At 44.8% G+C, this 89,401-nt stretch carries 74 protein-coding genes and 1 pseudogene (1 of these 75 cut by a window edge); 15 read left to right on the forward strand and 60 right to left on the reverse strand.

All coding sequences use genetic code 11. The features are described 5' to 3' along the window. From A8806_RS08570 to A8806_RS08585, 5 genes are all read left to right on the forward strand, one after another. A protein-coding gene (locus A8806_RS08570) for a sensor histidine kinase (RefSeq protein WP_181368632.1) crosses the window boundary here: on the forward strand, positions 1 to 51 show its 3' portion. 1,737 nt of this gene lie to the left of the window's left edge; only the last 51 of its 1,788 coding nucleotides appear in the window; its start codon lies off the left edge, out of view; the stop codon is at positions 49 to 51. Next, positions 48 to 1,604 carry a response regulator gene (locus A8806_RS08575; protein WP_109730777.1) on the forward strand — a complete coding sequence of 519 codons (1,557 nt, stop codon included), beginning with the start codon at positions 48 to 50 and terminating at the stop codon, positions 1,602 to 1,604. Before A8806_RS08570 ends, A8806_RS08575 begins: the two co-directional genes overlap by 4 nt. A gap of 123 nt (positions 1,605 to 1,727) precedes the next feature. Next, positions 1,728 to 2,003 (forward strand): AAA family ATPase, encoded by a 276-nt coding sequence (locus A8806_RS26860; RefSeq protein ID WP_330405312.1) that lies wholly within the window; start codon positions 1,728 to 1,730, stop codon positions 2,001 to 2,003. Continuing rightward, positions 1,994 to 3,001 carry an ATP-binding protein gene (locus A8806_RS26750; RefSeq protein WP_330405313.1) on the forward strand — a complete coding sequence of 336 codons (1,008 nt, stop codon included), beginning with the start codon at positions 1,994 to 1,996 and terminating at the stop codon, positions 2,999 to 3,001. Before A8806_RS26860 ends, A8806_RS26750 begins: the two co-directional genes overlap by 10 nt. A gap of 352 nt (positions 3,002 to 3,353) precedes the next feature. Then, positions 3,354 to 4,247, forward strand: coding sequence for an Rpn family recombination-promoting nuclease/putative transposase (locus tag A8806_RS08585; RefSeq protein WP_109730778.1), 894 nt, complete (start codon positions 3,354 to 3,356; stop codon positions 4,245 to 4,247). Positions 4,248 to 4,254: 7 nt separating this feature from the next. Here the strand turns inward: A8806_RS08585 and A8806_RS08590 are convergent, their stop codons facing one another. The 15 genes from A8806_RS08590 to A8806_RS08660 all read right to left on the reverse strand — a co-directional run bounded on the left by A8806_RS08590 (position 4,255) and on the right by A8806_RS08660 (position 19,802). After that, a complete protein-coding gene (locus A8806_RS08590) occupies positions 4,255 to 5,118 on the reverse strand; it encodes an ATP-binding cassette domain-containing protein (protein ID WP_109730779.1) in 864 nt (287 codons plus the stop codon). A gap of 8 nt (positions 5,119 to 5,126) precedes the next feature. Next, a complete protein-coding gene (locus A8806_RS08595; protein WP_109730780.1) occupies positions 5,127 to 5,744 on the reverse strand; it encodes a hypothetical protein in 618 nt (205 codons plus the stop codon). A gap of 12 nt (positions 5,745 to 5,756) precedes the next feature. Beyond that, positions 5,757 to 6,233, reverse strand: coding sequence for a hypothetical protein (locus tag A8806_RS08600; RefSeq protein WP_146203264.1), 477 nt, complete (start codon positions 6,231 to 6,233; stop codon positions 5,757 to 5,759). A 127-nt stretch (positions 6,234 to 6,360) separates the two neighbouring features. Next, a complete protein-coding gene (locus tag A8806_RS08605; protein ID WP_181368633.1) occupies positions 6,361 to 7,047 on the reverse strand; it encodes a hypothetical protein in 687 nt (228 codons plus the stop codon). Positions 7,048 to 7,363: 316 nt separating this feature from the next. Then, positions 7,364 to 8,476: a hypothetical protein gene (locus A8806_RS08610; protein ID WP_146203266.1), complete on the reverse strand. Its 1,113-nt coding sequence runs from the start codon at positions 8,474 to 8,476 to the stop codon at positions 7,364 to 7,366. A 135-nt stretch (positions 8,477 to 8,611) separates the two neighbouring features. Next, positions 8,612 to 9,652: a virulence RhuM family protein gene (locus A8806_RS08615; protein ID WP_109730784.1), complete on the reverse strand. Its 1,041-nt coding sequence runs from the start codon at positions 9,650 to 9,652 to the stop codon at positions 8,612 to 8,614. 75 nt (positions 9,653 to 9,727) lie between these two features. After that, positions 9,728 to 9,967, reverse strand: coding sequence for a helix-turn-helix domain-containing protein (locus tag A8806_RS08620; RefSeq protein ID WP_109730785.1), 240 nt, complete (start codon positions 9,965 to 9,967; stop codon positions 9,728 to 9,730). 220 nt (positions 9,968 to 10,187) lie between these two features. Continuing rightward, complete coding sequence (locus A8806_RS08625) at positions 10,188 to 11,519, reverse strand: alpha-L-fucosidase (RefSeq protein ID WP_109730786.1); 1,332 nt, start codon at positions 11,517 to 11,519, stop codon at positions 10,188 to 10,190. Between the two features lie 9 nt (positions 11,520 to 11,528). Next, positions 11,529 to 12,353: a carbohydrate ABC transporter permease gene (locus A8806_RS08630; protein WP_109730787.1), complete on the reverse strand. Its 825-nt coding sequence runs from the start codon at positions 12,351 to 12,353 to the stop codon at positions 11,529 to 11,531. After that, positions 12,350 to 13,216 carry a carbohydrate ABC transporter permease gene (locus A8806_RS08635; RefSeq protein ID WP_109730788.1) on the reverse strand — a complete coding sequence of 289 codons (867 nt, stop codon included), beginning with the start codon at positions 13,214 to 13,216 and terminating at the stop codon, positions 12,350 to 12,352. Before A8806_RS08635 ends, A8806_RS08630 begins: the two co-directional genes overlap by 4 nt. Before the next feature lie 114 nt (positions 13,217 to 13,330). Further along, positions 13,331 to 14,656: an ABC transporter substrate-binding protein gene (locus A8806_RS08640; protein WP_109730789.1), complete on the reverse strand. Its 1,326-nt coding sequence runs from the start codon at positions 14,654 to 14,656 to the stop codon at positions 13,331 to 13,333. Between the two features lie 171 nt (positions 14,657 to 14,827). After that, positions 14,828 to 15,853: a LacI family DNA-binding transcriptional regulator gene (locus tag A8806_RS08645; protein ID WP_109730851.1), complete on the reverse strand. Its 1,026-nt coding sequence runs from the start codon at positions 15,851 to 15,853 to the stop codon at positions 14,828 to 14,830. A 121-nt stretch (positions 15,854 to 15,974) separates the two neighbouring features. Continuing rightward, on the reverse strand, positions 15,975 to 17,555 hold the full coding sequence (locus A8806_RS08650; RefSeq protein ID WP_109730790.1) for a response regulator transcription factor: 1,581 nt from the start codon (positions 17,553 to 17,555) through the stop codon (positions 15,975 to 15,977). 115 nt (positions 17,556 to 17,670) lie between these two features. Beyond that, positions 17,671 to 18,519 (reverse strand): class II fructose-bisphosphate aldolase, encoded by an 849-nt coding sequence (locus A8806_RS08655; RefSeq protein WP_109730791.1) that lies wholly within the window; start codon positions 18,517 to 18,519, stop codon positions 17,671 to 17,673. Next, complete coding sequence (locus A8806_RS08660; protein ID WP_109730792.1) at positions 18,507 to 19,802, reverse strand: MFS transporter; 1,296 nt, start codon at positions 19,800 to 19,802, stop codon at positions 18,507 to 18,509. Before A8806_RS08660 ends, A8806_RS08655 begins: the two co-directional genes overlap by 13 nt. Positions 19,803 to 20,106: 304 nt before the next feature. Between A8806_RS08660 and A8806_RS08665 the strand changes: the two genes are divergently transcribed. Then, a complete protein-coding gene (locus tag A8806_RS08665; RefSeq protein ID WP_109730793.1) occupies positions 20,107 to 24,672 on the forward strand; it encodes a C1 family peptidase in 4,566 nt (1,521 codons plus the stop codon). A 29-nt stretch (positions 24,673 to 24,701) separates the two neighbouring features. Further along, positions 24,702 to 25,472 (forward strand): DeoR/GlpR family DNA-binding transcription regulator, encoded by a 771-nt coding sequence (locus A8806_RS08670; RefSeq protein ID WP_109730794.1) that lies wholly within the window; start codon positions 24,702 to 24,704, stop codon positions 25,470 to 25,472. 102 nt (positions 25,473 to 25,574) lie between these two features. Here the strand turns inward: A8806_RS08670 and A8806_RS08675 are convergent, their stop codons facing one another. The 21 genes from A8806_RS08675 to A8806_RS08775 all read right to left on the reverse strand — a co-directional run bounded on the left by A8806_RS08675 (position 25,575) and on the right by A8806_RS08775 (position 51,123). Next, positions 25,575 to 27,347 carry a sensor histidine kinase gene (locus A8806_RS08675; RefSeq protein ID WP_109730795.1) on the reverse strand — a complete coding sequence of 591 codons (1,773 nt, stop codon included), beginning with the start codon at positions 27,345 to 27,347 and terminating at the stop codon, positions 25,575 to 25,577. Continuing rightward, positions 27,344 to 28,882: a response regulator gene (locus tag A8806_RS08680; protein WP_109730796.1), complete on the reverse strand. Its 1,539-nt coding sequence runs from the start codon at positions 28,880 to 28,882 to the stop codon at positions 27,344 to 27,346. The genes A8806_RS08675 and A8806_RS08680 overlap by 4 nt, the downstream gene beginning before the upstream one ends. A 40-nt stretch (positions 28,883 to 28,922) precedes the next feature. After that, positions 28,923 to 29,762 (reverse strand): carbohydrate ABC transporter permease, encoded by an 840-nt coding sequence (locus A8806_RS08685; protein ID WP_109730797.1) that lies wholly within the window; start codon positions 29,760 to 29,762, stop codon positions 28,923 to 28,925. Continuing rightward, on the reverse strand, positions 29,755 to 30,621 hold the full coding sequence (locus tag A8806_RS08690; RefSeq protein ID WP_109730852.1) for a carbohydrate ABC transporter permease: 867 nt from the start codon (positions 30,619 to 30,621) through the stop codon (positions 29,755 to 29,757). Before A8806_RS08690 ends, A8806_RS08685 begins: the two co-directional genes overlap by 8 nt. A gap of 107 nt (positions 30,622 to 30,728) precedes the next feature. Next, positions 30,729 to 32,039, reverse strand: coding sequence for an ABC transporter substrate-binding protein (locus tag A8806_RS08695; RefSeq protein ID WP_109730798.1), 1,311 nt, complete (start codon positions 32,037 to 32,039; stop codon positions 30,729 to 30,731). A gap of 283 nt (positions 32,040 to 32,322) precedes the next feature. After that, positions 32,323 to 32,562: an RNA-binding S4 domain-containing protein gene (locus tag A8806_RS08700; protein WP_109730799.1), complete on the reverse strand. Its 240-nt coding sequence runs from the start codon at positions 32,560 to 32,562 to the stop codon at positions 32,323 to 32,325. Between the two features lie 87 nt (positions 32,563 to 32,649). Beyond that, positions 32,650 to 32,925, reverse strand: a complete 276-nt coding sequence (locus A8806_RS08705; protein WP_109730800.1) for an HU family DNA-binding protein — start codon at positions 32,923 to 32,925, stop codon at positions 32,650 to 32,652. A 229-nt stretch (positions 32,926 to 33,154) separates the two neighbouring features. Next, complete coding sequence (locus tag A8806_RS08710; protein WP_109730801.1) at positions 33,155 to 34,885, reverse strand: phospho-sugar mutase; 1,731 nt, start codon at positions 34,883 to 34,885, stop codon at positions 33,155 to 33,157. A gap of 48 nt (positions 34,886 to 34,933) precedes the next feature. Then, positions 34,934 to 35,956 carry a CotS family spore coat protein gene (locus A8806_RS08715; protein ID WP_109730802.1) on the reverse strand — a complete coding sequence of 341 codons (1,023 nt, stop codon included), beginning with the start codon at positions 35,954 to 35,956 and terminating at the stop codon, positions 34,934 to 34,936. 62 nt (positions 35,957 to 36,018) lie between these two features. Next, entirely contained in the window at positions 36,019 to 37,353 is a 1,335-nt protein-coding gene (locus A8806_RS08720) for a CCA tRNA nucleotidyltransferase (RefSeq protein WP_109730803.1), read from the reverse strand. Between the two features lie 62 nt (positions 37,354 to 37,415). Continuing rightward, a complete protein-coding gene (locus A8806_RS08725; protein WP_109730804.1) occupies positions 37,416 to 39,068 on the reverse strand; it encodes an ATP-binding protein in 1,653 nt (550 codons plus the stop codon). A 15-nt stretch (positions 39,069 to 39,083) separates the two neighbouring features. Continuing rightward, positions 39,084 to 40,136 (reverse strand): metallophosphoesterase family protein, encoded by a 1,053-nt coding sequence (locus A8806_RS08730; protein WP_109730805.1) that lies wholly within the window; start codon positions 40,134 to 40,136, stop codon positions 39,084 to 39,086. Positions 40,137 to 40,227: 91 nt separating this feature from the next. Continuing rightward, a complete protein-coding gene (gene asnS / locus A8806_RS08735) occupies positions 40,228 to 41,619 on the reverse strand; it encodes an asparagine--tRNA ligase (RefSeq protein ID WP_109730806.1) in 1,392 nt (463 codons plus the stop codon). A gap of 86 nt (positions 41,620 to 41,705) precedes the next feature. Then, entirely contained in the window at positions 41,706 to 42,698 is a 993-nt protein-coding gene (locus A8806_RS08740; protein WP_109730807.1) for a Gfo/Idh/MocA family protein, read from the reverse strand. Positions 42,699 to 42,909: 211 nt separating this feature from the next. Continuing rightward, positions 42,910 to 43,596: a D-allulose 6-phosphate 3-epimerase gene (alsE, locus tag A8806_RS08745; RefSeq protein ID WP_109730808.1), complete on the reverse strand. Its 687-nt coding sequence runs from the start codon at positions 43,594 to 43,596 to the stop codon at positions 42,910 to 42,912. Between the two features lie 13 nt (positions 43,597 to 43,609). Next, positions 43,610 to 44,641, reverse strand: coding sequence for a sugar ABC transporter substrate-binding protein (locus tag A8806_RS08750; RefSeq protein WP_109730809.1), 1,032 nt, complete (start codon positions 44,639 to 44,641; stop codon positions 43,610 to 43,612). Positions 44,642 to 44,734: 93 nt separating this feature from the next. Next, on the reverse strand, positions 44,735 to 45,694 hold the full coding sequence (locus A8806_RS08755; protein ID WP_109730810.1) for an ABC transporter permease: 960 nt from the start codon (positions 45,692 to 45,694) through the stop codon (positions 44,735 to 44,737). 16 nt (positions 45,695 to 45,710) lie between these two features. Continuing rightward, positions 45,711 to 47,192 carry a sugar ABC transporter ATP-binding protein gene (locus A8806_RS08760; protein WP_109730811.1) on the reverse strand — a complete coding sequence of 494 codons (1,482 nt, stop codon included), beginning with the start codon at positions 47,190 to 47,192 and terminating at the stop codon, positions 45,711 to 45,713. A 35-nt stretch (positions 47,193 to 47,227) separates the two neighbouring features. Next, positions 47,228 to 48,451, reverse strand: a complete 1,224-nt coding sequence (locus A8806_RS08765; protein ID WP_109730812.1) for an anhydro-N-acetylmuramic acid kinase — start codon at positions 48,449 to 48,451, stop codon at positions 47,228 to 47,230. A gap of 267 nt (positions 48,452 to 48,718) precedes the next feature. Beyond that, entirely contained in the window at positions 48,719 to 50,524 is a 1,806-nt protein-coding gene (locus tag A8806_RS08770) for a histidine kinase dimerization/phosphoacceptor domain -containing protein (RefSeq protein ID WP_109730813.1), read from the reverse strand. An 11-nt stretch (positions 50,525 to 50,535) separates the two neighbouring features. Next, a complete protein-coding gene (locus tag A8806_RS08775; RefSeq protein WP_109730814.1) occupies positions 50,536 to 51,123 on the reverse strand; it encodes an ANTAR domain-containing response regulator in 588 nt (195 codons plus the stop codon). Between the two features lie 96 nt (positions 51,124 to 51,219). Here A8806_RS08775 and A8806_RS08780 point away from each other — a divergent pair, with 96 nt between their 5' ends. The 5 genes and pseudogenes from A8806_RS08780 (at position 51,220) to A8806_RS08800 (ending at position 54,001) form a co-directional block, all read left to right on the forward strand. Beyond that, positions 51,220 to 51,450: a helix-turn-helix domain-containing protein gene (locus tag A8806_RS08780; protein WP_109730815.1), complete on the forward strand. Its 231-nt coding sequence runs from the start codon at positions 51,220 to 51,222 to the stop codon at positions 51,448 to 51,450. After that, a pseudogene (locus A8806_RS08785) lies at positions 51,446 to 51,849 on the forward strand (Uma2 family endonuclease). Before A8806_RS08780 ends, A8806_RS08785 begins: the two are co-directional and overlap by 5 nt. Positions 51,850 to 52,362: 513 nt before the next feature. Beyond that, the gene (locus A8806_RS08790) at positions 52,363 to 52,569 is read left to right on the forward strand and encodes a hypothetical protein (RefSeq protein ID WP_242996004.1); all 207 of its coding nucleotides are present in this window, start codon (positions 52,363 to 52,365) and stop codon (positions 52,567 to 52,569) included. A 45-nt stretch (positions 52,570 to 52,614) separates the two neighbouring features. Next, the gene (locus tag A8806_RS08795; protein WP_109730817.1) at positions 52,615 to 53,160 is read left to right on the forward strand and encodes a Uma2 family endonuclease; all 546 of its coding nucleotides are present in this window, start codon (positions 52,615 to 52,617) and stop codon (positions 53,158 to 53,160) included. Between the two features lie 343 nt (positions 53,161 to 53,503). Then, entirely contained in the window at positions 53,504 to 54,001 is a 498-nt protein-coding gene (locus tag A8806_RS08800; RefSeq protein WP_109730818.1) for a QueT transporter family protein, read from the forward strand. A 51-nt stretch (positions 54,002 to 54,052) separates the two neighbouring features. On the opposite strand, the gene A8806_RS08805 is transcribed toward A8806_RS08800, so the two are convergent. The 12 genes from A8806_RS08805 to A8806_RS08860 form a co-directional block, all read right to left on the reverse strand. After that, complete coding sequence (locus A8806_RS08805; protein ID WP_109730819.1) at positions 54,053 to 55,834, reverse strand: sensor histidine kinase; 1,782 nt, start codon at positions 55,832 to 55,834, stop codon at positions 54,053 to 54,055. Positions 55,835 to 55,843: 9 nt separating this feature from the next. Next, a complete protein-coding gene (locus tag A8806_RS08810; RefSeq protein ID WP_181368634.1) occupies positions 55,844 to 57,430 on the reverse strand; it encodes a response regulator transcription factor in 1,587 nt (528 codons plus the stop codon). 132 nt (positions 57,431 to 57,562) lie between these two features. Further along, positions 57,563 to 58,546 (reverse strand): ABC transporter permease, encoded by a 984-nt coding sequence (locus A8806_RS08815; protein ID WP_109730821.1) that lies wholly within the window; start codon positions 58,544 to 58,546, stop codon positions 57,563 to 57,565. 35 nt (positions 58,547 to 58,581) lie between these two features. After that, positions 58,582 to 59,781 carry a sugar ABC transporter substrate-binding protein gene (locus tag A8806_RS08820; RefSeq protein ID WP_109730822.1) on the reverse strand — a complete coding sequence of 400 codons (1,200 nt, stop codon included), beginning with the start codon at positions 59,779 to 59,781 and terminating at the stop codon, positions 58,582 to 58,584. A 14-nt stretch (positions 59,782 to 59,795) separates the two neighbouring features. Continuing rightward, positions 59,796 to 60,761 (reverse strand): ABC transporter permease, encoded by a 966-nt coding sequence (locus A8806_RS08825; protein WP_109730823.1) that lies wholly within the window; start codon positions 60,759 to 60,761, stop codon positions 59,796 to 59,798. A gap of 15 nt (positions 60,762 to 60,776) precedes the next feature. After that, positions 60,777 to 62,276 carry a sugar ABC transporter ATP-binding protein gene (locus tag A8806_RS08830; RefSeq protein ID WP_109730824.1) on the reverse strand — a complete coding sequence of 500 codons (1,500 nt, stop codon included), beginning with the start codon at positions 62,274 to 62,276 and terminating at the stop codon, positions 60,777 to 60,779. 27 nt (positions 62,277 to 62,303) lie between these two features. Beyond that, entirely contained in the window at positions 62,304 to 63,830 is a 1,527-nt protein-coding gene (arfA, locus tag A8806_RS08835) for an arabinosylfuranosidase ArfA (protein WP_109730825.1), read from the reverse strand. Between the two features lie 258 nt (positions 63,831 to 64,088). After that, positions 64,089 to 66,524, reverse strand: coding sequence for a C39 family peptidase (locus A8806_RS08840; protein WP_109730826.1), 2,436 nt, complete (start codon positions 66,522 to 66,524; stop codon positions 64,089 to 64,091). Between the two features lie 94 nt (positions 66,525 to 66,618). Beyond that, entirely contained in the window at positions 66,619 to 67,770 is a 1,152-nt protein-coding gene (locus tag A8806_RS08845; RefSeq protein WP_109730827.1) for a class I SAM-dependent methyltransferase, read from the reverse strand. Between the two features lie 151 nt (positions 67,771 to 67,921). Further along, on the reverse strand, positions 67,922 to 70,504 hold the full coding sequence (locus tag A8806_RS08850) for a sensor histidine kinase (RefSeq protein WP_109730828.1): 2,583 nt from the start codon (positions 70,502 to 70,504) through the stop codon (positions 67,922 to 67,924). 11 nt (positions 70,505 to 70,515) lie between these two features. Continuing rightward, positions 70,516 to 71,211, reverse strand: a complete 696-nt coding sequence (locus A8806_RS08855) for a response regulator transcription factor (RefSeq protein WP_109730829.1) — start codon at positions 71,209 to 71,211, stop codon at positions 70,516 to 70,518. A gap of 626 nt (positions 71,212 to 71,837) precedes the next feature. Next, on the reverse strand, positions 71,838 to 72,521 hold the full coding sequence (locus A8806_RS08860; protein WP_109730830.1) for a YczE/YyaS/YitT family protein: 684 nt from the start codon (positions 72,519 to 72,521) through the stop codon (positions 71,838 to 71,840). A gap of 224 nt (positions 72,522 to 72,745) precedes the next feature. Here A8806_RS08860 and A8806_RS08865 point away from each other — a divergent pair, with 224 nt between their 5' ends. Continuing rightward, positions 72,746 to 73,720 (forward strand): LysM peptidoglycan-binding domain-containing protein, encoded by a 975-nt coding sequence (locus A8806_RS08865; protein ID WP_109730831.1) that lies wholly within the window; start codon positions 72,746 to 72,748, stop codon positions 73,718 to 73,720. Between the two features lie 871 nt (positions 73,721 to 74,591). Here A8806_RS08865 and A8806_RS08870 read toward each other — a convergent pair. Then, positions 74,592 to 76,115, reverse strand: a complete 1,524-nt coding sequence (locus A8806_RS08870; protein WP_109730832.1) for a sialate O-acetylesterase — start codon at positions 76,113 to 76,115, stop codon at positions 74,592 to 74,594. Between the two features lie 212 nt (positions 76,116 to 76,327). Here A8806_RS08870 and A8806_RS08875 point away from each other — a divergent pair, with 212 nt between their 5' ends. After that, positions 76,328 to 76,972: a TetR/AcrR family transcriptional regulator gene (locus A8806_RS08875; RefSeq protein WP_109730833.1), complete on the forward strand. Its 645-nt coding sequence runs from the start codon at positions 76,328 to 76,330 to the stop codon at positions 76,970 to 76,972. A gap of 243 nt (positions 76,973 to 77,215) precedes the next feature. Here the strand turns inward: A8806_RS08875 and A8806_RS26590 are convergent, their stop codons facing one another. The 11 genes from A8806_RS26590 to A8806_RS08920 form a co-directional block, all read right to left on the reverse strand. Beyond that, on the reverse strand, positions 77,216 to 77,650 hold the full coding sequence (locus A8806_RS26590) for a sugar phosphate isomerase/epimerase family protein (protein ID WP_242996005.1): 435 nt from the start codon (positions 77,648 to 77,650) through the stop codon (positions 77,216 to 77,218). A gap of 21 nt (positions 77,651 to 77,671) precedes the next feature. Continuing rightward, the gene (locus tag A8806_RS26595; protein WP_242996006.1) at positions 77,672 to 77,992 is read right to left on the reverse strand and encodes a sugar phosphate isomerase/epimerase; all 321 of its coding nucleotides are present in this window, start codon (positions 77,990 to 77,992) and stop codon (positions 77,672 to 77,674) included. 215 nt (positions 77,993 to 78,207) lie between these two features. Continuing rightward, a complete protein-coding gene (locus A8806_RS26135; RefSeq protein ID WP_181368635.1) occupies positions 78,208 to 78,354 on the reverse strand; it encodes a hypothetical protein in 147 nt (48 codons plus the stop codon). Positions 78,355 to 78,554: 200 nt separating this feature from the next. Continuing rightward, entirely contained in the window at positions 78,555 to 79,487 is a 933-nt protein-coding gene (locus tag A8806_RS08885) for an alpha/beta fold hydrolase (RefSeq protein WP_109730834.1), read from the reverse strand. A gap of 9 nt (positions 79,488 to 79,496) precedes the next feature. Beyond that, a complete protein-coding gene (locus tag A8806_RS08890; RefSeq protein WP_109730835.1) occupies positions 79,497 to 80,876 on the reverse strand; it encodes a citrate/2-methylcitrate synthase in 1,380 nt (459 codons plus the stop codon). 188 nt (positions 80,877 to 81,064) lie between these two features. After that, complete coding sequence (rsmA, locus tag A8806_RS08895; RefSeq protein ID WP_109730853.1) at positions 81,065 to 81,940, reverse strand: 16S rRNA (adenine(1518)-N(6)/adenine(1519)-N(6))-dimethyltransferase RsmA; 876 nt, start codon at positions 81,938 to 81,940, stop codon at positions 81,065 to 81,067. 115 nt (positions 81,941 to 82,055) lie between these two features. Next, the gene (locus tag A8806_RS08900; protein WP_109730836.1) at positions 82,056 to 82,865 is read right to left on the reverse strand and encodes an alpha/beta fold hydrolase; all 810 of its coding nucleotides are present in this window, start codon (positions 82,863 to 82,865) and stop codon (positions 82,056 to 82,058) included. A gap of 49 nt (positions 82,866 to 82,914) precedes the next feature. Then, positions 82,915 to 83,682, reverse strand: a complete 768-nt coding sequence (locus A8806_RS08905) for a TatD family hydrolase (protein WP_109730837.1) — start codon at positions 83,680 to 83,682, stop codon at positions 82,915 to 82,917. 273 nt (positions 83,683 to 83,955) lie between these two features. Then, positions 83,956 to 85,962: a beta-propeller domain-containing protein gene (locus A8806_RS08910; protein ID WP_109730838.1), complete on the reverse strand. Its 2,007-nt coding sequence runs from the start codon at positions 85,960 to 85,962 to the stop codon at positions 83,956 to 83,958. 15 nt (positions 85,963 to 85,977) lie between these two features. After that, entirely contained in the window at positions 85,978 to 86,490 is a 513-nt protein-coding gene (locus A8806_RS08915; protein WP_109730839.1) for an RNA polymerase sigma factor, read from the reverse strand. Between the two features lie 174 nt (positions 86,491 to 86,664). Then, positions 86,665 to 88,932 (reverse strand): hydratase, encoded by a 2,268-nt coding sequence (locus tag A8806_RS08920; protein WP_109730840.1) that lies wholly within the window; start codon positions 88,930 to 88,932, stop codon positions 86,665 to 86,667. A 245-nt stretch (positions 88,933 to 89,177) separates the two neighbouring features. On the opposite strand from A8806_RS08920, the gene A8806_RS26995 reads away from it, so the two are divergent. Continuing rightward, positions 89,178 to 89,401, forward strand: a 224-nt coding sequence (locus A8806_RS26995) for a helix-turn-helix domain-containing protein (protein WP_146203268.1), incomplete at its 3' end; no start/stop codon positions are given.

An 89,401-nucleotide genomic window follows, 5' to 3' on the forward strand; every position in this document is an offset into this window, starting at 1 on the left:
GAAACAGAAGAAAAAGAAACGACAGTTGAAATTGGAGGTCCATTAAAATGAGTCACAAGATCCAGATCATGCTTGTAGAAGACGAGCCTGCTATTTTGAGAGGCCTGTCCGCGAATATTACGCAGTGCTCGAAAGATTATGAAATTATCGGAACCGCTTACAACGGAATCGACGCCCTCGAGGCAATCCGCACGCAAAAACCGGATATCGTAATTACGGATATCCGTATGCCTATGATGGACGGCCTTGACCTGATCGAAGCCGCCCGGGAATTCTGCCCGGACACTTATTTTGTCATTCTGACCGGTTATGCAGAATTCGAATATGCCAAACGCGCCATGAAACTCCAGGTCGTCGACTATCTGCTGAAGCCCGTAGATCCGGATGCTCTGGAAGAACTGCTCGGCAGGCTCGAAGGGAAGCTCCTGCAAAATTCAGAAAAGGATATCCGCAATTACCTTACACAGAATCTTTCCCGCGACTCGGAACATACAGTTGACTATAACCCTCTGGAAGGCAGTACCCTTTACTTTCTCTTTGCATTTTACGGCACCGTTGCCAGCGGCATGTATATCGAGCTTGCAACCGGAAGCCTGATTGCTCGGGACAGTGACTACAGCTTTCTGGATGGCATATCCGAATCCTGCAGGATGCGCATCATGGCTCTTAGGGGAAACTATCTGAACGAAACTGTTTTTGCCATACTGACGGACTCCGATTCCCCGGTATCTGCAAAAGAAGTGGAGGAAACTGCACGCAGAATACATAAACAGCTTTTTTCGGAAGACGTATTCGTCAGCTGTATTCTCTCAAATCCCATATATGAAGGACTGGATATCCCATCCCATGTGCGCAGCTGTTACCTCTGCGCTGCATCACATATTATATTTGGCCAGAGCCGTTTCTTCTGCCAAAATGAAAAGGCACCGGTTGAATCCGGATATATAGAAAATATGACGGTTACGGAGGAGGCAAAGGAACTTCTCAAAATGCTGAAACCTGCCATGACGCCGGCTGATATTGAAACGCTCTGCCAGGGGCTCACCGGCATCTGGTCAGAAAAGGATGCCACCCAGCTTCAGATCCAGACTGACCTGCGGTATGCACTCAATACAGCCGCAAGAAAATCTGATTCCGGACATGAAATAAGCACGGATCCGGCCGAACTGCTCGCGTCCTCATCCTCCTACGAAGAACTCTGCCAGAACCTCAAACTGGAGTTCACCAAGCTCTGTACAGGACACAGCAAGGCAGCAGATAAGGTGCCACACACGCAGGCCCTTGCATGGAAGGTCCGCGATTATCTGGATCAGAATTATACCTGTACCGTCACATATAAAAATTTTACAGAAATATTCGGATACAACGAGAAATATATCAGTTATATCTTCAAAGAGGAATTTTCTATTTCCCCGAGCAAATACATCCTGAAACTAAGAATGACTGCTGCCAAAAACCTGATGCGTCAGCATCCTGATATGCTCCTTAAAGATGTGGCGGAAGCGGTTGGATACGATGACCAGTTGTATTTCAGCAGGGTGTTTAAAAATAGTGAGGGAATGTCGCCGAAAGCTTATCAGAAACTGGAGGGAGAGAAAAAATAGATGTTTGTTTGCGAAAATCGGGCTTGCAGAAGCCGCAGAGGATGCACTTGTTTTTGCATAATCTTTCAAAGTTCTTTATATACTAAAGTTATGCCGCATGCGGCAAAAGTTAGAGGTGATGTTATGATTAAACGAGATTATTATCTAAACCGCCTAATTCACAATATGTGGAATGGCGAAATAAAGGTGATTACCGGTATCCGCCGCTGTGGAAAATCCGTTCTTCTGTTTGACTTGTTCTATGAGTATCTGCTTTCCCAAGATATAAAGGAAGAACAAATTATTCGTCTGGAGCTTGACCAGAGAAAGTATTATAAGTACCGCAACCCGATTACTCTTTGTGACTATGTAGACTCCATCGTAAACAGCAAAAAGAAACAAAATTCTATTTGTTTGTAGATGAAGTTCAGTTCACAATCAAAGTCAAAGATGAAGAAAATGGCGGCATTGAGGTAACCATTTACGATATGCTCAACGAACTGAAAGCCTACAAAAACATGGATGTCTATGTAACAGGCAGTAACTCTAAAATGCTTTCCAAAGATATTGCCACAGAGTTTCGTGGCAGAGCAACACAAATTCACGTATATCCGTTGTCCTTTGACGAGTTCTATTCTCATATTGGCGGCGAAAAACGTAATGCACTGGATCAGTATATGCTTTATGGCGGTATGCCGCGCATTGTCGCCCTTACGGATGAGAAAGAAAAGAAAACTTATCTCTCCAACTTATATGAAGAACTCTATGTGAAAGACATCGTAGAGCGTAATAAACTTGAGAGGGAAGATATTCTCAACGCGATTTTGGACTTTATTGCCTCACAGATTGGCTCTCTTACCAACCCAACCAATATCGCCAATGCCTTGACCTCCATGCGTCATGAGCCGATCAACAATACGCTTGTTTCCGCTTATCTTACACATACTATGGACTCTTTCCTGATTGAACGCGCCAAGAGATACGATGTGAAGGGCAAGACTTATTTCAACTATCCGAACAAGTATTATTACACCGACCTGGGGCTGCGTAATGCTCGTTTGAATTTCAGGCAGTACGATCCCGGTCGCATTATGGAGAACGTCATTTACAACGAGCTTGTAAAGCGTGGCTATTCTGTAGATGTTGGTGTAGTAACAGAGCGAAAGAAAGACGAGCGCATCCAGCGTGAAATCGACTTCGTTGTAAATGATGGCGACCGGCGCATTTATATCCAGTCTGCATATCAGATGGACACGGAGATGAAGGAGAACACAGAGCTTCAGTCCCTGAAACTCACAGGTGATTTCTTCAAGAAAGCCGTTATTCGCATGGATATTCCTCATAACTTTTATGACGATAACGGATTTTTTCATTGCAATCTGATTGACTTCCTGCTTGGTGATGCAGAACTGTTCTAACCTGTAAAGCCCGCCATAACCAGCGGGCTTTATAATAAATTATCCGGCAGTCACTTTTTTCCCCGCTCCCTGTCTTAATTTCGTCAAATTGCCTAATTGCTCTTTCCATTATCCCATGCTATACTCGCATCAGAAACTTCGAAAGGTATTCACCTTTCATTTTTCAATCGGCAGTTCGCCGGTTTACCCAATTAATTACTTATTAGAACCGCAGAAAACAATGAATCCTCTACATTTTTAAGGTACTTCTGTCTTTTACATATACATATATCATGATATGATAATAATAAATCAGAATAACTCCTTACATGTGTACCATTCGTTTTCTGCACAGGAAAGGAGATTCCATTTTATGATCAAAAACAACTTTATTATGTTACCCACTGTAGACTTTTGTTTCAAGGAACTGATGCAGAACCCTAAAGTCAGGAAAGGCTTCATTTCAGCCCTTCTCAATCTTCCCCCAGAAGAAGTCGAAGACACAGTCCTCTTACCCACGTTGCTTTCGAGAGACTCGGCCGATGACAAGCTGGGAATTATGGATGTACGGGTACTGCTAAGAGATGGGACGCAGATGAATATGGAAATGCAGGTCAAATACTTTGAATACTGGGATGAACGCGCCTTGTTCTACCTTAGTAAGATGTTTGACAGCCAGATCCATAAAGGCGAGTCCTATGAAAAGCTGCAAAAGTGTATTCATGTAAGTATTTTAGACTTCATCCATTTTCCGAATGATAAAGAATGTTACCGCAGGATTCATTTCCGGGATGATAAAACCTCTGATCTATATTCGGACAAAATGGAGCTTCAGATTTTGGAACTGAAAAAACTGCCCCCTGAAGTTAAAACCGGAGAGGATGTTCTTGCATGGATGAAGTTCTTCAGTGGAAAAAGCAGAAAGGAGTTTCAGACTATGGCTAAGACAAACGAATATCTCGATGAAGCATACAATACACTGCTCAATCTGAGTGCCGACGAGAAGAAACGTCTGGAATATGAGGCCCGGGAAAAAGCATTAAAAGATTATAATACCCAGATCAGCAGTGCTGAAAAGAGGGGACTTAAAGCCGGGGAGGAAATGGGACGCAAGGCTGGGGAAGAAGCCGGAATGCGTAAAGGCAAAGAGTTGGGCGTTCAAGAGGCCCGTCAGGTTTTCAAACTATATATGCAGGGCAAATCACAGGAAGAAATTGCGGACCTCTGCAATATCAGTATAGACAAAGTGAAACAGATATTGGAATAGCTCTCCCTCATGTTTCCAGACGATATAAGTAAACATCCTCTAAAGAGGGAGCTGCCTCCCTATACTGATAGGATGCCGGCTGATTCTCAGAGAGTACTCTCACAACGACTTCATCATTAGACCGGTATAGATTACCGATACGATATTCTTTTTTAACCTGCTTTAACTGCTGTGAAGCAATCGTCAGTTCAAATACTTTCCCGCGTATTTTCTGCTGCAGTACATCAGGAGGAGCCATATCTAATAATCTTCCGTCTTTCATGAGAAGTATTTCTTTTGATATAAACTCTATATCTGAGACAACATGGGTTGCAATAAAGACGATTTTATCCTTGCTTAAATCTGATATTAAATTACGCAGGCGGATTCGCTCTCTCGGGTCCAGCCCCGCGGTAGGCTCATCAAGTATCAGTATTTTAGGATTATGCAGTAAAGCCTGAACAAGTAAAACCCTCTGCTTCATGCCGCCTGATAATTGTTTTAACTTTTTATAACGTACAGACTGCAGGTTCAAAAGCGATAATAGTATGTCCATATTTCCCAATATTCTTTTTTTACTCATACCTCGCAGAGCACCCATATACAGCAAAAACTGCTGTACCGTAAAAACGTCATATAACTGCTGTTGTTGAGGCATATACCCCATGATCTTACGGTATTCTTCTTTCATATCCAGAATATCTGTACCATCCAGAAGAATCATTCCACTGTCCCGAAGAATATTGTCCGTTAGAATATTCATTAATGTTGTCTTCCCCGCCCCGTTTGGTCCGAGAATCCCGTAAATACCATCCTCAAAAACAGCATTAAAATCAGATAATGCTGTTTTTGAGCCATAACTTTTGTTTAAGTTTTCCACCCAGATCTGCATATCTACTCCTATCGGCTTCCTTTACATGTTTTATGGAAACTCCATATGCAAACACAAGGAAGCGCTATTATAAACATCATTGCATAGCACACTTTTACTGTATTACTGCTCTGGAGCAGTCTGTGCGTCTCCAATATTCCGTTCAATGAAAATTGGCTGACTACAAAAAATCCATTCCACTCCAATATCAATGGCAATATGAAGACTACCGCCGCAATAACCATCGTTATTATAGAATCTTTTACCCACGTTGATAATGCCATCACCGTAAAAACAAGAATCATCATTCCCAGAAACTGTCCCACAAAAACAAGTATGACATATTCTGCAATTGTATAATTTCCTGTGAACTGCGATGCACTGCTCAAAGACTGTACTCTCACATTCCATAATTCCATCGGGTACTGCCTGCCGATCTGCTGCAGCATCGGTATCCTAACCAGTATCGCGGTTATAAATACAAAGAAAGAAACGGAAAGTAATTTATTACATAGTAAATTCCTTCTTCCATATCTGGTACTTCTAAGCAGATTGATAACCTGCAAATCATATTCCTTACCCAGAGATACGGATGCTGTATAAACTGCTGCAATTACACACAACAATATCATACTTCCCGTATACATTATACTCCTCTCTCAAAGAAGTATCTCAAATCCAGTCTCATAAACCAGACAAAGACTATGTTCCGGATCGCTGGCATTCCGGCCCAGAACATACTGTACCTGATTATACGCCCTCATAAATCCACCATAAGTATACATGGCATTGCTCTTTTTATGTAAAACTTCCTCTTCTGAAAGTCCACTTTCTTCCGCTGTCATACTAAATATGGCATCATATTCTTCCTTCTTTTCTTCAAAATACTGTACTTTCTCCCAAGTTAATCCTCCCTCATTTTCCAACAGGTAGTAACGGTATACGTCCTCTGACATATCTGAATATTCTATATTTCCCCGGCTCAAAACAATGGCCGCAGCCAGAAGGGCACCTCCTAGTATAATTGCTTTATGAACAAAACAGACTTTATATAATTCGTGCAAAAATAAATCCGGCACAATAATTACTTTTTTTCTGAAATAATGCGGTCCTTCTTTTTCTCTGCGTATTCTCACCTTCGGAGTCCGCCTAAAACTTTTGCAGTTTACAAAGTACAACAGCACTGCCATAAATAATATAAAGACTGCGAAGACCTTTCCTGAACTCACTGGATAATCAAGAAAGTTGAGATTTCTATATTTTTCAAAGACAGGATATACTTTTATATATTCCATGATATTTATATATCTTAAAAAAGCAGCAGCCAGTAAACCGGCAGAACCTTTCACCTTCTGCGCGAACAGCATTGCCAGCAACAGAATAACATACGATAAATTTCAAAACCAGGTACAAAACCAAATATTCCAGCACCGAAAGCCTGAACGGACTTTCATACAATATTGTTACAGACTGCACAGATCTCGCAGGATCACCAAACCCATATTTACAGCAGCCGATCAGATAGTTTCCCCCATAAAAAACAAGCACACAGAAAAGTACGATACCTGCCCCCGAGAAAACCTTTGCGCGAATCACACTTTGCCGCCCCCGGTATGTTGATTTTAAAAGGGCATACAGTTTAAATTTCCGTTCTTCAAAAATCAAAAAGTAAACTGCGGCTATAATGATCAGAAACATACAAAAATCTGTAAATTCTGACCTTGTTGCTAAAATCACGCCTTCTGATACATCTGTTGTCACATGAATCCCCTGTAGTTTTTTAAAAACTGCCGGAGTTTTCTGTGCACTCCTGTATGCATATGACCGGTCATCCGAAAAAATAACAGATGTCATCTGCTCAGCCTTCTGTTCTATCTCCTCCAGATAAAGATCATAGTTTTGTGTCTGCTGTAAATTTTTTGTGAGTTCGGCAAACAGCTCTTTCTCCAAAATCAAGTTCCCGGTATAACTTGGTTCCGTCCCTATTTTTTCTTTTTTATTTTGAATCCATTTAGCCTGCTCCTCCTGAGGGACCGCTGACAGGTCCTGATAAACAGCTTTTACACTCTCCGGGCGAAACTGCTGGTTTTTTATTGTTTGAAAGACCGTCCAAATATTCAAAAGAAAAAGGAGGATAAAAAGGCACCAGAAAAAGGGGTACCCAGAAAACTTTTTAAGTTCATATTTATAAGCATCCAGAACTTCCTCCCCCTTTCAAGCCTATTTAAGTCACTGTTCACAGACATGCCCGTAAACAGTTACCCGTCTAATTCAAAATATTCCCCCCGCTGTCCACAGGGTTTGACATACTGGACACCTTAGGCTCAATCACAATCTTTATATCATCCGTTCTATTAAGCAGTGCCTGCTTATCTTCATATGCATACCAGGTTACCGTATCAGTCACATCTTTTTCAATCTCTGTCTGCTTTACATACCTAAAAAACATCCCGTTTTCCGTCTCGCTGCTAAAACCATTAAACTGTATGCCCTCTTCCTTTTCCATCTGGTCCGGCAGCTCCAGTCTTACACTTGGTGTATCCTCGTTTTCTTTCAGAAACACGCCTTTTTGGGTCTGGTCCATAGTATAAGCGCCAAATATAACCCCGTCCCCAAAGGAAGTCTGTAAATTGACGGTCACAACGTCATCCCCCAGCAAGTCAATGATTTCTTCCTCACTGACGTAAACCCGGTCTTCCTTTTTATCCATATCAAAATAATGAATACTGCATGCATCATTGTCCGAAATATGTACATAATAAAAACCATCTTTACGGGGAATTACCTGCTGGTACCCTGTACCGTTTATCGGTATTTTCTCAGACTGCGCTGTACTATATTCCAAACTATAAAATGCCATCGACGATTCATCGCCCATTGAATAAATCTGATATTCCTCCGTTCCGCCTAAAAGATAAATGCCATGTCCAATATCCGTATGTGAGATTATTTTTTCGGTATCCAACGTATCCAAATCAAGCGTATATAAATCCCATGTCAGTTCCATATCTGAATCACTCTCTTTTGGAACCTCACTGGACAAACCAAAAGTTGTATAATACAATTTTGACTGAACCAGTAAAAAATCCTGCAGTACAGATCCTGCCGGGAACTCCCCTAAACGTTCTTTGTTGCCCCCGTCTAAATCCGATGCAAATACCTCCATTTCCCCTTTTGATTCCAGCTTTATTCCATACAAATGACCGGAATAAGGAAATATTGCCTCATATTCCATCGCCGCATTGCACGTGGAACCACGGTCAAGTCTAGGCGATAAATGCCGGCAGTCCGGCTTATTGCAGACAGGTACAGCACTGGCATTTTCATAATCTACATAATAGGAGATGCCGTCTACAACCATAAATTCCCCACTGCCCACTCTGGCAGGCCCATGAGAAAAAATGTCAACATTGCTTTCTGATTACTCGCGTATATTTTAACTATTGTGTATTCAAATCAAACAAATATCAAAAGAGAGAGATTCACCATTCCTCTATCAATTCGTCTATTTTGTTCATTCCCCACCACCGTCTTCCGATGTATTCTCTTCCAACATAAAACGGTCAAAATCGCTTTCAAAAAGGTGGTCTTGCTTTACCCTGTATTTTTCAAATTCAGATTCTGCATACTGTTTGGCAATTTCAGCAGATATTTTACCTGCGCTAGTTAGGATTTCCTTTTGTGAAAGACGAAGAACACCCTCAAACTGTTTTGCCCAGTCCTCCATAGTCATAGGAACCTCTTCCTCCGCTTTCATTTCAGCAAGATCAAGGTATGCACTGACGATTCTGGACATCGCCCTCAATTCTTTTTCGGTTAGATAATTCTTGGCAACCGACACGTCAAATTTCTGTATTTTCCCACCTGGTGCATCTTTCCATGTGGTAAGTCCCATATGCTCTTTTTCACTGTCTGCACGATGATATATCACTTCTGCAGCTGTTTCGCCGTGAATCGCCCAATGAAGTTGATTCTGAACACGGGCAAAAAATTGCCTTGTCAGGTTTGCCTTTGGATCGTAGTCAATACTGGTAGCATAAATGTCCGTGATTTTCTGATAAAAACGCCGTTCAGAAAGCCGGATTTCACGAATGCGCTGTAACTGTTCTTCAAAATAGTCTTTTGTCAGAACAGTTCCGCCGTTTTTGAGCCGTTCATCGTCCATAGCGAAACCTTTGATTGTATATTCTTCAATAATATCATTTGCCCATTTACGGAACTGTACCGCCCGCGGAGAATCTACTCTATTTCCTACAGAAATAATAGCTTTCAAATTATAATGCTTTGTATCATATTGTTTGCCATCGCTGGCAGTTACTCGAAAAATTCGAGTAACTGAATTCTCATCCAATTCGCCTGTTTTAAAAGCTTTCTGCAGATGGTAGGTGACTGTATGAGATTCTACATTATAAAGCAATCCCATCATTTTTTGACTTAACCACACATTTTCATCTGCATAAATAGCATTCACATCGCTTTGACCTGTGGCAGTTAAAAACGTAAGATACTCTGCGGCCGAAGAACGTACAATAGAAATCTCCTTTTTCTTTTTCATACGCCCACCTCGATTTCTTCGATGATATTACGAATAGCTTCTCGCAGTTCATCACGCTCTTGTTCCTTCTTTGTATCAGTCATTATCTTTTCCTCCGTTGGTCAATTGTATTTTCTCTCCGTTAGGCAGTGTAAATGACTGCTCATAGGAAATATTTAACTCATCAGCTATTTTTACAAGTTCTGTATCTGTGATAGTCCCTCTCTTTAGCTTTGCACTAAAGTTTTGGGGAGACTGACCTATTCGCCGTGCAAGTTCAGACAGACTTATATCCATTCGGACACAAAGCACTTTGATTTGTTCTGCTGTTGTCATATTACACCTCCATCAAACTTTTGTTTTCTATTATAAACGTTTTCGTTGAAGATTACAACCCCAGCACCAAACAGTAGTGTCAAGCCAATCTACCGAAAAGCAAAGAAAACCCGGCATAGCCGATAATTACGACTATGCCGAGTTTTTCAAGGAAATAAACTCCCTTCGACGCACCTGCTAATCAGCGGGCTTTATTATAAATTTTCCAGACAGTCACTTATTACTCCCCTCCCGGAATCCGAACCCCGGCCATCCTGAACCCTGACTCATTTTTCAATATGTTCAGGTATACGCCTTCCTGCTCCGTCCTGTATGTAAGCTCTACGTTTTCATCAAGAGCTATGACACCCTCCGGTGCTTTTGCACCCTTGATAAAGATTTCCTGCGGCAGCTTTTCCTTCACATCCGCGAATACAAAAAGGTCATCCTCTTTTCTTGTGTAGAAGAGGTCCACATCTTCACGCAGCTCGTTTTCCCGTTTGCTGCATCTGGTTCCATAAATTCCTTCGCCGTTTACTTTGAGCCATTTTCCGATTTGTTTGAGACGTTTTACCTGCTCCTGAGGGATTGTCCCGTCCGCTTTCGGTCCGATATTAATCAGCAGGTTCCCGTTGTTGGAAACAGTTTCTACAAGGAGCCTGATAAATTCCGGAACAGAAATGATCTTGTCATCGCCTTCCTCTGCATTATATCCAAAGGATAGGCCCATGCCCCTGCACATCTCCCATTTTTCATCCCGCGTGGATTCTCCGTATTTATATTCTTTTGTCGTATAGTCATGGTATAATCCGTTGAACCGGTCATTGACCACTCCCTCCTCCACAGTATTGTAATAATGGGAAAGCAGTCCGGGAAGCGCATTCACGCCCTGCCGCGGCCAGCCGATATCATTCCAGAATACTGACGGTTCGTACCGGTCTATGAGTTCCTTACTCTGCATGTAGGCATAATCTGCATATGCCGCGGTCGGGCAGGCATTGTCAAAATTGTCTTCTTCCCGGTAAATGGGATCGTTGGCAAAACGCCAGTCGATGATTCCGGAATAATAGGTTCCCATCCTCATCCCCTGATTTCTGACCGCCCTGGTCAGTTCCCCGGTAATATCCCGTTTGGGTCCTCTTTTTACGGAATTGTAGTCTGTATACTCACTCGGGAAAAGGCAGAATCCGTCATGGTGTTTTGTGACCAGAACAACATAGCCCGCCCCGGCCTCTTTAAAAAGCTCCGCCCATTCATCGGGATCCCATTTCTCGGCTTTCCACATGTCTGCAAAGTTTTCATAGGCAAAATCTTCCCCATATACTTTTTTATGGTGCTCATAACTCGGTCCCTGCCCCACATTTACGGAATTATAATACCACTCTGCATAAGGGTTGTTACAGAACCATGTTTCATCCCCCGGCACCTCGCCTAGTTCCCATGTTCTGGGTGCATATGCCGGGACGGAATACAGTCCCCAGTGAATAAATATTCCAAATTTGCAGTCCTCATACCAGTCCGGCACCTCATGGGTGCGTACAGAATCCCATGTTCCAGAATAATGTTTTTTCATCGTCTCCTCCTAACCTTTCACGGCTCCCGCAGTCATTCCTGCAATAATATATTTTTGTGCAAAAATGTAAACCAATATAACCGGTATGGATATCAGTACCATATCTGCACACACCAGATTCCAGCTTCTGCTGTACTGTCCGTAAAAATTGTAGACAGACAGAGGCAGTGTCCATTTATCGGATGAATTTAACAGATACATTGGTATCTGCAGTTCATTCCAGATCCACATAAAGTTCAGCACCGACGTGGTAGCCAGCACCGGCTTCAAAAGAGGAAAGATTACAAGTGCGAACAGTTTCCCACCTTTTGCCCCGTCCATGACGGCCGCTTCATCCAGTTCCCTTGGAATGCCTTTGATAAAACTTGTGAAAAGCATGGTGGAAAACGGAATATATAATGCACTGTAAACACAGATCAGTCCCAGTCTTCCTCCATACAGTCCCAGCCGTTTCAGGAGTTCAATCGTCGGGAGGGCCGCAAACGGCGCTATAATTCCAAATGTCATAAAACGGTAAATGAACCGGCATGGCTTCGTATTTCTTCTTACAACAACATAGCTAAGCATCGAAGTCAGCAGAATTACGATTAAAACCGCTGATATCGTGATTACACAACTGTTTACAAGGGACCGGAGTACACTCCCCTGTTCCCAGACCGTTTTATAGTTTTCAAACATCCATACCTTCGGCAGAGATATGTTCAGGTAACTCGCCTCGCCTTTTGTTTTAAATGATGTAAAAACAACCATAAGGATGGGGTAGATAATCAGTATACTCAGAACCCAAAGCACAACTTCCAGGATGACATTTGTCGTCTTTGTCTTTTTACTCATTCTGCGTTCTCCCACCTTTCACTAAATTTCTGATAAGCAACTGCTACAATTACAAGGATCACCGTAAACACAAGGTTGATTGCAACAGACTGTGCGTACCGCCCCGTTGCCATCTCGTTCATCATCAGCGTTCCAAATGTCTCCGTATCATGCCCCGGGCCGCCGCCTGTCATAACATATACAAGGTCGAACATCTTCAGTCCATAAATCAAACTAAATAAAATGTTTACATTTACGGTCGGCATGATCAGGGGAAGCGTAATATTCTTAAACAGGGCCCACCCGGAGGCCCCGTCAATCTTTGCCGCCTCAATATACTCCGGTGAAACAGACTGCAGACCTGCCAGTGTGATTACAATTGCGTACCCAAGATTTCTCCATATCTCTGCAATAGAAATCGCGAATACAGCCGTCCACCTGCTGCCCAGCCACTGGATCTTGCCTGCCCCGAACATCTGTACCAGCAGATTAATCGTACCGTTCCTTGTCTGAAAAAGCGCACTAAAAATCAAGCCTACAACCAGCGCGGAAAAAATGGCCGGAATAAAATATACAGTTCTGATTGCATTTCTCGTTTTCAACTGCCTGTTCAGTATCAGGGCGAAAACAAATCCAAGTACTGTAACAATGATTGTTTTGGCACCTGCAAAAATCAGCGTATTCACCAGTGCTATCGGCACCGTCCTGTCGCTGAAAACCTCAATGATATTTTTCAATCCCACGAAACTCACATCATGCACATATGAATTCCAGTCTGTAAATGCATAGGCATATCCGATTGTAGACGGAAGCACAAAGAAAATAACAAATACTATCACCGGAATGATCATCATATAGCGCGGATATATTTTTTTTGTATCCATAGACTCTCCCTTCCTTTCATCAGAAGCAGTGGTTCAAAAAAACGCGAACACCTGCCGTCCGGGGACAAAAAGTGCCTGCCTGTTTCTGGCTGACAGGCAGGCACTTCTTCCTTCCTACTTGAATCCTTCTACGTTCTGTGATGTTGCTACTTTAATTCTCTCATCATCCATCAGTTTCAGGCACTCTTTCACGTCTATATTTCCTACCAGAAGTTCCTGAATGCATTTTCCGCCATCGTTTTGTGAGAATCCGATAATCTCAGGATTTGCAATAGACGGATTACCTACTTTTGCAATACTCTCTTCTGCTCCCTGATACTGGGAAGAAAGCTTATTCGTTGTCATTCCTTTGAACGTCGGTGTCGTTGCAATGCCGTCAAACGCCTCATTATAATTTTCCGGGTCTGCACAGAAGTTCACAAACTCTGTTGCCGTATCTACCTTATCCCCATTCTTATTAACGAGTAAAAGTGAGTTATTCCCGCCTTCATAGGTTCCTTCCTCTGCCGTTCCCATGAAAATCGGCATCAGACCGAAGTCATCACTTGTATAGTCATAGGATTCGCTGTCATAATCTGTATCAAACCATGTATCCCAGCAGAAGATCATTGCTGCTTCGCCTGTTCCGAGCACTTCACTGCTGTAATCCCATGTATCTGTAGAATAATCCTTCCCAAAATATCCTTTTTCAGCACTTGTCTTGTACCACTCAAGAAGGCTTGTCATTTCCGGAATATCAGAATACGTTGTCTGATTGCTGTTGATCTTCTCCAGAAGATCGCCATCCTTAAAGATGGGGTCCATTCCAAACTGGTACAGAAGCGGCCATGAATCTGCCGCCGCCATATAAATCGGCTGGATTCCTGCATCCAGAAGCTTCTGGCATACCTCGTCGAATTCGGCCTGTGTCGTCGGCACCTTTAAGCCCTGTTCCTCAAAAATCTTCTTGTTATAAAAGCATCCTGATACAGATGACTCCCAGAATGGAAGTCCGTACACTACACCATCCCTCATTGTCTGTGCCTTTGAAGTGTCTGCAATATCATCCACCCATTTGGCATCCGTAAAATCCACAAAATTCTCTGCCGGATTGTAGGCATCCAGACTGTAGCCGCCGAAATGCATCAGGATATCCGGGATATCTCCGGTCTGGAATTTTGTCAGGCAGACACTCTCGAAATTACTTGCATCCAGCCCCTGAACGTCAATCTTATTTCCGGTCTTCTCTTCATAAAGCTGGAAGATTTTCTTCATATATGGTTTCGCAGCATCATCTGCATTCCCATATAATGTAAGAGTTACTCCCCCGTCTGATTTACCATCTGTTTTCTTGCTCTCCTTTTTCGCATCTCCCGATCCGCCTGAACACGCGGAAAGCATCCCTGCTGCCAGGGCCGTTGAAATCAACAGCGCCGCAATCTTTTTTCCTCTCTTTTTCATAAAACTTTCTCCTCCTTTCGTTTATGTCCTCATTATATCTGATGAAGCAATGAATAAGAATGGGAAAAAAGAAGAGAAAATATGGACAAAATGCATATATGGTAAACAGTAACGGTTAATATGCTGCCCGGACAAAAAAGGCACCGGCCAAAGCGCCGATGCCTTTTTCATCTATGAAACGTTATATTTCGTCTTTATAATAATATCCGTATAAAGAAATTCTTCCGCCGGCTCCTGCCCCTTCTGCAGTATATCCGCCAGTACAAACAGGGAACGGTACCCTTGTGTATACCCATTCTGGTCAATCAGAAAATCCGCCACATTATCATGAAGCGCCTTTACGTTCTTCGGTGTCAGGTCATATATGATTACAAACGGCCGTTTCCTTTCCGGAAGCTTTTCAAAAGCATTGCGTATTCCAGCCTGCCCGCCTGATACAACAACGATGCCTGACAAATCCGGAAACACTTCCAGCGTGTTCGTAATAATCCTTTCCACTTCCGCCGTCTCATCAAAACTGCTCTGGACCCCGACAAGCTCCATCTCCGGAAAAGAGGTCTTTATCTCTTCTACAAATCCATCCACACGCATACTGTTGACACTGTTCCCAAAGTATCCGGTAATTACAAGTACCTTGCCTTTTCCGCCTGTCATGACCCCCATGAGCCCTGCTGCCGTACGCCCGCTCTTTTTGTTGTCCAGCCCGACAAAACAGCTCCTCTTTGTCCCGACAATATCTGAATTGAATGTAACGACAGGAATGTTCAGGTCTTCCACCAGATGGTTGATCCGCTCCCTGACCGCATTACATTCCACCGGCATGACTGCAATTCCCGAAACGCCCTGGGCAGCCAGCTTTTCCATCGCCTTCAGCTGCTCATTCTCGTCCACTGTCATGCATTCCTCCAGAATCAGTTCCACATCCCTGTCAGCCAGTTCCCTGCGTGCATCCTCGATGCCCTTCTTCACCTGAATCATAAAAGAAGCCTTCGACAGCTGGGTCACAACCCCGATCTTAATATGCTGTTTATCTTTCTCATTCCTTTTACGCTTCGGTATATAGCCAAGTTCCTTTGCAATATCCTGAATGTGCTTCGCCACCTCCGGATTAATCCGCCCCCGGTTATTCAAAGCCCGGTCGACCGTCCCCCTGGACACTCCCGCAGCCTCCGCTATATCCTGTATCGTCACTGCCATAATACGCTCACCATTCCTTCCGCCCTTCATGCACGCGCTTTTTCACGCTGTCCACGCAATACGCACGCATCTTTCGTTCATTATAATATATCGGACGGCATTTGACAAGCAAAATCAGAAATTAGCCAGCTTGCTTCCGGTAGTCCGCCGGGCTCATCCCCGTCTGTTTTTTAAATGCTTTTGAGAAGTAATGATAATCATTCATCCCCGATAATACAGCCACATCTTTAATCTTTTCATTCGTATTGCAAAGCAGGTCCTTCGCGCACTCCATGCGCAGGTCCATCAGGTAATTAGAGAAACCGATCCCCATTTCCTGTTTGAACAGATAACTCAGATAAGCCGGGTTTACATTTGCTGCCTCAGCCGCATCTGTCAGCCCGATCTGTCCGCGGTAGTGTTCATGCAGAAAATCGACCACTTTGCGGATTACAGGCCCCGCAGTTTCCGGAATTTCCTTTTTTCTGGAGCTTAACAGCTTCTTGCGGTACTCCTCACAGTATTCTGTAAGCTGCCCGATCTTAATAATGTTTCCATATGCCTCCGGAGCACGTTCTATGGAGACTTTCTGATCCAGTTCTTTCAGCCAGTGAATGACAAGCCTGCTCTCTGTATGGCACCTCTCAAACGCCTCTGCCGCCTTCTTAAACGCCTTCTCCATATCATCCGCCCTGTGTGTATCTATATAGGAAGTCATCTCCCTTGAAAGTTCCAGGGCTTCTTGCGGGAGTTCGCGGCCAATCAGGGGGGCACCGTCATAATACAGAATGTTGCTGTTCTCATAAAAATACAGCTTTGTAATCTCTCTCACCTGCTGGTACGCCTGCCGGATGCCCTCTTCGCCGAAACAGATTCCACTCACACCCACGGCAAATGTATATGGTTCCTCTTTACTGCACCGGCAGCATGCCGTTGCCACACTGGTCAGGCGCTGCCTCATCAGGCTGTCCCTGCGCATTTGTGACAGGTCGAGAAAACAGCAGAAGACGCCCTCGCCCAAATACACTTCTTCCACAAATTCCTTTTCCCCGCCCAGCAGTTCAGATAAACAGCCAAACAGCTTCTGGAGAAGATGCTGGCTGTACTGCTCCAATTCAAGCGGCGGGCAGTTGGCCTTGATTCCGCCAAACCCGGGCATAAAAAGACTCACCACTGCACTGTTCGTAAATTTCCCGGATACACCGGCCTCGATTCTTCTATTTTCCCGCTCCTTTGGGGATAAAGAACCAGACAGAAGCCCGTTAAAATAATGATACTTAAGGGAGTGCCGCCCCATCTGTGCAAGCTTCTTCGTCTCGTCAACCTCTTTCTGCCGGGACTGGATGCCCGCAAGCTGGGGCTTCGTCTTCTCCAGCATCTCATAGAGGCTGTCTTCATTCAATGAGTTTTTCAGGACATACTCATTCGCACCAAGCTTCATTGCCTCTTTCACATACTCAAAATCATCATGACAGCTCAGTACGATAATATAGATTCCCGGATTATCCAGCCGTACACGCCGGATCAGCTCTATCCCGTCCATGAGGGGCATAGATATATCCGTCACTACGAGGTCGGGGTGCTCCTTCTCAATCACTTCCAAAGCTTCTTCCCCGTCACGCAGATCTGCAATAATCTCATATCCGGACCGCTGCCAGGAATCCAACTGCTTCAGATAGCTCCTGACCAGAAAATCATCATCTACTATGACCGTCCTATACATCTAAAGCGCCTCCTATGTACCAAACTTCATGGTTACTAAAGCAGCCGGTTCTTCCCGGCTGCTGCTATACCTGATATTATACAGAAACTTTTTTCCGCCGTAAAGCAGACATTTTCTATACCAGGGGCTTTTTACAATTAAAGACATCAATATGGTGCTTTACATTCTGGTAAACGCCCTCTACCATCGCCTCATTCAGAGAGAAGTAGTTATGTACACCTGCCCCTCCTATGTATTCCTCTGCTTTTTTCACCAGAGAGTTGAAACTTGCGGTTGCAATATTTACCTTGCGGATTCCAAGTGATATCGCCTTCCTGAAGTCTTCGTCCGTGATGCCGCTTCCCCCGTGGAGTACAAGCGGGACATCCACTGTTTGATGAATCTCCTCCAGAACATCGAATGCAAGCTTTGGAGCCACCGGATAATTTCCATGTGCATTTCCGATTGCAACAGCCAGTGCATCCACACTGCTTCTTTCGCAGAAAACTTTCGCATCCTGCGGGTTCGTACAGCGGATTCCATGATTTTCCGAACCGTCCTCACTTCCGCCTACCAGTCCCAGCTCAGCCTCCACTGTCGCACCATACTCGTCTGCCAGATTTTTTGCGGCTATCGTCCTTGAAATATTTTCTTCAAATGGAAGTGTTGACCCGTCAAACATCACGGAAGTAAACCCAAGCTCAAGAGCCTTCTTTAAAGTTTCCAATGTCTGTCCGTGGTCCAGATGCACTGCCACATCCACCTTTGCTTCTCTTGCCGCCTGCACCATCATAGGCCCCATCATTGCCAGTGGTGAATGTTTCAGCCTGACTTCCGCAATCTGCAGTATGATCGGGGTATCCAGCTCCTCTGCTGCCTGTATTGCGCCTTTAACCATTTCCATATTACCTACACTGAACGCGCCGCACCCTCTGTTTTCCTTTGCCGCCTGAATAAGCAGATCCTTCATTTTTACAATTGACATATCGTCTCCTCCTTTTCTACCTGAATCTCTTCCTGTTTGACTACTGCATCTTTAGAATCTTTTTTTAATTCTCTTTCCAGTAAAATAATAAATATAAATGCTGCCGCTGCGAATGCCACACCGATCTTAAAGACCAGGTTCATATCATATCCTGCATTCGTCACAGCCCCCGAAATTGCCGGGGCACCAAGGCTTGCCGCTACGATTCCCGACATGACGATCCCATAATTTTCCCCTGAATACTTCAGTCCGAATATCGAACTTGTCAATGACGGGAAACTTCCCATAATTCCGCCGTAGCATCCATACATCAGGATAATCGCGATGGTGGTCACATAAGACCTAGACACAACAAGTGTTATCATGGCAATCATCGTAACTACCGTAACCCCCATCACACACTTCGTACGGCCCGTTTTATCAGAGATCGTAGGAAGCAGCAGCCTGACTGCCGCATTTACCACAGACCCGAACATGACTGCACTGGCCGCAACTGCCGCGCTGATTCCCCGCTCAGACTGAATGATCTGTGAAACCGGAGAAACCATAAAGTATGACATCAGCCCGCAGAGCATGGTGGCTACCAGAAAATAAAACTTCTTCGTACGGATCATTTCACCCGCGGTATACTGGTGCTGCTCCTTGCCGCAGCTCTGTATCTGGGCCTGCGATGCAGAGCGCATCAGTTTATCACCCAGTTCTTTATCCGGGTTTTTAATAAAAATGACTCCGAATATCCAGGAAGCCGCGATGGCGGAACCGATCACAAGAAACGTGAATTTCGGCCCTCCCGCCGCCAGAAGCGTCCTGCTCAAAGGCGCCAGGAAAAATCCGCACAGACCATTGGCTGTCACGATAATCCCTGAGGCAAACCCGATCTTATGGGGAAACCATTTCTGCGCAATAGAAAGAATCGTAGTATAGATCATTCCCTGTCCGAATCCCTGCATAAATCCATAAGTTATATAAATCGGTACCGGTGATGGCACGATCAGAAATGCAGACAACAGAATTCCCGCGGAAAAGATCCCTCCCCCGATCAGAATCGCTATCTTTGGATTATATCTGTCCTGAATCCGGCCGCCTACAATATTTCCAAAAACAAATGTGACAAGCGCCAGATAAAAGCACATCGACGCCTGCCCCTGCGTCCACCCCGCCTGTTCCATCACATAAGGCTGGTAAAGTGACCACACGTGCGGATACCCTGTAAAAAATATGGCAAACGCACCAAAGACCATCATAAGGTTCCTTTTCCTTGTCTGAGTTTTTTCTAACGCCATCCCATTTCTCCTCCCGATTTCTTCCTTAACTTTTCATTTTTGAGTATGTTTTGGTAATGTCTTTATGTTATTTTTATCATATTTTGGTGTTTTTGTCAACTCTTTATTACATCTTAATTACATCTCTGCTGTAAACTATCTGATTGCTTGAGTTACGGGATGCCATTTTGGGTATATTTTAGTTATTTATTCACAATTTAACCAGAATGTACTATAATGTATTCAGGTTATCTAACTAAACCGGCTCCCAGAATCATAAGCCGGCCGGTTAACATTCACCAGACGGATAAACAAAGGAGAAAGTATGAAAAAAGATGTTTGTAAAAGGGGTGTTCGGATTGCAGCTTTATTAATGAGCTGTCTGCTTGCTGTTATTCCGGTATCTGCATCCAGTTCTGAAGTAGACAGGGAATCTCCCTATACAGGAGATGTTATTGTTGCTGTCAATGTAAATGCAGAGATTGACGATGATAATAAATTTTATGATTCGCTGGAATCCACAGGACTTGAAAGCATATGGGATTCAGCAGGAACAATGAGCCGCTCACCAGACCAGTTGGAGGAATCAAAAGGAACCCGGTGTGGTATGCAGGCCATTCTGGAAGAAAACAGAATGGACATGCCAATACTGGAAGAATTACCCCAAATACCTTCCGTATTCAGTGATTCTTCTTACAAGGAAGGCGACGAAAAGGAGATACTAACAGCATCCCATAGAGATACACTGACAGATAACAAATTCACCGCTGCAGTCATTGCCACAGGGGACACCTGTACCATCTGGGCCGATAAGAATTATGCGGAGCAGTTGGTATCTGAAGAAAGTGATAAGATCCAGGCGCTTGTACAGGAGATCGATGACCGTATAGCACCTGTGCTTCTTGAGAATTTTGGGGATTCGCTTGGGTTCGATGTAGATCATGACAGGAAGACCGCCTTTGTCATCTACCCTTTTAAAGAAGATGATCTATGTGGCTTTTTCGACCCGATGGATGTCATATCTGGTCTGGGCGGGGAGTATGAAGAGTATAGAGATTCCGGATGCCAGATGGATATACTGCACATTAATCAGACATTTCTTGGAACAGATATTCTGTATCCCACCATTGCACATGAAAACCAGCATTTGATTAATTTCGCCCAGACCCTGGGATATTCGGACACATGGCTGAATGAGGTATTTTCTGAAAATGCCCAGGCTCTGGCAGGTTATGGCAATGATGAGGCCTCCCCTGAGGCAAATCAGGCAATCCATTCCATCAATACAAGCGGGTATGCCTATCCCTTCGTGTTTACCGGATCCTATGTACCGCCGGTGGCAGACACATACGGACAATGGTATCTGTTTGGCCGTTATCTTGCCGCCCAGACAGAAGGCCTTGACGGTGGAGGCAATAATATATATAAGACGATTTTTAAGGCTGCCAGCGAGGAAGGCAGCGATCACGGAATCTGTAATACAGATTCTCTTATGAAAGCACTCACACTGATCGGCTATGAGGGACCGGATGAATTTGAAAATCTGCTTTTGAATTATCATATGGCGCTTCTCCTCCGGCAGTCAGAAGGTCTGTACAGTATCGCCAAAAATGAGGAGAATCCATCTCTTATTGATGAGATTGAATTAGACCCCATCATCCCCCTACGGAATAATGAAAGGCTGGATAAGATTCCGGGAGGCGGCTCAGCCTGTTATGTAAGCAGTCCGGGACAAATAGAACCGGCAGGGTATGGAACACATATTCAATATGCAGCGGCAGATCTGGAAGAAGTTATCTCTGATAAAGAACCAGAATATCTGCTGCCGGGAGAGAAGATTACCTTAAGTGCCCGCGGCAGGGATACGGTAATCTATTATACAACAGACGGGTCAGACCCGGCAGACAGTGATTCATCAAGGAATCTGTATGAAGCTCCAATTCCTGCTAGGTCTAATATGGTTCTGAAAGCCTGTGCGTATTATTCCATGTACGATAAATATTCTCCTGCTTATACATGGGAGTACCATGTAAGACCGGCAAAGGTTACCGCCTCCCCGGAAATAACAGATAAGATGCAGCCGCTGCTTGTACAGGAGGGAACCTTTGTAACCCTTTCCTGTGAAACCGAGGGGGCCAGGATTTATTATAGTACAGAAGAAGGTGTTGCAGCCCTGGAAGATATGACCCTTTACACAGCACCCATTCCGGTTAACGGAGATACCGTCATCCAGGCAGTAAGCAGGATGGAGGGAGATGCAGAAGTTGAAAGCGGATTGCCCTGTATTTTCCGATACCGCACAGAGACAAAAGACGGAGACCGGTATGAACCGAATAATGACTTTGAACAGGCAGCGTCCTTTAGTTTTCCATCGGTATTAAAGGGAACTCTTCATACGGCAGAAGATGTGGATATGTATACATTTACCCTTGAAAACACCGAGAATCTTAGTCTTACTCTTACCCCGCCGGCATCGGGGAATTATGGCCTGACACTTTTTGACAAGGACAGAAAAGAGATAGGCAGCTCCGAGTTAAAAGGAAACAGCCAGAACATTCGTGTCACAAACGCCAACTCAGGAAAGTATTATGTAAAAGTAAAGAGTCTGGACGACAGCAGTTCTGATCTGGAAAGCTATGAGCTGGCTCTAAAACGGGAAATGAAAGCAGAGAATATCAAAAACCTGGATTTATCCGAAATGAGTATGCTCCGGGCGCTCAACCAGAAGGGCAGTGAGACCGCCTGGTACATGGGAGCAAACGGCGGAGGACATTTTCAAATGTCTATGGCTTATTTCTCCAGCTGGGAAGGGCCGCTGTTAGAAGAGGATGACCCATATCCATCCCAAGGAGTTGATGGAGCTGATCTGGAGAAAGAGTTTCAGGGGACTCTATATCAAAGTACTGCCGAAAAAGCACAGTACCATGTGCAGAATGCATTGTATCTGCCAAATGATACCCGTGAGAATTTTATAGCAAATATAAAGAATGCCCTGTACAGCTATGGCGCTGCAGACATCTACGTTCTATGGTCTTACAGACATGCAACTGATGATAAGAAGAACCTGTATGTGGAAAAAATGAGTTCAGAATATGAAGCAGAAGGAGGCGGCCATATTATTACCGTCACCGGCTGGGATGATAATTACAGCCGGGATCATTTCACAGGCAGCAAAATGATAGCAGAACGCACAGGGGCAGCACCTCCAAAGCCGGAGAATAACGGCGCCTTTATCTGTAAAAATTCCTGGGGAACAGGAGCAGGGGAAGACGGTTATTTTTATCTTTCCTATGAGGATGCCTATATGATGAGTAATCTCGCGGCTGTATTTATGGCAGATGAACTGCCGGATGCTTATAACCATCAATATAAAAACGATACAAAAGGCTTTGTAGCCATCCTTCAAGGCAATTCCCCTCTTGCAGTCAGCGAAGTATTCGAATGCGGGGATAAGCCTGAACTTTTAAGGGCTGTTTCTTTCCAGACCGGCCAGACGAACTGCCATTATGAGATCTTTGTAAGAACAGGAAGAGAAACCGGACAAGAACCTCTGAAGAAGGTGGCGGAAGGAACAAAGAAATATGCAGGGTTTTATACGGAACGCCTGGAGACACCGATACTGATTGAGGCTGGTACCTCTTTTGAAGTGATCATCCGGTTTCAGGGACTTTTGGAGAATAGCGTTTCCATTTGCGTCAGTTCTGATACCGGGGCAGCGGAAGGACAGCAGGTTGAACGGATTGCAGGAAAGGCATACGGCTATGAAGATTTCAAAGAAGGGCTGGATATAGGAATACTGGGATATTATCCCTGTATCCGTGCCTATACTTATGATGTTACGACACCGGACTATCGGGAAACATCCCTGCAGGGTGGACAGGAGTCTCCTGTGCAGCCGGAAGAACTCTCTCCCAAGGTAATGAAACTGGTGGAATCAGTAGTTCCAGTAACGGAAGAAGATGAGACACCATCCGTATACGGTGCACGTAAGGTAAACATGGGAAATAACAGCAGCGCCCCGGCGCCCGTAACAAATCTGCCGTCAAGATTTGACCTGCGGGAGACAGGCACCATGACTCCGGTGCGCAATCAGGGACAGATTGGATCCTGCTGGACGTTTGCGGCGATTGCCTGTGTGGAAAATAATCTTGCAAGAACTGGAGGAGATGCGGTGGATTACCCGTCAAGCTTAAGTCTTGATAAGAGTGAAATAAATGTATCGCTCGGTGCCAAACAGCCAGAGCAGCCAATTTATCTGAAAGCAGTGCTTGGAGGCGGCCAGAACCCCGCCTCCACGAGGATTAACTGGAAAATAAGCGGTGACGCAGACAGTGTACAAATGAACCAGAGCACCAGCTTAAGCGGTGAAGAGGCTTTCGTACTTAAGGCTGTAAAGCCGGGGATTGTAACCGTTACGGCAGAAAGTGATGCAGATATGACCGTTACCGCAAACTGCCGGGTAATCATTACTGCAAAAGGCGTTGAAACTTTAAAAGTTACACCAGATAACATGACATTAAATATCGGTGAGACAGGACAGATTACTTCTGAAATCACTCCTGCCGATGCTTATGATCAGACAGTATTATATGAAAGCAGTCACCCGGAAATTGCTTATGTGGATAAAAATGGTCTGGTTACTGCCGCCTCTGGCGGAAAAGCTGCTATTACTGTAAGGGCTGGAGAAGAACTGGCGAAAGTAGAGGTAACAGTGAAGGGTAAAGCGGCGGCAGTGCCAGGGGCAGGGACACATTCTGGTACAGCAGCAAAGAAGGACATTGGAACAGGAGATGAAAACAAGATCAGTATGTGGACGCTATTGATGCTTTTCGGTTTATGCGGAATCGTAGGAACATTGGCATTTAGAAGAATACAGACTGGTGTTTTGTAAGAATCAATTTCATTCAAAAGGAGCTTGTTATGAGAACACAAAGAATTGATTTGATAGAAAAATATATTATGCGGGAGAAGTCTGTCACCCTCGATGTCCTCTGCGAGGAATTCAAGGTTTCCAAGAATACCATCCGCAGAGACATTGACTCGCTGGCAGAAAAGGGCGTAATCCGGAAAGTATACGGCGGAGTTACAGCCGTATCCGCATCCGGGCTTTCTCCCAAACTGATCCCCTATGAGACCCGCCACTTCACACTCCCTGAAGAAAAAGATCAAATATGCAGGCTGGCTTCACAATATGTGAAAGACGGGGATATCATCTACATAGACACCGGCACGACGTGCCTCAATATGGTCGACCATATTTCAGACAGGCAGTGTACCATCCTGACCAACAGCCTGCAGGTATGTCTGAAGGCCGTGCCCTATCCGAACCTGAACATCATCTCCCTCCCCGGGAAATTAAAGCGAGAAACCCTGTCCTATGTAGGAAGCGAAATCGTAGATTACCTTAAGACATATAATATAGGAAAAGCCTTCATGGCATGCTCCGGGGCCACCATAGAAAACGGCCTTACAAATGCCACGACAGAAGAATACATCGTAAAGAAAGCTGTCATGGAAAACACGGGCGAGTCCTACCTTCTGGCGGACCACACAAAATTCGGGCACTTCTCCCTGATGACCTATGCACATCTGGAGGATATTGATTATATTATCACGGACCAGACACCGGGAAATGAGTATACAGATTTTTGTCAGGAACACCAGATACAGATCGTGGCTTGTAGGGAATAGAATCCGCGCAAAAAAACGGAGAGGGGCCCCTGATGTCTGTCCCCGGCTCTCACCGCCGGAGATATCTCCCCTCCCCGTTCTCTATAGTCACGGGTTTCTTTTTTAGTTTTCCCTCTTTGGCACGACAAGCGTTATCGTTGTGCCTTTTTCCTCTTCGCTGAATATATTGATTCCGTAATCCAGTCCATAGATTAGTTTGATCCTGTCATCCACATTCCCAATCCCGATTCCTGTGAAATGCTCACTTTTCCGGTTTTCTTTTTTATGGAGCGCCATGAGCTGTTCTGTCCTGATTCCGACTCCGTTGTCGGTGATGTCAAACTTCAGGTTTCCCCCTGTCTCTTTTACAAATACCTGAATCCGGCCTGTCCTGCCCTCAGGAAAAGCATGGAAAAAGGCGTTCTCTACAAATGGCTGCAGGATCAGCTTCGGTACCTTATAGTGATTGCACTGGGGCATCACAAAGAATTCTACCTTTATGGCATCTCCATAGCGTGCCTGATTGATCAGCACGTAATTGTTCAGATTTTCTATTTCCTGCCCTACTGTTACGAATTCATCCGAATTGCTGATCACATTTCTCAAAAGAGAAATAAATGCATCTATTACTTTCGTGGATTTTCCGGCATCTCCCTGCCAGATGAGCCATTTGATGCTCGCCAGCGTATTATACATGTAATGCGGGTTTATCTGCATCTGGAGCGCATGGATCTCTGCAGTACGCTTATCTTCCTGAACCCGGATCAGCTGGGTGATATATTTATCGAGTTCATCCACCATCCTGTTGTATGTTTCCGACACTTCCCGCACTTCATAAGTCCCCTCCACCGGTACGTGTCCCTTGAAATCATTATCCTTCGAATTCTTCATAGCCTTCACAAGAACACCCAGAGGCTTGGCCTGCTGCCTTAGAAAATAAATCAACAGACAAACAACTGCTGCCGAAATCAGTAACGTAAGCAGCACGAGATTATTCACATTGTAGTGTTCCTTAAAAGCCTCATCCGGATTAATGATTCCAACAATCTTATAGTTCGTGCTCTGCAGTTTCTGCATCAGGTATGTGCGGATGCTTCCGCTCTTTTTAATTTCTTTCCGGTCTTCCTCTTGTCCGGTCATGGCTGCAACAACTTCGTCAAGCTCCTGGTACACTGTATTCCCTGATTCGAAGAACTCCCTGTTATCAGACGATATAACTTCATTATCCTGATTCAGCAGCACAATATCACTCGTTCTGGATGTAAAATGACTGTACATCCTGCGGATATCACTTTCCTTAATTGTAATAAACGCAATTGCATCCGCGTACCCCGTATTACTGTAGGACCAGGCCTTAGCCATCATAACAACCGGCTCACTCTTCATGACATTCGTAAAGCCGGATGGTTCATATTTACATATAATTTTATTCATATTGGCTCTTGCCGCTTCCGCCACCCGACTGTTCCAGATTTCATCCTTTTCGGATGCAAAGATATCTGATTTACTGCACAGGTAACTTTTCCCGTCCTGCCCCAGAATGAAGACACTGATTTCATTGTAATCGGTTATCTTTGAATTTTTCAGCTGCTCATTCAGAAGATACCGGTTTTCCATCACGGCTGTTTCATCCTTCTGTACCTTCGTAAGATATGTCTCCATATTTTCATTGCCGCTTATGGCGGACATAATATCTGTCATATCCCGGTAAAAATCATAGAATTCACTATCAATCTGGCTGAAAATCTTTTGCTGGGACTCGGCAAAATTATCTACAAAAACCTTTTTGGAAATGGTGATATTTACGACACTGAGCAATACCGCCAGTATCACAATACCGATGATTACGGTTCCCACTACTTTAAACAACAGGCTGTTTGCATGTATCTTCTTCATCGTTCCCTTAGTTTTTCCCTTCTTCTGAAACCACTGGGTGTATCCCCTGTCATTTTCTTAAACACCCTGCAGAAATAGCTGTGTTCCGAGTAGCCTGCCGCGCATCCGATTTCAGCAATTGACATATCGCTCTCCCTTAAGAGATTCATGGCATGCTCAATTCTTAACTTGTTCAGGTATTCATTGAATCCTTCTTTTGCCGTCTGGCTAAAATACGAGGACAGGTAGTGATAGCTAAGCCCGAACTGTTCTGCGATATCAGACAGGTCGAGGGGCTCCTGATAATGGGATGCCACATATTGCTTCATTGCTATAATACGCCCGTCGTCTGCACTGCAGTTCTGTTCCAGAATCAGTTTCAGACCGGATATGATCTGATCCAGCGCCTCCTCAAAGCGATCCAGCCACACAGCCTCATCCAACATTGCAAAATACTTTTCTTTCAGGCTGTCACTGTCTATTGAAAAATGATTCTCGAGTTCAATCAGATAATTATACAGAAGATTCCGCGCAAGATTCTTAAGCCTCTCCTCCTCCATCTGGCACTTCAGAAGATATCTCACATATTCCTCAAACATTTCCAGCGCTTCTCCATGATGCCGCTGGCTTAAAAGTCTCGTATAAGTCTCGAATTCAAATCTTCTGACAGCCCCGTCTTCCTGATAGCCCTTTGTGATAAGCAGATGCCTTTCCGGATAATAGAAGGCACGCGCCATCTCCTTTGTCACTTCCTGCCGGTAATGACGCCGCATCTCCTGCTTGTCGGTAAAGTTCAGGCTCAACACAAGGAATGCCCGGGGATAGGCACGGCATATCCGCCCTGACACATCTTCTGCGTCTGTTATGACCGCCTGTTCATCCTTCCTGCGGTAATTGATAATGACACAGAGAATTCCTTCATTCAAAAATACCGGAAGTGTAACATAATCCTCTTTTTCTTTATAATATGATACCAGCATATTCTGTACAGAAGACATCTCCTCCTTGCGCCGTCCCGCCGCCTCTCTGACATTCAGCGCCAGCAGGCGGAAAAACGTATGTGGGAAACACTGTGAAAAAGTTACTTCATCAAGCTTTTCCTGAAAACCCAGCAGAAATTTCTCCGCCTGACCGGCAAACGGTACTTCCTTTCTGGAGTTCAGCTGAAAACCGGGGATCCGGTCAACCGCCTTATGCAGCGTATTCAGCAGAATTTCCGGGTTGAGGGTCGGTTTCAGGACATAGTCCGCTGCCCCGTTTAACAGGGTCGCTTTTACATATTCAAACTTATCGTAACTGCTTAATATGATAAGCTGTATGTCAGGGTAGCGTTTCCCCATAATATCTGAAAACTCAATCCCGTCAATAACAGGCATGACAATATCGGTAAGCACGATATGAGGTTTTCTTTCCTCCACCAAAAGGAGGCCCTCCTGACCGTTGGATGCCTCTCCAACGATCTGAAAGCCCTCTTTTTCCCATTCCAGCATATGCTTCATTCCCTGACGCATGATAAACTCGTCATCTATGATCAGTACTCTGCAATAATCATCCATTTAAAATCACCGCCCGGTTTTTTGCGTAATCTATGGCCGTCTAGCCTTTCACAGACCCTGTCATGCCGGCAACAAACTGTTTCTGCATTAAGAAGAAAATAAGCGCCGTCGGTATGGTAGCGATCACAACTGCTGTCATTATCATACCATAATCCGGTGTATATGAGGACCCCATTGCAGAAATTACAAGAGGAAGTGTTCTCTTTTCCGGTGACTGTAAGGCAATCAGGGGCCAGAGGTAATTATTCCAGCTTGTCATAAAAGTAACAACAATGGCTGCTGCATAGCATGATTTGTTAGTCGGCATGAATATCCGGAAGAATATCCCAGCTTCTCCGAGACCGTCGATCCTTGCAGCCTCAATCAGCTCTTTCGGAAAACTCTGTGTATTCTGCCTGAAAAAGAAGATCAGGAATGCAGTGGCAATTGCGATGATGATGACTGCCATTGGTGTATTCAAAGCGATTACTTTCAAAGGTCCCATGCTGTTGAATTTACTAAACAGCCTGAATAACGGTACCATGAGTGCTGCGAACGGTATCATCATGGATAAAAGGATCAGGCTGAAGACCCTTTCCCTCGCCCTGGATTTATAAATGACAAATGCATAGCCTGCCGCCGAAGAAACAACCATTGCCAGAATGGTCGTCACAACTGCGATCAGAAGTGAGTTTTTAAAGGCCGCGGTATACTGGAGGTCTGATGCAAGCAGCGTCTTCAGATTTTCAAAAAAATAGCCGCCGGGCATTAACGTCCCTTTTGTAACATCCACAGACTGGTTGGTGGATGCGATGATCATCCAGAAAATAGGAAATACCGATACAATCGATGCAATCGTCAGAAACACATATTGTAAGACACGTAATACCTTTTTACTCATTCTTATCACCTACTTTCAGCTGAATAAAAGACAGTACCATGATCATGATTACGATGACATAGGAAACTGCTGCCGCGTATCCGAAATCCGGCGAGTACTTAAACAGGATATTATAAATATACTGCGAGATCGTAATTGTCGCATTGGCCGGTCCGCCCTGTGTGATGTTCATCGGCTCATCAAACAGCTGCAGTGTACCGATCGTGGAGTTGATCGTCGTAAAAAGGATGATCGGTTTAAGCATAGGTAGTGTGATACTCTTAAATTTCTGTAAAGCCCCGGCGCCGTCGATCTCCGCCGCCTCATAAATAGAATCATCGATTCCCTGCAGGCCGGAGAGGTAGAATACCATATTGTAACCGGTCCACCGCCACGTAATTGCAAGTATGATCAGAATCTTGGCCCACACCGGGTCCGTGATCCAGGAAATCGGCTCCGCGATCACATGCAGATTCATCAGGAGTACATTTACAAAGCCGTCTGTCGCAAACAGGCTCTTGAAAATAATCGAATATGCAACCAGTGAAGTCACGCAGGGCAGAAAGATCGCTGTTCTGAACAGGCCTTTAAACTTCAGCCGCTTACTGTTCAGCATAGATGAAATCGCCAGTGCCAAAAGGATCATGATCGGCACCTGCACGACCAGATAAATCAGTGTGTTAAACAGCGCTTTTCTGAATGTGGTGTCCGTAAGCAGCCTCTTATAGTTTTTAATACCTGCAAAGGCCAGTTTATTTCCTGTACCTGTCTCAAATGAAGTGATAAATGCCTGTATCATCGGGTAGAATACAAATGCAACTATTAATATGATGCTGGGGATGATAAACACCCACGCCCTCCGGTTGAGCCGGGGGCTCATTTCTTTCTTAACGACTGGTCCCGCCACGTCTTTCCCTCGCTTTCTTACATGACAGCAGCCATTCACCCTAAAAGTAAATGGCTGCTGTTGTTATTAGGATGATGCCATTATTGAGCTACTGCTGCTTCAACCTGTGTCTGGTAATCTGCAAGTGTTTTATCCATATCAGCCCCGCCCATAATTGCCTGCACAGCCTCTGTCATCATATCTTCTATTGCATATGTATCTTCTCCGTAATTTACAGACGGAACTTCATTTGTCCACTCTGCAAAGTCACCGAATATCTCCTGTCCGCCATAAAAATCTACACCCTTGCTGTAATTTTCAGCCTCACTTGATGCCTTCAGCGTACTTACAAGGTTGATATCCACTGCAAGCTGATTCATCAGGTCGATATTGGATGCAAATGTTTCTTTCAGAAATTCTTTTGCGGTATCTTCATGTCCAACATTTTTCAGGACATACCAGCCGGCGCCGCCGATAGAGGAAGCATTGACGGAATCTGCATTTTCAGCCATTTTCGGGAATGCAGCGACTGCCCATTTACCGCTCTGGTCCTCTGCTTTCATCACAGATGGTGATATCCAGCAGCCTGTCGGCACGGAAGCAACTTCTCCATTGTTAAATGCTCCTACGAACTGGTCCCAGTCAGATGTTGTCTTTGTAATCCCTGCGTCAACCAGATTTTTGTAAGTCGTGATTGCATCTTTCAGTGCCTGATTGTCAGCGATATCTACCTTACCGTCTGCATCCGTATACCATGCGCCTGCACTCTGGAGCATCATACGGATCTGTCCCAGGTCACTCGGATCCAGTGTCAGCATGGCTTTCCCGGTTTTTTCTTTCACTGCTTTTCCAATCTCAATATATTTATCCCATGTCAGGCCATTCATATCGTCCTGTGTGTATCCCGCCTCTTCGATCAGGTCCGTGCGGTAAAACATAGCCGCCACCCCACTGTCAAACGGGACTCCATACATCTTTCCGTCAATCTGGTTTACCCCTGTCTTGTACTCCGCAAAATCGCCGGCAGACGCTATATCAGATAAGTCTGAAAAATCGTCCTGGTATGCATTCAGATATCCCTGAATCCTGTAATCCTCGATCAGAACGATATCCGGCAGGCCGTCATAGGAGCCTGATGAAAGACTTGTGTTCAGCTTTGCTACAATATCATCCTGAGCCATAGTCACCACTTCTACATCCACATCAGGATTCTTTGCGGCATATATTTCCTTTGCCTCGTTTGCGGCCTTGATATTAAAGGACTCATCCCATGCCCAGATTGTAAGCTTATCCTCGCTCTTGGCCGATGTATCCTTAGAGTCCGCCTCTTTGCTGTCTGATCCTGAACAGGCCATAAGCCCGATCGTCATGGCTCCTGCCAGCAGGATTGCCAGTACCTTCTTCATTTTCATTACAACATCCTCCTTTTCTCTTCCAATACGCCTCTGCGTATTTCATGTTTATACTTTACCATCAGGGCATAGAAAACTCATAGGAATATCTTTTTCTAAATTTTACAATATTTATGGAATTAACTGGTGATAAAAGTTAAGAATTGAAGATTTTTTCTGAATTTGGACTTTTTTAAGATTTTACATCTTGTTCCGGTTAAATCAAATAAGCATATTCAAAAAACCTGCAGTCAGGTTACCTGAATATGCTTACGTTCATAGAAATATTCGTATACATAAAGTTTTATAAATATCTGAAGAGTTCTTTCGCCTCTTCTTTTTTCGTTGTGTCCTGAATATCCAGCACCTCTGCCTTAACAGTCTTTGTTCCAAACTGGATTTCAATAATATCCCCCGGCTTCACTTTCACGGACGCCTTTGCCACGGTTCCGTTGACAAGCACTCTCCCTGCATCACACGCTTCATTCGCAACACTGCGTCTCTTGATAAGCCGTGAAACTTTTAAAAACTTATCTAACCTCATACTTTATCCTTCCATTAATAAAAGCACTTATAATGCATACATTACAAGTGCTTTTTCATGTGTTTTATCTTATTGATTCAATAGCAATTAAGCGTTAACAGCGTCTTTTAAAGCTTTTCCAGCTTTGAATTTCGGTGCCTTGCATGCATCAATCTTCATTGTCTTGCCTGTCTGAGGATTTCTTCCTTCTCTTGCTGCTCTTTCGCTTACTTCGAATGTACCAAATCCTACTAACTGTACTTTATCGCCTTTTTTTAACTGCTCGGATACCACGTCGATAAAAGCCTTTAATGCTTTTTCAGAGTCTTTCTTAGAAATTTCTGCACTTTCTGCAATAGCTGCTACTAATTCTGTTTTGTTCATGGATAAATTCCTCCTCTTTATTGTACTAGAATATAATATTCTACAGTTTAGCAAAGGCTTTCATGTACTGGCGTTCACATGTTTTGCCCTTATGTACTGTTATAACTGTTTCATATATTTTTGTCAAGGATTTTTCCCGTATTTGCGCGCTTTTAGGCACTTTTTTAGGGTTTTTTAAGATTTTCCAGCCAGGGTGCTCCGGCTGGAAAATTATTCCTGACACGATATGTTACATCATCTTATCAATCATGGCAAGAACTTCTTTGCCCATCTGTTCTGATTTGGCATCTGCATCTTCCAGAGAAGTGCCTTTTACGCCATAGTAGAACTTCACTTTCGGTTCTGTTCCGGATGGTCTTACGCATAACCATGCATCGTCTGTCAAATCGTAATAAAGAACATTGGAATTCGGAAGTCCGGTTCCAGTTACTTCACCTGTCTCCATGTCTTTGATTGTGTCAGCCTTGTAATCTCTTGCCTTTAATACTTTATATCCTGCAATCTCCATCGGTGGATTCTTGCGCAGTGTCTCCAGGATCTCCTGAATCTTAGCCAGTCCCTCGATACCCTTCAGCGTAATCGCCTGAATATCGTCTTTGTAATATCCATAACGGTCATACAGTGCAATCATGGCATCCCACAGGTTCATTCCCAGTGTCTTATAATAAGCTGCCGCCTCACAGAGTGCCATTGTAGCAACGATAGCATCCTTGTCCCTTGCATGGGTACCGATCAGGCAGCCATAGCTTTCTTCGAATCCGAATAAATATTCACCCTTACCGCTTGTCTCAAATCCGAGTATCTGCTGTCCGATAAACTTAAATCCGGTAAGGACCTCGATCAGTCCTGCATCATAATACTTTGCGATCGCGTCTGCCATATTGGAAGTTACGATTGTCTTGATCAGATATCCGTCTTCCGGCAGGCCTTTCAGCTCTTTTCTCTCTCCGATCTCATAGTCAGCAAGCAGGCAGCCTGACATATTCCCTGTCAGATCATGGTAAACGCCATCCTTGTCCTTCACGCGGACGCCGAGCCGGTCAGCATCCGGGTCGGTAGCCAGCACGATGTCTGCATCTACTTCTTTTGCCAGCTTCAGTCCCAGCTCAAATGCTTCAGCAGCCTCTGGATTCGGATAGGATACAGTCGGGAACTCTCCATCCGGCAGTTCCTGTTCTTTTACTACATAAACATTTTCAAACCCAAGCTCTTTTAAGATGCGGCGGGCCGGGATATTACCGGTGCCGTGCAGCGGGCTGTACACAATCTTCAGGTCCTTGCCCACAGCGTCGATGGCATCCTGATGGAGAACCTGCTTTTTAAGCTCTGCTATGTAGGCATCATCAACATCTGCACCAATGACTTCATACAGTCCGGCAGCCTTTGCTTCCTCCAGGCTCATGGTCTTCATCGTGGTATAGTCTTCCACTGCCTTTACCTCATCCATGATTCCTTTGTCATGAGGTGGTGTGATCTGTGCGCCGTCTTCCCAATACACTTTGTATCCGTTATATTCCGGCGGGTTATGGCTGGCTGTGATATTGATTCCTGCGATGCATCCTAACTTCCTCACTGCATAGGACAGCTCCGGTGTAGGGCGCAGGGACTCGAATACATAGGATTTAATCCCGTTCGCAGCCAGACATAATGCCGCTTCGTCTGCAAATTCAGGTGACATGCGGCGTGAATCGTATGCGATTGCAACGCCTTTTCCCGCATTGCCACTTTTCATAATATAATTCGCCAGACCCTGTGTTGCCTTTCTGACGGTATAAATATTCATACGGTTGGTTCCTGCCCCGATAATTCCACGAAGCCCTGCCGTACCAAACTCCAGATCTGTGTAAAAACGCTCTTTAATCTCGTTATCATCCTCTGCAATGCTTCTCAGTTCTGCCTTTGTGTCCTCATCAAAATATGGGTTGGCTAACCATTCCTCGTATCTCTCTTTGTAATCCATACTGGTACCTCCTGCCTTAATTGTATGTTCCTATTATACAACAGGCAGTTATAAATTAAAAGTAAATATATTCTCTAAAAATCGCAGTTTTTCTTCCGTCTGCGTAATTGCTGTCTGGAGTTTCTCTACATTTTTCTCGGGGATCCACGCTTTGTTCGAGTGGTAATAGGTATTTGCCGTTTTCCAGAACTTTTCCGGATAGGCAAGGCTCAGTGCCATATACTCCAGTTCCCGCGTATCCAGCGGACGTATCTCCTGATAGGCCGAAAGCATGGACTGCCCCAGGTTCTCGTTCCACTGGTGTTTTTCCATCACTTTCCGCAAAAAATAATACAGGTCCTGGACCTGAACGTCCACCCGGAAGTGTTCGAAATTTGTCGTCGCAATCCCGCCCGGGGTAAACAGCACGTTGTGATAGTTGTAGTCCCCGTGCACCAGTCTTAGTTCTTCGATGCTTTCCTGATACAGGCTGTCATATCTGGAATTCTCCAGCCTCTTGATCACCTGCTCTGCAAGTGAATACATCTGGTCAAAATATTCCAGAAACAGAAACTCAAATGCGCCTTTCGAAACTTTATTTCTAATAAAAGCACGCACTTTTTTCAATTCCCGGTTATGTCTGAGAAACTCATCCTTCAAATGCCGTCCTGTAGGCGGACGTATGACCGCATCCTCATCTATTGGGTCCATATCTCCGACAATCTGGCTCCACTGCATTTTCTGATGAAGCTGTGCCAGATTTCTCGCAGCCTGAAGCACTTCATATTCCCGTTTCACATCACATTCTCTGCCAGAAAACCATTTTTTCAGCATGTATCTGGACCCGTCTCTCGATACACTGACCAAATCCCCTTCTTTGTTATAGACCGGAGTATCAACATTTGGATAACCTGCCGCTTCCAGATTCTTAAGGACAATATACAATAAAGGGACACGCCTGTCTGAAACATCAGCTTCCTTCAACAGCATCGTGCCCTCTTTTGTGTCGCAAAAAAACGCACCCCTTATTTTGCGGGTGCCTTTCACTTCTATATCATATTGTTCTAAGACTTCTAATTCATAATCTCTCATGGCTGCCCCCTGTTTCTACGATTTAACTCTTTCTAATCTATGAAAGGGACAGCCTGAGTATGCTAAATGCCAAGCTTTTCTTTTACATAATTACATAATTTTTCTTTCTCATTCATCTCTGGTTCATCAATGACAAGCTCCAGCAGTTCATTGAGTATGTCTCCCATCTGTTTTCCCGGCTTCATGCCAAGCTTCAGCAGATCTCTGCCGCTTACTTTGAGCTGCCTTAGAGTCACACACTGGTCATTGATCAGCGCCTCCTGATACAACTCACGCATTGCCACAATATTTTCAATCTTTGCGCGCCGCTTATATGGACTCTGCGCCTTGACATCCGCCATACGGACCGCCAGATAATAAGGGAACAGCTCCACGCCGATCCGGTTCATGGCACGGCGGACATTCTGTGGAGTCGCCTCAATCCGGTAATCGTGGTAGCAGACAAGGCGTGTCACCGTCTTAACCGTTTCATTATCAAACTTCAGGCGCCTGAGGACTTTCCGCGCAATCTCCTCGCTGACGAGTGCGTGGCCTTTAAAATGATCAACACCTTTTTCATCTGTAGTCTTCATCGCCGGCTTTCCCATATCATGGAAAAGCATTGTAAGACGGAGAATCTTGTCCTTCTTGACATTTTTCAGCGCATGGAGCGTATGGTCCGCCACATCATACCTGTGATGGCGTGTATTCTGTTCCACGCCTACCATCGCATCCCACTCCGGAAGTATCACCTTCGTAATACCCAGCTCATACGCATCCTGAATCAGCTCCGGATGGTTCGATGTCAGCAGCTTCACAAGTTCTACCTGAATCCGCTCTGCACTGATATTTTTTAAAGTAGGAGCCAGCGTCCTGACCGCCTCGGCCGTGTTTTTCTCAATCGGAAAAGCAAGCTGCGCAGAAAACCGCACCGCCCTCAAAATCCTGAGCGCATCCTCTGAAAACCGCTCCATCGGATCACCCACACAGCGGATCAGGTGGTGGTTCAGGTCCTGCATCCCGCCAAACACATCCACAAGGCGGATCTCATCATTATAAGCCATCGCATTGATCGTAAAGTCCCTGCGCCTTAAATCCTCCTCCAGATTCGTTGTAAACGTCACCTCTTTCGGATGACGGCTGTCCTCATACTGCCCGTCAACCCGGTACGTCGTTACCTCAAACCCGTCCTTACCGATCATGACCGTGACCGTCCCATGCTCAATCCCGGTATCCACCGTCCTGCGGAACAACCGCTTAATCTCCTCCGGCTTCGCTGAAGTCGTAATATCCCAGTCCTCCGGCCTGCGGCAGAGAATCGAATCCCGCACACAGCCTCCCACCGCAAAAGCCTCATAGCCATGCAGCTGAAGATTATTAATAATCATAATCACTTTTCTTGGCAACTCTATCTTCATGTAAATCTTCCTTTCAAAAAAGGGACATCCGCAAAGGGGTCAGACCCTTTTGCGCTCCGTTTTCAGAATTGTTTTATAATTTCCTGCTCACGTTTTTGACAAGTAAATATTATAACTTGTCTTTGCTGTTCGCTCAACCATTTTAAAGTAGATTTTAATCTTTTTTCGTCATAAAATGCAAATGCATCATCGAAAATGACCGGAAGCGGCTCTTCATAAAGGATTTCCGCCGCTGCCATTCTCAGCGCAAAATATACCTGCTCGATCGTTCCGGCAGATACCCTCTCCACCGGAATCCGCCGTCCGTCTTCCAGCAATGTCATATTCAGCTGTTCGTCGACAAGGAGCCTTGTATAACGTCCTTCTGTTATCTGCCCTAAAATACCGGAGGCTTTCCGGTTCAGTATGTCCCCGAACCCCTGTACCATTTGGCGGGAGGCAGACAGCAGCTTCTCTTCCGCCATCTGCAGCGCCTGGCTTGTCATTTGCAGGTTTTTAATCTTCGGCTCAGGCATATCCAGTTCCGCAAGCTGTTCCTGAAGATTCTGGAAACGCACCTGCTTTTCCTTCCATTCCGATTTTATCCTCTGGTTTTCCCATTTCAGCTTTTGCAGATATTCTTTTTCCTGTTCTATTTTTTCAGACTTTTGAAATTGTTTGTCATTACCCTGTTGATTTTCTATTTGCTTCTGAAGTTCTTCTCCGCCATATTTTTTATGAAACCGATGGCGTATTGACTTTATGCCGCCAAAACAAACCAGAAGAATGCCTGCCGCAAGAATCATCCATGACATGGCCGAAATGGCTCCGCCTCCTGTAAATATGGACTGCGATCCTGTGAAGAAACTCCAGATTCTACCTGCAATGCCCGCGATGATTCCCAGTAATCCAAGGGGTATGTAGCTCTTGCCCGAATCTGTATCTGGATGCTTCTTCTGGCCAGCATCTTCGTTATATGCTTCGCCCCGCCCGTCTTTATCCGGTTCATCCATCTCCCCGGGCAGTTCCATATCCCGCAGCAAATCCCGGGAAGTTTTGAGTTTCTCCTGATTATCTTCCAGCTCGCTTTGCAGCTTTTCGGCATCCTTCGTGACGTACTGGCATTCGCGGCGGATTACCTCCCGCTTTTCTTCCTGCTTTTCATACAGTATCTTTATTTCCTGCTCAACGGACTTCTTCCGCATCCGCAGTTTATCCAGAGCACCTGACAAATCCACCGTGCTGCTCCCGGTCTCATAATAATTGGCCGCGTAATTTTTCAATTCCTCCGCCAGTTCCTGCCCCGGCCGCGCTGAAAGCTGCCCGACCGCAATTGTATTATCGAAGGATTCTTTCGTCATCCCGCCAAGCAGCATCTCCAGATCACCGTCTTCAACAGATAGTTCCTCCCCGTCATCCTCACAGACCAGACTTGCACTTTTCGTATACCTGTCAAAACTCCGCTCCAGCCGGAACTGTTTCCCGCCGCTTGTAAAACGCATGATCCCCGCGTAATAATTGGGATTCTCCCAAGGCTCATAGCGGCTGAACTCATCGTTTTGCGCAGCCCTTCCCCTGCCGCGGTCAAGGCCGAAAAGCATCGCTTTTATAAATGCATAAATCGTAGATTTTCCATATTCATTTTCACCATAAAAAATCTGAATCCCATCCTCCATAAAAAAATGGCAGTCCGAAAATTTTCCAAAATTCTTTAGATAAAGTTCCCTTATCTCCATACTCTTCCACTTTCTTTATATCAGACTGTTCTCCAAAAGCGCCTGAACCCCTTCCTGTAATGCCTGGTATTCTATACTTCCTTCTGTACAGCCTGAGAACTCACCGATAAACTTTCCGATCAGGTTATCCTGATTTTCTTCATACAATTTCTGATAGTCGTAAGCCGGCCTCGTCTCATCCTCAATCTCGAGAATATTTCCATACACATCCATATGGGCCGTATCAAACTCCACATCAGCGTCCCGGTACCCCCTCAGAATAAACTTATACACATTCTGAACACCGCGCTTTTCCACAGTTCCTTTAATGTAATCCTTCACACTGCCGTTCGTCATAGACTCATTTACCCGCAGCGCAAGATGAATATATTCACGGGATGCATAAGGAACAAACTCAACATGGGTCCCCTTCTCCGTAATTTCCCCCCGGACAAAGCCGTGCTGCCCGGTATCATTTTTATCCACAGGCTCCAGCGCCCCTGCGTAGACAGCCAGATTTTTAACCAACGCCTGCGGTTTGTGGATATGACCCAGCGCAACATAATCAAACCCCGAATTTTCAAAAGCATCCGTTCGGACAGGCACATGCTTCTCGTCCCCGCCATGCGCCAGAAGAATCTCATATTCCGCCGTCCCCGGGGCTTTAAGGTTATAGCGTTCCTCGCGTATCTCCCTCGCATGATAGCTGAATCCGTACACCGCCAGATTAAATTCCTGCAGCATCACATAACCAAGCTCACTGCCAAGCAAAGGGTGGACATTCTCATTCCACTGGAACGTACGGTAATAGGACCCCTTTTTTATATAATCATGGTTACCCACAATAAAAACAACCTGAGTATGTGACAATGTGGAAAACAGATAATTCACTTCCTTTAGCTCCCTCAAAAGAGGCTGCCGGTGAAACAAATCACCTGCAATAAGCAAAACATCCGTTTTTTCCTCCTCACACAGGGCAATAACCTGTGAAAAACTCTCCCATATCTCCTGCGGACGCCCCGCAGAATAAGCACTTCCGGCATCCGGCTGCGCCCCGAGATGCACATCAGCAATGTGGATAAATCTCATCATTTCCTCCATAATCTCCATTTTGGTACACCACAAAAGTCAATTGGGGACGTAACCTTTTTGAAGTTTGTTACGTCCCCAATTAAATGTTCTATAGTTCGCAGTTATTCACAGTTCTCGGGAATGGCACTACGTCGCGGATGTTTGACATTCCTGTCAGGTACATGACGCATCTTTCGAATCCAAGGCCGAATCCTGCATGTCTTGTTGAACCATATTTTCTCAGATCGAGATAGAATTTGTAGTCTTCTTCATTCAGGTTCATTTCTTTCATTCGTTCTGTCAGCTTGTCGTAATCGTCTTCTCTCTGGCTTCCCCCGATGATCTCGCCGATTCCCGGCACCAGACAGTCGACTGCTGCCACTGTCTTGCCGTCTTCGTTCAGCTTCATGTAGAATGCTTTGATTTCTTTCGGGTAATCTGTTACGAATACAGGGCGTTTATAAACTTCCTCTGTCAGGTAGCGCTCGTGTTCTGTCTGAAGGTCTGTCCCCCAGTGTACCTTGTACTCGAACTTTTCATTGTTTTTCTCAAGCAGTTCGACTGCTTCTGTATAAGTAACTCTTGCAAAGTCTGAGCTGACTACATTCTGGAGTCTGCCCAGCAGCCCCTTGTCCACAAAGGAATTGAAGAAGTTCATTTCTTCCGGTGCGTTCTCAAGAACGTAGGAGATTACATACTTCAGCATGGCTTCTGCCAGGTCCATATTGTCATCCAGATCTGCAAATGCTATCTCTGGTTCGATCATCCAGAATTCTGCGGCGTGGCGTGTAGTGTTGGAATTTTCTGCGCGGAAGGTTGGTCCAAAGGTGTAGATGCTTCTAAACGCCTGTGCAAATGTCTCCCCGTTGAGCTGTCCACTCACAGTCAGGCTTGTCTCTTTTCCGAAGAAATCCTGACTGTAATCAACGGTGCCGTCGGGGTTCTTCGGTACATTTTCCATATCCAGAGTTGTGACTCTGAACATCTCGCCCGCACCCTCACAGTCGCTTCCTGTAATCAGTGGTGTGTGGACATATACGAAACCTCTCTCCTGAAAAAATTGGTGGATCGCATATGCAATCAGAGAGCGCACTCTGAATACTGCCTGAAACGTATTTGTTCTCGGACGCAAATGTGAAATTGTTCTGAGATATTCGAAACTGTGCCGTTTCTTCTGCAGCGGGTAGTCCGGTGCGGAGGCGCCTTCGACGGAAATTTCGTCTGCCTGAATCTCAAATGGCTGCTTTGCCTGTGGTGTCGCTACCAGTGTTCCGGTTACTACGATCGCTGCCCCTACATTCTGTTTGGAGATCACATCGAAGTTCTCCATTTTATCATGATATACAATCTGCAGCGGTTCAAAATAAGAACCGTCGTTTACAACAATAAATCCAAAAGTCTTAGAGTCGCGGATACTGCGGATCCATCCTCCAACAGTTACCTTCTTGTCCAAATATTCTTCTCTGTTTTTAAATAATTCTCGAATTGTCAACAGGTCCATACCAAATACTCCTTATTCCCTTTATATTTTATCCTTCATAAAACACCGGACGGGTGCGGTGAATCACCAAACACACTCTGGCACTATTATAACACTGAATCCGCCTGAAATTCAATCCCGTTCTGTCTTCTGGCCTCATCTGTAACCCGCAAAGTATCCAGAGAATACTTTTTGTAGGGATGTTCAATGCATTTTCCCTTCACTAGCCGGGCAAATTCCTGTACCTCGTAAACCATATTGTTCTTTGCGGGCGTATAAGGGACAGCTTCTCTTCTGCCGTCCCGGAACACGATTTCCAGCGTATCCGGCTGTGAAATTTTTCCTATAAGAATACTTCCCTCTTCTCCGAGGAATATACTCGGATTGACAGATTCCGTAATTTTTGAGTAAACCGCCTCGGCAGTCACATCCCCATACTGCATCATTACGATTCCATTTCCCTCAAAACCATTTTCAAGTTTCGTGGAAAACGCTTTTATTTCCTGCGGCATACCGAGCATTCTGACTAACGTGTGTATACAATAGACTCCGATATCCATAATTGCTGCATTTGAAAGTTCAGGGTTGAATGCATTGAGGATCTCACCTGCACGGAACTTATCATAACGTGAAGAATACTGGCAATACTCCATCGTCACACGCCTCAGCCTGCCGATGCGCGGAAGATTCTCTTCCACCAGCCTGAATGCAGGGTCAAAATCAGGCCTCATGGCTTCCAGCAGCACGACTTCATTCTGTCGGGAGCATTCAAACATCGCTGCCGCTTCTCTTTCATTTACAGCCATAATCTTCTCACACAAAACATGTTTCTTATGACGCATGGCCTCAATTGCCTGCGGACAGTGTGCATAAGTAGGCGTTGCAATGTAAACAGCCTCTATGTCTGACTGCAGAAATTCCTCATAGTCCGTATAAACATTTGGAATCTGATGCCTGCAGGCAAACCCGTCCCCTGTCTCCTGTTTTCTCGAATAAACCGCATATAGTTCCACATCCGGCACTTTTGCCGCTGCTTCAGCGAGCCAGTCACTTATAAAATTCGTTCCTACAATTCCCAGCTTCAAATTTCCTTTCCTCATCTTCCTGATTATTTCGATCTTAGTTATTTAACCTTATTTTTTATATAATACTTATCATATAATAGTAAATATAGAATACCATCTTATCCTTATAAGTCAAGATATTCCCGCCTTTCAAGTATAGATACGTATCTGTTTGCTAAAAAAATATATCTTTGCACATTAGATCTCCTGTGCAAAGATATATTTCAAATTAACGAAATTTTTTCTTCTATATCTCAGGGCAGCCAGTCTCCTGCCTGAATATCTCTTCCATTCTGCCCCATGACTTTTCTAGAGTTTCTTCTAGTCTGAAAAGCCCTGAATAACCTACGATAAAGATTTCCGCCCCCGCATCAAACAGTTTTTTGTATGTTTTTTGATTACAGGATCCGTCTATCTGGATCTGGTAATGATACCCGTTTTCTTCCTTCAGGCGTTTCGCCAGCCTTACCTTTTCCAGCATCTCTTCAATAAACGGCTGTCCTGCAAATCCCACGTCAATCGTCATAATCGTAAGCAGGTCAATCCGCTTCAGGTATTGTTCAGCCATACTAAGGGGCGTTGCCGGATTCAGCACAACCCCTTTTTTGCATCCCAGATTCTCTATCTCATTCAGAACCCTGTATGCATTCGCATTGATTGTTTCAGCATGAGGAGAAATATAATCCGCCCCGGCATTTGCTACGCGTTCAATCCAGTCCAGCGGGTCTGTCGTCATCAGGTGAACGTCTATCGGCTTTTTTGCGACACTTTTAAATACTTTCACCATATCCGGGGACAATGTAATATTTTTGCAGTAATGCCCATCCATGATATCTACATGGTACAGATCCGCATGCCGGTTTAGTATTTCCATATCCTCCCTGATATTCAGAAAATCCATGCACATCAGGGACGGTGCAAATTGAGGTCTCATCCTGTCCCTCCTGTTAAGGCTGATAATCCGGCAGATACTGCTGGATTGCTTTTACGGCTTCCTCTGTTTTCATATTCTCCGGAGTCAGGATGAACACGCCTGTATCTACCTGTTTTTCCACCGTTTCGCCATTCAAAAGTTTCATAATAGATACAACCCCCTCATACCCCATTGTATAAGGATTTTGAAGTGCTGCTGCATCAATAATCCCTTTTTCCATTGCTGTTAAAACATCTTCACTTACATCCACCACGCATAATTTCACTTCATTTGTAATACCTGCTTTATTAAACGCATTTAGTGCCCCCTGTGCTGCAGCGTCATTAGTAGCAAAAATCAGATCCAGATCGGGATTTGCCGTCAGGAAATTGGAACAAATATTTTCTGCTTCTGCAATATCTGATTTTGCCAGCTGGATTCCCAGATATTCCATGCCTGCATTTTCCGCCATCGCCTGTTCAAAGCCATCAGGACGGTCTTTACCTGCCGCAAATTCATAGCTGTCACCGATGATTGCATAACTTCCCTTCGTATCCTTTCCCAGCTCCTCCAACATATGTTCCCCTAATTTTTTGCATCCTTCTATATTATTCGTGTAAAAGAATGAGTCCGCTTCATTTGGCTCTACACCACTGTCCACAGTCACAACATGGACGCCCTCTGCAATTGCATTTTTCACAGGTTCCAGAAGTGCCTCAGGATCTGTAGCTGCCAGAACGATTCCATCCACCTGGGCTGTAACGGCATTATTCATAATGTCAATCTGCCCGGTCGCATCCCCGTTTTTCGGAGGCCCGTCATATTTCACCTGAATATTACCATACTCCTCCTTTAAGTCAGCTGCCGCATCCTCAGCCCCCTGCTTTACAGCAAGCCAGTATGCGGATGCTGTTGACATCGGGATTACCTGAATCTCTGCTGTATCTCCACTTTTCGTATCTTCTTTTTTAGAGCCTTCCCCAGAACCTCCGGCCCCATTTGTCCCGCATGCGGTCAGGCCTAATACCATACACATTACCAAAGCTGCTGCTATTTTCTTTTTCATAAATTTTTCATCCTCTTTCTTCTATAATTTTATATCTTGTTTCCTTAACCGGATAACCAGCCTTTACACTAATTGATATTCTCTTGTATTCTCTTACATTTCTTTCCTTCTCCGTACATTATCAATAAATACGGCGCATACAAGAACGATTCCGATTAAAAGCTTTTGCCAGTATGTGGATACACCCATAAGCTGAAGCCCATTTGACAGCACGGTCATAATCAGTGCCCCAACCAGCGCCCCCGGTATGCTGCCTTCACCACCGAACAGACTCCCTCCGCCGATAACAACGGCCGCGATTGCATTCATTTCATATCCCTCTCCGGCAAGTGCCACACCGCAGTTTAATCTGCACAGCATCAGGGCACCCGCGATTCCACTCAGAATACCGCTCATTAAATAAATCATAAATAACTTTGTCTTTACCTTGATCCCCGAAAATCTGGCTGCCTCCTCGTTACTTCCGATCGCATATGTATACCTTCCAAATCTTGTCTTGCTTAATAAAACATGAGCCACGACCGCGAAAATCAGTGTAATGATCGTGATACTTGGTATTATTCCCAGCAGATTCAGGTTTGAAAATGCTTTGATGGAAGCCGGCAGACTATAAATATTATTCCCTCCGCAGCTCAGCAGGGCAACTGCCTCAAATACATACATCGTTCCCAGCGTGGCAATAAACGCGGGGATTCCCAGTATGGCCACCAGAATTCCATTGATTGCTCCAACAAATGCTCCCAAAAGAATTGCCAGTGTTATCGCCAATAGCACCGGTACATGGTATTGTGTAATCAAAATCGCAGACATGATACAGGACAGCCCGACTGTCGTGCCCACTGACAGGTCAATCCCTTTACTAACGATTACAAACGTCTGTCCTACCGCAAGCAGTCCTACTACTGACACCTGCTGCAGCAGGTAATATAAATTTCTTGTGGAAAAAAATCCCTTGGCAATTACAGAGAATACCAGCAGCATAAGCACCAGTACTAAAAGAACTGTCAGTGAATTTAACCTTTCCTTAAAAGCTTCTTTCTTTTTTGTACCCATTTTATACACCTCCCGCTTATCTCTGCTGTGCCAGCATCAACTCTTCTTCTATTGTTTCCCGCCCGTAACTTCCTGTGATCCGCCCTTTTGCCATGACCTCAATCCTGTCGCAGACCCCTTTCAGTTCCGGGTTATAGGAAGAGATCACCAACACGGCACATCCCTGCTTTGCAAGTTCTCTGATCACCTCATATACCTTGGCTTTTGCAAGAACGTCTATCCCCTTTGTAGGTTCGTCAAAAATCAGGATCCTTGCACCGGAAGCAATCCACTTCCCAATAGATATTTTCTGCTGGTTTCCGCCGCTTAGATTCATCAGCTTCTGTTTTGGCGAACTACACTTTACACCTAGTTTCCCTATCATTTCTTCTGCCATCCGGCTGATGCCGCGGTCATCAGCCATTCCTTTTTTAATTACCTCTTTCCTGCCGGCAACCAGACTTGGTATTGACAGGTTAAACTGAAGAGACATCGTCAGGTTCAGCCCGCCCGTTCTCCTGTCCTCATTGATGTAACCGATTCCGTGCCTTAATGCATCATTTTCATTCCTGATATATACTTCTTTGCCGTTAACAAAAATATGTCCGCATTTCGCTTTATCTTCGCCGATAATCAGATGTGCAAGTTCCGTGCGTCCGGCCCCGATCAGCCCCGAAAGCCCAACCACTTCCCCATAGCGGACCGTAAGGTCCAGAGGGCTCACTACCCCTCCGCCAAACCCTTTTAATTCAAGGGCCGTTTCTTCGGTCGTATAATTCTGATATGCCGGGTAGAAATCGCTTGCTTTTTCCCCGATCATGAAGCCGACAAGCTGATTCTCAGTTAAGCCTTCCATCATACCGTGGAAAGCAACTTTTCCGTCCTTCATGACAACGCATCTGTCCGCCATCATGATGGCATCCTCCAGATAATGTGTGATAAAAATAATAGTGAGGCCGTCCTGCTTCATCTTCCTCATAATCTCAAACAGTTTTTCTTTTTCCTTTGTCGTCAGCGATGTGGTAGGTTCATCAAAAATAACAATTTGGGGATTTTGGGAAATACATTTTGCAATCTCACATATCTGCTGCTGGGAAACACTCATACCAAGCAGTTTCCTGTCCGGCGCTATATCATCGATTCCCATTCTCGCAAGCATTTCCGCGGCAACTTCAAGTTGTTTCTTCTTATCTACAAAAGCTCCTTTTAGAGGCTCATTTGCCAGCACAATATTCTCTGCCACCGTCAAATGGGGAACATTACTCAATTCCTGAAATACTATACCAATCCCGTTTTTTCGGCTCTCCTCGGCACTTCCCAGCTCCGCCTCCCTGCCTTCAATGAATATCTGTCCTTCGTCTTTTTTATAGACTCCGGACAGAATTTTCATCAGAGTGCTTTTCCCTGCGCCGTTCTGCCCGAGAAGTGCAAGGATTTCACCTGAATACGCCTTAAAGCTCACATCATCTAATGCCTTATTGGAAAAGAAAGTCTTGGTAATATGTTTAAATTCTATCATGTTCCATTTCCCGCCTTTCTTATTCCTGAGATTTCCTATTCACTGTCATCTGTTCCAAGGGCATACTTAGGTGCTACACAGATATGTCCCAAAACGTTATACTTTCTTGCCCTGCATGCACCTGGCACATTATTCGCACTCTGGTGCACGGCTGCATAACCTAATGTGGCAAACTTCATGGCCTCCTTGAACTGGGGTGGTATTCCGATTGCAAAAGAAGTTTCTACTTTCAGTTCAGGCAGTCTCTCCTGAATATTTTTCAAAAGGGTCTTATTATAAGCACCACCGCCGCTTGCATACATTACCTCTGTATCAGACAGGTCGACAAACTCACGTATACTTGAAACAATCGCTTCCGCCGAGAACACATTAAAAGTCGCCATAATATCTTCATCCGAAAGATGGGAGTATTTCTGCCTCATTTTTTCAGAATATTCACAGTCAAAATCATCTCTCCAGGCTGATCTCGGATAAGGTCTTGTTAGAAAATCCGCCGTCATCAGTTCCTTTAACATTTCCTCATCATACTTTCCTCTGGCTGCAATAGCTCCGTCTTTATCATAATTCACACCAAAATATTGTTTTGCTATGTAATCCATCATGATATTCCCGGGTCCACAGTCATACCCAAGCATTTTCTTTCTGTTTTTGTAAACCTTGTGAACATTAGATATTCCGCCGATATTCAAGGTCAGGGTTGGTTTTTCATTTCTGAACAGCACATAGTCTACATACTGCATCAAAGGTGCCCCCTGCCCTCCTACTGCATGGTCTGCCGGACGGAACTGTGATACGGTCGTGATGTCGGTATAGGCTGCAACCACATTTCCATCACCGAAGCAGAATCCGTATGCATAAATATCATCCAGAAACAGATCCGGATAATCATTTTCAAACATTTCATCTGTAACCGCATCTGCCTTCGCCCTGTCTGTCTGATGGAGGAATACCTGCTGCCCGTCCACTCCGATGCATTCAATCTCATCCGCCGTGTGCCCGGTTTCTTTCAGCAGTTTTTTTACCGCAATCCCAAAAAATCCTCCTATTGCATAGTTTAATTTAGCAAGATCGTTAAGCCCAAGTTTTAAGTCAAATGCATCCCAGATCATCTCGTTCAGACGCTTTGGCCAGTCAACTGAAATTCCCCCCAGATATTTCGGAGGGTTTGGCTGGTGATCCTCTGCCATTGAAATCTCCGCTAATACACAATCCACTCCATCACAGGAACTGCCACTATTTAATCCAATAATTAATGCCATAACATTACACACCTTTCTTTTTTGTTATTGCCACAGGGGTTTTCACCCGGGAAAGAAAGCATTCGTACAAATACAATTAGCCGGCGTAGTATTTATCTGGCTGCCCGCGTGATAACGCAAAAAACGCCAACACAATAAATTGTGTTGGCGTCCATAACCTTTACACGAAACTATGCAAATCAACCATGAATTTGCTTTCTTTCTCTTCTGTTTGAGCCAATAATACCATTCATTTTTTCTTTTGTCAATAAGTTTTATGCATTTTTATCATAAAAATATATTTTCGTTTGCTTTTATTATGATATATGCACCATTCTCATTTCGGAATTCTACACTTCCTTTGAATTCATCACAGACAATGGACTGAATCACCATTAACCCGATTCCGGTCTGATCATCCGGATCGAAGTCATCCGGGAACCCCTTTCCTGTATCCCTGTATTCGATTATGATCATGTCCTCCCCGCGGCTGATCCTGATGTCAATCTTCAGGTCCTCTTTCCTTGCATGTTTAATACTGTTATTAATTAATTCATTGACTACAAGTGCCAGAGAAGCCGATCTGTTGTACGGCACAAAAACTTTATCAGTATGTACTGTGACTTCTGCACTCTGGCTGTAAAACTTCTGTATTTCCCCGATAATCTCTTCAATGTCGGCCACATTTCTCGTTGAAGGGTCATGGGCCAGAATATTATGGATCGTTGCGATGCTCTTAATGCGCCCTATGATTTCCTCGATCATCTCCCCCACTTCACCGACACTGTCAGGATTATTCAGTTTGTGACGGAGCATCAGTTTTTCCATCTGAAGCAGACTGATGATCACCTGCAAATTGTTCTTTATCCGGTGATGGCTTTCCTGCAAAAGAACCGAACGCCCCTTCAGGCGCGAATTCTCGATCAGCATCGCGATCTCACGTCCTATCAGTTCCAGATACAATCTGTCTTTTTCGGAGTAAACATAATAGTTCCGATAGAAAACCTGAATCACACCCACATTCTCCCCGTTTGATTTGATCGGGATGCCAAGAACAGTCTCCATGTCATGATTATCATGATCTTCAAAACATGAAAGGAAATCGGAATTCTCAAATATACTAAAATAATACATCTCCTGTTTTTTATTTAGTTCTTCCAATATCTCCTTTTTCATGAAAGGCACCCTTGCGCCTTCTTCATCCGAGATCCGCATAATGCTGTTATTTTTTTCGTCAATCAGATATATTCTGCAGTGGGTCGCTTTCAGCTCTTTTGTTATCCTTTTTGCCAGCTCCTTCATCATATTGCTTTGATCATAACCTTCTCTTATTTCTCCGATACCCTGACTCAAAGCCTGCAGGAACTCTTCCTGCTTCTCATCTTTCTTTAATCTTTCCCCGCCGAGCATGACATGATATATCTGTGCCGGATTTTTCTTGATGTCTTCCACTAGATACTCTCCGAACGTTTTCCCGTGCGCAATCACGGTAACCTCTTCGCCGATTTTTACAGAGTCCTCCCACTGGCTCGTAAAATACAGGATCATCGTCCCCTGCTTTTTGAGCATCTCAAGTACTCTGAGAAAGCAGCTCATCCCTTTATAAGAAAGTCTTCCGTGGATCTCATCTACCACCAAAAGCCTCGGTTTTAGCGCTGCGGCTTTTAAAATTGACACAAGTGTCCTCTCCTCCTGCGACAGATTCCGGACCTTTGTTCTAACATCCAGCGAATAATCCACCTCTTTCAAAAGTGCAGCACACCTCTGCTCAATTTTCTTTTCCGAAAGGAAAAACGGAATCTTTTCCGTAGAAAGCATAATATTGTCCGCCACCGGCAAGTTGTAATATAGATTTTTTTTCTTGGTAATGAATGCAACCTGATTGTCCTGAACCTTTGCATAATACTCCCCGCCATCCATCGTTATAGTTCCGGACTGAATCGAATTCTCCTCGTGCAGTATCTGCATAAACTCATCGATTGTGTTAATATTGGGACAGATGACGGCCTGTATCCTTGGACCATCCACCATGATACTGACATCCCTGATCCTGCTTCCGGGCGTTTTTCCTGCGACATGCTCCATGCAAAACATATACACACCCCCTATGACAGCAGTTTTTCCGCATCAATGATTTCCCGGGCTATTACCACCAGTTTTTTATTTTTATCCCTGCTTTTTTTCTGCATCTGCTTCATGGCTTCAGATTCCTTCACGCCAAACCGATCCATCAGGATTCCCTTCGCCCGCTCGACCAGCTTGCGTTCCTTAAGCGCCATGTTCAGATTCTCATGCTTATCACTCATCTCTTTAAACTCTTCGAATCTGCGCAAGGCAACTTTAATCGTCACCTCCAGCTGCTTCTCGTCAATGGGTTTTAACAGATAACCGAATACACCAACTTCATTTGCCCGGTCTACCAATTCCCCGGAAAACTCACCCGATACGATAATAGAAGGAATCACTTTATTACGGTTTACCTCCTCTAAAACAGACAGACCATCCCTTTCGGGAAGATTAATGTCCATCAGAATCAGATCCGGCTCTGTTTCTTGAATCTTTTCCAGCGCATCCTTCCCGTTCGCAGCACTTCCCGCAATGCTGTACCCCATTTCCTTAACCATGAGCTTGAAGCTTGTCAGGATGACAGCCTCATCCTCCGCAATAAAAACCTTTAATTTCTTCGTTTCCATACAGACCACCTTTCCAACACCACTTGAGTCTTATTATAAAGACCAGCCTGAGATAGGTCAACTTCATTATGTTTGTTAATTAATGGGAGGCTGCCAATGGCAATTCAGTACAAAACTAATATTATTTCTGCTTTAAAAACAGCAGGATATTCTACTTATCGTCTCCGCAAAGAAAAATTACTTGGAGAAGCCACATTGCAAAAATTTAGAAACAACGAATTAGTATCATGGGAAAACATATCTATTATTTGTAAACTGCTTAACTGCCAGCCTGGAGATTTAATGGAATATGTGCCAGATACAAATGAAACTATGAAACGCAATTGAAGATATCTACGCATTGCCTGATGGCGTACGTGCCGAACTGATTGACGGTCAAATTTATTACATGGCTCCACCAAGCAGACGACATCAGGGAATATTATCTGCGTTGCATCTTGAAATAGGCTCCTATATAAAATCCAAAGGTGGCTCATGTAAAATATATCCTGCGCCGTTCGCCGTATTTTTGAATGAAGATGATAAAACCTATGTGGAACCTGATATCAGCGTCATTTGCTCACCTGACAAGCTAAATGACAAAGGCTGTGCAGGCGCGCCTGACTGGGTGATTGAAATAGTTTCACCGGGCAGCAAACGCATGGACTACTACACACCTTTGCTGATTCCGTAAAGGCAGGCATCTATGAAGATCTGTCAATTGACTTCGGTCAACTGAATATTTAACCACTGCCGCCCCTTCCATTAGGATTGAGGGCGGTATTATTTCCCTTTTTAGGGGCTTTAAAATTTCTTTAAGTTCTCGCATTCTCTTTTTTGTCTCAGTAATAGTATCAGCGTATACCGAGTAACTTTTATATTCATATTTAATACGCCCTTCATATCGCCCATTGGCTCTCTGTCTTAGCCCCGACGGCAACTTTTTCCCACTCTTATCAACTGCCATGAAATCACCGCCTAACCTACAAGACTCTCAAAAATCAGAGCCATTGCATAATTGAAGTGTACTGGGTTATTTCTGTTTGCCCCGGGTGTTGCCGCACCCTTGGGGTTTCATAATCACTAACGCTTTTATGTAACAATGCCGTGATGCTTTCCTGCACAATCCGATTAAACTCTTTATCCAATCTATTCATTAACCCTTTTATCTATGAACTCATTATAGTACATGTACATATATTTATTTATGTGTTATACTTAATGCATATTAGAAAAGGTGTCTCCATTCAAGAGTGCCCAGTGAAAGAAGGTGCATATATGCCACTAACTGAAAGCCAAAAACAAGCTCGTTATAATTATGCAAAGAAAAGTTTAAAGCGAATCCCTTTGGATGTTCAAAAAGAAAAATATGAGGAAATAGCTGCTGCTGCATCCAAAACAGGTGAATCCGTCAACGGTTTCATTAAAAAGGCTATTGATGAACGAATTGAACGCAATTCCGAATAGCCACCGCTACTGTGTCAATACTATTTCATGGAAGGATGTGTTAAAATGCCATTACCAAACCAGAAGAACGAATACACTGCTGATTATATTTATTCTCTGCCTGATGGGGAACGTGCTGAGTTGATTGACGGGCAGATATACTATATGGCCCCGCCAAACAGGAAACATCAAGAAATACTATTAGAACTTGCCGGTATTATCCGTGATTACATCAAATCCAAGGATGGCTTATGCAAGCTCTACATCGCCCCATTTGCCGTATTTTTGAATGAAGATGATAAAACCTATGTAGAACCAGATATCAGCCTCATTTGCTCACCTGATAAGCTAAATGACAAAGGCTGCGCAGGTGCCCCTGATTGGGTGATTGAAATAGTCTCCCCGGGAAGCAGGCGCATGGACTATTACACTAAATTATTCAAATACCGTACTGCCGGGGTACGGGAATATTGGATAGTTGACCCTGATAAAAACCGTATTATGGTATATAACTTTGAATCAGAGGATACTATCGAATACACTTTTACTGATTCTGTAAAAGCAGGCATCTATGAAGACCTGTCAATTGACTTCGGACAATTGAACATTTAATCCACTGCCGCCCCTTCCATTAGGATTGAGGGCGGCATTATTTCCCCTTTTAGGGTGTCGGAATTCTTATCAAAAAACCGTTTTAAGCCTTTACCCTTATATTTCTATCCTAAGGGTATTCAAATTGAAATTAGCCGCTTTTCGTCTGTCGTGGAGTCATGTTTTCCAATATCACAAATTGTGGATACGGCTTGATTTTCCCCTTCCCCCATGCTATACTAACAATCGTTCCCAAGCCCTGAAAAATAAGGTCTTACGGGCTTACCGGCGATTCCCGCCGTAAAATGAATCGTGTGTTCGAGACCTTCCACACGTAAAACAAAACTAAAGGAGAATTTGAAAAATGAAGAATTCAGGCAACAACAAAGTACTGTTTATGTCACAGGCGGCGATGATTGCCGCGATCTATGTAGTGATCACGGTCGTATTCGCACCATTCAGTTACGGAGAAGTGCAGGTCCGTCTTTCCGAAGCGCTGACAATCCTCCCGGTATTCACTCCGGCCGCAGTTCCGGGGCTGTTCATCGGATGTATCATCAGCAACATACTCGGCGGGTGTATCCTGCCGGATATTATTTTCGGAAGTCTGGCGACTCTGATCGGCGCCATATTCACGTGGCTGCTGCGTAAGAAGAGCAAGTTCCTCGCTCCGCTGCCGCCGGTTCTGGCCAATACGGTCATCGTACCGTTTGTCCTGCGCTATGGGTATCAGATACTGCTTCCTATCCCGCTTATGATGCTGACAGTCGGCATCGGGGAAATCATTTCCTGCGGAGTTCTCGGACTGATTGTATATGCCGCCCTGAGCAAATACAGACATGCCATTTTCAGAACTGCTTAAATGATATAAAAGAGCTGTCACAAAATATTTTGCGGCGGCTCTTTTTTACATTCAGACTTCTTTATTAATCACGGCAGGCAGTCTCACGACGACTTTGGTCCCCTGCCTTTCCTTCGAACTAATTTCCAGATTATAAGACTCGCCATATATGTATTTAATCCGCTCACGGATATTGCGGATGCCAATATGCGCCCCTCGGATTCTGCCTTTCGGCTGGTTCAGGATTTCATCGAGCCGTTCTCTCGACATTCCCGCTCCGTTGTCCTCTATGGATAACACAATCTCCCCCTCTTCCTGATGTGCGGTGATCGTAATGCATCCGCCTAAAATCTCCCCGTTCTCATCCTTATTTTCCAGAATTCCGTGAAACAGTGCATTTTCAACCAACGGCTGTATTACGTTCTTGGCAATCAGAATGCCTTTTACCTCTTCATCCACATCCATTTTTGTTTTGAATGTCCCTTCATACCTGTACTTTTGTATAATCAGATACTGTCTGGTCACATTCAGTTCCTGTTCTACGGTATCATAAACTTCTGATATCTCGATACGCAGCCTGTCCCGAAGGATTTCGATCATGGCCCTGTTTACGGCAATAACATCCTCATTCCGTTCCTTCTGGGCCAGATATGTGATCGTATTCATGGTATTGTAAATAAAATGAGGGTCCACCTGTGAGACAAGCAGGCTGTAGCGCATCGTCTGCTCCAGCTTTTCCTTTTCAATCAGCTCCTGAATATTGTCCTCCAGTTTACCAGCCATAATGTTAAAGGATTCACTGGCTTCCCCGATTTCATCCCTGGACTTAACAGTGACCCGGGCACTCAGGTTTCCTTTTGCGATTTCGCCCATCTGCCGTGAGACTTCCCCGAGCGGGCCCACAAATTTCCGGACAAGCGGCACCATGACCGCAACCACGCAGATCCCGAAAATGGCTACCAGAATCTCGTTAAGCAGAATCAGTGAACGGTTATTTGCAATAATTTCCTCCCTCGTAAGCCTGCTCAAAAGCTTCCAGCTACGGTTCTGGGAATAACGCACGACCGTGACTCCGTCCTCATCCCGATGAAAGCCTTCCATATAGCTGTCCCCTATCGTCAGATCGCTGAGAGCCGTATTCACATCAATATCGGAATCTTTTACACTCGGCGCCACCTGCACATTATCCCCGTTTAAGAGGAGAAAATCATTACAGTAATCATTGACATCCTGTGCAATGTAGATGATCTCGTCATAAGAGGCCACAATGACAGCCTGCCCTGTGATCCCATTCTTGCCGTACTGCCGGGCATACCCGTAGCCCATGTTAAAATTGCTCCCGAAAAATGCCGTTGACTCTTCCTTCACAAACGTAAAAGGCTCTACGAACATGCTGTTCTTCTCTTCCTCCCTCATCTTCGGAAGCACCTGCTGCTGGATATGTGATTTTACACTTTGGGAAATCCCGACCGTGTTAAAACTATAGTTCTTCTCCCCCCTGCTGACATTCAGATAGATTCCCAGTACCTGATTCGGCGGCAGGCTGTCCTTGCGCCCCATCCCGGACAGATAAAGGCGTATCTTCGCCGCATTTTTCTCGACCGGTTCTTCCATATAAGCCTCAAGCAATTCATTCAACCCGTCGTCTTTGCCGACAACAGTGGAAAAACGCTCCACCTCGTCAAAGCAGCGTTCCATCCGCATCATAATCTGTTCATTAAAATTCATGGCATTCTCCAGTTCCTTCTCGCCCGATGAGAGGTAAACAATATGCGGAAGCAGTACCGTCAGGGTAAAAAACATCACCAGAAACACTAATATCTGAGAGAGAAGCAGTTTATTCTTCAGTTTCATAATATCCTGTTAACCTTTCCGTTTATATTCGTTCGGGGTGAGCCCGGTAAACTGTTTGAAAATCTTGCTGAAATACTGGCTTGATGTAAATCCTGTCAGTTCAGCCACCTCATAAATCATATACTCACTCTGGTCCAACAGCTTCTTCGCCTTCTGTACCCGGATGCCGTTCAGATAATCGCTGACTCCGATTCCCACTTCCTCTTTAAACTTCGTGGAAAGCCACGAATTGCTCAGGCTGACTTTCTGAGCCACCACATTTGTAGACAATTCGGGGTCTTTATAGTTTTCCTGTAGAAAATTCAGGGCCTCCTGTATCACCTCGGAATAAGAGCCCCTGCTGTCCTCTCCCGAAATCAGCTCAATCTCACTCATCTTAAATTCCAGAAAGGACGCGACTTCTTTTGGATTTCTAAAATCATATGTTGAACTCGATTCCGTCATGCTGAACCTGCGGCCGCTTTTTTCACCGAGAAGCGAACCCTCGAAACGGCTGACAGCATCCAGCATTCCCTTTGCATACCATAGGTACGTTACAATATCCTCCTGCTCAATGGCTATTTTTAAACGTTCTATATAACGCCTCTGGGCATCCCTGTCCCCATTCTTGATTCCATTAAAAATCTGTTCCGCAGAAACAGAGGGTGCCTTTGCTTCCGCGTTTTCCCCTGACAGACCGCTGCTGAATTCTGCAATCTGAGGTTTTCCCGTCACATAACGCCGCCATAACTGTTTCTTATTCTTCTCATAAAATCTACCAAACTGCCGGACTGAGCATCCTTTCGCATAATAATAAACGCTGAAGCTGCAGGATGTTTTCTCCCCCAGCCCTGCAATGATGCGCCGTGAAAACTGATACATCCGGTCATTGATTTCTTTCAGCGAAATCAGGTTACCGGCAAGCTCAAAGATGCCAAGGTTTACCTTATCATCCACGGCAAAGGCTGATACCATCTGCATGTCATATCCCGGCGCATATCTGGCACACATACTGTCAAATTCATAATCATAGGCCAGATCAGAACATGCGGTGGACGGAAGATAAGACTCAATAAAATCCGGCACCAGATTCTTGGCAAGTATCAAATAGTAATACCTTTTGTGAATCCTGATATACTCATTCTCATCCAGGATACTCTTATAATGTTCCTCGGGTTCATTCTTAAGAAACAGCGATTCAAGGATCATATTCGTTGTATACTGGTTCTTTGCACATTCTTTCTGAATCTCCTCTTTTAAGCCGAGGATCTTCTGGAGGAAGGATTCTTCATCCACGTCACTTTTTAACAGATAGTCATCGATCCCCAGCCGGATTGCCTGTTTCACATAACTGAAATTTTTATATCCCGACATAAACAGAATATGTACCCGCTTATCTATTTCCCGGATCATCGTGACCAGTTCCAGACCGCTCATCGTAGGCATCCTGACATCCGAGATCACAAGATGGGGCCTGTGTTTGCGGAACAGTTTAAGAGCCTGTTCGGCATCCGTAGTAATCCCGACGATCTCAAATCCGTAATATTCCCAGTTTATAATGTCTTCCAGATACTCCAGCGCAAGCTTTTCATCATCTACTAACAAAACCTTTATCATAACCCACCTCACCATTAAATTTCCGGCCGTTCTGGCCGGAATTTCCACCACGCCCCCATTGTATCATAAATGAATACCAGTAAACCACAACCGCCCCGGCGCATTTGCGCCGAGGCTCATAATAACTGCCTGCTATGCATTCAGCTTGGCATATTCTTTTTTCTCTTTCCTGCTGCTGATAAAGTCCATAACTCTCTGGTTATTATATGTAAAGATCATGATGACCAGCAGAAATATGCCGGATGCCGTGTCCTGCAGCGAGGCGGACAGCCCCAGGCTTAACAGCCCGGTCGTAAGCATGTTCAGCACAAAATTCCCGATAAAGATACCGATCAGCAGGTTGCAGTACTGCTCCAGCGCCAGCCCCACATAAATACCGAGCATACAGTTGAATATAATATTCGTGCTGGACATATACATCGGCGTATCGATGGATCCCTGTATGGAAATTTTGAGAAGCGCCGCCACTCCGAGAAATACTGAAGAGATCACGTAGCACAGAAACGCGGTCCTCTTTGTGTTGACACCCCCGTTTTTTGCAATCTGCTGTGAACTCGCACATGCCCGTACATTGTACCCAAACTTTGTATAGTTGAATATGATGTAAAAGAGTGCAAACATTACTGCGAAAATGATCAGGCAGTACGGGAAACGTCCTAGTGTCGTCGTCTCCCCCTTGATTGCCGTCACCCATGAGATACTCGCCAGGTTGGAAAGTGTCTCATATACCATACATACCCCGAGTGCTGTTACGATTGCCGGTACACGAAGGAGCCTGTACATGATCCCCGAGACTGTCCCCAGCACGATCCCAGTGCCGACGACAAGTACGGCAAACGTAACGAGTCCGATCCCGTGCAGATAAACCATTTTCGCCCCGAACATTGCCGAGAGCATGACCACCGCCCCTGCACTTAAGTCCATCCTGTCGCAGAGCATATTGCAGCACATGGCAAACGAGATCAGTGTCGGTGCCAGAGACTGCTTCAGATTCATGATGAGGCTTGCCGGTTTGCCAAATTTACCGCCTGAACAAATGAAAAACAACAGATAGACAAACACCGGGAGCAGAATCACTTTCACAGCATTTTTTATTTTAATGGATTTTGTAGCCATATTCGTTCCCCTTTCAAGCCGGAGTCTGCCGGAAGCTATTCTGATTTATGCCTGTTCATCGTATCGTCAATACTGTAGGATGCACCCATTTTCACAAGGTCCTCTGACGTTGCGTCTTTGTTATACTTCTTGATTACCTGCTTAAGTTCATCCGTTGTCCATGCATAAACGCCGTCATTGTGCAGATAAGTCATATAGTTGGAAAATTCTTCTCCTGTCTTACAGGTAATGAAGTTCACCGGCACTTCAACCTTTTCGTCTGAAAGCGGTGTGCCTTCCAATGTGTTGTACATGAAGATAAACGGGAATACAACATCCACATACTGGCCGCCGATGGCACATGCAACCTCACCACTGTCCAGCCCTTCCTGACAGTTTTCAGAAAGGTCACAGAATGCAATCTTGATCTGTCCTTCCCTGCCTGCTGATTTGATCGGCTCGGAACAGTATTCGATACCGAGCAGTGTAATTGCGATACCGTCTATCGTATCGTCTGCCGCGAGGAAGTCCTCAACTGCTTTTGTAAATTCAAGCCCTCTGTACTCACCGGCTTTCTGAATCTCCGGATGGTCCTCGAATGCCGCCATCATGCCTTCCCAGCGCCTGTCGTGGCATGTGATGCCCGGTTCATAGCCGATTGCTGCAATATTCTTACAGCCGGTGTCAATCAGGCTTGTAATAATATCATATCCTGCCTGGTAATCCGCCTCATAGGAACCGCCGACAAAGTATTTGCTCGCATATACCTGTTCCTTAATACTTTCATCGATCTGTGAAAAACCAACACCGAGATAAACATCATTGTCTTCACATATTTTCAGTCCCTGCAGAACCGCCGTCCCGGAGAAATTAGTTGTAATGATTCCGTCCACTCCCTGGGCACAAAGATTTTCAATTGCAGAAAGATAAGTCTCATCCGCAAAATTCTCGATGATGTAATAACTGAATTTCACACCAAATTCTTTTCCCATATAATCCGTGTAGGATTTTAACTTCGAACATAGAAAATCTGTTGTTGTGTGGATGACAACCCCAATCGTATAGTCTCCGTCCGGGTCGCCGCATGTCTCTCCCGCACCTGCATCATTCCCCCACACCTCATTCGTCTTTGCATCCGCTTCTTCTGTTTTTGCAGATGAATTATCTGAGTTCCCCTTGTCATTCGAACCGCTGCACCCCGCCAGCGAGAATATCATGACTGCTGCCATAATAAACGCGATCATTCTTTTTTTCATAACCTGTTTCCTCCTTATTTTAAGATTCCATCCGTATTCTTTTCATAGGTCAAGAATACGAGTAACAGCAGAATGAGCCCCTGTATCCCTTCGATCACACGCTCATTCACCCCTAGTATTATCAATCCGTTGCGCAGTAATATGACTGAAAAACTGCCGATCAGTGCACCAATGATTTTTACCTTTGACCCGCCTGAAAGGGGAACTCCGCCAAGGACCAGCGCTGTGATTACATTCATCTCCAGCCCCTGTCCTGTAGACGTGCTTACACTCCCGGCCCGCAGCATGAGGATGAACCCGGCGATTCCCACTGTGATGCCGCTGATTATGTAGGCTGTCATACGGGTACGGTTTACATGGATGCCTGCCTGCTGTGCCGCCAGCGGATTACCGCCTGCTGCTTTGTTTGCCTTTCCGATCCCGCTCTTTTCAAAGAGGAACCAGCAGATGACATACACCGCTATAAGCACCGCGATCTTGACCGTCCAGCTGTCATATTCATACATATACACCGGTATGCTGTATTTCTGCGCCGCACACACTGTATTCAGGATACCGCGGCACATATACATGATGCACAGAGATGTAATAAAAGGAGACACTTTTAAATATACGGATACTACTCCGTTTAGTATAAACCAGACGAGGGCAGAAGCAATATTGGTAATAAATACCATCCAAAGCGGAGCCCCCGCATTTGCCGCCAGAATTGAGATCAGCACACTAAACCCGATAACACCGCCGTAAGACAGGTCCATGCCGCCGTGCGAATATACAAAAACCGCTCCAAACGCCATAATCCCTACATATACGGTCTGGTTCAGAATACTCGTCAGGTTCCCCTTTGTCAGAAGCCTGCCCTCACCAAAAATCTGAAAGATCAGTATCATCAGTATCAATCCCAGAAAGGGGACCAGCTTCCTGAATACTTCCATGAGCCTCTGTGTACTTTCAGGGGCCTTTTTTACTTTTGTTTCCATGCCACTTTCCCCCTTCTACACCATTTCCTTTATAATTACCGATTCACTCAGCTTTGGGGAGCGCTCGAATATTTTCTGCACCCTGCCTTTTCTCAATATCATAATCCTGTCACTCATCCCAATCAGTTCGGGGAGTTCTTCGGATATCATGATAATCGATTTGTTTTCTTTCTTAAGCTGGTACATCAACTGGTACATGAAGGCCTTTACACCGATATCGATTCCGCGGGTAGGACAGTCCAGAATGAAGATTTCCGATTCATTTGCCAGCCATTTTCCAAACACGACCTTCTGTTTGTTTCCGCCGCTTAAATCCTTGACATCCTGCGTGATCTCTCTGCACTTAATACTCAGCCCATCCACCTGACGGGCCGTAAATTTCTTTTCCGCTCCCTTGAAGATCAGGCCGGCGCTGCTGATTTTAGACAGGGAAGGAAGAACCATGTTGTCCATAATGCTGGCGGACAGGATCAAGGCCTCCTGATCCCGGTTTTTGGAAACATATCCGATCTTATTTTTAATCGCCTGCTTCGGGGAATGTATCACTTCACCATTTCCCAGAACCGCCTCGCCATACACCGGTTTTTCGATCCCGAACAAGACTCTTCCGAGCTCATGCATCCCGCAGTCGGTGAGCCCGCCGATCCCAAGAATTTCACCCTTGTGCAGCTCCAGTGAGACGCCTTCCAGAACCTGTTTGATATGGACGTTTTCCGCCTTCAGAACGACTTCCTCCCCGAAGTTCCCGTCATAATCGCTCCGGTAATAGTCCCCTGTCAGTTTTCTTCCTACCATCAGTTCTTTAATACGCTCTTCTTCAAAATCTTTCTGTTCCAGCTCTTCAATAAAAACACCGTCCCTTAGTATTATTAGTTTGCTGCACACGGTCATCAGTTCCTCCAAATCATGGGAGATAAACAGCACCGATTTGTCCTGTTCCTGAAGCCTCCTCAGTATCTTGTAGATGATGTCGCGCCCTTTCTGTGAAAGTGCCGTTGTCGTCTCATCAACGATAAAGATTTCAGGTTCGGAATATAATGCCCTGACCACTTCGATCAGTTTCCGCTCCTCCAGGCTGTACCGGCTGATCGGGTCCGCCGGATTGATTCCGGCCACCCCGACCACTTCCATAGCCTTTGCCGCCTCCTGATACATTTCTTTCCTATTTACAATCCCATATTTCGTAAATTTTTCTTCCCTGCCCAGAAAAATATTGTCTGCCACGCCGATCCCCGGCAAAGTGCCCATCTCCTGCGCCACCATACTGATCCCGCAGCGCTGGGCATCCATCGTGTCAGAGGGTTTATATGGCTGTCCCTTTAATTCCAGCGTGCCGGATGTGGCAGGGTAGACGCCTGAAATGATGGATGAAAATGTGGATTTTCCGGAACCGTTTTCACCGATCAGTCCTATGATCTCGCCCCTCTCAATCTGAATGGAAATGTCTTTCAGTGCATGGGTCAGTCCAAAATTCTTTGAGATATGATTTGCTTTTAAAATGATTTCTGCACTCATATATACCTCCTCTTATGCAGTCGTAAATTAGCCTAAAATAAGGACATTCCAAGACAGTTCAGGAAGTACTGCGCTCATTTTCTCCTCTGGTTTTATCTCCTTCATGACAACCTGGTCTGGCTTCTCAGGGGTATTGCGAAGCTCCAGATCCCCACCGCTTAATACAAGGTGGCGTTTCAGTTCCTTGTCCCCGTAGCCCTGAAGCCGGATATCGAATTTTACCGCTTCATCCTGACTGCAGTTCAATACAAATATCCTGACTTCATCCGCTTCCTCGTTGTATACGACTGCCGGCTCCACGATTGAAAGCTTCCCGAATTCACATTCATATTCCGGTGCCTCTACTGCTGCCCTCATCGCAGTTCCCCTGCCATATGTGCTCAGCGTATGGAATGTCTGATAAGTCGTCTGCGTGTAAATCCCTCCGTTTCGCAGGGTGGAGATTGGCGCTATAACATTAATCAGCTGTGCCAGACACGCGATTTCCACCACATCGGCATTATTGAGCAGTGTAATCCCCAGCCCCCCAAGTACAACTGCATCCAGAAGGCTGTATTTTTCCTCCAGTATTGCGGGCGCGGTTTCCCACTTTTCGGCCGAAGTCATCTCAAATGTCGTCAGCCCCATCAGGTCATCCAGAGAATCCAGCTTAATATCCTGAAAGTTCCATACATTCCATTCATCCAGACAAATCTTCACATCTTTCTGGAAATGATTTTTCGCCTTTACATAGTTGATTACTGTGGCGCTGTTTTTAATATGCGTATCAAGCTGTTTGTAGGATGCCAGATAATTTGTCAGCCCCTGCCCCGAGTTCATCGTATAGTTGTGGGTGGAAAGATAATCCACCTGTTCAAATAGTTCCGTCAGCATAGTGCGGTCCCACTCCAGATATGTAGGAAGCATTTCGTAGCTGCTTCCACAGGCAACCAGCTTTATGGAAGGGTCTGCCCACTTCATGATCTTCGCGGCCTCCAATGCCTTCTTCGTGTAGTCTTCCGCAGAGAGGTGCCCTGCCTGCCAGCTTCCCTCCATCTCGTTTCCCAGACACCAGTATTTTATCCCGTATGGCTCCCGGCTTCCGTTCTTTATCCGCAGGTCGCTCCAGTAGGTGCCGCCCGGATGGTTGCAGTATTCCACCAGATCCCCGGCGTCCTTGATACTTCCTGTCCCCAAGTTTACCGCAATCATCGGCTCGACCCCCGTCTTTTTTGCCCAGCGGCAGAACTCATCGATCCCGAATTCATTTGTTTCGATACTGGACCACGCATAGTCCATGCGCTTCGGCCTGTTTTCCTTCGGCCCGATTCCATCATGCCAGTCATAGCATGATACAAAGTTCCCGCCCGGATATCGGATTACCGGGACATTCAGTTCCCGCACCAGTTCCATAACATCCATGCGGTATCCATCCTCATCTGCCTTTGGGTGCCCCGGCTCATAAATGCCCGAGTAAATACATCTTCCCAGATGTTCTGTAAATGAAGAGTACATCTTATCATCAATCTTGCCAATCGGATAATGCCTGTCACTGAAACATACAGCTGTTTTCATATCATTTTCTCCTCCCGTTCATATCCCGCACACGCCTTGCTCTGTGCTCCTGTTTCATGTTTACTGTAACTTTAATACAAATAAAATCTTACAGCCACACGATTTCTTTTTCATTTGTGCATTATTTTTTTGTAATGGAAGGAAAACAAAAGAATATGTGTAATATTTTTTTGTGATTGATTATACCGCAAAAAAGGAACCCGCTCCGGAGTCTCCCCCGGATCAGGTTCCCTGATTTTTTTCTATATTGTTTTTCTCTTATTTCACATACCCGATAAACGTATTCCCGCTTCCGTTTACCATCGTTTCCATATCATTTACACTAACTGTATGTTCCTCCCCGTTATCCGGGTCGATATAAGTGACATCGGTCGTGCTGTACCCTGTCAGGAGGATCGCATGGCTCTGGTCTGTCATTGCAATCACGGGGATTCCCTTGTTGATGACATAGAGTACCTGATCCAGCGTACAGCCTGTAAGGTTCACTTTTGTGGCCTTGTATTTCTCCATCTGCTTAACGCACGCCTCGAAGGAACTCTCGCCATCAGCCTTCTTGAAGCTCTCTGTATCCGTATAATATACCAGGTCCCGGTTTCCTTTTTCCCAAATATAGGACTGCTGGGCCGAAATTACGACGCCGGAAACCTGTTCCGCTTTCTGGATTGCATAGGATGCCTTGTCATATATCTCTACCAGCTCACCCATTCCATATACATAATACTTATCGGATTTGGTCTTTCCGTCAAATGCGATGGTAATTGGTTCGTCCAGCATGACCTGTTTTGGCCTGAGGAGCTTCGGCGACTGGTCCGCAATTCCGTCCGCATAGGTCAGCCTCATCTGCCTTCCCTTCAGGTCGGATGAGTAGGATTCGAGCGTTATATTACTCTCTTTGCGTTCCTCGTTGTTGCTGATATAATCCTGCGCCGTACCTGTATAGGCATCCCCTGAATTCGTTACCCGGTTCAGTGTCACCAGATTTGTCTCGATGAACACATCTGTGATATAAGTCCCCTCAACTGCATACGTTTTGAGAACCTTATCCTTGCTGTTAATGATCTCCAGTTCATACATTGGAAGGACCTCTTCTCCCGCAACGGTTTTCCCCTTATCTGAGGGGCGCTGTCTTCCATATATAAAATCATTGACGACAAATCCAAGCGGTCTGATGGATTCCCCTTCCGCCGCCTTAACACTTCGTTCTTTCCCCGTCTTTAAGTTGAGAATTATAATCTCTTTCGCATCCTCGAGTGTGCCGTCCGTCTGATAGGCAAGCAGATGTCCGTCATCGGAAGCCACATACTGCCCTTCCTCAAGGTTCTCTGCCAGAATCTCCTGCTTATTCCTCTCCAGATTCACCTGATACAGCTTTCCACCGGCAAGTACATACAGCATCTGCCTGTCGTGGCTGTAATAAACCATTTTACCAAGTTCATCCTCTGCAATGGCAAAGGATTTATTGCTCGGGATAAATGCCTTTTCTTCTACCGCATTTTTCTCAATGTCGAAGTAAAAGACATCCACACCTACCTCACCCTCGTGGTCGCCCCTGTTCATATAGCCATATACAGCAAACGCAGTACTTCCATTTTCATCCATGCTGATGATCCTGACCGCATGCTGGTCATAACGGCTCCTGACGTCATGCCCTTCCCTGTTGGCAAAGCTGAACACAAGTGAAAGTTCATCTTCGTCCTTGTTGTAGGTCCACAGGTCCCTTCCCTGTACAAACGATACAATCGTGCCGTCTTTATTCGTCTCATATGAAATATCAGGTGGTGCGATACCGAGAAGGATACCGTTTTCATTCAATACTTTTTTATTTCCGTTAAAGACCTGTTCCATGCTCCGGTTGTAATCCAGCAGATACACTTCATCGCCGCTGTACCTTACACGGAAAAACTCCTTGATATTAAAGGTTTCTACTTCCTCCGCATCCCCGACGCATGTAACCTGGTACACGGCCAGCAGGGAAGTGTAGACGGTATTGCTCTCTTTGATGCTCCATTCAACGTCACTGGAAACTTCTGGTCCCAGATTCCCCCAAGTGACATGTGCTGCGTCCGAATGGATCGTGACTGTCTGAAATGTCGTGTTGTCTCCCTCCTCATTCGGTTCCAGATAGACGGAGAGGTCCGCGGCATTTTTTTTGTTAAATGTTTTAGTGTGGAAATCCTCAGCAAATTTGAGGCACTGCCCTACCTCCAGTTCGTCTGGTTTAACGATTCTTGTATAGTAATGTACCTCTTTCTTATCCAGTTTTAAAATAACTTTCAGCACTGCCTCTGATACGTTTTCTTTTAAGCTACTGCTTAAGTCTAAAGTGACCGTGCCGTCCGACAGGTCTTTTACCTCAGCCTTCTCATAAACATCATCGCCGTCAAGTGAATAGACTTCATAATGTACTTCCTTTATATCATTCCCGTCATCTTCCAGCGTCATCTTTAACGTGCCATTATTCTCCAGGGGTGTGATCGTATCGCGTATCGCCGTGATGTCCATATCATTTACAAATCCCGCCAGTGTGTTTACATTTTTCCCCTCTACTGTAAATGATACTCTTGGAAGTGTGGGATCACCGAGATCGACCGTCAGATCGTCAGTCCCTCTATTTGTAATCAGGCTGCTGACCAGTACCGCCAGAAAAAATACGGCAGTCAGAACGCCTGCTTTTATCAACCTCTTCTTATTCATCGTTTGTCCCCTTTATATTTAAATACACCCTAGTATTCCATCCAGTGAGTAATTATACACAGACCTATATAGTATACATCCATAGCATCCGTTATCATTCGTGATCTGAACACAATAATTTCCCGATTGCGGGGGCTGCATTTAAAAATGTCTCACACTCTGCAATTTCTTTTTGTGCATCCGGGTTTATTTTCCCTGTCTTAACTGCCCTGATCAGGATATTTTTAGGAGTATGCTCCATATCTATGAATTCCAGCACCTGCGTATCATATCCCGCTGCCTCCAGATACTTGGCCCTGAGGCCGTCTGTCACAAGTGCGGCAAACCGCTCCTTCAAAAGTCCGTAGTCCATGACAGGCGCCAGCGTCTCTGACTGAATCTGCCCGTTTAATTCATGCTGGCAGCACGGTACCGACAGGATCACTCTGGCATTCCAGCCTACAGCCTTCGCCAGTGCGTAATCTGTAGCCGTATCACAGGCATGGAGGGTGACGACCATGTCCACATCCTGAACACCGTCATAATCTGCGATATCCCCCACAAGAAATGACAGCTTCTCATACCCATACTTTTCCGCGAGCCTGCTGCATCGCTCTATCACATCTTTTTTCAAATCCAGTCCGATCACCCGGATATCATACTTCTTCAGCTCATGAAGATAATAATACATAGCAAACGTAAGGTAAGACTTCCCGCACCCGAAATCCAGAATCGTCAGTTCTCTCCCCTTCTCCAGCTGGGGCAGGATATCCTCAATAAACTCCAGAAAACGGTTCATCTGCCTGAACTTGTCAGTCCGTGACCTGACCACCCTGCCTTCTTCCGTCATAACGCCCAGATCCTTCAGAAACGGAACCACAATCCCTTCCGTAAGAATATACCGCTTACTGCGGTTATGCGAAAGCTCCGCCGCCTTTACCTCGCCTGACTGTTTCTTCTTTTGGATCGTAACCTTCCCCTTCTTGCTCACAAGGACCGTATAACTCATATCTCTTGTAGATAACTGCATCTGCCTGAATTCAGACATCGCATTCGTCAGCCGCTCCGCGGCATCCACAGCCTTCAGATTCTCATGAAATGCCTGCGTCTTAGTAAAAGACTCACACTGAAAATAAAGCCCGTCCTTCATCTCAACCGGACGTACCTTAATCTTCAGAACCCCGTCCTTTGTACGGGGATTACTAACCGTCCCCTGTATAAAATCTATATCCAAAATATCATTCAACAATGCTTTAATCGTATCCATACAAAACTCCTCTTCGAAATCCCTTACGGCTTCCCCCCTATTGTAAAGCAAAACCAGAAATAGCGCAAGAATCAGAATATTCTGTAAACGACGGGCAAAGGGGTCAGACCCCTTTGAAAAAGTGTCTGACCCCTTCGCATTTTTTCTAGTATTATCTCACTCTTGGGAATTCTATTGTTGCTTTAAACAAATCTCCGTCCAGATATAGTCTGAATTCTCCACCCTGCATCTGTGTCAGGCTCTTTGCGATGGATAATCCGAGCCCGCTGCCTTCTGTACTTCTTGATATGTCACCGCGGATAAATCTTTCTGTCAGCTCATCCGCCGAGATGTTGAGCGGCTGTTCGGATATGTTCTTCAGGGAGAATCTGACATGCTCCTCGTCCACCCACAGGTCCGCATATACCCTTGTTCCCGGCATCGCATACTTTGCTGCATTGTTGTATATATTCTCCAATACTCTCCACATGCGCCGCCCATCGACATGAATCATGGCCGGCCCGTCAGGCAGATTCTGAACAACCTGAAGGTTCTTGGCCTCAAACTTCTCAGCAAACTCCCCTTCTGTCTGGTTGATCATTTCCACAAGGTTTACATCCATAAGCTCCAGCGTGATATTGCCGCTGCTTACCTTGGATGCCTCCACAACATCTTCCGTCAGTGTCTTCAGACGCTGTGCCTTAGTCTCCAGTATATCCAGATATCCCTGTATCTTCGGATCATTAAAGTTTTCCCTTTTGAGCAGGTCAACATAATTTATAATAGATGTTAACGGTGTCTTAATATCATGCGATACATTCGTAATCAGGTCTGTTTTCAGGCGTTCGCTCTTCATGCCCTCTTCCACGGCTCTCTGAAGACCGTTTCCAATATCGTTTACCCTCTCGGCTATATCCAGGTTCTCGCCTCTTAACCGGTCGAGCGGGATCTGGTAATCTACATTTCCAGACGCGATTTCCTTTATACCCTTCTTAATCTGGCTCTTGGCAATTGCGCTTTTCACGACAAAATAAAGTGCCACTGCTTCAGAAGCAAGCATCATCATAAAGAACCAGCCGCCGTCATTCATGGCCATTGCAAACCAGTGTAAGAGAATAAATACCGCAAGAAGCAGTACTGCCTTGAAAGTCACGCTCCGGTTACGCCACATTTCCTTCAGGAACCGGCAGACACGCCTAAGCAGGCTGTTTGACCAAAGTGTCTTCGCCTTAATCCTTCGCACCAGACTCAGGAACCCGAACAAAAACCAGAATGTAGTAAATGCCGCCAGAATCCCTGCGAGTATTAGATCAGAAGCCCCCAGATAATCCCCGTATGTCTGGTAACTTTTGGTTATTACCCCCGTAGCATAGATATCTGATGTGGTTTCGTGTACTGTAGATGCGTAAAATCCGCCCATTGAACTGCCGATAAGCATGGCAGGCACAATCCAGAGGACTATTACTGCACCCGCACCAATCTCTGTCGGCCACTTGTCAAAAGCATTCAGCCGGACTTCCCCGTCCTCCCCGCATCTCCCGGCAATCAGTGTCATCCAGATTAATATGACAAAGAACAGGATCGAACAAAGAATACTTCCAACAGACGCCAGCTTCATATATGGTGCATACGTATTGTAATCCTGTGCGTCTGTGTAAAATGCATCCTGAATCGGGAAATTGGTATCGATTGACGCTGCAAATATACAGTCCGCCTTTTTACTATAGTTATAAGACTTCACCATAGAACGCCATTCATTTGCCGAAATATCCATGTTAGACTCAAACTCCGCCAGTTTTGGCTTGACGATCAGGTACTTGTGATCCGTCCCGGACTTCATCGTTTCCAGATAATCTTTTACGTCATCATAGTTCTTAAACTTACTGTTATTTGTATAAACCTTCTTTTCATTTTCATCCACAAACATATATGTGAAATTCGTATTGCCCTCTTCCCATGTATCCCCGGAATAAAGATACCGGTCCACCTGATATGACAGAGAGTTGAGAATGTTCTGAAGGTATCCATATACTCTGGAAAGCTTGCCGTTCAGCTCCGGTGTGTTATTCACCGCCTCCAGTATATTCGCGGCCCCTACAGGGGTATATTTCTCTTTCAGGGCATTATTAAACGTCCAGCAGTCCGTATACTCCGTGTCACCATTTTCACTCTTTATATCAATGGTATCATAATAACCGGAAGTATAATTGCCCCGTTCCAGCTCACTTAAAAACTGGTCCTGAGTCGAATTTTCAAGTTCAATCTTAAGCTTTCCATCCTCCAGCAGCGATTTAAACTCACTCATATAATAATAATGATAGGTCCCATCGGGCTTTTCACAGACAACAACATTCGCATCGTCATAATCCGAACCATCATCTATATATTCGTTGCTCCAGTTTACGAGGTCCTCCAGTTCATAGACAAGACCGTTCTCCCCCTCCCCGGTAATCCTTCCGTTCTTGGCCAGATCCACGATGTCAACCAGCTTATTAGGGTTATACTTTCCGTCCGACTCAAAATTATTCTTCATGGCGATGCCTTCCATGACCTCCCATGTGGCATCATAAACCATATTCTTAAAACTTGAAGATTCTTCATAAGGCCTGCCGGAAGTTTTCAGGAAGTTCTCACTCCCCAGGCTCCCCGAAAAAGACAGTATGATAACCATACTCAGGACAGCAAAAACAGCCGTGATATGTGCAAGCAGAAGAAGAATACCTTTCGTCACCGGCTTTTTATACCAGTTCTTCATAATACTCCTTTCTAGAGTTTTTCTATCTTATATCCCACGCCCCAGACCACCTTCAGATATCTGGGTTCCTTGGGGTTGATCTCAATTTTCTCACGAATATGGCGGATATGCACAGCGACCGTGTTATCTGCCCCGATCGCATCCTCATTCCAGATAGACTCATAGATCTGGTCAATAGAAAAAACTCTCCCCTGATTTTTCATTAATAATAATAAAATGTTGTACTCAATCGGCGTCAGCTTCACAACTTCCCCATCCACGGTAACTTCCTTCAAATCATCATTAATAGCAAGGCCGCCAACCTCATATACCTTCTCAGACTTCTCCTTCACGGTTCCTCCGAGCTGGGTATATCTGCGCAGCTGAGATTTGACCCTCGCTACAAGTTCCAGTGGATTGAATGGTTTCGTTACATAATCATCAGCACCGACATTCAGTCCCAGAATCTTATCCGCATCTTCTGACTTTGCAGACAGGATAATAATTGGGATACTGTTGTTTTCACGTATTTTAAGGGTGGCTCTGATACCGTCCAGTTTCGGCATCATGACGTCCAGCACAAGCAGATGGACGTTCTCCGTCTCCAGAAGCTTAAGCGCCTCTGCACCGTCATATGCCTTCATCACATGATAGCCTTCCTGGCTTAAATATATCTCGATTGCTTCTACGATTTCCTTATCATCATCACAAACTAAAATATTATACATTTTTCATCACCTCCCTTACAGTATACATGATATCTGAGATTTTTTAAGACCCATTGGGGAAAATCTTATGAAATTCTTAAATTAAAGGGATGCTTGCAAAATAGAGATATGACAGCACAGACCATAAGGGGCGGTTTTAAAGGATTCCTTATGTTTTGACCTTTTATAATTATGAGATTATAAAATGCTATTAGTATTTTATTAGTGTCACAGACGTCCATAAAGCGCATCCATCTCGACCTCGCTCTTCCAATTCCTCCGGAAATACTCCACCCCACCTATCCTATATTTCAGGTGCAGCTTATTCTTTGTAGGTTATGTTAAATGCAAAAAGCAGCGCCCTCGCTCTGGTAAAGTAAGGCGCTACTTATAACAAATTATTTTACCAACGGCTAGGTGTATTCTAGTCATCGGCTCTCTTTTTAAGTATAATATAAACAATACCTTAACGTTCTTCATAATTCATTCAAATTTCATACATAAATTGTTAATTTATCTCTCACATAACTAACACATTTATCCTGTAAAGTATTAACTATCAAAGGACAATAACCTTTTTAAATATAGATTTTCTTTTTCATAACTTTTTCAAGGCTGGAAGCAATTCCAGCCACTCCTTTTTTACCCTATTCTTCTTTTAATATCTTCTGTACAACGGCCTTCGTCTTTGGAAGCCAGAACTGTACGAGCGGTCCCGTCAGGAAAACCGCAACAATCGTTCCTACACCTACCGTACCTCCCAACACAAATCCAAGCACTACGAAAAACAGATCACAGCCAACCCTGACCCACCGAAACTCTACCGACTGGATCTTATCCGATAGTATGATAGCCACCAGATCATTCGGTCCGGTCCCTGCATTGCTGTTAATTACAATAGACATGCCTGCGGATAGGATCACGCAGCCTGCTATCATACTTACTGCACGGATTACCATTGACGCGTCTGCATTAATATAAGGGTGGAACATCCATGTGAACAGATCGATAATAGGACCGCCGCAGAACGCACACACTACCGTACCCGGCTTTACATATCCCTTTGTTGTCAACAACATAACCACCATCAGGATGCACAATATAATGACATGCACTGTTCCGACTGTCAGATGCACCGTCCTTGACAGCCCCTGAATAAAAACAGTAAACGTATCTGTCCCCAATTCTGAGAGCAGAAAAAGAGTAACGCCCAGATGTGCTATAATCAGTCCTGCCAGCAGAATCACCAGCGCCTTTGCCCATCCCTTCGCATCTCGTTTCGAAGTATCCGATGCAAACTGTTCTTTTTTCTTCTCACTTGTTTTTTCCATACCATAATTCCCCCGGGATTTTCACATATTATATTCTAATGCATACTCAATAAGAACATTATATCTGTCTCTGCTCTATTATTCAATTAAAAAATCTATCCCCCAGATCAATCCCTGCATGGTTATTATCCTTACAGTATCATTGCTTATATGAACGATTTTACTGTTTCTTACATATAATGAAATGATAATATTCCCATATCTAATATGGCAAAGGAGTTTTTATGAATATAAAAGGCCTCGACGTCAGTGAATTTCAGGGGACTATCGACTGGGAACAGGTGAAAGCCGCCGGTTATCAGTTTGCCATGCTCCGCGCCGGCTACGGCTTTGGCACTCTGGACCAACAGTTTAAAAGAAATGCCGCTGAATGCAACAGGATCGGTCTCCCGATCGGTGTATACTGGTTCTGCTACGCAGTAAGTCCAGAAACAGCCCGTCAGGAAGCAGACGGCTGTATTAACGCAATTTCTTCATACAGGCTGGATTATCCGGTCTGTTACGATATAGAACAGGCAACCATTAATTATGCTGCCGAAAACGGGGTCACACTGACCAAAAATCTTGCGACACAATTTATCCGGAGCTTTTGCAACAGAATAGAAGAACTTGGATATTTCGCCATGTTCTACAGTAACCGCAACTTTTTAAATAATTATGTATCTGAAGATCTTTCCAGCCGTTACGCACTCTGGTATGCTTATTACAACAGCCAGTTTGACAGCACCGGATGTGGGATGTGGCAGTATACGGATCAGGGGAGTGTCCCCGGAATCGGAGGGAACGTTGATCTGGATACATCGTTTGTGGATTATTCTTCTGTGATCCAGAAAGCCGGCCTGAATCATCTGGACGGCAGTAAGCCAACGCCCACACCAACGCCTCCTGCGCAAAACTATATCACTTACGTAATCCAGCCGGGCGATACTTTAAGCGGCATTGCACAACGTTACGGAACAACCTACCAAACACTCGCAGCACTCAATGGCATCACGAATCCGAATCTGATCTATGCCGGCCAGACAATCCGCGTTCCAGAGGATGGAGCCCCTGCTGCTCGCTATTATACAATCCAGCCCGGAGATACACTGAGCGGAATCGCCCTGAAATTCGGAACAACCGTCAGCGCACTGCAGCGGCTGAACGGCATAAGCAATCCGAACCTGATTTATGCCGGAAATACAATCCGGATTTCATGATTTTATAATTTCATAATAATTTTTCGATTTCTTTTATAGAACCGACACACTTTATGCACATTTACCTTATATACTAATATCTAGATAGTTGATAAACAACTATCTCCCCCCTCATAAAGTAGACATCTTGGGGTAACCCGGATGTCGCACTTTACTCTCATTCCTTTAGATAACTATAAAAACAACGAAGCCCTCGCAGCCGATACTGCGGGGGTTTTCGCGGTCCCCTGATAGTATAAAATGGCGTGTCGGCTCAAAGTCCGTTTTATTCAAACCATGCGTTAAGAGTAATGTTATCTTCCTTGTATACGTTTCTCCTTTCAAATCGGGACAAATAAATATAACACTTTATAAACAAGTTAAATTAGAGGAAGCCCGGAAACCGGGCTTCACGGCATTTTATATCCTATCCAGCTGCGGGTAAAAAGCCATGATAGACTACATGATAATTATGCAGATAAATGTTAGATATGTAAACCAATACGAATATGTTTTTGCGTATACTTTATACGCTAATTAATAATATTTTAGACTTTCATAATATTTTTCTATTTCTTTTTATAAATATGACACACTTTATGCACATTTATCTTATATACTAATACTCAGATAGTTGATAAACAACTATCTCCCCCCTCATAAAGTAGACATCTTGGGGTGACCCGGATGTCGCACTTTACTCTCATTCCTTTAGATAACTATAAAAACAACGAAACCCGTTAGCCGGAAGGTTAGCGGGTTTTCGCTGTCCGTGCCCCTTTGTAAAATCTGCTTTATACTGTTTGTTATTTGCTTCTTGGCACTTTATGTATAACTGCCCAGTTCGGTCAAAAACAAGGGCAGTTATTTTTAATGATTCCGCATTCCCCTCTTACAGGCTGAATTCAAACGGAACTGCCGGTATTCCGGCCTTATTATATAAGTTTACCTGATACCAGGGTGTTTGCGCAAATTTTATGCTCACCCCCTCTTCTAAAGGATTCCCCATCCGTATGATCAGTTGATCTCCCTCTGTATAAACAGAATATTCCTGTTCTGTCCCTTCAGAAATAATCTGCAACGCATTCAGGTGACCGCCTTTAATTTCCAATCCTCCCTCTGCATGTTCAAATGTGACTGCCACGCCATCTGGATTTCGTTTAATTGATACCGCCCTCGGTGCATCGCATAAAATTTCTTCACCATATACATGTCCACGGGCAAGCAGTGCAAGCCTTTGTCCCACCGTTTTTTTATCTTTTGGATGGATATCTTTTTCTTCCCCCACATCGGAAATCGAACACAAATATGTATGCTCTACAGAATCTGCCACAGCCTCCTGACATCTGCGAATAATAGGGTAATGATTTTCTTCCGTGTTCATCAGCCAGCAGTCATAGCCAGGAAGCTGAACGATCAGGAACGGAAGCGCCTCATCCCCCCACAGCCTGCGCCAGTCTGAAATTAAGCCCGACAGCATATCTTTATACAGTACATTGAGTCCTGGAACATCATCACTTTCGCCCTGATACCATAAGAAGCCTTTGATGGTATATGGCACAATTGACTTCAGCATATGCTCATAGAGACTGCCCGGTATCGCCTGCGGCTGTAATATATTTGCATATTCTTCAAAATTATCTTTGATATGACTGAAAAACTCCACCAGTTCTTCTTCTGTTGGGGTTCTCGGCATCATAAACTCCCCAAATACATCTGCTAAAGGATTTCCCTTATCGTTCATTTGGTTCCCATGCTGATTCTCCCAATATTCCTCCATGTCCATAGATGCTGTTCTAGTTTCATACTCCTGCATCCACGGTTCTCCGACCTTTCTCACTGTTTCCGGATTCATCCACGAGCAGGAGGCTGTACCACCCCAATTACAGCCGATGATTCCTACAGGCACATTCAATTTTTCCTTCAATGCCTTCTGAAAATAATATCCGACTGCACTAAAATAATCCAGATTCTCCGGATCGGCCTTTCTCCAGATTCCCTGCCTGCTGTAGTCAAACTCTTCCAATTGTCCGTCATAGCATACCTCGGGTACATCATAAAAGCGAATATCCGGGTCTGTGCAGTCTTTCACTTCTTCCTTCTTATGCTTTTCATAGCGCATCAGGAACTCCATGTTGGATTGCCCTCCTGCCACCCACACCTCACCAACTGCTACCTGTTCGAATATAATTTTATGACTGTCAGACTTTATGATAAGTTCTTCACTTACCGAAGCATCCAACGGCGGGAGATCAACACTCCAGGTTCCATCTGCTTCTGTTACTGTCTGTCCTGTTCTTCCCTGAATCTGTACGCCTATTGTCTCTCCCGGGTTCCCGGTTCCCCATACCGCGAGACATTTCCCTCTCTGCAGAATCATACTACTCTGAAAAATCACTGCTGCCTGTAACATCATTTTCCTCCTTTATCGCAACCATTATCTGCCAGTTAATTGAATTAACACTATGTTAACTCTATTTTTCAGAATATACAAGTAGGCATATTATACAAATATATTTTTCTAAATTATACACATTTGCTAATCTAATTTGAAGCTGTTATAATGATTAAAGATTAAGAACAGCTTTTTAATAAGCAAAAGCTTTCCATTAGAAGGAGCAGTATATTATGGATAAAGCAGCATATTTCGAACAAATGCGCCGGAAACGCAGAACAGAAATCCTGGATGAAGCGCGTGAAATGATCCTGAATCAGGGAATTTCCGATTTCAATATTCAGCAGCTGGCACGTAATCTGGATATCTCCACTGTAACACTCTACAAATATTTCAAAAACAGTGACGATATCATGATCGCAATTAAAGAGCAGATCGTACATAATAATATGAATCAGGTAGATTTTCTTCCTTCATCCATCTCAGATACGAGCGGTCTGGATTCATTTCTTCTGCTGCTTCGTAATTTTTATGCGAAAGCACTCAGCCAGAGAGATGATGTCACACTGCTTCTATTGTTTAATGTCCATATGCGCAGCAATCCTTCCGCTGAAAAGCAGGACAGTTCTTTTCAGACTTTATTTGATAAATTTGAAGATAAGATGAGGGATATGCTAGGCAGGGCCGTAGAAGATGGAAGTGTAAAGCCCGGTCTTGTTATAGATGAGGCCATACAGTTCATTTCCCGTATGAATCTGTCCATGCTTAATTATATAGGGCTGTTAAGTGCAGAAGATTATGCAAAGGAAGAATCGGCGCTGCAAAAACAAATCAGCCAGCTGATCCATATGTTTTCACTTTATCTGACGGCATTATAATTTGATTTTAAGAATTTCATAATAATCTTTCGATTTCTTTAATAGTTATAACATACTTTCGTCACATTTTACTTTTATACTAGTACTCAGATAGTTGATAAACAACTATCTCCCCCCTCATAAAGTAAAGACATCTTGGGGAGACCCAAGATGTCGCACTTTACTCTCATTCCTTTAGATAACTATAATAACAACGAAGCCCTCGCAGCCGATACTGCGGGGGTTTTCGTGGTCATTACGATTTTATTTTCCCACAGATCTCATATTATCCAATAACGTTGCACTTTCATATGCCTTACCGAGAAATTCTTCTATCGATAGGTTTTCATATCCCCAGTTCATTGGTTCTAAGGCAGTCGCTCCCTTATATCCAGTCGAAGTTATTTTTCCCATAACATCCGGCCAATCAATCTTCCCATTAAACGGCAGCTGATGCTGTCCTATCTCTCCACCATTGTCATGTAAATGCAGTGCCACCAAACGATCCCCATATATTCCCGGCAAATTAACTTCGTGCTCATAATTAGCATGATGGCAGCTGTCATAGCAGAATCCTATTTTAGGGGACTTAATGGCATTCAGTACGCGTCCCACATTTTCAACATTGTTTAGATTTTCCATAGCGACATTAATATCATACTTTTCCGCTTTTTCAGCAATCCTCTTAATTCTCTCCATCCCCAATTCGTTTACAGGGAATTAGTTATCGGGCAGATGAACAACCATCGTAGGAATTTCGAATTCCGCACAGTCTTTGATGCATTGCAAATAGCAGTGTAACAAATCTATCCCGTCTAAATTATCAAGTGAAAGTTTATCCTGATTCTGGACAGGTGTGTGGATATTTTCTATAAACAGCCCTGCCTTCCTTGCAAGTTCCACACCCTCCTGATAATCGGCACCACGTCCGAAGCCGTCACTCCACCACAATAAAACTCCATCAAATCCTGCTTTTTTTATAAGTATGTATCTCTCTTTTACAGAAACATTATATCCGAACCAGTCATATATACACAGCATATCTCATAAGCCTCCATGAACCTTCATTTGTTATCCTGTACGCATTATATCATTGGCTAATATGAATGTCACTCAGTACCCGGAAACATATTCCTTTAAAATTGCGTAAAGTAAATATGCAAGCCCTCCCCTCCTCGAGACGACTTGCATATTTGGGCATCTCCGGACCGTATTCCGCCGCCAGATCCTCTTTGCTATATCTTCAGGATTATTTACTAAACCTGTCTCATTTTCACGTCAAATGCTTCTTTCCGTGCATTATGATCCTGATTCTGATTTTCCGGCTTTTTCTTTTCCGTAATGCTGTTAAATTCATTTCTGTTTCCCTGACGGTTCTGCTCTTCCTGTTGTTTCTTATTCATCTGCCTGTTCACCTCTTAAACTGTATATTTTAAACGCTGTTCAAATACCCTCAAGGTACTTGCTGTAAAAAATCTACGCATATTTAGTATACACATGGCTCCGGATTCTATCCTTATTTTAATAATATAAAAAGAGAACAAACCTTTCAGTCTGTCCTCTCTCACATATCTCAATTATATCTCTTTTTAATATTACAGAATTAAGATGATATTTTACTTTCCAGCCATTCATACAGATCCTGATAGACCTGCTTTCTGTCTGTCTCATTCAGAAGTTCATGCCTGTCGCCTGAGTACAGCCGCAGTGTCACATCCTTGATTCCTGCTGCCCTATACTGCTCATATATCTTTCTTACGCCCTTTCCAAAATTCCCGACCGGATCTTCAGAACCAGCTGCAATCAAAATCGGAAGCGTCTTTGGAATCATATAGACACTCTCTTTTTTCTGCATCTGGAGCATTCCATTAAACATATGGTAATAGGCATTCACTGTAAACACAAATGAACAAAGCGGGTCGGCCACATACGCATCCAGCTTCTCGGAATCACTGGTCACCCAGTCAGCCCTCGTTCTGGCTGGCTTAAAACTTTTATTGTAGCTTCCGATTGCCATGCCGTCAATAAACTTGCTGCGATAATGCCATCCTTTGAATGCCGCCACAATCCGGCAGAGTCGCTTTCCAAAACGGAGCGTCGCCCGCTTCTGATCGGCCACAACGCCAATCACAATAGCTCCACTTAATCCGTTTCCATACATCTGTATATACTGCCGCAGCAGAGAAGATCCCATGCTGTGTCCCAGCATAAAATATGGAACATCAGGATACTTTTTCAAAGTCTTCTGACGAAGTGTGTGCATGTCACCGAGCACGCAGGCATTACCATATTTTTCATTAAAGAATCCATATTCCGTTTTACTCTGGACAGACTTCCCATGCCCCAGATGGTCGTTGCCAACCACATAATATCCCTGCCGGCACAGAAAATCCGCAAATTCATCGTAACGGTTAATATATTCAACCATTCCATGACTAAGCTGCAGAACCGCTTTTACTTCGCCTTCTGGCTTCCATTCAATTGTATGAATCTCTGTATTACCATCCTTTGATGGGAAGTAAAACTCATCTTTCATCGTTATCCTCTACCTGTCCTCTAATTTTATGTAATCACGGTAAGGTGCGAGCGGCTTATATGCCGGACGGATGATCTTATCCACATTCTTAAGCTCTTCCAGTCTGTGTGCACTCCAGCCAACAATACGCGCTGCTGCAAAAATCGGAGTATACAGTGCCGGGGGAAGATCCAGCATGCTGTAAACAAGACCGCTGTAGAAATCCACATTGGCATTAACGCCCTTGTACATCTTGCGTTTTTCGCTGATGATCTCAGGTGCCATATGCTCTACCTTTTCATAAAGCGCATATTCTTCCTCGTACCCCTTCTCTGTTGCAAGCTGCTTTACGAAATTCTTGAATATATCAGCTCTCGGGTCGGATACTGAGTAAATAGCATGGCCCATACCATAAATAAGACCCTTCTGGTCAAATGCTTTCTTATCCAGCAGGTCAGTCAGATACTGGCGAATCTGGTCATCATCTTTCCAGTCAGTCAGTCTCTGCTTCATATCATCAAACATCTGGGTTACTTTCACATTCGCACCACCGTGCTTAGGTCCTTTCAGGGACGCCATCGCCGCGGCAATCGTTGAATATGTATCTGTTCCAGAAGATGTTACAACATGGGTTGTAAACGTAGAGTTGTTACCACCGCCGTGATCCATATGGAGCACAAGGGCCATATCCAGAATTCTAGCTTCCAGTTCCGTATATTTCCGGTCCTCACGAAGCATCATCAGAATATTCTCTGCTGTGGATAACTCCGGATAAGGCGCATAAATATACAGGTCTTCACCCCTTCTGTAATTATATGCATGATATCCATAAACCATTAACATTGGAAACTGGCTGATCAGGTTCAGAGACTGACGGAGCACATTCGCTATAGAAGTATCATCCGCCTTTTCGTCGTAGGTATAAAGATTCAATATACAGCGGGAAATCATATTCATCATATCTTTGCTCGGAGCCTTCATGATCACATCCCGCACAAAATTAGGAGGAAGCATCCTACGCTCCGCAATCATTCCCTGGAACTCATCCAGCTGCTGCTTATTCGGAAGACTGCCGAATAAAAGCAGATATGCCGTCTCTTCGAATCCCGGATGCTTCGCCTCCAGAAATCCTTTTACCAGATCTTTGATATTATAACCGCGATAATAGAGATTTCCTGCACAAGGAACTTCTTTTCCATCTACGATCTTTGTCGCACACACATCTGAGATATTCGTCAGTCCTGCCAGTACACCCTTACCATTTAAATCACGCAGGCCTCTTTTTACCTCATACTTCGTGTAAAGCTCTTTTTCAATTGCATTGTTCTCCTCACATATCCGGGCTAATTCCTCAATCTTTGGAGTGTTTTCAAAAAAGATGTTGTCAATGTCTTTAGGTACTCTTGCCATAAAACCTCTCCCTTCCTCTTATCATAATCACTTGTGTCATTTCTTTATTATACTAAAAAAGCGGGTTTTATACAATGAAATGAGTATTAAATATTTATGAACTGCCTAAAAAGAAAGAAATCTCCAAAAAGGTACAGGGCATTTCTCGTTCTGGGACACCACAAAACCCAATTTGGGACGTAGCCTTTTTACACTTTACTACGTCCCAAATAATTGCTTAATGTGGCGAATTCTTCTAGTGTCAGTGCCTCCCCCCGCACGCTTGCTCCTTTCCCCAGGCTGTCTATCGCTGCCTCTACCTGTTCTTTTGTGTAATCCAGCTCCGGCGAGTTTTTTAATCCGTTTGCCAGTGTCTTTCTCCTTTGATTGAATGATGCACGTATTATTTTAAACATCAGTTTTTCATCATCGACCTGTACCGGCGGGTTCTCGTATCTCTCCAGACGGATGACCGCTGATCCCACTTTCGGCCTGGGCATGAAGCAGTTCGGGGGTACATTTGCCACGATATAGGGCTTTGCGTAATACTGAACGGCAAGGGACAGTGCGCCGTAATCCTTGGTCCCCGGTCCTACCTGCATACGCTCTGCGACTTCTTTCTGTACCATGACTGTAATGCTTTTTACAGGAACATGGTTCTCGAAAAGTCCCATGATGATGGGGGTCGTAATGTAGTACGGCAGGTTTGCAACCACCTTGATTGGCCTGCCCCCGTTTTCACGCTGGGCGAGTCCAGCTACATCAACTTTCAAGATATCCTCATTGAGCACTGTTACGTTCTCAAATCCCTCCAGTGTGTCCTCCAGTATAGGGATCAGTGCCTTATCGATCTCTACTGCTATGACCTTCCCGGCTGCCTGTGCAAGATACTGGGTCATTGTCCCGATTCCCGGTCCGATTTCCAGAACCATATCGCCTGATGTAATCTCCGCCGAGCGGATGATCTTATCCAGCACATGTGTATCTATTAAAAAATTCTGTCCGAATTTCTTCTGAAACATAAAATTATACTTCTGCAAAACTGCAATTGTGTTCTGCGGATTGCCTAATGTCGGCTCCTTCATAAGTTCCTCCCTGCTTTTAAGCATTTTATTTCTTCCTAACCAGTATAATATATTTTACCTATCCGCACAACGTAAAATATGCTTCTCAAACGGCAGCACACAATCATGCAGACAGTCAGCACTCTAACTCACTTATAAAAATTTCGTTAAAATCCTGCAGCTGGTCATACATAATTCCGTGTCCGCTGTTCTCCAGTGTAAACAGCCTGCTTCCGCAGATTGTCTCGTGCTGGATCTGTGCCAGGTCGTTTGACACCACCTCGTCCTTTGCCCCGTGGATAATTACTGTCGGAACCTTTACATAACACAGGTCATCCCGGCCGTCCTCATCCCGCAGGGAAACCGCCGTCCCGATAGTCCCGACCGCAGATGCCGACATAGCAATCTCCCAGAACCAGAGCAGAATACATTTACTCTGCGGACTCGCAAAGAGCTGGTTGCTGAACGACTCCGCGAACTTCGCCCTGTCTGTCTCTATCTGGCAGATGAGTCCGTCAACGTATTCTTTTGTCAGACCGTAAGGGAATCCCGGCCGCTGTGTCCAGCATGGCGCGGCCGCGGCAAAGAGGAACAGCTTCTTCACCCCATATCCTCTGAATAAACGCATGTATCTAAGTACAATTGCCCCGCCCATCGAGAAGCCGGCCAGATTGAAGGACCATAGGCGCAGCCGCTTCACTACCTGAAAAATATCCGTGGCCATCTGGTCATAACTGTAGCCGCACCCCGGTGCATCCGACTGGCCGAAGCCCCTTAAATCCAGTGCCACAACCCGGTAGCCCCTGCGCACCAGAAGCGGAATCTGATACTCATAAATCTTATGGGACAGCGGCCATCCGTGAACCAGCAGCACGGTCTCCTTCCCGCCGCAGTTATAATCATAAACAGCTATTTTTACCCCATCCGTAGAATTCACATAAAACATAATCTCACACATCCCGGTCATATTCTTTTTAGTATATGCCGGATCAGGTTTATGGTTCCATATGGTACAGCCGTCTCGCGTTTTCCTCTGTCGTTTTCACCACCTCCTCATAAGTCACACCCTTTAAGGAGGCAATCTCCTCCGCCACATACGTCAGATTCAGTGAAGAATTCCTTTTGCCCCTGTTCGGTACAGGCGCCAGATACGGACAGTCCGTTTCAAGTACAAGGGATTCCAACGGCGTATCCACGACCACTTCTTTTAACTTTCTGGAATTTTTAAACGTAACCACGCCTCCGATGCCAATGTAAAACCCTCTTTTCACATACTCCCTTGCCAGTTCCACCGAATAGGAAAAGCAATGGATCACTCCGTCCAGCCCCTCTGCGTGTTCCTTCATAATCTCAAACGTATCGGCGGCCGCATCTCTGCTGTGTATAATGACCGGCATTCCAAGTTCTCTTGCCAGATCAAGCTGGCGTATAAACCATGCTTTCTGAATTTCATGGCTTTCATTATCCCAGTAATAATCCAGGCCAATCTCCCCTACTGCCACAAACTTTTCTTCCTGCAAAATCCCTTTCAGACGTGAAAACTTTTCTTCATCCAATTCCCCCACATCGTCCGGATGTACACCGGCCGCCCCGTATATGAAGGGGTACTTCCCAACAAGTGTCCGGATATCCTCCCATGACGCTACATCCGAACCGACATTCACAATCGTTCCCACGCCGCCGTCATGTACAGCCCCCAGCAGTTCGTCCCTGTCCTCATGAAACTGCTCATCATCATAATGAGCATGCGTATCAAATATCATCTGTTATGCCTCCTGTATCACTTCATTCTGTCTTAATCCACACTTAACTGCGAGCATTATACCATAAATACTAAACTCGTAAAATACCTCGTTAAGTATTTAGGTATATGTCTTACTAAGCGTGATAAAACCACGCTAAGTGCGAGCATTATACCATAAATGCTAAACTCGTAAAATACCTCGTTAAGTATTTAGGCATATATCTTACTAAGCGTAATAAAAACCAAAATCCGCCCTGCACATTTATGCAGAACGGATTTTAATTTTAACACACTACAAAACGATATCATCCACCTTCTTAAAACCATCTATCGCATAGGATTCCACAGTATTTCCCGCCACAATATAAATTTTATCCCCGGAATACACGCCCCGTCCTTCGTAGGAACTGCCCAGTTCCCTGTCAAACAGACACTTGAAACCATCTTTACCATCATAGGAGAAAAGATAATAATGCGGGCCCTGCCCGTATGCAGTAAACCCGATCAGGTTCCGGTCCGTGCTGATGAGCGCTGCCTTGTAATTGTAGGATACCGCACTGGAATAAATATCTTCCAGCACATACTTCTCTACTTCCTTCACATTGGACGGATCTGATATATCAAACATGGACAGCTTCACACCATTAGTCACCGTTCCCGTTTCATCCACGTCCATTCCGATTCCGAGCAGCAGCCCGTCCCCGTAAGGATGCAGGTAATCTGAGAATCCCGGTATCTTAAGTTCTCCCAGTATCTTAGGTTTCTTCGGGTCAGACAAATCCACGGAAAACAGCGGGTCCACCTGTTTATAAGTTACAAAATACCCTGTATCCCCCATAAATCTCGCAGAATATACCATCTCGTCTTTTGCGAGCCCGTCTATCTTGCTTAGTTCCTCCAGATTCTCATCCAGAATATACAGTGCATTGCTGTCCTTCTCTGCCGTATCACTGACCGTTCCGAAAAGTACAAGAGGAGACACGCTCCTGCCGGTTGCGCTGACCGTTGTAACCAGTCTTAAATTGCCTTCATATTCATCAATACTGAAAGAATCATTCAGAGTCCCGTCAATTCTTGTCTGCCCGACTGCCTTCAGGCTGCCGTCCTTGTAGGCTACCTTTCTGATGCAGGTCTGCGTCACAATCGAGTCCTCAGAATTATAATATCCTTCACAGACATAGATATTCTCATTGCTCACATAAACAAGGCCTGCACTTCCAAAAATGGCTTTGCTGTCGACCTTTTTATCAGGGTCTTTCAGAGAAAATGAAGCCACTACTGTATACTGGCTGCCGCGTATATACTGGGGAAGCAGGATGTTGGCGCTATCTACTGCTTTCCCGTTTATTTCAGGAATATAGGAGGAAATATCATCCCTCGCCGCCTGTACATCTGCTTGAAAATTACTGAGCATATATACATAATCACCGATCACACGCATCGTATAAAAATTACCACTCTGCGTAATCATTCCGGCGGACTTCGGTTCCTTAGGATTGCTTACATCGTAAGTCTCCGCGACCGTATATTGTTTATACATTCCGCCATACCCGTTCTCACCATCTTCATACTCCGACCGCGTATAGACAACGACCAGTTTATCATCCTTCACATAAAGTTCAGAAACAAAACAGTCATCTTCCATCCTGATGGCTCCAAGATCTTCCATCTCTTCGCCCTCTATATCTACAATCTGAATCTTCTGTCCGTTCAGAATATAGAGTCGGCTGCCATCGGTCTTGACAATATCTCCTTCACCGACACCTTCCTGCCTCACATTCGTATCGGAATAGGCTGATGCCTGATCTGCCGCAGAAACACTCTTCTCCGCCGACCCGGCCGCCGTATTGGCAGAGTCTTCCATCGCGCCGTCATCTACCCTGCTCTCGGGCATGACAGAACCGGTGTTTCCGTAGCCCCCGTACAGTTTATCCTGATTCTTTTTCTCCGCCTTAATATACTTATATATCTGGTCATAATCTTCTGCCGATGCAATGGTTTTGTCCACGGATACCCCTCCGCTGTCAGCGGAAGATTTCCTGCCGGCAGAATCTGCCGTTTCCGACAGGTCCCCGTTGTTCTTTGTCAGCATTCCGTTTCCTGCAACTGCAATGCCAATCACGAGGACACAGCAGGCTGCCGCCGCACAGACGGTATAAAGTGGTTTCCATTTTTTCTTCTTCACTGTCTTTTGTTCCAGCATTTTTTCAATATTCTCAGGCTTCAGGGAATCCGGTACCTCTACCTCGTTTGTCTTCGCCTTTAATTCTTCTTCAAATTGTTCCTGTTCAAAACTCATTTATAACACCCCTTTCTACTCCAGAACCCGCCGCATCTTTTCCAGTGCACGGGTCTTCTTCGATCGGACGGTGGCCGCCTTCTGGTCCAGCATGCCGCCTATCTCATCACTCTGGTAGCCCCCGAACACAGAAAACGCCACTATCATACGTTCCTCTTCACTCAAAAGCAGAAATGCTTCCCGTACATCATGAGCTTTCGCATAATCCTTTTCTTCGTCCGGTATATCCGTCTCCAGCTCCGCTGTCTGCTTTGTATCCCGGAACTTTTTCCTGCACTGGTTGCTTAAAATCTTAAAAATCCATCCCCGGAAGGATTCCTCCTTCTTCAGGCCGCCAATGTTCTCATAGGCCGCCATGACAGCCTCACTGACTGCATCCTCAGCATCCTGAGGATGCTTTAACGTGTACAATGCAAACTTGTATAATTCCACATGGATTCTGGCATACAGCTCCGAAAATGCCTTCACATCCCCTTTTCGGGAACGCCTGATCAGTTCCAGCTCTGAGCCCTGCTCATAATCATACATCTGCACCCCTCCTCTCTCGTTTCGCGAAACCTTTACATTCATGAATGAAAACGAAACAGCATCTCATGCTTCGTTCCTGTATATAAGAGTAAAAAGCAAGTCGTTTTGTTGCACAAAAACAAAAAATATTTTTCAGGCAGAAAAGAAACGCACCGGTTACCCGATGCGTTCTTATTATCCCCTGTAATAGTTAATCAGACATCCCTTTAAGATGATCTCGCGTTCCACATCTGTCAGTTCCCCGAGATGGAAACAAATCTCCTTCAGGCCGTCACCGACCACATATGCCTTGATCGTATCCGCTTTCTCTTCCACCGCTTTTCTCACATCCGGAACGAAGATGTAATCTCCGTTGCTAAATGAAAGATGTTCATGGTCCTCATCTGTAAGGAATGGAAGCATGCCCCAGTTAATCAGGTTGGAGCGATAACGTTTCGTTGCATATTCATTTGCGATATTCGCCCAGCCCCCGAGTACCTTCTGGCAGGATGCAGCCTGCTCACGCGCAGAACCGTCTCCCGGCTTCACTGCAAAAATAGTGCTGCCGACTCCGATATTGCCTCTTCCGACTTCCGGATAAACCTCCTGGATCTTCGCCATTACCGGCTTCAACTCTTCAAGCGCATCCAGCGGGCATGTATCCGCTTCGATTGCTTTCTGTGCAGCCTGTACTTTTTTCGCACGTCCGACATAAGCCGGGTCTTTTCTGGAAAGTGCAAATTCAGCGAGCCCAAGCGGGTTGGAGCGGTAAGAGGAAGTCTCACCGGACGGGATCAGTTCGTCTGTCGTCGTAACCGGATCATGAATCTCTGATACCACCTTTAAGATCAGGTTCTCAGGCAGGGCAGCCATAGCAGGCCAGTCCTTGATATTCGGTCCGAATTTGATCTCAACACTCGGATCAGCAACACCCTTGCTGTCAAATACACGGTTCTCGTAGATACTCTTATCAAAATGATACTTCTGTCCTGTATATTCCACATCCACTGCCGTTGCAGGTGTCAGGAATCCCTTGTTCGCTGCCGTAGCCGCAATCGAACGTGCATCCATCAATGCAACAGAAGAAATCTGTCCGTTCTGGAGCTTGGAACCTTCACGGTTCGGGAAGTTTCTCGTTGAATGGCGGATGGAAAACGCATTGTTGGCCGGAGTGTCTCCCGCTCCGAAGCAGGGTCCACAGAAAGCAGTCTTCACAATCGTTCCTGCTGCCATCAGGTCAGCAACCGCGCCGTTCTTTACAAGTTCCATATAAATCGGCGTACTTGCCGGGTAAACACTGAATGTGAATTCATCGTGTCCGATATTTTTACCCTTGATAATGTCTGCCGCAGCACAGATATTTTCAAATCCGCCGCCCGCACATCCTGCAATGATTCCCTGTTCCACGTAGAACTTTCCGTTCACAATCTTATCCTGCAGAGAATAATCCACTGCCCCGTCAAGACTCACAAGTGCCTTCTTCTCAACATCATGTAAAATATCTTCGAGGTTCTCATTCAGCTCGTCAATTGTATAAACGTTACTCGGGTGGAATGGCATCGCGATCATAGGTTTGATCTCGCTCATATTTACATAAACCATTCCATCATAATAGGTAACTGCTCCCGGGTTAAGTTCTTTGTATTCTTCGCTTCTGCCGTGGATATCGTAGAACTCCTGAATCTTCTCATCTGTCCTCCAGATGGAAGAAAGACAGGTTGTCTCTGTCGTCATAACATCAATGCCAATTCTGAAATCAGCACTCAGCTTGCTGACGCCCGGTCCTACAAATTCCATTACTTTATTATTAACATAGCCGTTTCCAAATGTAGCGCCGATAATCGCAAGAGCCACATCCTGAGGGCCGACGCCCTTCATCGGTTCTCCATCAAGGTAAATACCGATCACGCCCGGCATTTTGATATCGTAAGTCTTATTCAGCAGCTGCTTCACAAGCTCCGGACCGCCTTCTCCCATAGCCATCGTTCCAAGTGCACCATAACGTGTGTGGCTGTCTGAACCAAGAATCATCTTTCCGCCGCCTGCAAGCATCTCGCGTGCAAACTGGTGGATAACTGCCTGATGAGGCGGAACATAGACGCCGCCGTACTTTTTCGCACAGGTCAGTCCAAACATGTGGTCATCCTCATTGATCGTACCACCTACCGCGCATAAACTATTATGGCAGTTCGTCAGCACGTAAGGAACCGGGAACTTCTCAAGTCCTGAAGCCCTTGCCGTCTGGATGATCCCGACAAATGTAATATCGTGGGATGTCAGCTTGTCAAATTTAATCTGAAGATGCTCCATATCCGGTGATGTGTTGTGAGCATTAAGGATTCCGTACGCAATTGTATGTTTCGCTGCCTCTTCCTTCGTGGAAGGAACCTGTACATTGCCGGTATCTTCAACGATCTCGGCTCCGTTTAACAGATAGACACCATTCTCATATAGTTTTATCATGAAATACCCTCCTAAAACTTTTCTGTGTTAAATCGTTACTGTTTATCATTTTAGCATGATAAAGGAGGGATGTAAATAAGCGACTGTGCAAAAAGGTGAGGCGTAAATTATTTTTCTAAATCCTGCCCTGTTCATCCTATGTAGGACTTAGTCTTGGATAAGTAGGGTTTACTCTTGCATATGATTCCTTCTAGCGGTATAGTTCTATCAGTTGTCCAAACCGGCGGCATAAGGAGGATAACACTATGTCAAAACTTATACCAGGGAATCATAAACATCTTACAATCGAGGACCGTCGCTATATTGAACAATCTCTAGATGAAAGCAAGTCTTTTCGTGAGATTTCCAAGTACCTTTGTAAGGACCCGTCCACCATATCCGATGAAGTCTTTAAAAATCGGGTTGCTAACACTTGGAATAAAGGCAGCTTCAACAACCCTCATAACTTTTGTGTCCATCGGTTTCGCTG

The organism is Faecalicatena orotica (assembly GCF_003149245.1).
Lineage (GTDB): Bacteria > Bacillota > Clostridia > Lachnospirales > Lachnospiraceae > Faecalicatena_A > Faecalicatena_A orotica.

Excerpts from the sequence above, each read along its gene's own strand:
- A8806_RS08755 (WP_109730810.1), bottom strand. The coding sequence starts at position 45,694 with ATGGGTACAAAAAAGAAAGAAGCTTTTAAGGAAAGGTTAAATTCACTG.
- A8806_RS08830 (WP_109730824.1), bottom strand. The coding sequence starts at position 62,276 with ATGAGTGCAGAAATCATTTTAAAAGCAAATCATATCTCAAAGAATTTT.
- A8806_RS08845 (WP_109730827.1), bottom strand. The coding sequence starts at position 67,770 with ATGGATACGATTAAAGCATTGTTGAATGATATTTTGGATATAGATTTT.
- A8806_RS08795 (WP_109730817.1), top strand. The coding sequence starts at position 52,615 with ATGCCATTACCAAACCAGAAGAACGAATACACTGCTGATTATATTTAT.
- A8806_RS08725 (WP_109730804.1), bottom strand. The coding sequence starts at position 39,068 with ATGGAGATAAGGGAACTTTATCTAAAGAATTTTGGAAAATTTTCGGAC.
- A8806_RS08630 (WP_109730787.1), bottom strand. The coding sequence starts at position 12,353 with ATGAGTAAAAAGACAAAGACGACAAATGTCATCCTGGAAGTTGTGCTT.
- A8806_RS08590 (WP_109730779.1), bottom strand. The coding sequence starts at position 5,118 with ATGCAGATCTGGGTGGAAAACTTAAACAAAAGTTATGGCTCAAAAACA.
- A8806_RS08885 (WP_109730834.1), bottom strand. The coding sequence starts at position 79,487 with ATGAAAGATGAGTTTTACTTCCCATCAAAGGATGGTAATACAGAGATT.
- A8806_RS08670 (WP_109730794.1), top strand. The coding sequence starts at position 24,702 with ATGAGAACACAAAGAATTGATTTGATAGAAAAATATATTATGCGGGAG.
- A8806_RS08805 (WP_109730819.1), bottom strand. The coding sequence starts at position 55,834 with ATGAAACTGAAGAATAAACTGCTTCTCTCTCAGATATTAGTGTTTCTG.
- A8806_RS08915 (WP_109730839.1), bottom strand. The coding sequence starts at position 86,490 with ATGTATGATTATGAGCAGGGCTCAGAGCTGGAACTGATCAGGCGTTCC.
- A8806_RS26135 (WP_181368635.1), bottom strand. The coding sequence starts at position 78,354 with ATGAATAAGAAACAACAGGAAGAGCAGAACCGTCAGGGAAACAGAAAT.
- A8806_RS08765 (WP_109730812.1), bottom strand. The coding sequence starts at position 48,451 with ATGGCATTAATTATTGGATTAAATAGTGGCAGTTCCTGTGATGGAGTG.
- A8806_RS08620 (WP_109730785.1), bottom strand. The coding sequence starts at position 9,967 with ATGACAACAGCAGAACAAATCAAAGTGCTTTGTGTCCGAATGGATATA.
- A8806_RS08645 (WP_109730851.1), bottom strand. The coding sequence starts at position 15,853 with ATGGCAGTGACGATACAGGATATAGCGGAGGCTGCGGGAGTGTCCAGG.
- A8806_RS08815 (WP_109730821.1), bottom strand. The coding sequence starts at position 58,546 with ATGGCTACAAAATCCATTAAAATAAAAAATGCTGTGAAAGTGATTCTG.
- A8806_RS08760 (WP_109730811.1), bottom strand. The coding sequence starts at position 47,192 with ATGATAGAATTTAAACATATTACCAAGACTTTCTTTTCCAATAAGGCA.
- A8806_RS08595 (WP_109730780.1), bottom strand. The coding sequence starts at position 5,744 with ATGTATACGGGAAGTATGATATTGTTGTGTGTAATTGCAGCAGTTTAT.
- A8806_RS08820 (WP_109730822.1), bottom strand. The coding sequence starts at position 59,781 with ATGAAAAAAAGAATGATCGCGTTTATTATGGCAGCAGTCATGATATTC.
- A8806_RS08585 (WP_109730778.1), top strand. The coding sequence starts at position 3,354 with ATGATCAAAAACAACTTTATTATGTTACCCACTGTAGACTTTTGTTTC.
- A8806_RS08665 (WP_109730793.1), top strand. The coding sequence starts at position 20,107 with ATGAAAAAAGATGTTTGTAAAAGGGGTGTTCGGATTGCAGCTTTATTA.
- A8806_RS08900 (WP_109730836.1), bottom strand. The coding sequence starts at position 82,865 with ATGTTTTATGTGAATTCTACGGATGGGGTAAAAATAGCTGTTTATGAT.
- A8806_RS08875 (WP_109730833.1), top strand. The coding sequence starts at position 76,328 with ATGGATAAAGCAGCATATTTCGAACAAATGCGCCGGAAACGCAGAACA.
- A8806_RS08890 (WP_109730835.1), bottom strand. The coding sequence starts at position 80,876 with ATGGCAAGAGTACCTAAAGACATTGACAACATCTTTTTTGAAAACACT.
- A8806_RS08705 (WP_109730800.1), bottom strand. The coding sequence starts at position 32,925 with ATGAACAAAACAGAATTAGTAGCAGCTATTGCAGAAAGTGCAGAAATT.
- A8806_RS08920 (WP_109730840.1), bottom strand. The coding sequence starts at position 88,932 with ATGATAAAACTATATGAGAATGGTGTCTATCTGTTAAACGGAGCCGAG.
- A8806_RS08710 (WP_109730801.1), bottom strand. The coding sequence starts at position 34,885 with ATGGATTACAAAGAGAGATACGAGGAATGGTTAGCCAACCCATATTTT.
- A8806_RS08855 (WP_109730829.1), bottom strand. The coding sequence starts at position 71,211 with ATGTATAATATTTTAGTTTGTGATGATGATAAGGAAATCGTAGAAGCA.
- A8806_RS08775 (WP_109730814.1), bottom strand. The coding sequence starts at position 51,123 with ATGGAAACGAAGAAATTAAAGGTTTTTATTGCGGAGGATGAGGCTGTC.
- A8806_RS08660 (WP_109730792.1), bottom strand. The coding sequence starts at position 19,802 with ATGGCGTTAGAAAAAACTCAGACAAGGAAAAGGAACCTTATGATGGTC.
- A8806_RS08810 (WP_181368634.1), bottom strand. The coding sequence starts at position 57,430 with ATGATAAAGGTTTTGTTAGTAGATGATGAAAAGCTTGCGCTGGAGTAT.
- A8806_RS08575 (WP_109730777.1), top strand. The coding sequence starts at position 48 with ATGAGTCACAAGATCCAGATCATGCTTGTAGAAGACGAGCCTGCTATT.
- A8806_RS08870 (WP_109730832.1), bottom strand. The coding sequence starts at position 76,115 with ATGATGTTACAGGCAGCAGTGATTTTTCAGAGTAGTATGATTCTGCAG.
- alsE (WP_109730808.1), bottom strand. The coding sequence starts at position 43,596 with ATGAGACCTCAATTTGCACCGTCCCTGATGTGCATGGATTTTCTGAAT.
- A8806_RS08635 (WP_109730788.1), bottom strand. The coding sequence starts at position 13,216 with ATGGATACAAAAAAAATATATCCGCGCTATATGATGATCATTCCGGTG.
- asnS (WP_109730806.1), bottom strand. The coding sequence starts at position 41,619 with ATGGACCTGTTGACAATTCGAGAATTATTTAAAAACAGAGAAGAATAT.
- A8806_RS08860 (WP_109730830.1), bottom strand. The coding sequence starts at position 72,521 with ATGGAAAAAACAAGTGAGAAGAAAAAAGAACAGTTTGCATCGGATACT.
- A8806_RS08780 (WP_109730815.1), top strand. The coding sequence starts at position 51,220 with ATGGCAATTCAGTACAAAACTAATATTATTTCTGCTTTAAAAACAGCA.
- A8806_RS08700 (WP_109730799.1), bottom strand. The coding sequence starts at position 32,562 with ATGAGGTTAGATAAGTTTTTAAAAGTTTCACGGCTTATCAAGAGACGC.
- A8806_RS08690 (WP_109730852.1), bottom strand. The coding sequence starts at position 30,621 with ATGAGCCCCCGGCTCAACCGGAGGGCGTGGGTGTTTATCATCCCCAGC.
- A8806_RS08905 (WP_109730837.1), bottom strand. The coding sequence starts at position 83,682 with ATGATATTTGATACGCATGCTCATTATGATGATGAGCAGTTTCATGAG.
- A8806_RS08625 (WP_109730786.1), bottom strand. The coding sequence starts at position 11,519 with ATGAAAAAACATTATTCTGGAACATGGGATTCTGTACGCACCCATGAG.
- A8806_RS08770 (WP_109730813.1), bottom strand. The coding sequence starts at position 50,524 with ATGTTTTGCATGGAGCATGTCGCAGGAAAAACGCCCGGAAGCAGGATC.
- A8806_RS08715 (WP_109730802.1), bottom strand. The coding sequence starts at position 35,956 with ATGAGAGATTATGAATTAGAAGTCTTAGAACAATATGATATAGAAGTG.
- arfA (WP_109730825.1), bottom strand. The coding sequence starts at position 63,830 with ATGAAAACAGCTGTATGTTTCAGTGACAGGCATTATCCGATTGGCAAG.
- A8806_RS08720 (WP_109730803.1), bottom strand. The coding sequence starts at position 37,353 with ATGAAGATAGAGTTGCCAAGAAAAGTGATTATGATTATTAATAATCTT.
- A8806_RS26595 (WP_242996006.1), bottom strand. The coding sequence starts at position 77,992 with ATGCTGTGTATATATGACTGGTTCGGATATAATGTTTCTGTAAAAGAG.
- A8806_RS08730 (WP_109730805.1), bottom strand. The coding sequence starts at position 40,136 with ATGAGATTTATCCACATTGCTGATGTGCATCTCGGGGCGCAGCCGGAT.
- A8806_RS08910 (WP_109730838.1), bottom strand. The coding sequence starts at position 85,962 with ATGAGTTTTGAACAGGAACAATTTGAAGAAGAATTAAAGGCGAAGACA.
- A8806_RS08615 (WP_109730784.1), bottom strand. The coding sequence starts at position 9,652 with ATGAAAAAGAAAAAGGAGATTTCTATTGTACGTTCTTCGGCCGCAGAG.
- A8806_RS08825 (WP_109730823.1), bottom strand. The coding sequence starts at position 60,761 with ATGGAAACAAAAGTAAAAAAGGCCCCTGAAAGTACACAGAGGCTCATG.
- A8806_RS08740 (WP_109730807.1), bottom strand. The coding sequence starts at position 42,698 with ATGAGGAAAGGAAATTTGAAGCTGGGAATTGTAGGAACGAATTTTATA.
- A8806_RS08800 (WP_109730818.1), top strand. The coding sequence starts at position 53,504 with ATGAAGAATTCAGGCAACAACAAAGTACTGTTTATGTCACAGGCGGCG.
- A8806_RS08655 (WP_109730791.1), bottom strand. The coding sequence starts at position 18,519 with ATGTCAATTGTAAAAATGAAGGATCTGCTTATTCAGGCGGCAAAGGAA.
- A8806_RS08640 (WP_109730789.1), bottom strand. The coding sequence starts at position 14,656 with ATGAAAAAGAGAGGAAAAAAGATTGCGGCGCTGTTGATTTCAACGGCC.
- rsmA (WP_109730853.1), bottom strand. The coding sequence starts at position 81,940 with ATGAAGGAGCCGACATTAGGCAATCCGCAGAACACAATTGCAGTTTTG.
- A8806_RS08685 (WP_109730797.1), bottom strand. The coding sequence starts at position 29,762 with ATGAGTAAAAAGGTATTACGTGTCTTACAATATGTGTTTCTGACGATT.
- A8806_RS08840 (WP_109730826.1), bottom strand. The coding sequence starts at position 66,524 with ATGAATAAGAAGAGGTTGATAAAAGCAGGCGTTCTGACTGCCGTATTT.
- A8806_RS08850 (WP_109730828.1), bottom strand. The coding sequence starts at position 70,504 with ATGAAGAACTGGTATAAAAAGCCGGTGACGAAAGGTATTCTTCTTCTG.
- A8806_RS26860 (WP_330405312.1), top strand. The coding sequence starts at position 1,728 with ATGATTAAACGAGATTATTATCTAAACCGCCTAATTCACAATATGTGG.
- A8806_RS26590 (WP_242996005.1), bottom strand. The coding sequence starts at position 77,650 with ATGGAGAGAATTAAGAGGATTGCTGAAAAAGCGGAAAAGTATGATATT.
- A8806_RS08650 (WP_109730790.1), bottom strand. The coding sequence starts at position 17,555 with ATGTATAGGACGGTCATAGTAGATGATGATTTTCTGGTCAGGAGCTAT.
- A8806_RS08680 (WP_109730796.1), bottom strand. The coding sequence starts at position 28,882 with ATGGATGATTATTGCAGAGTACTGATCATAGATGACGAGTTTATCATG.
- A8806_RS08675 (WP_109730795.1), bottom strand. The coding sequence starts at position 27,347 with ATGAAGAAGATACATGCAAACAGCCTGTTGTTTAAAGTAGTGGGAACC.
- A8806_RS08695 (WP_109730798.1), bottom strand. The coding sequence starts at position 32,039 with ATGAAAATGAAGAAGGTACTGGCAATCCTGCTGGCAGGAGCCATGACG.
- A8806_RS08750 (WP_109730809.1), bottom strand. The coding sequence starts at position 44,641 with ATGAAAAAGAAAATAGCAGCAGCTTTGGTAATGTGTATGGTATTAGGC.
- A8806_RS08865 (WP_109730831.1), top strand. The coding sequence starts at position 72,746 with ATGAATATAAAAGGCCTCGACGTCAGTGAATTTCAGGGGACTATCGAC.